This is a genomic window from Pseudorhodoferax sp., from assembly GCF_047601025.1.
Lineage (GTDB): Bacteria > Pseudomonadota > Gammaproteobacteria > Burkholderiales > Burkholderiaceae_C > Pseudorhodoferax.
The window spans coordinates 612,567-724,675 of record NZ_JASGJZ010000001.1 but is presented as its reverse complement, the minus strand read 5'-3'; the positions used below and the strand labels follow the sequence as shown (position 1 = coordinate 724,675).

The window sequence follows — 112,109 nt, the reverse complement described above, 5'->3', positions numbered from 1 at the left end:
CTGCTCCTTGTAGGGCGCCAGGCGCTCCACCAGGTCCTCGCGGCTCAGCGACTGGCCGCTGCACGGGTCCAGCACCACCTGGCCCTTGGGCAGGTTGACCTTGACCAGGAAGTGGCCCGGAAAGCTGATGCCCCGCACCTGCAGGTGCAGGCCCTGGGCCAGTTCCATCCAGATCACCGCCAGCGAGATCGGGATGCCCAGCCGCGTGCGCAGCACCGCGTTCAGGTAGCTGTTGTCCGGGTCGTAGTAGTTGTTGGCGTTGCCGCCGAAGCCCAGTTCCCGGTAGAAGAACTGGTTCAGCATGCGCAGGCGGTGCAGCGGCGGCGCGTCCGCCGCGAGCCGGCGCTTGATGCGCGCCAGCAACTGGTCCACGTCGCCCAGCACCTGCTGCACGTCCATCTCGGGGTATTCGTCCTGGGCCACGCTGGCGCTGGCTTCCAGCAGGGGGAATTGCTCGTCGCTCTGGACCAGCGCGGCGAAATAGTCCAGCGGTGTCGGGATCGGAAAGCTCGGCTGCATCGGAACCTTTGTAATGGGCCGGCCTGGGCACGTCAAGCCGGGGCCGGGCCGGCTCAGCCGGCCCGCAGCAGCCGCTTGAGCTTGATGCCGGCGGCCCAGGCGGCGCCGAAATACACCACGGCCGACGCCGCCAGCGCCGCCGCCATGGCGCCGATGCGCAGCCAGCCGTGGCCCACCTGCGTCCAGGCGAAGGCACGTGCCACCCAGATCAGGAAGATCGCCAGCAGCGCGCTGGCTGCCACCACCTGCAGCAGGAAGCGGCCCCAGCCCGGCCCCGGCCGGTAGCTGCCGCGGCGCAGCAGGCCGGCCAGCAGCAGCGCCGCGTTCAGCGTGGCGCCCAGGCCGATCGACAGGGCCAGTCCGGCGTGCTGCAGCAGCGGCACCAGCGCCAGGTTCATCAGCTGCGTGCAGACCAGCACCACCAGCGCGATCATCACCGGCGTGCGCACGTCCTGCCGCGCGTAGAAACCCGGCGCCAGCACCTTGATCGCCACCAGGCCCCACAGGCCGGCGCCGTAGCCCATCAGCGCCAGGCTGGTCTGGTGCACGTCCTCCTCGCGGAAGGCGCCGTGGTGGTAGATCGTGGCCACCAGCGGCACCGCGAAGGTCAGCAGCGCCACGGCGCTGGGCACGGCCATCAGCACCACCAGCCGCAGGCCCCAGTCCAGCATGCCGGAATAGCGGGCGGTGTCGCCGGCCGCATGCGCGGCGGCGAGCTGCGGCATCAGCACCACGCCCAGGGCCACGCCCAGCAGCGCGGTCGGGAACTCCATCAGCCGGTCCGCATAGCCCAGCCAGCTGACGCTGCCGGGCGCCAGGTACGAGGCGATCTGCGTGTTGATCAGGATCGAGACGTGGGCCACGCCCACGCCCAGCAGCGCCGGCGCCATCAGCCGCGCGATGCGGCGCGTGCCGGGATCGGCCCAGGCCGCGCGCAGGCCGGCCCAGCCCAGGCGCACGCGCGGCAGCAGCCCCAGGCTGGCCAGCGCCGGCACCTGCACCGCCAGCTGCAGCACGCCGCCCAGCATCACGCCGGCGGCCATCGCGTAGATCGGCTCGATGCCCAGCGCCTGCAGCCGCGGCGCGCCGAACCAGGCCGCGCCCATCATCGACAGGTTCAGCAGCACCGGCGTGGCGGCCGGCACGGCGAAGCGCTTCCAGGTGTTCAGGATGCCCGAGGCCAGCGCCACCAGCGACATGCAGCCGATGTAGGGGAACATCCAGCGCGTCATCGTCACCGCGGCGCCGTAGCCCGTGGCGTCCTGCTGCAGGCCGCTGGCCAGCACCCACACCAGCGCCGGCGCGGCCAGCACGCCGGCCAGGCACAGCAGCACCAGCACGGCCGTCAGGATGCTGGCCACGTGGTCGATCAGCTGCTTGGTGGCGGCCTCGCCGTGCTGCGTCTTGCTGGCCGCCAGCACCGGCACGAAGGCCTGGCTGAACGCGCCCTCGCCGAACAGCCGGCGGAACAGGTTGGGAATGCGGAAGGCGACGTTGAAGGCGTCGGTCAGGGCGCTGGCGCCGAACAGCGACGCCATCAGCAGCTCGCGGCCCAGGCCGGTGATGCGCGACGCCAGCGTCAGCAGCGACACCGTGGAGGCGGATTTGAGGAGACTCACCGGCGCGAGTGTAGCCAGCGCGGGCGCCGGCGCGGCCGGTCTTGACGCCGCTGCTATACTGGCGGGCTTTGCTGGCAACATCCTCAAGCCTTTAAGGAACATCCACCATGGCCACCAAGCCGAAGAAAAAGAACCCGCGCCTCGCGTCGGGCCGCAAGCGCGTCCGCCAGGACGTCAAGATCAACGCCGCGAACACCTCGCTGCGCTCCAAATACCGTACCTTCGTCAAGAACGTCGAGAAGGCCGTCGCCTCCGGCGACAAGGCCAAGGCCACCGAACTGTTCGGCAAGATGCAGTCCGTGGTCGACTCCGTGGCCGACAAGGGCATCTTCCACAAGAACAAGGCCGCGCGCGACAAGAGCCGCCTGGCCGCCAAGGTCAAGGCCCTGGCCACCGCCGCGGCCTGAACCCGGCCACACACCCGCCCGGGCTGCCCGCGCAGTCCGCCGTTTGACCGGGTGCGCTGCCAGCAAGAAACGAGAAACCGCCTTCGGGCGGTTTTTTCGTTGGGGGAGCTTCGGTGGCGAGAGGCTCAGCGCGCCGCCGGCGGCGGATCCGGCAGCAGGCAGGCCTCGGCCACCTGCAGGTCGTTGTCCTTGGCGAAGTTCATGACGAAGTCCCAGGCCATCACGTCGTAGTCGCGCAGGTCGCGGTGCACGACCACGCACTTGACGTTGTTGATCGTCGTCGGCACGCACCAGGGCGAGTAGCTCAGGTGGCTGCCGGGCTGCGGCCCGCCGGGCCGGAACTGGCTCAGCACGCCGGCCAGCCGCTCGGCCCAGTCGCTGGGCCGGAAGGTGCGGCCATCGCGCGTCATGCCCTGGATGAAGACTTCCTTGGACGGGGGCGGGGTCATCTGGTGGGAGGGAAGTGCGGGCCGGCGCAGGGGCCGGCAGGGTAAGGGCCAGTCAGCAAGAACAGTGCCATTGCTGCAGTGCGGCATAGTTTAGCCGAGCGCCCCGCCGCTGCGGGCATGACTGCGATGCGCAAATGTCAAAAAAGGCACGCGATGCCTGCGCCTAGAATCGCCGTTCAGCGGGCCCCGGCCGATTGCCGAGGAAGCGCCGGACTTGCTGAATCCCCCCGTTTTCGCCTCGCCCAGGAGAGATCAGCACCATGACCGACGCCGCAGCGCCCACTTCCCCCCACGTCATGAACACCTACGGCCGCGTGCCGATCGCGCTGTCGCATGGCCAGGGCGTGCGCGTCTGGGACACCGACGGCAAATCGTATCTCGACGGCCTGGGCGGCATCGCCGTGAACACCTTGGGGCACAACCATCCCAAGCTGGTGCCGGCGCTGCAGGAGCAGCTGGCCAGGCTCATCCACTGCTCCAACTATTACTACGTGCCGGGCCAGGAGCAGCTCGCCGCCAGGCTGACGCAGTTGGCCGGCATGACCAACGCCTTCTTCTGCTGCACCGGCCTGGAGGCCAACGAGGCGCTGATCAAGCTGGCGCGCAAGTTCGGCCATGGCAAGGGCATCGAGCGCCCGGAGATCGTGGTCTACGAGCACGCCTTCCACGGCCGCAGCATCGCCACGCTCAGCGCCACCGGCAACGTCAAGGTGCAGCAGGGCTTCGGCCCGCTGGTCGAAGGCTTCATCCGCGTGCCGCTGAACGACCTGGCCGCGCTGAAGGCCCGGACCGAGGGCAACCCCAACGTCGTGGCCGTGATGCTGGAGACCATCCAGGGCGAGGGCGGCGTGCACCCGATGCGGAGCGAGTACCTGCAGCAGGTGCGCGAGCTCTGCGACGCGCGCGACTGGCTGCTGATGATCGACGAGATCCAGACCGGCATCGGCCGCACCGGCAAGTGGTTCGCCCACCAGTGGGCCGGCATCGTGCCCGACGCCATGAGCCTGGCCAAGGGCCTGGGCTCGGGCGTGCCGGTCGGCGCGGTGCTGGCCGGCCCCCGCGCGGCCGATCTCTTCCAGCCCGGCAACCACGGCACTACCTTCGGCGGCAACCCGCTGGCCATGCGCGCCGGCATCGAGACGCTGTGCATCATGGAGGAGGAAGGCCTGCTGGAGAACGCCGCGCGGGTCGGCGCCCACCTGCGCCAGCAGCTGGTCCGGGCCTTCGAAGGCGTGGACGGCGTGCGCGAGATCCGCGGCCAGGGCCTGATGATCGGCATCGAGCTGGCGCGGCCCTGCGGCGCGCTGACCGCGCGCGCGGCCGAGCGCGGCCTGCTGCTCAGCGTGACGGCCGACAGCGTGATCCGCCTGGTGCCCGCGCTGATCCTGCCCGAGGCCGATGCCGACGAGATCGTCGCCATCCTGGCCCCGCTGGTGCGGGAATTCCTGGCCGAACCGGTGGCGTGACCATGAAGCACTACCTGCAGTTCAGCGATCTGGACGCCGCCGAGTACGCCTACCTGTTCGAGCGCGCCGCGCTGATCAAGCGCAAGTTCAAGGCCTACGAGAAGCACCACCCGCTGGTGGACCGCACGCTGGCCATGATCTTCGAGAAGGCCAGCACGCGCACGCGCGTGAGCTTCGAGGCCGGCATGTACCAACTGGGCGGCAGCGTGGTGCACCTGACCACTGGCGACAGCCAGCTCGGCCGCGCCGAGCCGATCGAGGACAGCGCCAAGGTCATCAGCCGCATGGTCGACCTGGTGATGATCCGCACCTTCGGCCAGGACAAGATCGAGCGCTTCGCCGCGCATTCGCGGGTGCCGGTCATCAACGGCCTGACCAACGAATTCCATCCCTGCCAGATCCTGGCCGACATCTTCACCTTCCTGGAGCACCGCGGCTCGATCCAGGGCAAGACGGTGGCCTGGGTCGGCGACGGCAACAACATGGCCAACACCTGGCTGCAGGCGGCCGAGGTGCTGGGCTTCAAGGTGCACGTCAGCACGCCCAGCGGCTACGGGATCGACCAGTCCGTGGCCGGCCTGCGCTCCAGCGAGAGCTACCAGGTGTTCGAGAACCCGATGGACGCTTGCCGCGGCGCCCACCTGGTGACCACCGACGTCTGGACCAGCATGGGCTACGAGGCCGAGAACGAGGTGCGCCGCCAGGCCTTCGCCGACTGGTGCGTGGACGAGGACATGATGCGCGCGGCCCAGCCCGACGCGCTGTTCATGCACTGCCTGCCCGCCCACCGCGGCGAGGAGGTGCAGGCCGAGGTCATCGACGGCCCGCAGTCGGTGGTCTGGGACGAGGCCGAGAACCGCATGCACGTGCAGAAGGCCCTCATGGAGTACCTGCTGCTCGGGCGCGTCGCGTAGCGCGTGCCGCGGCGACATCGCCCTGCCATGCGGGCGCGGGATGCTCGAATGGCAGGGTGCCCGTGCCGGCCCGGCCGTCGTGACCTCGACTATCCGCCACCGGCCCGGCCGTCGACGGTCCGCGGGCGTGCCGAGGGGGTGCCGGCCGCTGCCGGGGGCGCGGCCTCCTAGAATCGCGCGCCTCGGCCCGCCGCGCCGCCAGACCATGCCCGCTTCCCCCGCCCTCACGCCCGCGCTGCGGCGCTCCATCCTGCTGCTGTCGCTGTCCAACTTCTCCAGCATGTCGGTGCAGCGCATCTGCGACGCCATGCTGCCGGCGCTGGCGCAGGAGTTCTCGGTGTCGCTGGCGCAGGCCGCGCAGGTGGTGTCGTTGTTCGCGATCGCCTACGGCGCGGCGTTGCTGGTCTACGGGCCGCTGGGCGACCGCGTGGCCAAGTACCCGCTCGTCACGGTCACCACGCTGGCCTGCAGCGTCGGCAGCGTGGTGTCGGCGCTGGCGCCGGACCTCGGCACGCTGGTGCTGGGCCGGGTGCTGGTGGCGCTGGCCGCCGCCGCCATGATCCCGATGGCGCTGGCCTGGGTCGGCGACGCCGTGGACTATGCGCAGCGCCAGGAGACGCTGGCGCTGCTGGGGCTGGGCTCCACGCTGGGCCTGGTCAGCGGCCAGCTGCTGGGCGGGCTGTTCACGGACTGGTTCGGCTGGCGCTCGGCATTCTGGTTCCTGACGGCGCTGTTCGGCCTGGTCGGCGCGCTGCAGTGGCGCGACTGGCGGGCGCAGCAGCGCGCGCCGCACCGCATGGCCGGCTTGGCGGGCGCAGCGGCGGCGCCGGCCGCCGGCGGCTTCTTCGCGCAGCTGCGCGGCCTGGTGCGGCGGCCGCACGTGCGGGCCGTGCTGCTGGTCGCCGTGCTGGAGGGCGCGCTGGCCTTCGGCACGATGGCGATCTGGGCCTCGCACCTGCATGCGCGGCTGGGGCTGTCGCTGGCGGCCGCCGGCGCCAGTGCGGCGACGGCCGGCGTGGGCGGCGTGCTGTACATGGCCATGGCGCGCTGGCTGATTCCGCGGCTGGGTGAGCGCGGCCTGGTGCTGGCCGGCGCCGCGCTGCTGTGCTTCGGGGCGCTGACGCTGGCCTTCACGCCGGTGGCGGTGCTGGCGCCGCTGGCCGGCCTGGTCGGTGGCTTCGGCCTGTTCATGCTGCACAACACGCTGCAGGCGAATGCCACGCAGATGGCGCCGCAGGCGCGCAGCATGGGCGTGGGCATGTTCTCGATCTGCCTGTTCATCGGCCAGTCGCTGGGCGTGGTGCTGGCGGCGGCGCTGGCCGAGCGCCTGGGTTCGCCCGTGGTGGTGGCCGGCGCCGGCTGCGGCGTGCTGGGCATGGCGTTGTTCTTCGCGCGTGCGCTGCGCCGGCGCGACGCGGCGCAGGCGCAGCGCGGCTGATCGCAAGAGGCACCGGGCGCGATCGATGTCCACTTGCCAGTCCTGCGGCGCCTGCTGCGCCTGTTTCCGCGTCGACTTCTCGGTCTACGAACTGGAGAGCGAGGGCGGCAGCGTGCCCGACGGGCTCACCGTGGAAGTCAACGGCAACACCGCCCGCATGCGCGGCACCGACCACGTGCCGATCCGCTGCGCGGCCCTGGTCGGCCGGCTGGGCGAGCAGGTCGGCTGCGGCATCTACGAATGGCGCCCCTCGCCCTGCCGCGAGTTCGAGGCCGGCAGCGACGCCTGCGGCCGCGCGCGGGCGCGGCACGGGCTGCCGCCGCTGGAGGGCTTCGCGTAGGCCGCACGGCGTCAGCCCTGGGCAGGCTCCCCGGCCGTGCCGGCAGGTTCCAGCGCGTCCTTCAGCCACTGGACCAGCGCCTGCACGCGGGCGACCTGGATGCGGCTGTCCGGCACCAGGGCCCGGAGCCATAGCGGCTTGATGGTGTAGCCCGGCAGCAGCGGCACCAGCGCGCCCGCCCGCACGTGGCGGTCGCACAGGTAGGCGCCCAGCCGTGCGATCCCGTGCCCCGCCAGGGCGCTGGACAGCAGCAGCTGGCCTTCGTTGGTGTCCAGGCGCGGATGCACGCGGACCAGGACCTCGCCCGCCGCGCCCTCGAAGGTCCACTGGGTGCCCGTCGGCAAGAAGTTCAGGATGTCGTGGCGCGCCAGGTCGCTCGGGTGCGCGGGCGTGCCCTTGCCTTCCAGGTAGGCGGGCGACGCGCACAGGATCCGCTGCATCGGGCACAACGGCTGTTCCACCACCCCCGCGAAGGCGTCGGGCATCAGCGTCAGCACGACGTCGAAGCCTTCGTCGACCGGGTTGACCGGCCGGTCCAGCGTCAGCAGTTCGATGCTGACCAGGGGATGGAGCGCCTGGAAGCGCTCCAGCAGCGGGCCCAGCAGGTGCACGGCCAGCGTGCCCGGCGCCTTGATGCGCAGCCGGCCCTGCAGATCCCGGCCCATGGCAGGCAGTTCCGCGAACAGCTCGTCCACGTCGGCCACGATGCGCTGGACGGACGCCAGGTAGCGCAGCCCGGTGGCCGTCATGCCGACCCGGCGCGTGCTGCGTTCGAACAGGCCGGCCTTGAGCCGCCATTCGAGCTGGCCGATGCGCTTGGTCACCACGGAGGGCGCCACCTTCAGCTCCCGCGCCGCGGCGGCGAAGCTGCCGGTGCGGGCCACGGCCAGGAAGGCTTTCAGGTTGGTCAGGGTGTCCATGTGAATTCTCGATTCGAGAATTTATTGCTCTCGATATGGCTGATTGTTGTCGATCAGCGATGAATCTACGATCCCGCCCATTCCCTGACCTGTTGATGGAGACACCATGACGATGCACGAGAGACCCCGTTCCAGAACCCTCGCCGAGCCTGCCCGGCAGACCCCGGTGTTCGCCGACGTCGATGTGGTCGTGCTCGGCGGCGGCCCGGCGGGCATCATGGCGGCGGCCGCGGCCGCCCGCGCCGGCTGCAGCACGCTGCTGGTGGAGGGCTACGGCTTCCTGGGCGGCATGGGCACGGCCGCCGGCGTGACCAACTTCTGCGGCCTGCACGCCAATGTGCACGGCCGCATCGAGCAGGTGGTCCACGGCCTGGCGGACGTGCTGCTCGACCGCATGCGCCAGCTCGGCGGCCTGAACGAGCCGCACCTGCTCTTCGGCGGCAAGATCGCCGCCCAGGCCTACGACAACCCGGCCTTCAAGGTCGCGGCCGACGAGCTGGTGCTCGGCAGCGGCGCCGAACTCCTGTTCCATGCACGGGCCGCCGGCGTGCTGATGGGCGCGCCGGGCGTGGTCCACGCGCTGCTGGTGGAGACCAAGTCCGGCCGTCAGGCCATCGTGGGCAAGGTTTTCATCGACTGCTCGGGCGATGGCGACCTGGCGTTCCACGCCGGCGCGCCGTTCGAGAAGGGCCGCGCGACCGGGCACGAGGACATGATGTATCCGTCCACGATGTTCCGCGTGCACGGCGTGGACGCGGCGCGCGCCGGCGACGCCTGGAACCACTTCGGGCCGCTGATGGCCCGGGCCGAGCAGGACGGGCGTACCTTCCCGCGCCGCACGCCGATCATCCGGCCGCAGAAGCACACCGCCGAATGGCGCGCCAACGTGACGCAGCTGGCGAACCCGGACGGCAGCCCGGTCGACGGCACCGACGCCCGCCAGCTGAGCCGCGCCGAGGTCCTCGGGCGCCGGCAGATCGTCGAGTTCCACGGCTTCCTGCGCGACTACGCGCCCGGCTTCGAGCAGGCCTACATCCTGGAGATGGCGCCCCAGGTCGGCGTGCGCGAGACGCGCCGGATCCTGGGCGACTACCAGCTTACCGAGCAGGACGTGCTCGCCTGCGCCAGCTTCGAGGACACCATCGGCGTCAACGGCTGGATGGTCGAGGAGCACGTGGCCGGCGACATCCGCTTCCGCTGGCAGGACATCCCGCACTGCCGGGGCTTCAACCACCTGCCGTACCGGATGCTGCTGCCGCGCGGCATCGACAACCTGCTCGTCGCGGGGCGCTGCGCCTCGATGACGCATGGCGGCCAGTCCGCGGCGCGGGTCTCGGGCGGGTGCTTCGCCATGGGCCAGGCGGCCGGCACGGCGGCGGCGCTGGCCGTGGCTTCCCGTGCCGCCCCGCGCCAGATCGACGTCGCGGCCCTGCAGCGTGCGCTGGTGGCGGCCGGGGCCTACCTCGGCCAGGACCGTTGATTCCCTTCACCCTTCATAGGAGACATTCCCATGCAACGCAGCCATTTCCATCGCCTGGCCATCGGCGCCGTGCTGGCAGGCAGCAGCCTGCTGGCCTGGGGCGGCCAGCCGGCCGCCTGGCCGACGCGGCCGGTGCGGCTCGTCGTCGGCTTTCCCGCCGGCTCCACGCCCGATGCCGCCGCCCGGGCACTGGCCGACGGCCTGGCCGGCGCGCTCGGCCAGCCGGTCATCGTCGAGAACCGCGCCGGCGCCTCGGGCAACCTGGCGGCTGGCGTGGTCGCCAAGGCGGCGGACGACCACACGCTGGGCGTCGTCATCAACGGCAACCTCACGACCGCCAGGCTGCTGAACCCCGGGCTGTCCTACGACCCGGCCCGCGACTTCGCCTATCTCAGCCTGCTGACGACGGCGCCGCTCGCGCTCGTGACGCGCGCCGACCTGCCGGCCGGCCCGGCGTTCTTCGCGGCCGCGCGTGCGCAGGGCGAGCGCTGGAGCTACGGCTCGGTGGGCAGCGGGTCCGTCGCCCACCTGGGCATGGAGTGGCTCAAGTCCAGGATGCCGGGCCTCGCGCCGGTGCATGTGCCGTTCCAGGGCAACCCGGGCGTGGTCACGGCGCTCATCGGCGGCCACATCGAGATGGCGCTGGTGCCGCCCGGCATCGCCGCTCCCCACGTCCAGTCCGGCCGGCTGCGCTTCGTCGGGCTGACCAGCGGCCGCAGCACGCTGGCGCCGCAGGTGCCTTCGCTCGGCGAGATGGGCGTGCAGGACTTCAACCTCGAGGTCTGGACCGCGCTCGTGGGCCCGGCCGGATTGTCCAGGGCCGCGCAGCAGCGCCTGGCCGAGGCCGTGCCGGAGGTGCTGCGCGCTGCCGAGGTGCGCCAACGCCTGTTCCAGCAGGGCTGGAACGCCGTGGGCTCGGCGCCCGAGGGCCTGCGCGCCCGGGTGGCCGAGGAATCGGCCGCCTTCCGCAGGCTCATCCAGTCGGCCCGCATCCAGGCCGAGTAGCCGCGGCCGGCGGCGCTACACCATCGCGTAGGCCACGATCTCGATCTTCATGCCCGGCACCACCAGCGCGGCCACGGCGGCGCTGGAGCGGTTGGGGTAGGGCGCTTCGAAGAACTCGCGGTACACGGCGTCGATGGCCGGCATGTCGGCCACATCGGTCATGTAGACCAGCACCTGCGTCACGTCGGCCAGGGTGCCGCCGGCGGCCTGCACCGCGGCGCGCAGGTTGGCGAAGGTCAGGCGTGCCTGCTGCGCGATCGGGCCGGTGTCGATGCTGCCGTCGGGCCGCACCGGGCCGTGGGCGGTGAACAGCAGGGCGCCCGTGCCCTTGACGGCCCAGGAGAAGGGTTGCTTGGGCGGCGGCAGGCCGGTGTCGACGACGTGTTTCATGCCGGGGACTCTATATATAGAGAGGAGAGGGAGAGGGCGTCGGCCCGTCCCGAACCGGGGCAGCCACGCGAGGGTGGTGGGTCACAGTTCCGTGCGCGCGTGCCACAGCTCGGGGAACAGCACCACGTCCAGCATCTTGCGCAGGTAGGCCACGCCGCTGGTGCCGCCGGTGCCGCGCTTGAAGCCGATGATGCGCTCGACCGTGCTGACGTGGCGGAAGCGCCACAGGCGGAACGCGTCCTCGATGTCCACCAGCTCCTCGGCCAGCTGGTACAGGTCCCAGTGCTGCTGCGGGTGGCGGTAGACCTCCAGCCAGGCGGCGGTCACCGCGTCGCTGGCGGCGTAGGGCTGCGTCCAGTCGCGCACCAGGTGGCTGGCCGGGATCTCCAGGCCGCGCCGCGCCAGCAGGCGCAGCGCCTCGTCGTACAGCGAGGGCGCTTCGTAGGCCGCGCGCACCATGGCCAGCAGGTCGGGCCGGTGTTCGTGGGGCTTGAGCATGGCGGCGTTCTTGTTGCCCAGGTTGAACTCGATGCAGCGGTACTGGTAGCTCTGGAAGCCGCTGGAACTGGCCAGGTAGGGCCGCATGGCGCTGTATTCGGGCGGCGTCATCGTGGCCAGCACGTCCCAGGCGTGCACCAGCTGCTCCAGGATGCGCGAGACGCGCGTCGTCATCTTGAAGGCGGCGTTCAGCGTGTCGGCCGCGATGCAGCGCCGGGCGGCCGCCAGCTCGTGCAGCGCCAGCTTCATCCACAGCTCGCTGGTCTGGTGCTGCACGATGAACAGCAGCTCGTCGTGCGCGGGCGAGCGCGGCTGCTGCGCGCTCAGCAGGGCGTCGAGCTGCAGGTAGTCGCCATAGCTCATCGCCTGGCTGAAGTCGAGCTGCGCCTTCTCCTGCCGGACGATGCGCTCGGGCGTGGGGCCGGCCATCAGGCGTCTCCGGCCACGGCGGCGATGGCCCGGGCCACGCGGTCCACGTTGGCGCCGGTCAGGCCCGGCAGGCACAGGCGGCCGGAGCGCACCAGGTAGATGCCGTGCTGCTCGCGCAGCCGGTCCACCTGCCCGGCCGACAGGCCGGTGTAGCTGAACATGCCGCGCTGCGTCAGGAAGTAGCCGAAGTCGCGCCGGCCGCGGCAGGCCTCGTGCAGCACCGCGTGCAGCCGCTCGCGCATGGCGCGGATGCGCCGGCGCATCGCCGCCGTCTCGTCCTGCCAGCAGGCGAACAGCGCCGGATCGCGCAGCACGCGGGCGACCACGCGCGCGCCGTGCGTCGGCGGCGTGGAGTAGTTGCGCCGCACCGTGGCCTTCAACTGGCCCAGCACGGTGCCGGCGGCCGCGGCGTCGGCGCAGACCACCGACAGGCCGCCGACGCGCTCGCCGTACAGCGCGAAATTCTTCGAGAACGAGTTGGCGACGAAGCACTGCAGCCCGGCGCCGGCCAGCGCGCGCACGCCGTAGGCGTCCTCGTCCAGTCCGTCGCCGAAGCCCTGGTAGGCCATGTCGACGAAGGCGATCAGCTCGCGCGCGCGCAGCACCGGGACCAGCGCGTCCCACTGCGCGGGTGACAGGTCCACGCCGGTCGGGTTGTGGCAGCTCGCGTGCAGCAGCACGATGCTGCGCGCCGGCAGCCGGTCCAGGCAGGCCAGCATGTCGCCGAAGCGCAGGCCGCCGCCGGCCGGGTCGTAGTAGGGGTAGCGCTGCACCGCCAGGCCGGCGCCCTCGAAGATGGCCTCGTGGTTCTCCCAGGTCGGGTCGCTGACCCAGACGCCGCTTTCGGGAAAGTAGCGGTGCAGGAAGTCCGCGCCGACCTTCAGCGCGCCGGAGCCGCCCAGCGTCTGGATCGTGGCGATGCGGCCCTCGGCCACGGCGGCGTACGCGGCGCCGAATACCAACGCCTGGACCGCGGCGCGCAGGTCCGCCAGCCCCTCCATCGGCAGGTAGGGGCGCGGGCCGATCTCCTGCAGCAGCGCCGATTCGGCCGCGCGCACCGCGTCCAGCACCGGCAGCCGGCCCTGCTCGTCGAAGTACAGGCCGATCGACAGGCTGACCTTGTCGGCGCGCGGATCGGCCTGGAAGGCCTCCATCAGCGACAGGATGGGATCGCCCGGATAGGGCGGCACGTGGGCGAACAGGGATGGGGTCATGGCGTGGCCTCGCGGGTTGGCGTGCGGCCATTGTGCGAACGGCGCCGGCGCGCTCCAAGCGGTTTGCGGCGTGCCGATAATCCGCCGATGGAGGAACGCGGCCGCATGCAGATCTGGGACATCTCGCCGCCCGTGCACGCCGGCACGCCGGTGTTCCCGGGCGACACGCCCTACCGCCAGCGCTGGGCGGCCCGCATCGGCCCGGGCTGCCCGGTCAACGTGTCGGAGCTGACGCTCTCGCCGCACGTTGGCGCCCATGCCGACGCCCCGCTGCACTACGACCCGGCCGGCGCGCCGATCGGCGCCGTGCCGCTGGAGCCCTTCCTCGGCCCGTGCCGCGTGGTGCACGCCATCGGCTGCGGCCCGCTGGTCGAATGGCGCCACCTGCAGCATGCGCTGGACGGCCTGCCGCCGCGCCTGCTGGTGCGCACCTACGCGCGCATGCCGCAGGACCGCTGGGACCCGCGGCTGGCGGCCTACGCGCCGCAGACCGTGGAGCGCCTGGCGGACCGGGGCGTGCAGCTGATCGGCATCGACACCGCCAGCATCGACCCGGCCGACAGCAAGACCCTGGACAGCCACCAGGCGATCCGCCGGCGCGGCCTGCGCGTGCTGGAGAACCTGGTGCTCGATGAGGTGCCCGAGGGCGACTACGAACTGATCGCGCTGCCCCTGCGGCTGGCCACGGCCGACGCTTCGCCGGTGCGGGCGGTGCTGCGGGCGCTGTGAGGGGCGTTTCGCAACCGGTCAGAAATAGACCATGGTGCCGGACTGGGCAGCTTGCCGCACGGCGAGCGTGACTTCGAGCGTGCGGGTTGCGTCGAGCGCGTCCGTCAACGGTGCTTCTTCGCGGCGGATCACTGCGCCGAAGTGGCGCATCTGTTCGATGTAGGGATCGGCAGGCTGAAAAGCGATGCTCCCCGGCTCCAGCGGCTGGAACCAGCCGCGTTCGCCCGGGTACCGCCACGTGCGCAGGGTAGGCAAGGCCAGCGACGCATTGGTACCGCACAGGAAGTGGCTTTCCGCTTGCGAGCGAGAGAAGGCGGGGTTTTCGCCGGAAGCGAGGTCCCAGCTCCACGGCGAGGCTGCCGTGTCGCTGAGCGTGATGGTGACCAATGCGTTGTTGTCCAGGCGCAGCAGCGCCGCGGCCGAGTCTTCGACCTCGAATTCGCGAATGGCGTTCGACGTCAAAGCTTGCAGGCTGCGGATTTCTCCGCAGACGAAGCGCACCAGATCGATTTCGTGGATCAGGTTGATGAGTACAGGCCCGCCCCCATTGGAGCGCCGCCAAGCCTGCTCGAAGTAGGCGTCGGGTTTGAGGAAGGTCGCGAGCACACTGGCCGACACCAGGCGGCCAAGCGCTCCTTCACGCACCAGTTCGCGCGCCTTGCGCAGGATCGGGTTGTGTCGGCGATGGTGGCCGACCAGGACCGGTACCTTGGCCGCATCCGCAGCGTGTGCGAGTTGCCGGCCCTCTTCAACCGTGCCCGCCACGGGCTTCTCGACCAGCACGGGCCTGCCCTCGGCAAGCCATTCGAGCGCCATGGGCACATGCAAGGCGTTGGGTGTCGCGATGATGGCGCCGTCCGGCTGCAGCGTGTCGCGCAGCGTCCGGTGGTCGGTGAAATGAGGCAGGCCGAATTCGTTGGCCAGTTGGGCCGCTGCGGGATTCGGATCGGCGATGCCGACGATCTTGATGCCGGCAGCTTGCGCTGCGCCATTCAGGTGTGCACGCCCAATGGCGCCGGCACCGATCAATCCCACGGTGGAGACGACGGACATGCTTTGTTTCCTTCTTTTCAGTGCGCGAGTGTCTTGGCTGGATCCGTTTCCGGGGTGCGATGGTGGCCCTGAATCCATGCGGCCACGATGGCGATGCCGATCGGCAGCGTCAGCGCCAGGAACAGCTGGCCGAAGTCCCATTTGAAGCTCAGCAATACCGCGCCGACCGAGGCTCCGGAAATGGCGCCGAAGCGGCCGATGCCTGTCATCCAGCTGGTGCCGGTGGCGCGCATCTTCGTGGGGTAGTAGCTGGCTGCCATGGCGGTCCAGCCGGTATTGGACGAGTTGATGCAGAAGCCGAGCAGGAAGCACAGCGCCATCAGGGCGTGCAGTCCCGGGCTGAGGTAGCCGAGCAGGACGGTGAAAACCGCCGCACCCAGCAGGGTGCCCATCTGGACCTTGTGCGGGCTGAAGCGGTCCATGTTCCAGCCGATCGCGATATTGCCCAGGGTGCCGCCCAACTGCATCATCGCCCCGACCATGGCGGCATCGGCCAGCGTGAAGCCGTCGTCCTTGACCATGATCGGCAGCCAGCTATTGAGGAAATAGACGGTCAGCAGGTTCATGAACAGGCCTGCCCACAGCGCGATCGTCACGCTGGTATGCGGCTTCGATAGCACCAGCCGGACTGCGGTCTTGCCGGCGTGCTCGCTCTCCGGCGTGGTGAAGCGGGTCTGGGCATCGGCCTGGCCAGGCTCAATGTCGTTGACGATCCGTTCCAACTGGGTGCGGCCGTCATGCTTGACGGCCAGGAACTTGGCCGATTCGGGTAGCACCAGAACCAGCAGAATGGCGTAGGCGATCGGGATCACGCCGCCCACGAACAGGATCGAGGCCCAGCCATGGGTCGTGATGAGATAGTTGGCGAAGAAGCCGCCACCCGCAGCACCGAGCGTGAACCCGCAGTAGACAACGGTGACCATCAGCGAGCGGTACTTCTTCGGAGCGTATTCCGAAGCGAGCGTGGCGGCATTGGGTTGCGAAGCGCCCAGGCCCAGGCCGGTCAGGAAGCGCATTGCCGACAGTGCCGTGATGCTCGGGGACCAGGCCGAAAGCAGGCTCATCAGGCCGAAAAAGAAGACCGACGCGATGATGACCTTGCGCCGGCCGAACCGGTCTGCGAGGGGGCCGCCCGCGAGGGCGCCGATGGCCAGGCCGAACAGGCCCATGCTGAGTACCGGTCCCAGCGCTTCGCGAGGGATGTTCCAGTCGGCGACCAGTGCTGGCGCAATGAAGCCCATGGCCACCACGTCGAAACCGTCCAGTATCAGCACGCCGATGCAAAGCAGCAGGATCTTCCATTGGAACGATCCGAAAGGTCGACCGTCGAGAAAGTCTTGGATGTCGAGCTGTCGGGCAGCAACTGTCATGACACGAGTCTCCGTAGATATGAATGCAAGGTAGAGGGAGCAGCGCTCAGAGCAGGCTGCGCATGTAGGCCAGGCTGTCGGCGATCGCGTCCGCGTCGCTGGGGTAGTCCGGATGCAGGTAGTCGATTTCCAGAGCCAGCAGGCCTTGATAGCCATGGCGGCGCAGGGCGGTGAATGCGTGTGGCAGATCGATCAGCCCGCGGCCAAGGGGTACGCTGGGCCAGAAGGCGAACTCGCGCGGGTTGCCGCGGTGGGCCGTCACGTCTTTGATGTGCGTGGCCCGTGCATAGGGCGCGAGCTTCTCGATCGCGATGGCCGGGTCTTCCAGCATGCGCAGGTTGTTGGCGGTGTCCAGGCATACCCCCAGCCAAGAAGAACCGATCGTCTCGATCAGTTCGACAAGTTCGTCGGCCAGGAAGTCGATGTGGTTCTCAATGGCCAGGACCACGCCGTGCTGTTCGGCGTGTGCGCACGCCTCGCGCAGCAGTGGTAGCAGGGCCGCCTTGTGAGCCGGCCAGTCTGCGGGCCGCGTGCGGCGTCCGCCACAGCAGACGCGCATGACGGGCGCACCCACGGCCGCAGCGATTTCAGTGTGGCGCATCAGATCGGTCAACTGTTGTGGCGCTGCGCCGGACTGCAATCCGCCGGGGTGGCCCCAGGCCCACACCCGTTCCAGGTTCAGGTCGTCCAGTTGGGTTCGCAGTCGAGTGATCTCCTCGGCGCTGGGGTTTGGCAGGAAGCACGACTCCAGCGATACGCCTGCTACGCCCAGCATGTGTGCTCGCTCCACAAAGTCCGCCACGGTCATGCGTGACCCTGGATCCCGTTCAAGGTTGGGATAGATCTCCCCGAAGTAGCGGTGGTAGCTGTATGAATCGATGGCGACTTTCATGGATGGCTCCTAATTTGAAACAGAATACCAATTGAAACTCTATACCATAAATAGGGTTTATACCTATCAGATCTTCACCCCCGACTGAAACGCCATCCCATGTGGCACTAGGATGGCGACTGCGTTTCATGGGAGAAAGACATGGCATCGGTCCGCGATCGCGCGATTTCCATCCTTGAGCTTCTGGTGCGGAACGTGCGCGGACTGCCGATGCACGAAGTCGCAGATCAGCTCGGGATTCCCCGTACCGCCGCACACCGGCTTCTGGCGGATCTGAAGGAAATGGGCTATGTGAAGCAGGAGCCGGGTAGCACGCAGTACCTCCTGACGGTCAAGCTGGCGTCGCTGGGGTTGAGCTACTTGGCGGCCAGCGGCATCGTGGATGCGGCTCAGCCCTTGCTGGATGACTTGGCCGACGTCACAGGCGAGTTGGCCAGGCTTGCGGTGATGGAAGGCGACCAACTGATCTGGGTCGCCAAGGCCCAGGGAGCTCGCTCGGGGCTGCGCTATGACCCTGATTCGGGAGCGGACGTCTATCTGCCTGCAACTGCCAACGGTCTGGCCTTGCTGGCCGCCGTCAGCGAGGAGCGTGCGTTGCAGCTCATCGCCAAGCACGGCATCGAGAAAGCGGCATCGATGGGGCCGGGCGCGCCGTCTTCCATGCGCGAACTGATGGATCGCATCGAGGAAACGCGCGCACGCGGCTACGCCGTTGTCTTCGAGGCCTACGAGGCCGGGACCAGTGCCGTGGCGGCGGTGATCCGTCGTCCGGGAGACGGGGAGCCGGTGGGCACCGTCAGCATCGCGGGGCCTTCGATTCGCGTCACGGCGGAACGCTTGCCTGTACTGGCCCCCGCGGTGAAGGAGTGTGCGCACCGCCTGGCGGCGGTCAGCGCATGGTCGCCGGCGTTCACGCGCCGTTGAGGCGCGCTGCCAGACTCAGGGAGTCAAACGCGGCTATGCCGCGCGCGCCAGCTGCGCCCGCGTCCAGCGCACGATGTCCGCCGCGCCCATGGCGCCGGCCTGGCGCGCGATCTCGCGCCCGCCGCGGAACAGCGCCAGCGTCGGGATGCTGCGGATGCAGAAGCGCGCGCCCAGCGCCGGCTCGGCCTCGGTGTCCAGCTTGGCCAGCCGCACCTGCGGCTCCAGCTGCGCGGCGGCCTGCTCGAACGCGGGCGCCATCATGCGGCAGGGGCCGCACCACGGCGCCCAGAAGTCCACCAGCACCGGGATGCCGCTGCGGCCCACGTGGCGCTCGAAGCTGGCGCCGTCCAGCGCCACGGAATGGCCGCCGAACAGCGGCTGGTGGCAGCGGCCGCAGTCCGGCGCGCTGGCCAGGTCGGCGGCGGCGACGCGGTTGGTGGTGTGGCAGTGGGGGCAGACGATGTGGAGCGGGCTGGTCATGGCGGCGGCGGTCGGCGGGGTTCGCCGCAGCTGCGGGCCGCCGCGCCGGATTTCAAGCGCGGCGGCCGGCCCGCGTCAGCGCTTCGCCGCCCGGTACTTTTCCAGCTCGCCGTAGAAGCTCTTGGCGAAGTCGGCGCCGATCGTGGCGGTGTTCTTGTCGATCACGGGCTGCACCGCGGCGCGGATCTTCTGCAGCTCGGCCGGCGGCATCTCGGTCACGCCCATGCCGTGCGAGCGCAGCTGCTCGACGGCCGCGGCCGCCTCCTTGAGCTCCAGGCTGCGCTGCAGCGTGCGGGCCTGCTCGGCCGCCTTCTGCACCGCCTGCTGCTGCTCGGGCGTCAGGCCGGACCACCAGCGCTTGCTGGCCAGCAGCGCGACCGGGGTGTAGACGTGGCGCGTGACGGTCAGGTACTTCTGCACCTCGTACATCTTGTTGGCCACCATGTCGACGACCGGGTGCTCGTAGCCGTCCAGCGCCTTGATCTCCAGCGCCGGGTACACCTCGCTGAAGGCCATGGGCACGGCGTTCATGCCCATGGCGTTGAAGCTGGCCAGCGCCATCGGGCTCTGCATCACGCGGACCTTCAGGCCCTTCATGTCGGCCATGCTGTTCAGCGGCCGCTTGCTGTTGGACATGTCGCGGAACGCACCGCCGGCCCAGACCAGGCCCTGGATGTTCATCTCGGCCAGGCCGTCGAGCATCTTGCGGCCGACCGGGCCGTCCAGCACGTGGGCGGCCTCGGCGTCGCTCGCGAATAGGAACGGGAAGTCGAACACCTGCAGTTCCTTGCGGCGCACCGACAGCGGCGCCAGCGCGCCCATGTACAGGTCCTGCGTGCCGCTCTGCAGCGCGATCAGCATCTTGTCCTCGGCGCCGAGCTGGGCGCTGCCGTAGACGTCGATCTGCACTTTGCCGCCGGTGGCCTTGGCCACGTCGGCGGCGAATTGCTTCATGGCCACCGCGCGCGGGTGGTCGTCGGTGAAGGAGTGGCCGAGCCGGGCGTGCCGGCCCTCCTGGGCGTGAGCGCCGGTGCTCAGGGCCAGGGCCGCCAGGGCGGCGGTGAACAGGCGGCGGGTGGTGCGGTGCATGGGGTCGTCTCCGGAAAAAGGTTCAGTCGAAGCTCAGCAGGACCTTCATCGACTGCGTGCGGTCCGCCGCCAGCGCGAAGGCGCGGCCGGCGTCGCGGAACGGCAGCGTGGCCGAGACCAGCGGCTTCAGGTCCACCAGCCCCTGGTTGATCAGCGCCACCGCCGTGCCGAATTCCTCGTGGAAGCGGAAGGTGCCGCGCAGGTCGAACTCCTTGGCCACCACGGTGTTGAACGGCAGCGTCAGCTCGGCACCCGACAGGCCCAGCTGCACGATCACGCCGCGCGGGCGCACCACGTCGAAGGCCGCGCGCAGCGCCTGGGCGTTGCCGCTGGACTCGAACAGCACGTCGAACTGGCCCTTCTCGGCCGCGTACTTGGCCAGTGCCTCGGGCTGCGTGGCCACGTCGATGGCCTCGTCGGCACCGATCTGCAGCGCCTTGCGCAGCGTGTTGGCGACCACGTCGGTGGCCACGATGCGGGTGGCGCCGGCGCGGCGCGCGGCGATCACCACCATCGCGCCGATCGGCCCGCAGCCGGTGACCAGCACGCTGCGGCCCAGCAGCGGGCCGGCCCGGTTGACCGCGTGCAGCGCCACGGCCAGCGGCTCGGCCATCGCGCCCTCGGCGTCGCTGACGCCGTCGGCCAGCGCGAAGGCCTGGCTGGCGTGGATCACGATCTCGCGGCGGAACGCGCCCTGCACGTGCGGCATGCGCATGGCGCTGCCGTAGTAGCGCATGTCCAGGCAGTGGTTCTGCAGGCCCATCTGGCAGAAACGGCAGGCGCCGCAGGGCTGGCTGGGGTTGATCGCGATGCGCGTGCCGGCCGCCAGGCCGGTGACGCCCGCGCCCAGCTCCTCGATCGCGCCGGCCGCCTCGTGGCCCAGCACCATCGGCTGCTGGATGCGCACCGTGCCGAAGCCGCCGTGCTGGAAGTAGTGCAGGTCCGACCCGCAGATGCCGCCGGCGCGCACGCGCACGCGGACCTGGCCGGCGCCGACCGGCGGCGTCGGCACGTCCTCGACGCGCAGGTCCTTCGGGGCGTGGATGACTAGGGCTTCCATGTTCAGTGTCTCGTCTCGGTTGGGGGGAAAGTCGTCATTTCGTCATCCATTCCAGCGGCCACATGACGATCTGCGGGAACACCACCAGCAGGAACATCACGATGGTCTGCGCCACCATGAACGGCACCACGCCGCGGATCGCGCCGCTCATCGGGATCTTGGCCACGCCGCAGACCACGTTGAGCACCGTGCCCACCGGCGGCGTGACCAGGCCGATGGCGTTGTTCATGATGAACAGCACGCCGAAGTACACCGGGTCGATGCCGGCCTGCTTGAGCACCGGCATCAGCACCGGCGTCATGATCAGCACCGTGGGCGTGAAGTCCAGCGCCGTGCCGACCAGCAGCACCAGGATCATCAGCGCGAAGGTCAGCAGCATCTTGTTGTCCATCAGCGGCGCCACCAGGTCGGCCAGCTGCTGCGGGATGTTGGCCGTGGTGATCAGCCAGGCCGACACGCCGGCCGCCGACACCAGGAACATGATGATGGCCGTGGTCTCGGCCGCGCGGTAGATCAGGTGGAACAGCTGCGAGGGCTTGATCTCGCGGTAGACCAGCATGCCCACCAGCAGCGAGTACACCGCGGCGATCACGGCCGCCTCGGTCGGCGTGAACCAGCCGGCCTTCAGGCCGCCGATGATGACCACCGGCAGCACCAGCGCCCACAGCGACTTGCGCGTGGCGTCCAGGCGCTCGCCCATCGAGCGCTTGGGCTCGGTGACGATGGGGTCGCGGCCGATGCACCAGCGCCAGGCCAGCAGGATCGCCACGCCCATCAGCAGCCCGGGCACGATGCCGGCGATGAACAGCTTGGTGATGGACACGCCGCCGGTCACGCCGTACAGGATCATCGCGATCGACGGCGGGAGCACCGGCGCGATGATGCCGCCGCAGGCGATCAGGCCGCAGGAGCGGTTCACGTCGTAGCCGGCGTTGCGCATCAGCGGCACCAGCACGGCGGCCAGCGCGGCGGTGTCGGCCACGGCCGAGCCCGACAGGCTGGCCATGATGACGGCCGCGCCCACGGCCACGTAGCCCAGGCCGCCGCGGATGTGGCCGACCCAGGCCATGGCCATCTGGATGATGCGCCGCGTCATGCCGCCGGCGTTCATGAACTCGCCGGCCAGCATGAAGAAGGGCACGGCCAGCAGCGGGAAGCTGTTGGCGCCGTCCCACATGTTCTGCACCACGATCTGCGGATCGGTGAAGCCCATGGTGTACATGATGGCCAGGCCGCAGCCGATCAGCGCGAACGCGACCGGCATGCCCAGCGCCATCAGGCCGAGCAGCGAGGCGATGAAGATGAAGATCGTCATGCGCGGCCCCCGTTGGCGGCGCCCTGCGCCTTGATCTCGCGCTCGGCCTCCAGCGCCTCTTCCATGCCTTCCTCGTGCACGTCGATCAGCTCATCGTCGCGCACCTGGCCCAGGAACAGCCGCACCAGGTTGGACAGGCAGATCAGCCCGATGACCGTGCCGGTCAGGTAGCTCACGCCGTAGACCCACAGCATGCTCCACTGCGCCACGGGCGAGGCGTTGCCGGCGATGATGTCGTGCTGCAGCCAGGTGCCGTAGACGATGTAGCCGCAGCACACGGCCATGATGGCCTGGCTGATGCCCCAGCAGACGCGGCGGCCCAGCGTGGGCAGCATCTGCACCACCAGGTCCACGCCCAGGTGCGCGCGCTTGCGCATGCCGACGATGGCGCCCAGGAAGGTCAGCCACACGAAGGCGAAGCGCGGCACCTCCTCCGACAGGTCGATGCCGGTGTTCAGGAACAGCCGCAGCATGACGTTGCCGAACACCATGACCAGCATGACGACCATGCAGCCCACCATCACCCACTCCAGCAGGCGCGTCAGGCCGTCGGCCAGCGCTTTCAATGCTCCACCCATGGCGGTTCCTTCCCGTGGTTGTCGCCTTGGCTTACTTGGCGGCGGCGCGCGCCTGCTCGATCTCGGCCATGAAGCCCTTGACGAAGTCCTCGCCGATCTGCGGCGCGAACTTGGCGACCACGGGCTTGACCTTCTCCTGCACGCGCGCGAGTTCTTCCGCGCTCATGGTGTTCACGGCCACGCCCTCGGCCTTGAACTTGCCCACGACCGCGGCATCGCCTTCGTCCAGCAGCTTGCGCTGCAGCAGGCCGGCTTCGGTGGCGGCCTTCTGCACGCCGGCCTTGTCCTCGGCCGACAGGCTGTTCCAGAACCGCTTGGACGCCACCATCGCCACCGGCGTGTAGACGTGGTTGGTCACGGTGATGTACTTCTGCACTTCCTGCATCTTGTTGGCGTACATGTGCAGCAGCGGGTTCTCCTGGCCATCCAGCGCCTTGATCTCCAGCGCCGGGAACACCTCGGCGAAGGCCATGGGCGTGGCGTTGGCGCCGATGGTCTTCCAGGTCTCCAGCGCCACGGGGTTGGTCATCACGCGGATCTTCAGGCCGTTGACGTCCTCCACCTTGTTGACGGCGTGCTTGCTGTTGGACAGGTTGCGAAAGCCCATGCCGGTCCAGGTCAGGCCGATCAGGCCGGCCGGCTCGATCTTGGCGAAGATCTGCTTGGAGGAGGCGCCGTCCAGCACGGCGTAGACCTCGCGCTCGTTGCGGAACAGGAAGGGCAGGTCCCAGACCTGCACTTCCTTCACGCGGGTGGACAGCGGCGCCAGCGTGCCGATGTACAAGTCCTGCGTGCCGGACTGCACGGCCTGCAGCTGCTTCTCGTCGCTGCCGAGCACGGCGCTGTGGTAGGCCTGGACCTTGACGTTGCCCTTGGTGTAGGTGGACGCCAGTTCGCAGAACTTGTTCATCGCGATGGCCTGCGGGTGGGTCTCGGGCATGGCATGGCCGATGCGGGCCTTGATCTCGGCCAGGGCGGGCGTGGCCAGCGCGCAGGCGGCGGCGAAGGCGAGCACGGTGCGGCGGGTGGCGGGGGCGATGCGGAACGGCATGGGGACTCCTGTTGCGGATGGGGGTTGTCAGGGGGTGGTGGTTTCGATGGCCTGCAGCAGCGCGGCGCCGTGCTTCTCGCCGAAGGTCTTGGCGATCGGCGCGGAGACGATCTTCTGGAACGGCGCCATGTCCACCTGCTCGACCACCTGCATGCCGGCCTTCTTGAGCTCGTCCACCCATTGGCCGGCGTTGCTGGCGTTCAGTGCGCGCTGGAAGCGGGCGGCCTCGCGGGCGGCCTCGACGACGATGGCCTGGTACTCGGGCGGCAGCGCGTCGTACTTGGCCTTGTTCATGACCAGGATCAGCGGCGAGTAGATGTGGTTGCTGACGGTCAGGTACTTCTGCACCTCGTAGAACTTGGCCGACAGCGTGACGTTGATCGGGTGCTCCTGCGCGTCGAAGGCGCCGGTCTCCAGCGCCGAGTACAGCTCGGCGATGGCCAGCGGCGAGGGGTTCATGCCCAGCAGCTTGAAGGCCTGGATGTGGTAAGGGTTGGGCGTGGAGCGGATCTTCAGGCCCTTGGCGTCCTCGGGCGTGCGGATCGGGCGCTTGCTGTTGGTGAACGCGCGCCAGCCGTTCTCCCAGTAGGCCAGGCCCTTCAGGCGCTGGGCGGAGAACTCCTCCAGCACGCCGCTGCCGATCGGGCCGTCCAGCACCGCGTAGGCGTGCTGCGCGCTGCGGAACACGAAGGGCAGCTCGAACGCGGCCGTGTTCGGCACGATGCCGTTGTAGTTGGAGGCGCCGCTGGAGACGATGTCGATCGTGCCGCCGCGCGCGCCGCTGATCATGGCCGAGTCGGTGCCCAGCGTGCTGGACGGAAAGACGGTGATGACCACGTCGCCCTTGGTGCGCTCCTTGACCAGCTCGGCCATCTTCAGCGCCGCGGCGTGCTGGCCGTCCGTGGTGTTCACCGCGTGGCCCAGCTTCAGGTTGAACTTGGCGGCCAGGGCGCCGGCCGGCAGGCAGGCGGCGGCCACGCAGGCCAGCAGCAGTCGTGCGAACTTCATGGCGTTGTCTCCTCTTGGGTGGGGGTCTATTGCAGCCGGTTGACCAGCGGCTGCCCCTGGTCGAGCCGGCGGATGTTGTCGGCCATGGTCTGCTGGCGCCGGCGCACCGTGCCCTCGGTCCAGCCGGACATGTGCGGCGTCATCAGCACGTTGTCCAGCGCCGCGAAGTCCAGCCGCGAGGGCGCGCAGACCGGCTGCGCCGGCGTCGGGTAGCGGTACCAGGTGTCGATGACGGCCCGGCCGAGGTGGCGGCGGCGCAGCGCGTCGTACAGCGCCTGCTCGTCCACGACCGGGCCGCGCGCCACGTTGACCAGCACCGCGCCCGGGCGCATGGCGGCCAGCGCGGCGGCGTCCACGATGCCCTGGGTCTCGGGCACCAGCGGCAGCGTGACGACGGCGATGTCCACGCTGGCCAGGAAGTCGTGCAGCTCGGGCAGCGCGAAGGCGCGGTCCACGTCGGCGCTGCGGACCGGGCTGCGGTTGGCCGCATGCACGCGCATGCCGAACGCGCGTGCGCAGCGCGCGATCGCCTGCGCGATGTGGCCGAAGCCCAGCAGGCCGATGGTCTGGCTGCCCAGCTCGGTGCGCAGCGCGTTCGGCCGGCCGGCCCAGTAGGTCCATTCGCCGCGGCGCAGGTCGGCGTCGGCGCCCGAGAGGGGCACGTGCGGCGCCAGCAGCGCGGCGAACACGTACTCGGCGATCGCGAACTCGTGGCCGTGGCAGTTGCACAGCGCGGCCCCGGCCGGCAGGCGGGCGGTGTCGATCATGTCGGTGCCGGCCGCCGGCGCGTGGTACAGGCGCAGGCGTTCGAGGCGCGGCATGGATGCGTCCAGCCTGGTGCCGATCAGCACCTCGGCGGCGGCGAACTGCGCGGCCTCGCCGGGGCCGTCGAGCAGGTCGCCCACGTGCACGATCTCGTGGCCGGGGCCGACCAGCGCGCCGAAGCCGTGGCGGAAGCCGCCGGCGTTCTGGCCGTGGAACACGATCTTCACGGGGATGCTCCTGTGGGAAAGGGAAAGGGAACGGGTCAGGGCAGGGCCAGGCTGCCGTCGAGCAGGCGCGTCTGCGTCCAGGTCGTCACGCCGGCGCTGCAGGGGTACCGGGCGGCCTCGGCCTCGTCCAGGTCCACGCCCAGGCCGGGTCGGCCGCTGGGGTAGACGTGGCCGCCGCGGCATTCCGGCAGGCCGGGGAACACGTCCAGCAGCGCGTTGCCCGAGCCGCGCAGCTCCTGGATCACGAAGTTCGGCGGCTCGGTGCCCGACCATTCCTGGATGCCGAAGTTGCGCGCCGCCAGGTCCATGTGGATGTTGGCCGCGTGGCCCACCGGCGACTGGTCGCCCGGCCCGTGCCAGGCGGTGCGCACGCCGTACTGCTCGGCGAACAGCTGCAGCTTGCGCGTGGGCGTGATGCCGCCGAGCTGGCTAGGGTGCACGCGGATGAAGTCGATCAGCCGCTCGGCGATCAGCGTGCGCCATTCCAGCGGGTGGTTGAACAACTCGCCCTGGGCCAGCGGCGTGCTGGTCTGCGCGCGCAGGCGGCGCAGCCAGTCGCCCTGTTCCAGCGGCACCGCGTCCTCCAGGAAGAACAGCGCATAGGGCTCCAGCTGCTGCGCCAGGCGCAGCGCGTCGGCCGGGGGCAGGCGCTCGTGCACGTCGTGGACCAGCTCGACCTCGAAGCCGACCTGGCTGCGCAGCGCGTCGAACAGCGCCACCGTGTCGCGCACGTAGGCGCGCGGCTCCAGGTAGATGCCCTCGGGCGCCCCCTCCGCCGCGCGCGCCGGCGCCGGGCCGAAGCCGCCGCCGCCGTAGCCGCCGCTCTGGCAGCGGATGTGCTGCACGCCCTGCGCGCGCCAGTGCGCGATGCTGTCGACGAGCTCGGCCAGGTCGCGGCCCTCGGCATGGCGGTAGACCGGCACGCCCGCGCGCACCGCGCCGCCGAACAGCTGGTACAGCGGCATGCCGGCCAGCTTGCCCTTCAGGTCCCACAGCGCCATGTCCACGCCGGAGATCGCGTTGTTCTCGATCGGGCCGTTGCGCCAGTAGGCGTTCTGGTGCATCAACTGCCACAGTTCCTCGATGGCCTCGGCATCGCGGCCGACCAGCAGGGGCTTGAGGTACTGCTCGACCACGCACTGCACGGCCAGGTGGCGGTAGGCGAAGGTGGCGCAGCCCAGGCCGTACAGGCCGGGCTGGTTGGTCTCGACCTTCACGACCAGCAGGTTGATGCCCTGCGGCGCCGTGGCGATGGCGCGGACGTCGGTGATGCGGATCGCCATGGTCAGAGCACGGAGAGCCAGCCGCCGTCGACGTAGATGATCTGGCCGTTGACGTAGTCCGAGGCGGAGGAGGCGAGGTAGACGGCCGTGCCGGCCAGTTCCTCCGGCTTGCCCCAGCGCCGCGTCGGGTTGCTGGCCTTGACCCAGGCGTCGAACTCGGGGTTGTCCACCAGCGCCTGGTTCATGTCGGTCAGGATGTAGCCGGGGCCGATGCTGTTGGCCTGGATGCCCTTGTCGGCCCATTCGGCCGCCATCGCGCGCGACAGCATCTTGATGCCGCCCTTGGCCACCGTGTAAGGCGCCACCGTGGCGCGTGCGGCCTGGCTGGTCAGCGAGCCGATGTTGATGATCTTGCCGCCGCGCCCGCGCGCGACCATGCGGCGCGCGGCCTCGCGCCCGACCAGGAAGGCGGCCGTGAGGTTGGTGTCCAGCACGCGCTGCCAGTCGGCCAGTTCCAGCTCCAGCATCGGCTTGCGGTGCTGGATGCCGGCGTTGTTGATGAGAATGTCGATCTCGCGGCCGGCGGCGTCCAGCGCGGCGAAGCCGGCCGCCACGGAGGCTTCCTGGGCCACGTCGAACACCGCGCCGCTGGCGCCGATGCCTTCGGCCGCGAGGCGCGCGACGGCTTCGTCGACGGCGGCCTGCTGGCGGCCGTTGACGACGATGTGGGCGCCGGCGCGGCCCAGGCCCTGCGCCAGCGCGAAGCCGATGCCGCGCGTGGAGCCGGTGATCAGGGCCGTGCGGCCGGACAGGTCGAAGGGGCTGCGGGGAGCGGTCTGGTTCATGGCCGCGGAATGTAGAGGAGGTATGACGTTTGCCGAATGCGTGAAAACCCGAAACCGGTTTCAGGCATTTCTGGCGCAGGATCGGCCGGTCCGTGGTACGTCATACGTGCCATGCTGGTGTCATCCATGAGCAAGCCAACGCCCACCCGCGCCACCACCTTCCACGAGCAGGTCGTCGACCAACTCGGCCGCGACATCTGCGCCGGCCGGTACCCGCCGGGCGCGCTGCTGCCGTCCGAGCCCGAACTGGGCGAGCGCTTCGGCTTCTCGCGCATCGTGATTCGCGAGGCCATCAAGTCGCTGATGGCCAAGGGCATGCTGGAGGTCAGCCGCCGCGTCGGCACGCTGGTGCGCGACACGGTGCACTGGAACCTGTTCGATCCGGCCGTGATCGCCTGGCGCGCGGCCTCGGCCGACTTCGACACCAGCATGGCGCGCGACCTGATGGAGTTGCGCCGCATCGTCGAGCCGGCCGCGGCCGGCCTGGCGGCCGGGCGCGCCAGCCCGGCCGAGCGGCGTGCGTTGCGCGCGGCCTACATGGCCATGGCGCGCGCCGTGGCCGGCAAGGGCGACTACGTGGAGGCCGACCTGGCCTTCCACACCGCCATCCTGGCCGCCTGCGGCAACCAGTACCTGCGCCAGATGCAGGAGGCCATGGCGGCGATGCTGGAGGCCAGCTTCGCGATCGTCGTGAAGAAGCCCGGCGGGCCGGCGCTGTCGCTGCCGCTGCACGAGGCAGTGTGCGCCGCGATCGAGCGCGGCGATCCTGCCGGCGCGCAGGCCGCCACCGTGGTGCTGGTCACCAGCGCCGAGGAAGACCTGCGCGAGCAGCTGGCCGAGCGGCGGGCGGCCGGCGCCCGCGTGCCGATGGCCGTGCGCGGCGCGACGGTGCACCGCCGGCCGGCGCCCAGGCTGGCGAAGGTGGCGCCATGAAGATCCGCGCCTTCCACACCTACCACGTCGCGCCGCGCTGGCTGTTCCTGAAGATCGAGACCGACGAAGGCATCGCCGGCTGGGGCGAGCCGGTGGTCGAGGGCCGCGCGCGCACCGTGGAGACGGCGGTGCACGAGCTCTGCGCCACCCTGGTCGGGCAGGACCCGCGCCGCATCAACGACCACTGGCAGGCCATGCTGCGCACGCACTTCTACCGCGGCGGACCGGTGCTGATGAGCGCGATCGCCGGCATCGACCAGGCGCTGTGGGACATCCTCGGCAAGTCGCTGGGCGCGCCGGTGCACCAACTGCTGGGCGGGCGCGTGCGCGACCGCATCAAGGTCTACAGCTGGGTCGGCGGCGACCGGCCAGCCCAGGTGGTGGAGCAGATCCACCGGCTGCGCGAGGGCGGCTTCGACACCTTCAAGCTCAACGGCTGCGAGGCGCTGCGCATGCTCGATTCGGTGCGCGCGATCGACCGCGCCGTCGCCGTGCCGGCGCAGGTGCGCGACGCCTTCGGCACGGACGTGGACTTCGGCCTGGATTTCCACGGCCGCGTGGCGCTGCCGATGGCGCGCCCGCTGCTGCAGGCGCTGGCGCCGCTGCGCCCGCTGTTCGTCGAGGAGCCGGTGCTGCCCGAGCAGGCCGAGCACTACCCGGCGCTGGCCGCGGCCACGGCCATCCCGCTGGCGGCCGGCGAGCGCATGTACTCGCGCTTCGAGTTCAAGCAGGTGCTGCAGCGCGGCGGCATCGCCATCCTGCAGCCGGACCTGTCGCACGCCGGCGGCATCACCGAATGCCACCGCATCGCCGCGATGGCCGAGGCGCACGACGTGGCGCTGGCGCCGCACTGCCCGCTCGGGCCGATCGCGCTGGCGGCCTGCCTGCAGATCGACTTCGTGGCCTGGAACGCCGTGCTGCAGGAGCAGAGCATGGGCATCCACTACAACCAGGGCGCCGAGCTGCTGGACTACGTGGTCAACAAGCAGGACTTCGCGATCCGGGACGGCCACATCGCCGCCTGGGACAGGCCCGGCCTGGGCGTGGAGATCGACGAGGAGCGCGTGCTGCACGCCAGCCGCCACCCGCCGGACTGGCACAACCCGCAGTGGCGGCACGCGGACGGCAGCGTGGCGGAATGGTGACGCCCCGGGTTGACGGCGCGCCGGGCCCGCAGCCCGCGCGGGACCAATGGCCCGCGCGGGACCGGTAGCCCGCGCGGGAGCGGTCATGGGGCCGTGGCCGGCCGGCGTGCCGGCAGCCACCGGCTGGCGCCGATGGCCAGCAGCGCGGCCGCCATGCCGCCGCAGAACACCTGCTGCAGGCCGTGCGCGAACGCGGCGCGCCAGGCCTCGGCGCCGGCTGCCAGGCCCGGCGCGGGCCGCGGCTGGGCCTGCAGCTGCGCGGCGATGTCGCCGGCCAGCAGCATCGCCAGCAGCGCCACGCCGAAGGCGCCGCCCAGGCTGCGCAGCATCACCGGTACCGCCGTCGCCACGCCCAGGTGCCGGGGCGGCGCGGTGCGCTGCGACACCACGGTCACGACCGGGAAGGCCAGCCCCAGCCCCACGCCCAACGGCGCCAGCGCGGCCGACAGCGCCAGCGGCGCCTGCGGCCACCAGTGCACGGCCGCGGTCAGCAGGCCGAAGGACAGCAGCATGGCCGCGCCGGCCAGCTGCGCGAGCCGGCCCACCGGCCACTGCGCGCGCAGCAGCCGCCCGCAGGCGATGGCCGCCGCCGTGAGTCCGGCCATCAGCGGCGCCAGGTGCCAGGCCGACTGGCTCGGCGTCAGGTGCAGGCCGGCCTGCAGGTACTGCGGCACGAAGGCCACGGCGGCGTACAGCGCCATGCCGCAGGCCAGCGCGATCGCGCTGGCCGCCGCGTAGGCCGGCCGCGCGAACAGCGACAGCGGCAGCAGCGGCTGGCGCGCGCGCCGCTGCCGCCACAGGAAGCCCAGCGCCAGCTTCAGCCCCAGCACGACCAGCAGGCCGGCCGGGAGCCAGGCCGGCAGGCCCAGGCGGGCATGCTGGGTGGCCAGCAGCAGGGCGGACAGCGCCAGCGCCAGCAGGGCCGCGCCCGGGTAGTCGATGGCGCGTTCGTCCGCCGGCGCCGCATCCGGCGCGGCCGGCAGCGTGCGCGCGAGCACGGCCCAGGCCAGGGCGGCCAGCGGCACGTTGATCCAGAACGCCCAGTGCCAGGACAGCCCCTGCACCAGCCAGCCGCCGGCCAGCGGGCCGAACATCGTGGCCAGGCCGTAGGCCGCGCCCAGCTGCGCCTTGCGCGCGCCCTGCAGCGCGGGCTGGTACAGGTCCCGCACGGCCAGCATGCTCAGCGTCATCAGCCCGCCGCCGCCCGCGCCCTGCAGCGCGCGCCCCAGCACGATCTGGCGCAGGTCGGTGCTGGCGCCGCAGGCCAGCGAGCCGAGCGCGAACAGGCCCGTGGCCAGCAGCAGCATGGGCTTGCGCCCGTGCACGTCGGCCAGCCGGCCGTAGAGCGTGATGACGACGGTGGCCGCCAGCAGGTAGGCCGAGAAGACCCAGGCGATCGGCCAGTGGCCCGGCAGCTCGCGCGCCATGATCGGCGCGGCGGTCGAGAGGATGGTCTGGTCCAGCGCGGCGAGGACCAGCAGCAGCATCAGCATGGCGAACGCGGGGCGGGGCGAGGGATGAGGCATGGGCGGGTGGCGCAAGGGGGAAAGCGGGCGAGTCTGCGGCCCGCCCTGCGTTCTGTACAGTGCAATCGCTGGAACGCAGGATTGCACCACATGAAAGACTACGACCTGAACCTGCTGGCCGCGCTGGACGCGCTGCTGGCCACCGGCAGCGTGACGGCCGCCGCCGAGCGCGTGCACCTGAGCACGCCGGCCATGAGCCATGCGCTGGCCCGCATCCGCGAGGTGTTCGGCGATCCGATCCTGGTGCGGGCCGGCCGCGCCATGGTGCCCACGGCCCGCGCGCGGGCGCTGGCCGAGCCGGTGCGCCGCCTGCTGGAGGAGGCCCGGGCTCTGCGCGCCGGCGCCGACGCGCAGCAGTGGCATACGCGCGAGCGCTGCTTCGTGCTGCGCGCGCCCGACGGCTACGCCGTGGTGTTCGCCAGCGCGCTGCTGCGCGCGCTGCAGGCGCGCATGCCGCGGGCGCGGCTGCAGCTGCTGCCGGCGACCTACCACGACGCCGCCGCGCTGCGCGAGGCGCGCATCGACGTGGACGTCGGCACCGGCCTGGCGGCCGACGGCGAGACCGAGGCGCAGGTGCTGTCGCAGCAGTCGCTGCTGGGCGCCGCGCGCAGCGGCCATCCGTTGCTGGCCGGGCGGCTGACGCTGCGGCGCTGGGCGGCGGCGCGGCACGTGGACGTGCTGCTGCGGCCGGGCGAGCGCTCGGCGGTGGGCCTGGCGCTCGCCGAGCGCGGGCTGCAGCGCACGGTGGAGCTGGCCGTGCCCAACGCCTACGCGGCGCTGCTGGCGGCCGCGCAGTCGGACCTGGTGGCCTGCGTCAACGAACGCATGGTGCGCGGCATGGCGCAGCCCCTGGGCCTGCAGCCGTTCGAGGTCCCGCTGGCGCTGGCGCCGCAGCCGGTGTGCATGCGCTGGCACCGGCGCCATGCGGCCGACCCGGCGCACGCCTGGCTGCGCGCCTGCCTGGCGCAGGTGCTCAGCGTGGCGCCCGTCGCGCCGCAGGTGCTGCCGGCGTGGCGCAGCGGCGCCGTTCAGGCCGGCGTGGCGAACTCCGGCCCGGCGTAGGTGGTCGGCACGTGCAGCCGGCCCGCGACGATGGCCGCGGCGGCCTGCTCCACGCGGGCGCGCGCGGCGGCGGGCACGTCCGGCGCCATGGCCAGGCGCACGGCGCCGCCCTGGGCCAGGCCCAGCGTGCGGATCTCGCCGGCGGGAAAGCGGCCCGCCAGCAGGTCGCGCACCGCGTCGAACAGGCCCGAGCCGACGTCGGCCATGGCCGAGCCGGCGAACACCGCCGGGTCGCGCGCGGTCCAGTCGACCACGTTGCCGATCTGCCGCCGCCCGCGCAGCCGGCAGGCCTCGGTCACGCCGCCGCGGCCGGCGTTGAGCATGGTGAACACGACGTCGGCACCGGCGTCGAACTGCGCCAGCGCCACGCGGCGCGACAGCGCCTCGTCGTCCTGGTTGCCGGAGAAGTTGGTCAGCAGCCGCACGCCGGGGTCGGTGTCGCGCACGCCGGCGGCGTAGGCAGCGCGGCCCTTGAGGCCGGGGGCGACGCGGATGCCCGACATGTGGCCGACCACGCGCGTGCGGCTGATGCTGGCGGCCAGCACGCCGGCCAGGTAGGCCGATTCCTCCTGCAGCACGTCGTAGCTGGCCAGGTTGGCGCCGCGCACCGCGCCCTGGGTGACGGCGAAGCGCAGCCGCGGATGGCGCGCGGCGACCTCGGCGCAGGCTTCGTTGTTCTGCCCGCCGTGCGCGATCACCAGGTCCGGCTGGGCCTGCGCCAGCGTCTCCAGCGCCCGGGCCAGCTCGGCTTTCACCGGCGGCACCGCGTCGAGGTAGCGCGTCTGCACGCCCAGTTCCGCGGCCGCGCGCTCCAGGCCCAGGCGGCCGGCCTCCATGAAACCGCCGTCCCGCACGTTGCCGGCGAACAGGGCCGCCACGCGCGCCGGCGGCGCGGCGCGCGTGCCGCCGGCGCAGCCGGCCAGCCACGGGGCGGCCAGCGCGCCGGCGCCCAGCAGCAGGCGGCGCCGCGCGCCGGGCGCCGGCTGGCGGTGCTGCACGGCGCCGCTCATTGGGGCACCAGTCCCGCGGCCTTGACCAGTTCGGCGTGCAGCGCGATCTCCTGCGCGATGGTCTGGCCGAACTGCTCGGGCGTGGTCGGCGCCACGTCCATGCCGGCCTCGTGCAGCTGGCTCCGCACGTCCGCGCCCTGCAGGATGGCGTGCACCTGGCGGTTGAGCTGGTCGATGACGGGCCGCGGCGTGCGCCCAGGCGCCAGCAGGCCGATCCAGGTCTGGAACACCATGTTGTCGATGCCGGCCTCGCGCATCGTGGGCACGTCGGCGATCAGCGCCGAGCGCTTCCCGCTCATCAGCGCCAGCGCCGCCAGCTTGCCGGACTTGATGTGCGGCAGCGCCTCGGGCAGCGGCGCGAACAGCAGGTCCACGTTGCCGCCCAGCATGTCGTTGATGGCCAGCGCGCCGCCCTTGTAGGGGATGTGCGTCATGCGCACTTTCGTGCGCGTCTCGAACATCAGCGCGGCCAGGTGCTGCGGGCTGCCGTCGCCGGAGGAGGCGTAGGTCAGGCCCTCCGGCCGGGCCCTGGCGGCGGCCAGCACGGCGCCGGCGCTGGGGAATTTCTCCTTGTCCTTGACGACCAGCACGATGGCCTGGTCGGCCAGCTTGGTGATCGGCGCGAAGTCGGCCTGCGGGTCGTAGGGCAGTTCCTTGAAGATGCTCTTGTTGGTGGTCAGGAACGAGGCCGGCGAGGCCATCAGTGTGTAGCCGTCCGGCGCGGCCTTGGCCACCAGCGGCAGGCCGATGCGGCCGGAGGCGCCGGCCCGGTTGTCCACGACGAAGGGCTGGCCGGTGATGGCGGCCAGCTTCTGGCCGACCAGGCGCGCGATCATGTCCACGCCGCCGCCGGCCGGCAGCGCCACGATCAGCTTGACCGGGTGGTCGGGGTACGGCCCCTGGGCGCCGGCCGGTGCGGCGGCGGCCAGCAGGCCCAGTGCGCAGGCCAGCAGGGAGAGTTGTCGTCGGGTGTGCATGGTGGTGGCGGTTCGTCGGTTTCAGGAATGGGTGGGGGCGGCGGCCACGCGCTGCGCCAGTCGCAGCCGGGTGATGGCGGCGATCTCGTCCAGCGCGGCGGCCAGTTCCGTGGCCCGGTCGTTCTGCAGGCGCTGCTCGAAGGCGCGCAGCGCGGACTCCCGCGTATGGCGGCGGATGCACAGGATGAACGGGAAGCCGAAGCGCGCGCGGTAGGCGCGGTTCAGCGCGTCCCAGCGCTGCGCCTCCGCGGCGTCGAGGCTGGCCAGCGCGAGCGAGCCCTGCTCGGCGATGGAGGCATCGGTCATCGCGCCGCGGCGGGCGTCGGCGCCGGCCAGTTCCGGGTGGCCGGCGTAGAACGCCACGCGCGCCGGCTCGTCCAGCGCGGCCACCGCCTCGACCATCGCGCGGTGCAGCGCGTCCACGTCGGCGAAGGGGCGCCGCGCCGCCGCGCGCTCGGCCACCCAGGGCGCGTGCTCCCAGATGTCGGCCAGCGCGGCGCTGAAGGCCGCGGGCGTGCAGGTGTTGAGTTCGTCCAGGGTCGCAGGTGTCGTCATGGAGGCGCATCGTAGGCATGCCTTTCATTGCCGTCCATCACCGATTTGGCTACGTTCCATGCGCAAGATCAGTACGATCGGCGCTTCCATTGACAGAGGGCTTCCATGCGCCATTCGCTCGTTCCCGCCGGCCTGCGCTATGCCGACCAGGTGGCCCGCTCCGGCTCGATCCAGAAGGCGGCGCGCGAGCTGCACGTGGCCGCGTCGGCGATCAACCGCCAGATCCTGCAGCTGGAGGACGCGCTCGGCGTGCCGCTGTTCGAGCGGCTGCCGCGCGGCATGCGGCTCACCGCCTCGGGCGAGGCGCTGATCACGCTGGCGCGCCGCTGGCGGCAGGACGAGCGCCGCCTGGTCGGCGAGATCCGCCGCATCGAGGGCGTGCACCAGGGCCACGTGGCGCTGGTGGCGATGGACAGCCACGCCACCAGCGTCCTGCCGGCGCTGGTCGGGGAACTGGGCGCGCAGCATCCGCTGGTCAGCCTGTCGATCGAGCTGGCCACGCCCGACGACGCCGAAGTGGTGCTGATGGCCGGCAAGGCCGACCTGGCGGCGATCTTCAACCTGGCGCCGCGGCGCGAGCTGCTGGTGCTGTGGAAGGCCGAGCTGCCGCTGGGCTGCGTGGTGGCGCCGGGCCACGCGCTGGCGCAGCGCCAGAGCGTCAGTTTCCAGGAGGCCACGGCCCATCCGGTCGCGCTGCAGAGCAAGGCGCTGACGATCCGGCGCCACCTGGAGGCGCAGTACAGCTGGCTGTTCAAGGAGGCGAGCCGCTGCGTGGAGACCAATTCGCTGCAGCTGGCCAAGCAGCTGGCGCTGGGCGGCCGGCACCTGATGTTCACGTCCGAGCTGGACGTGGCGCCGGAGCTGGCGGACGGCCGGCTGGTGTTCGTGCCGATCCGCGACCGCGGCGCCGAGCCGCAGGGCATCAGCGTGGTGGTGGACGCGGCGCGGCCGCCCGGCGCGATCGTGAAGCTGGTGGCCGAGCGTCTGATCGCGGCGCTGCAGGCGGCGCTGGCGGCGGCGCGCGGAGAGGGCGCCCGCGGCGCTTGAAGGCTCGGCGGCGGACTATGCCGCCGACGACCCCCGCACCGCCAGCCGCCCCGGCAACAGCAGCTCGCGCGCCGGTCCGGCATGGCCCTGCAGCCGGTCGATCAGGCAGCGCGCGGCGCCCTGGCCGATCGCGTCGGTGGGCTGGGCGATGCACGACAGGCCCGGGCCGATCAGCGCGGCCCAGTCCGGGTCGTCGAAGCCGACGAAGCCCAGTTCCCGGCCGAACTGCCAGCCGAGCTGGCGCATGGCGTGCGCCACGCGCAGCGTGACGACCGCGTTGCCGGCGACCACGGCGGCGCGGCGGCGGTGCACGGCGGCGCGCGCGTGCAGCGCCTGCAGCGCGCGGCGCAGCGCGTCGTCGTCGCCGGCATGGCTTTCGAACACCGTGCCAGCCGCCGGGGCGCGCACGCAGTCGCCGAACGCGGCCGTGCGCTCGCGCCGGGTGCTGACGCCGGCCACCGGCTCGGTCACGTACAGCAGCTCGTGCCAGCCGCCGTCCAGCAGGTGCGCGCAGACCTCGGCCATCGCGCCGGCGTTGTCCAGCGAGACGAAGTCCGCGGCCATGCCGGCGTGCCGGCGGTCCACCAGCACCACGGGCTTGCCCTGCGCGGCCATGGCGGCGTCGGGCATGCCGGCGCCGGGGCCCATCGTGTTCAGGATGAAGCCGTCGACCTGGTAGTCGTCCAGCGCCTCGATGGCGTCGCGCTCGCGGCCGGGTTCGTTGCCCAGGTTGGCCAGCATGACCAGGTAGCCGGCCTCGCGCAGCACCTGCTCGGCGCCGCGCAGCACGGCCACGGAATACGGGTTGGCGATGTCGGCCACCACCAGGCCGATGAGCCGCGAGCGGCCGCGGCTCAGCGCGCGGGCCATCGGGCTGGGCGCGTAGCCGAGCTGCGCGATCGCGGCCTCGACCCGGGCCGCGATGTCCGGGCTCAGCAGCCGCTCGCGGTGGTTGAAGAAGCGCGAGACCGTGGCCTTGGACACGCCGGCCGCGGCCGCCACGTCGGTGATGGTCGGGCGCGCGGCGCGCACGGCGCGTTCAGCCGGCGCTGGTGTCGTAGACGGCCGCCGGCCGCTCGCCGGCCAGGGCCTGCAGCAGGTTGGTGACGGCCAGCGCGGCCATGGCGTGGCGCGTCTCGGCCGTGGCCGAGCCGATGTGCGGCAGTGGCGTCACGCGCGGGTGCGTGCGCAGCGGCGAGTCCTGCGGCAGCGGCTCGGTGGCGAACACGTCCAGCCCCGCGCCGCGCAGCGGGCCGTGGTCCAGCGCGTGCAGCAGGGCGGCCTCGTCCACGGTGGCGCCGCGGCCGCCGTTGACGAAGAAGCTGCCGGGCTTCATCTGCGCGAAGACCTCGGCGTTCAGCATGCCGCGCGTGGAGGGCGAGGCCGGCAGCATCGCGACCACGAAGTCGGACTGCGCCAGCAGCGCGGGCAGCGGCGTGTGGACGGCCTTGCCGGCGAGCTCGGGCGCCTGCGCGGCCAGGTCCACGGGCCGGCGCGCGTGGTAGAGCACCGGCATGCCGAAGCCCAGCGCGGCGCGGCGCGCGATGGCCTGGCCGATGCGGCCGAAGCCCAGCAGGCCGAGGGTCTTGTGGTGCACGTCCCAGCCGAACAGGTCCTCGCCGACGCTGCGGGTCCAGCGGCCGTCGCGGATCAGGTTCGCCAGCTCGACCACGCGGCGGCTGGTCGCCATCAGCAGCGCGAACACGGTGTCGGCCACGGTCTCGTCCAGCACGCCGGGCGTGTGGCACAGCACGATGCCGCGCCGCTGCAGCTCGGGCAGTGCGTAGTTGTCCACGCCGACGGAGACGCTGGAGATCACGCGCAGGTTCGGCGCGCGGTCCAGCAGCGCGGCGTCGACGGGATGGCTGGCGCCGATCAGCGCGTGCGCCGAGGGCAGCGCGGCCTCGAACGCGGCGGCGTCGGTCTTGGGGAAGGCCACGGTCACGGCGTGCGCGGCCTGCAGGCGCGCCAGCTGGTCCGGCGGCAGCGGGCCGAATACCAGAATGTTCTTGCGGTCGATGCTCATAGTCCTGCCTCCTGGAGTTGTGCCCGCGTCGGCAGGCCTTCGGTATCGCCCAGCACCTGCACCGCGCGCGCGCCGATCCACGCGCCGCGGCGCACCGCCTCGGGCACGCTCTTGCCTTCCAGCAGCGCGCTGACCACGCCGGCGGCGAAGCCGTCGCCGGCGCCCACGGTGTCCACCACCTGCGCGACCGGGAAGCCCGGCACGCGGCCGGTGCCGGCCACGTCGCTGTCGTAGTAGGCGCCGTCCGCGCCGAGCTTCACGACCACCAGCTTCGCGCCCTGCGCGCGGTAGAACGCGGCCACGGGCTCGGGCGCGGTCTCGCCGGTCAGGATCTCGCCTTCCTCGATGCCGGGCAGCACCCAGTCCGCGCGCGCGGCCAGGCCGTTGATGGCCGCGACCATGGCGGCGCGGCTTTCCCACAGCGTGGGCCGCAGGTTGGTGTCGAACGAGATGGTGCGGCCGGCGGCGCGCGCGATCTCCATGGTGCGGATGCTGGTGGCCAGCGTGCTGGCCGAGACGGCCGCGAACACGCCGGTGGCGTGCAGGTGGCGCGCGCTGCGCAGCCAGGGCTCGTCGATGTCCGCGGGCGTCATCAGGCTCGCGGCCGAGCCCTTGCGGTGGTATTCGACCGGCGGGTCGCTGCCGTCCGTCACGCGGCCCTTGAACTGGAAGCCGGTGCGCTGCGCCGGGTCGCAGACGACGTGCGAGCAGTCGATGCCTTCGGCGCGCATGCTGGCCAGCAGGTAGCGGGCCATGCTGTCGCTGCCCAGCCGGCTGGCCCAGCCCACCGTGAAGCCCATCCGCGCCAGGCCGATGGCCACGTTGGTCTCGGCGCCGGCGGTGCGCTTGAGGAAAGCGGTCGCGTCTTCCAGCGGACCGGGCCGGTCGGCCACCAGCAGCATCATGGCTTCGCCGAACAGGGCGACGTCGAAAGTGGGTTCGGTCGTGGGATTCATGGATGGGGACGGAGGATCTGGCCGGGGATTGTCGGGGCTTTTCGTGCCGCGACGGCGGTCGTGCGAGAACGGTGCCGACGGGCCCCATCGCCGGGTGCGGCAGCGGGCGCATAAAAAAATTTGTGCACTTTCGAAAAACTACCCTATAATGCAAGGCTTCGCGGCTGTAGCTCAGCTGGATAGAGTACTTGGCTACGAACCAAGGGGTCGTGGGTTCGATTCCTGCCAGCCGCGCCATAAAAATCAACGGGTTAGTCCTCACAAGGGGCTAACCCGTTTTTCTTTGGCCGCTCCAGTGGGGCAACCCGTGGCGCGCGTGCCGGTGAAGGTGGCGATGCGTATCCGTTGAATGGTTCGTGTCCCAGCAAGTGGCGTGAGTGCATTGGTGTGAGGAAAGACGCGCGGGGTGGGACCCGAAGGGCGTAAACCGGGGCAGGCCGGTATCTGCCGCGATCAGTCTCGGGTGCCAATGGCGTGGTCGTCGTGGAAGTGGTTGTGGTCGTCTTCCCCCTGACCGTCAACCGCATGGCGATGCGCGCGCTGCAGGGCACTCGTGCTGCCCGGCGGCCCGACAGGGGCGGCAGCGCTGGCGTTCTGGACAACGATGCTGCCCGCATCTGGACCGGCCGCAATGCCGCCGAGGATCGGCTCGCCGTCCTCTGTCGGGGTCTTGTCCGCTGCTCGTGCCGGCCGGGTGCAGAACCCCGACGTTCTTTGGCGCTGGCTGCCCGGAAGGGGTCTCTCTCCCTGTTGGGAGAAAACTTCAGCCACGATGCAGGCGCGATCCAGCGGCCAAGCCGTCACCACCTCACCCTCTTGGCGGCTGCGCCGCTCGCATGCCGCGTGCTGGCGTCCTCCCCAAAAAGCCGTCTTCTACAACCACTGGTGGCGATATCCGGCGCTGGGTAACCTCAGCCCCATGCAGTTCGAGCAACGCTGGTTGGTGGCGCAGCACACATCTGTCGCCTGACGAGCGGACTGTGCACGCCGGGTTCCAGGGGCAGCCTCACGACTCACTCGCGCCACTACGCGGCCCGGACCCCCGGTGGTCAGGCGCGCGTGCTGCGCGTGCGCAGCAGGCTGAAGCAGCCCGATGCGGCGGCCAGCCCTGCGGCCAGGCCGAGCGCCAGCGGCGGCGCGGCGCCGTGGCCACCCCGCGATCCCGCCAGGCTGAACAGCACGGCCAGCAGCACGGCGCCGATGCTCTGGCCGGTCAGCCGCGCCGTGCCCAGCATGCCGCTGGCGCCGCCGGCGCGCTGCGGTGGGGCCGAGGTCACGATCAGGTAGTTGTTCGGCGACTGGAACAGCGCGAAGCCGATGCCGCACAGCGCCATGCGCCAGGCGATGTCGGGGTCGGACGGCTGGCCGGGTAGCAGGGCCAGCAGCGCCAGGCCGGCGGCCATGGTCCACATGCCGGCGCAGCCCAGCAGGCCGGCCGGCACGCGGCCGATCAGCCGGCCCGCGATCGGCGCGGCGACGATGCTGCCGAGCGGCCAGGCCGTGAACAGCAGGCCCGTGCCCACGTGCGAGCGGCCGTAGTTCTCCAGCAGCAGGAAGGGCAGCGCGATCTGCGACAGCATCTGCGACGCGAACGCGGTGACCGAGCTGCACATCGACAGCGCGAACACGCGGATGCGCAGCAGGTCCACCGGGAACAGCGGCATGGCCTGGCCGAGCTGGCGCCGCACGTAGAACACGCCGATGGCCAGGCCGGCCGCCAGCAGCAGCCCGGCCTGCAGCGCGCTGCCGGGCGTGCCGGCACGGGTGCCGAGCCGGTCCGCACCCAGGAACACCAGGCCGAACATCGCGGCGTTCAGCACCACGTCGAGGGGCGACAGGCCGTTGCCGGCCGGCGCATGCGCATTGCCCGGCAGCGCCGGCGCACCGAACAGCAGCAGTCCCGCGAGGATCGGCAGCTGCAGCGCGAACAGCCAGGGCCAGCTGGCGACCGACAGCACGGCCGCCGCCAGGCTGGGGCCCGCCACCGAGGCGACGGCCACCGTCATCGAGTTCAGCGCGATGCCGCGCCCCAGCAGCGCGCGCGGATAGGTCAGCCGCACCAGCGCCGCGTTCACGCCCATGACGCCGGCCGCGCCCATGCCCTGTACCGCGCGCGCGGCGACCAGCGGCGCCATGTCGCGCGCCAGCAGGCAGCCCAGCGTGCCCAGCAGCATGACGGCCAGGCCCCACAGGTAGACGCGCCGGTAGCCCAGCAGGTCGCCCAGCTTGGCGCAGGGCAGCAGCAGCGTCAGCACGCCGAGCTGGTAGGCGTTGACGATCCAGACCGCGTCCGCGGCCGGGCGCTGCAGTTCGCGCGCGATGCCGGGCAGGGCCAGGTTGACGAGCGTGGCGTCGAGCACCGAGACCGCGATGCCCAGCAGGATCACCGCCATGGCCCGGTAGCGGGCCGGCGGCGGCAGGCCGTCCGCCGGCTCGGTCATCCGGCGCGGCGGTCGCGCAGCGCCAGCGCAGCTTCCCGCACCAGCGCCGGGCCGCGGTAGATCAGGCCGGTGTAGATCTGTACCAGGTCGGCACCGGCCTCGACCTTGGTCAGCGCATCGCGCGCGCTGAGCACGCCGCCGACGCCGATGATCGGGAAGTCCGGCCCCAGCGCGTCGCGCAGCTGGCGGATCACGCGGTTGCTGGCGGCCAGCAGCGGCGCGCCGGACAGGCCGCCGGCCTCCTCGGCGTGCGGCAGGCCCTGTACGCGGTCGCGCGCCAGCGTGGTGTTGGTGGCGATCAGGCCCCAGCCCAGGCGGTCGGCCGCGGCGTCGGCGGCGGCGTGGCGCTTGAGGGTCGCGGCGATCACGGCGACCTGGCCTTCGTCCAGGTCGGGTGCGATCTTCACGAACAGCGGCACGCGGCGCAGCCGCGCGTTGCCGCCGGCGTCCGGCGTGGCGTGCTCGCGTGCCAGTTCGGCGCGGCGCCCGGCCAGCGCGCCGAGCAGCGCGTCCAGCGCGGCGTCGCCCTGCAGCGCGCGCAGGTTCTTGGTGTTCGGGCTGGAGATGTTGATGGTCACGTAGTCGGCGTGCGGGTAGACGCCGGCCAGGCAGGCCAGGTAGTCCTCGGTCGCGCGCTCGGTCGGTGTGGCCGCGTTCTTGCCGATGTTCAGGCCCAGCAGCATGGGCTGGCCCGGCTGCTGGCGAAAGCGCGCGCGCTGCACGTTGGCCAGGAAGGCGGCCAGCCCCTCGTTGTTGAATCCCAGCCGGTTGATCAGTGCCTGCGCGCGCGGCAGCCGGAACATGCGCGGCTTGGGGTTGCCCGGCTGGCCCAGCGGCGTGACGGTGCCGACCTCGACGAAGCCGAAGCCCAGGCTGCCGAGCGCGTCGATGCAGCGGGCGTTCTTGTCCAGTCCGGCGGCCAGGCCGATGCGGTTTGGAAAGCGCAGGCCGGCGACCGTGACCGGGTCGTCCACTCGGCTGTCGCACCAGGCCCAGGCCAGCGGCGTGCCGTGGGCGCGGGCCAGGGCGGCCATCGTGGCGTCGTGGGCGGTTTCGGCATCCAGGCCGAACAGGAAGGGCCGGGCCAGGGCGTAGGACAGCCGGGGCGGCAGCAGGGGCATCGGATAATTCTCGGCCGTTACAGCAAACCGCCGGATTCTCCCAGATGACTTCCCCTGATCGCCTGACGCAAGACCAACTCAAGGCCCTGGTCGGCCGTGCCGCACTGGCCTACGTGGTGCCCGGCGAGATCCTGGGCGTGGGCACCGGCTCCACCGTCAACTGCTTCATCGACGCGCTGGCCGAACTGCGCGACCGCATCCCCGGTGCGGTGTCCAGCTCGGAGGCCAGCACCGCGCGGCTGAAGGCGCTGGGCATCCCGGTGTTCGACGCCAACGAGGTCGGCGAACTGGCCGTCTACGTGGACGGGGCCGACGAGATCGACGGCAGTGGCTGCATGGTCAAGGGCGGTGGTGCGGCGCTGACGCGCGAGAAGATCGTCGCGGCCCAGTCGCGCCGCTTCGTCTGCATCGCCGATGCCTCCAAGCAGGTGCCGGTGCTGGGGCGCTTTCCGGTCCCGGTGGAGGTGGTGCCGATGGCCGCCCGGCAGTTGGTGCGCCGCTTCGCCACCCTGGGGGGGCGGGCGACGCTGCGCCAGGCCAGGGATGGCAGCGGCCCGCTGGTGACCGACAACGGCCAGCACATCCTGGACGTGGCCGGGCTGTCGATCACCGATCCGCTGGATTTCGAGACCCGGGTCAGCCAGTGGCCGGGCGTGGTGACGGTGGGTGTGTTCGCGCACCAGCGCGCCCAGGTCTGCCTGCTCGGCACGCCCGAGGGCGTGAAGACGCTGCAGTTCTAGAACTGGATGCTGCCGTCCGCCGGCGCCGACCCGGTCGCGCCGGCGGACGGCGCTGCGGGGCGTGGCAGGGCCGGCACCGGCTGCAGCGCCACCAGCGGCTGCGGCGCCGGCGGACGGTAGCCGGCCGGCAGCTGCGATGTCGCGGGGTAGCCGGCCGCGTCCAGGTACTGCGTCCATTCCGGCGCGGAGAAGCCGCGCAGCCGCTGGGCGCCGATCGTGGCGACCGGCAGGCTGGCTTCGCCGGCGAGCCGCTGCAGGGCCTCGACATCCTCGCCGGTCTGCACCGTGCGTTCGCTGAACGGCACGCCGCGCGCCGTCAGCAGCTGCCGCGCCGCATCGCAGGGCCCGCAATCGGGGCCGGCGTAGAGCGTCACGGGATAGCGTTCGGCGAGCTGCCGCAGCGCCAGGGGCAGGGTGGGCGCGTCTGCCGCCCCGGGGCTGGCCGAAGTGTTCACCGGCGTGCTGTGCTCGCCCAGCGGCCGGTCGGAGAAGGTCACGCGGCCATCGGTGCCGACCTGGCGGTAGATGACGACCTGGCCCGAGGCGGCGCCGGCGGCCAGCAGCAGCACGGCCAGGCCGCCCGGCAGGAGGCGTGCCGACGCCGCTGCGCGCATCACGCCATGCCCTGGTGCCGCAGCAGCGCGTCCAGCGTGGGTTCGCGCCCGCGGAAGGCCTTGAACGACTCCATCGCCGGCCGGCTGCCGCCGGCCTCCAGGATGGCCTGGCGGTAGCGGCGGCCGGTCTCGATGCTGGGCCGGCCGTCCGGCCCGGCGGTCTCCTCGAAGGCCGCGTAGGCGTCGGCGCTCAGCACCTCGGCCCACTTGTAGCTGTAGTAGCCGGCCGCGTAGCCGCCCGAGAAGATGTGGCCGAAGGTGTGCGGCGTGCGGCTGAACGTGGGCGTCGGCAGCACCGCGACCTCCTCGCGCACGCACGCCAGCAGCGCCATGAAGTCGCCGTCGGCCGCCTGGCCGGTGTGCAGCAGCATGTCGAACAGCGCGAACTCGATCTGGCGCAGCGTCTGCATGCCGCTCTGGTAGTTCTTGGCGGCCAGCATCCGGTCGTACAGCGCGCGCGGCAGCGGCTCGCCGGTGTCCACGTGGGCCGTCATGTGGCGCAGCACGTCCCATTCCCAGCAGAAGTTCTCCATGAACTGGCTGGGCAGTTCCACGGCGTCCCATTCCACGCCGCTGATGCCGGAGACGTCGCGCTCGTCCACCTGGGTCAGCATGTGGTGCAGGCCGTGGCCGAACTCGTGGAACAGCGTGGTCACGTCGTCGTGCGTCAGCAGCGGCGGCTTGCCGTCCACGCCGGCGGCGAAGTTGCAGACCAGCTGGGCCACCGGCGTCTGCAGGCGGCCGTCGTCGGGCCGGCGCCAGCGGGCGCGCACGTCGTCCATCCAGGCGCCGCCGCGCTTGCCGTTGCGGGCCGAGGGGTCCAGGTAGAACTGGCCGACCAGCTGCGGCGCGCCGCCGGCCTGGGGCGCCGCGCGCTCGATGCGGTAGAACTCGACCGTGGGATGCCAGACCGGCGCCTCGTCGCGCCGGATCGACACCTCGAACAGCGTTTCGACGATCTTGAACAGCCCGGCCAGCACCTTGGGCGCCGTGAAGTACTGTTTGACCTCCTGCTCGCTGAACGCGTAGCGGTGCTCCTTGAGCTGCTCGCCGATGTAGCTCCAGTCCCAGGGCTGCGGGTCGGCGATGCCCAGCTGCTGCAGCGCGAAGGCGCGCAGGTCGGCCACGTCCCGCTCGGCATACGGCTTGGCGCGCCTGGCCAGGTCGCGCAGGAAGGCGATGACCTGGTCCGGCGATTCGGCCATCTTGGGCACCACGGAGACTTCCCCGAAGTTCCGGTAGCCCAGCAGTTCGGCCTCCTCCTGGCGCAGCGCCAGGATCTCGCGGATCAGCGCGGTGTTGTCGAAGCGCTTGCCGTCGCCCTCGGCCTGCTCGGAGGCGCGCGTGACGTAGGCGCGGTACAGCCGTTCGCGCAGCGCACTGCTGCGGGCGAACTGCATGACCGGCAGGTAGCAGGGCAGCTTCAGCGTGAGCTTGCAGCCGTCCTTGCCCTCGGCCTGGGCGGCGGCGCGGGCGGCCTGCCGCACGTCCTCGGGCACGCCGTCGAGCTCGTCGGCGCTGGCGTAGTAGGCCCAGGCGTCGGTGGCGTCCAGCGCGTTCTCGCTGAACTTCTGCGACAGCTCGGCCTGGCGTTCCTGGATCGCGGCGAAGCGCTCCCTGGCCGCGCCGGTCAGCTCGGCGCCGCCGAGCACGAAGTTGCGGATGGCGTTGCGCAGGGCCTGGCGCTGGGCTGGCGTCAGCGGTACCGGATCGATCGCCTTGTACTTGGCGTACAAGCGCTCGTCGGCGCCCAGGCGGGTCCAGAACTCGGTCACGCGCGGCAGCGCCGCGTTGTAGGCCGCGCGCAGCTCCGGCGTGTCGGCCACGGCGTTCAGGTGGCTGACGGCACCCCAGGCCCGCCCCAGCCGCTCGGTGGCCACGTCCAGCACGCGGGCCATGGCGGTCCAGTCGGCCGGGAAGTCCGGGGCGGTCACCTGTTCGAGCGCGGCGTCGGCCTCGGCGAGCAACTGGTCCACGGCGGGCGCCACGTGCTCGGGGCGGATCTGGTCGAACAGCGGGAGGTCGGAAAACGAGAGAAGGGGGTTGGGCTGCATGGGCCGCATTTTGCGGCAGCGCAGCGCAATGCAAGCCCCCGGCGCGGCGGCCGGGGCCGCTCAGGCCGCGGCGTGCTCGGCCGCCTGCAGCGTGTTGACCAGCAGCATGGCGCGCGTCATCGGGCCGACGCCGCCGGGCACGGGCGTGATCCAGCCGGCGACCTCGCGCACGCCGTCGAAGTCCACGTCGCCGCAGAGCCGGCCTTCGGCATTGCGGTTCATGCCGACGTCGATGACGACGGCGCCGGGCTTGACCATGTCGGCCGTGACGATGTCCTGCTTGCCGACGGCGGCGACGATCACGTCGGCCTGGCGCGTGAAGGCGGCCAGATCCTGCGTGGCGCTGTGGCAGACCGTGACCGTGGCGTTGCGCGCCAGCAGCATCATGGCCATCGGCTTTCCGACGATGTTGCTGCGGCCGATGACCACCGCATGCTTGCCGCGCAGCTCGTAGCCGATGGCGTCGAGCATGCGCAGGCAGCCGTGCGGCGTGCAGGGCCAGAAGCCGGGCCGGCCCACCATCAGCGCGCCGGCGCTGGCGACGTGGAAGCCGTCCACGTCCTTGGCTGGGGAGATCGCCTCGATGACCTTCTGGCTGTCCATGTGCCGGGGCAGCGGCAACTGCACCAGGATGCCGTGCACGGCCGGGTCGGCGTTCAGCGCGTGGATGCGGGCCAGCAGCTCGGCCTCGGGCAGGTCGGCGCCGTAGCGCTCCAGACGGGCCTCCAGGCCGGTCTCGCTGCTGTCGTTGACCTTGTGCTTCACGTAGACCTGGCTGGCCGGGTCGTCGCCGACCAGGACGATGGCCAGGCACGGCTGGATGCCGCGCGCCTTCAGCGCGGTGGTGCGGCCGGACACGTCGGCGCGGATTTGCCGCGCCAGCGCGTTGCCGTCGATCAGCTGGGCCGTCATGCCTTGGCCGCCTGGCCGAGCGCGATCTTCAGCAGGTCGGCCACCGTGTTGGCGTTCAGCTTTTCCATGATGTTGGCGCGGTGCGCCTCCACGGTCTTGATGCTGATGCCCAGGTCGTCGGCGATCTGCTTGTTCAACCGGCCGGCGACGATGCGCTCGAGCACCTGCGACTCGCGCGAGGTCAGCTTGGACAGCAGCGCGCCGCGGCTGGCGGCCTGTTGGTGGTCGCTGAAGGCGTCCTTGGCATGGTCCAGCATGCGCTCGACCAGCTGCACCAGCTCGTCTTCCTTGAACGGCTTCTGGATGAAGTCCATCGCGCCCTTCTTCATCGTGTCCACGGCCATCGGCACGTCGCCATGGCCGGTGATGAAGACGATGGGCAGCGGGGACTTGCGCTCGAGCAGCTTGTCCTGCAGCTCCAGGCCGCTCATGCCGCCCATGCGGATGTCCACCAGCAGGCAGGCGACCTCGCGCGGGTCGTACCGGCTCAGAAAGGCTTCGGCGGATTCGAAACAGCGAACGCGGTAGTCCTTTCCTTCCAGCAGCCACTGCAGCGAATCGCGCACGGCCTCGTCGTCGTCGACGACGTAGACCGTGCCTTTCTTGGGGATCAGACTCATGCGGTAACTCCGGGGCTTTTGGCTGGTTTGGCTGGATTTGACAGGGCGTTGGCCGCTTTTGCCAACGGAATCCAGAAGGAAAACCGGCACCCCGTGCACTCCGTCCCATTGTAGATGTTCTGCGCCTGCATCCTTCCGGTGTGCGACTCGACGATGGAACGGCACAGATTGAGCCCGATGCCCATGCCGTGGGGCTTGGTCGAGAAGAAGGCCTCGAACAGATGTTCCATGGCCTCGGGCGACAGGCCGGTGCCGGTGTCGGTGACGGAGAACTCGATGCCCGGCTCGTCGCCCTCCTGGCGCGGCAGCACGCGCAGCTCGATGTTGCGGCGCTGCGGCGGGCGTTCGGCCGTGTCGATCGCCTCGGCGGCGTTGCGCAGCAGGTTGATCAGCACCTGCTCGATCAGGATCGGGTCGACCATCAGCTGCGGCAGGCGCGCGGCCACGTAGGTTGTCAGGCGCACGTTGCGCCGTCGCAGTTCGATGCTGGCCAGTTCCACGGCTTCCTGCACGATCTCCTGTGTGTTCGTCGGTACCCGCCGGGGTTCGCTGCGCTTCACGAAGGACTGGATGCGATGGATGATCTGCCCGGCGCGCTGGGCCTGGCGCGCGGTCTTCTCCAGCGCCGACAGCAGGTCCTCGTGGGCCAGGCCGTTGCCTTTCAGGCGCGAGACCATGCCGTTGCAGTAGTTGGTGATCGCCGCCAGCGGCTGGTTCAGTTCGTGCGCGACGCTGGAGGCCATCTCGCCCATGGTGATCAGGCGGCTGGAGGCCTGGGCGCGCTCTTCCTGCTGCGCGGCCTGTTCCTCGGCCAGCCGGCGCGGCGTGATGTCGGTGGCGATGACCATCTGCACCAGCCGGCCGTCGACCCAGCTCAGGTAGCGTGCGCGTACCTCGAGCCACTTGCCCAGTTCGACGGCGTGGATCTCGGCGCTCTCGACTTCGCCGGTGGTCAGCGAATCGGTCGGCAGGCCGGCGAAGGCGTCGACGTCGTCCAGGTGCTCGTCGGCCGGCGGCAAGGCCGGCATGCCGGCGCGCACGACCAGCATCTCGTGGCCGTGCGTCTGCGAGCCGAACCACTGGCGGTACAGCTTGTTGGCGAACAGCAGTTCCTGACTGCCCAGCGGCGCCACCGACACGGCCGCGTCCAGCGCCTCCAGCACGGTGGTGAAGCGTTCGTAGGAGGCCGACAGCTGCTCGCGGATGCGGTTGGGCTCGGTGATGTCGGTGACCGAGGCCATCCAGCCAGTCTGCTTGCCGACCGCGTCGATCAGCGGCGAGACGTACATCCGCGCATCGAACAGCGAACCGTCGCGCCGCTTGATGCGCGCCTGGAAGCCCGACGGCGTGCTGCGGCCGTTCAGTTCGTCCTCCAGGCGGGCGATCAGGTATTCCAGGTCTTCCCGAGGCCAGTAGGGGAACGGCGCGGTGCGGCCCACGAGTTCCTTCTCGCTCCAGCCCGTCATCTGGCAGAACGCCGCGTTGACGTAGGTGATGCGGCCCTGCAGGTCCATGGCGCGCATGCCGGTCAGCATGGAGTTCTCCATCGCGCGGCGGAAGTTGGTTTCCGCGACCAGCGCCTGCTGCGCCTGCTGGCGCCGGCGCGTGTGGCTCCAGTTGCCGATCAGCATCCAGGCCGTCAGCACCGACAGCGCGCCGACCAGCCAGAACAGGCCCGAGCCGACCACGCCCTGCGACGTGCGGTAAGGCTGGGCCCGCAGGATCAGTCCGTTGCCGACCGGGGCGACCGGATCCTCGTAGGGCTCGGCCTGGCTCGACCAGGGCAGCAGCCGCGAGCCGGTGGACGCCGGCATCACGGTGCCGGCCAGCACGCGGCCGTCGGCGGCCAGCAGCGCGACGGCGTACTTGTTCAGCACCTCGGCCGGCACGCCGTGGCGCAGCAGCGCGTCCGGGGCGAACTCGGCCAGCACCACGCCGGCGAAGCGGCCACGCGTCGCCAGCGGGATGTGCAGCTGCAGCAGCGGCGTCAGGTCGCTGCCGTTGCCCAGCGGCTGGGCGTAGACCGGCTGATGCAGGTCGCGCGCCAGGCTGAAATTGGTCTCGGTCTCGCCGGGGCGCAGTACGTCGTCGACCTGGCGCATCTGCGGGGTTTGCAGGCTGGGTGCGGCGTAGCTGGTCTTGATGCGGCGGCGCTCGTCGATCCAGCTGACGGCCTGCAGCTCGGGATACTGGGAAATCAGCGACTGCGAGCGGCTGACGAACTCCTCGACGTCGACTTCCTCGTTGGCCACGTCGCGCGCCACGCGCATCAGCTGTTCCTGGCGTTCCAGCAGGCGCAGCCGGATCTGCTGCAGCGCGTACTCCACGTCGCGCTTGACGGCCTCCTGCTCGCGGTCGGCTTCTTCCAGCCGCAGATACATGAACGAGGACGCGATCGCGGCCAGGAACAGCACCACCGCCACCAGCGGCGCCAGCGCCGCCAGCCGGTCCTGGCGGTGCGGCGCCTGGCGCCGCCACCAGGCCCGCCACTGCGCCGGCAGGTCGGTGCTGCCGGACACGGCGCTGGCCGGTCGGGGAGAGGAGGGGGGGCGCATCAGCGGCAGTGTATGTGAGGGTTTGCCGCAGTTGTGCTGCCAAAAGCTTGGTGTGGAATGCTGCAGCCGTTGGTCGATGATCTTCCCATATGGCGAAATTGTAAACTGCTATTTGAAAACAGATCGGCTTGTGCGACACTTGTGGCGCACCGGTCGATGGCACCGTGCCAACCTTTGTTCAAATCCATAGGAGACTGCATGTCCGCCCAACCCCAGAACCTGCCTGGCGCTGCCGCCAACGACTCGCAGGACATCGACAGCCAGGAAACCCGCGAGTGGATGGACGCGCTGTCCGCCGTCATCGCCAGCGAAGGGCCTGAGCGCGCGCACTACCTGCTCGAACAGCTGCTGGAGCATGCGCGCCAGAACAGCGTGGACCTGCCGTTCTCGGCCAATACCGGCTACGTCAACACCATCGAGCCCGGCCAGGAAGCGCGCAGCCCGGGCAACCTGGAGATCGAGCAGCGCCTGCGTGCCTACATGCGCTGGAACGCGATGGCCATGGTGGTCAAGGCCAACCGCCACCATCCGCCCGAAGGCGGCGACCTGGGCGGCCACATCGGCTCCTTCGCGTCGCTGGCCAGCATGTTCGGCGCCGGCTTCAACCACTTCTGGCATGCCGAGAGCGAAAACCATGGCGGCGACCTGCTGTACATCCAGGGCCACGTGGCGCCCGGCATCTACGCCCGCGCCTACCTGGAAGGCCGGCTCACCGAAGAGCAACTGCTGAACTTCCGCCAGGAAGTCGACGGCAAGGGCCTGTCCAGCTACCCGCACCCCAAGCTGATGCCCGAGTTCTGGCAGTTCCCCACGGTGTCCATGGGCCTGGGCCCGCTGATGGCGATCTACCAGGCGCGCTTCCTGAAGTACCTGCACGCCCGCGGCATCGCCGACACCGCCAATCGCAAGGTGTGGGTGTTCTGCGGCGACGGCGAGATGGACGAGGTCGAATCGCTGGGCGCGATCGGCCTGGCCGCGCGCGAGAACCTGGACAACCTGATCTTCGTGATCAACTGCAACCTGCAGCGCCTGGACGGCCCGGTGCGCGGCAACGGCAAGATCATCCAGGAGCTGGAGGGCGAGTTCCGCGGCTCGGGCTGGAACGTCATCAAGCTGATCTGGGGCAAGGGCTGGGACGCGCTGCTGGCCAAGGACCATGACGGCGCGCTGCGCAAGATCATGATGGAGTGCAACGACGGCGACTACCAGGCCATGAAGGCCAACGACGGTGCCTACGTGCGCAAGCACTTCTTCGGTCGCGATCCGCGCACGCTGAAGATGGTCGAGCACATGACCGACGACGAGATCTGGGACCTGCAGCGCGGCGGCCACGATTCGCAGAAGGTCTACGCCGCGTTCCACGCCGCCCAGAACCACAAGGGCCAGCCCTCGGTGCTGCTCGTCAAGACCGTCAAGGGCTTCGGCATGGGCAAGGTCGGCGAGGCCAGGAACACCGTGCACCAGACCAAGAAGCTCGGCGACGAGGACATCAAGTTCTTCCGCGACCGCTTCAACATCCCGGTGCCCGACAGCCAGCTCGCCGAGCTGCCGTTCTACAAGCCGGCCGACGACACGCCGGAGATGAAGTACCTGCACGAGCGCCGCAAGGCCCTGGGCGGCTACTTGCCGCACCGCCGTACCAAGGCCGACGAGAGCTTCACCGTGCCGTCGCTGGATACCTTCAAGTCCGTGATCGAGCCCACCGCCGAAGGCCGCGAGATCTCCACGACCCAGGCCTACGTGCGCTTCCTAACGCAGCTGCTGCGCGACAAGGCCCTGGGCCCGCGCGTGGTGCCCATCCTGGTGGACGAGGCGCGCACCTTCGGCATGGAAGGCCTGTTCCGCCAGATTGGCATCTACAACCCGCATGGCCAGCAGTACACCCCGGTCGACAAGGACCAGGTCATGTACTACAAGGAAGACGTGGCCGGCCAGATCCTGCAGGAAGGCATCAACGAAGCGGGCGGCATGGCCAGCTGGATCGCCGCCGCCACGAGCTACAGCACGAACAACCGCATCATGGTGCCGTTCTACGTGTACTACTCGATGTTCGGCTTCCAGCGCATTGGCGACCTGGCCTGGGCCGCCGGCGACATGCAGGCGCGCGGCTTCCTGCTGGGCGGCACCTCGGGCCGCACCACGCTGAACGGCGAGGGCCTGCAGCACGAGGACGGCCACAGCCACATCCTGGCCGGCACCATCCCGAACTGCGTCAGCTACGACCCGACCTTCGCGCACGAAGTCGGCGTGATCCTGCACCATGGCCTCAAGCGCATGGTCGAGAAGCAGGACAACGTCTACTACTACATCACGCTGCTGAACGAGAACTACGCGATGCCCGGCCTGCAGCCCGGCACCGAGGAGCAGATCATCAAGGGCATGTACCTCAGCAAGGCGGCCCCGTCGCTGGGCGACCAGGCGCCGACGGTGCAACTGCTGGGCAGCGGCACCATCCTGCGCGAGAGCTTCTTCGCCCAGGAACTGCTGGAGAAGGACTGGGGCGTGGCCGCCAGCGTGTGGAGCTGCCCGAGCTTCAACGAACTGGCCCGCGACGGTGCCGATGCCGAGCGCTGGAGCCTGCTGCACCCGACCGAGGCGCCGCGCCAGAGCTTCGTGGCGCAGCAGCTGTCCGGCTCGACCGGCCCGGTGGTCGCGTCCACCGACTACATGAAGTCCTACGCCGAGCAGATCCGGCCGTTCATCCCGGACGGGCGCACCTACAAGGTGCTGGGCACGGACGGCTTCGGCCGCAGCGACTTCCGCAGCAAGCTGCGCGAGCACTTCGAGGTGAACCGCCACTACATCGTGGTGGCTGCCCTGAAGGCCCTGTCCGAGGACGGCAAGCTGCCGGTGGCCAAGGTCGCCGAAGCCATCCAGAAGTACGGCATCAAGACCGACAAGGTCAACCCGCTGTACGCCTGACAACCCACAACCACAACGAGCGAGACGCACAACATGGCATTGGTGGAAGTGAAGGTCCCCGACATCGGGGATTTCGACAACGTGGCCGTCATCGAAGTGATGGTCCAGCCCGGCGACACGATCAAGGTCGAGCAGTCGCTGATCACGGTGGAGAGCGACAAGGCCTCGATGGAGATCCCCTCCAGCGCGGCTGGCGTGGTCAAGGAACTGCGCGTGCAGGTCGGCGACAAGGTCAGCGAAGGCTCGGTCGTGCTGCTGCTGGAGGCCGACGGCGCTGCCGCCGCGGCGCCGGCTCCAGCTCCCGCGGCACCTGCTGCCGCACCCGCCCCGGCGCCGGCCGCGGCTGCGCCCGCCGCCGCGCCGGCGCAGGCCAGCGGCCCGGTCGAGGTGCGCGTACCCGACATCGGCGACTTCAAGGACGTGGCCGTGATCGAGGTCATGGTCCAGCCCGGCGACACGGTCAAGGTCGAGCAGTCGCTGATCACGGTCGAGTCCGACAAGGCCTCGATGGAGATCCCGTCCTCGGCTGCCGGCGTGCTGAAGGAGCTGAAGGTCAAGGTCGGCGACAAGGTCAACCAGGGCGACCTGATCGCCGTGCTGGAAGGCGCCGGTGGTGCAGCCGCTCCGGCCCCGGCGGCGGCAGCCGCCGCGGCGCCCGCACCGGCTGCTGCCTCCGCGCCGGCGCCTGCATCGGCGCCCGCGGCGGCCGCTGCGCCCGCGCACGACCCGACCAAGGCCCCGAGCGCCAGCCTGCCCCATGCCTCGCCGTCGGTGCGCAAGTTCGCGCGCGAACTCGGCGTGCCGCTGGAGGAGGTCAAGGGCTCCGGCGCCAAGGGCCGCATCACGCAGGACGACATCCAGAACTTCACCAAGGCCGTGATGAGCGGCGCGGTGCAGACCCGGGCCCAGGCCGCCAAGGCCCCGGCCGGTGGCGGTGGTGCCGACGGTGCCGCGCTGGGCCTGCTGCCCTGGCCCAAGGTCGATTTCACGAAGTTCGGCGAGATCGAGCGCAAGCCGCTGGGCCGCATCAAGAAGATCAGCGGTGCCAACCTGCACCGCAACTGGGTCATGATCCCGCACGTCACCAACCACGACGACGCGGACATCACCGACCTGGAAGCCTTCCGCGTCGCCACCAACAAGGAGAACGAGAAGTCCGGCGTCAAGCTCACGATGCTGGCCTTCATGATCAAGGCCTCGGTCGCTGCACTGAAGAAGTTCCCCGAGTTCAACGCCTCGCTGGACGGCGAGGAGCTGGTGCTCAAGAAGTACTTCCACATCGGCTTCGCGGCCGACACGCCGAACGGCCTGGTCGTGCCCGTGATCAAGGACGCCGACAAGAAGGGCGTGATCCAGATCAGCCAGGAAATGGGCGACCTGGCCAAGAAGGCGCGCGACGGCAAGCTGGGCCCGGCCGACATGAGCGGCGCCTGCTTCACGATCAGTTCGCTGGGCGGCATCGGCGGGCGCTACTTCACGCCGATCATCAACGCGCCGGAAGTCGCCATCATGGGCGTGTGCAAGAGCAACATCGAACCGCGCTGGGACGGCAAGCAGTTCCAGCCGCGGCTGATGCTGCCGCTGTCGCTGTCGTGGGACCACCGCGTGATCGACGGCGCCGCCGCTGCGCGCTTCAACGCCTACTTCGGCCAGTTGCTCGCCGACTTCCGCCGGATCCTGCTCTGACGGCGCGGGCATGACGACCGTCGTTGTCGTGAAGAAGGCGGGCCAGGTCGCGATCGCGGCCGACACGCTCGTCACCTTCGGCGACACGCGGTTGACGCACCGCTTCGAGGACAACAGCAAGATCTTCCCGCTCGACACGCCGGACGGGCTCACCTACGTGGGCATGGCCGGCACCGTGGCGCACTTCCCCGTGCTGCGCAAGGCCCTCGCGGGCCTGCCGCGCGAGGAACTGCGCCTGTCGGGCAAGGACGAGGTGTTCGAGACCTTCACGCGGCTGCATCCCATCCTGAAGGAGCGCTTCTTCCTGCAGACCAAGGAAGAGGACGGCGATCCCTACGAGTCCAGCCAGTTCAGCGTGCTGCTGGCCAACGCCAGCGGCATCTACGGGCTGTACAGCTACCGCGAGGTGTTCGAGTTCAAGGAGTTCTGGGGCATCGGCTCGGGGCGCAGCTTCGCGCTCGGAGCCATGCACGCGGCCTCGCGCCACGCCCGGACCGCCCGCGAGCTCGCGCTGATCGGCGTGCAGACCGGCTGCGAATTCGACAAGAACTCGGCCGGTCCGGCCGAGGTGTACACGGTCAAGACGAAGAAATAGGCCGGCGCCCGAGGCGCGGCAATGGAGAGAGATTCATGGCAAGCATCGACATCAAGGTTCCCGACATCGGCGACTTCAAGGACGTCGCCGTCATTGAGCTGCTGGTCCAGGTGGGCGACGTCATCAAGCCCGAGCAGTCGCTGATCACCGTGGAGAGCGACAAGGCTTCGATGGAGATCCCGGCCAGCCACGGCGGCAAGGTCACCGCGCTGAAGGTCGCCGTGGGCGACAAGGTCAGCGAGGGTTCGGTGGTGCTGACGGTGGAGGCCGATGCCGCGACCGCCTCGCCGGCACCGGCTCCCGCGCCGGCGCCCGCCGCGGCCGCGCCGGCCAAGGCGCCGGCTCCTGCGGCGTCCGCGCCCGTCCCGCAGGCCGCCGGCAGCTATGCCGGCCCGGTGGACGTGGAATGCGACACGCTCGTGCTCGGCGCCGGCCCCGGCGGCTACTCCGCCGCGTTCCGCAGCGCCGACCTGGGCATGAAGACCGTGCTGGTCGAGCGTTATGCCACGCTGGGCGGCGTCTGCCTGAACGTGGGCTGCATCCCGTCCAAGGCGCTGCTGCACGTGGCCGCCGTGATGGACGAGGTCAAGCACTTCGCCGCGCTGGGCGTGGAGTTCGCGCCGCCCACGGTCGACCGCGCCAAGCTGCTGGCGCACAAGAACAAGGTCGTCGGCAAGCTGACCGGCGGCCTGGCGGCCATGGCCAAGATGCGCAAGGTCACCACCGTGCGCGGCGTCGGCAGCTTCATCGACCCCTACCACCTGGAAGTGCAGGAAACCTCGGGCACCGGCCAGGAGCTGACCGGCAAGAAGCAGGTCGTCAAGTTCCGCCACTGCATCATCGCGGCCGGTTCGCAGGCCGTGCAGCTGCCGTTCATGCCCAAGGACGATCCGCGCGTGGTCGATTCCACCGGCGCGCTGGCGCTGGGCACCGATCCCAAGCGCATGCTGATCCTGGGCGGCGGCATCATCGGCCTGGAGATGGGCACGGTCTACTCCACGCTGGGCGCGCGCCTGGACGTGGTGGAGATGCTGGACGGCCTGATGCAGGGCGCCGACCGCGACCTCGTCAAGGTCTGGCAGAAGATGAACGCGCCGCGCTTCGACAACATCATGACCGGCACCAAGACCGTCGGCGCCGAGGCGACCAAGGACGGCATCAAGGTCATGTTCGAAGGCGCCAACGCGCCCAAGGAGCCGCAGGTCTACGACCTCGTGCTGCAGGCCGTGGGCCGCAGCCCCAATGGCAAGAAGATCGGCGCCGACAAGGCCGGCGTGGCCGTGACGGACCGCGGCTTCATCCCCGTGGACATCCAGATGCGCACCAACGTGGCGCACATCTTCGCCATCGGCGACATCGTCGGCCAGCCCATGCTGGCGCACAAGGCGGTGCACGAGGCGCACGTGGCGGCCGAGGTCATCGCTGGCGAGCAGAAGGGCGACAAGGAATTGGCCAGCGCCGCGTTCAACGCGCGCGTGATCCCCAGCGTCGCCTACACCGACCCCGAGGTCGCCTGGGTCGGCCTGACCGAGGACCAGGCCAAGGCCGAGGGCATCAAGGTCAAGAAGGGCCTGTTCCCATGGACGGCCTCGGGCCGTGCCATCGCCAACGGCCGCGACGAGGGCTTCACCAAGCTGCTGTTCGACGCCGAGACGCACCGCATCCTGGGCGGGGGCATCGTCGGCACGCACGCCGGCGACATGATCGGCGAGGTGGCCCTGGCCATCGAAATGGGTGCCGACGAGATCGACATCGGCAAGACCATCCACCCTCACCCCACGCTGGGCGAGAGCATCGGCATGGCGGCCGAGGTGGCGCACGGCACCTGCACGGACCTGCCGCCGCAGAAGAAGTAGCAGTCCAGTCCCGCAAGGGGTTCGCTCCGCAGAAAAGGGCCGCTTCAGCGGCCTTTTTTTTGCGCATCTACAGCAAGGCCACCTTGATCCCGTCCGCCAGCACGGTGATCGCGCCGACCTCGTAGGTCTTCAGGCCGAAGGTCATTTCCTCCTTCGTGAAGCTGCGCAGCACGTGGTCGTGCAGCAGTTCCTGCGCGACCACGGCGCCGATGCGGCGCAGGCGGTCGGCGTCGCTGCCCGGCAGGCCCTGCAGTTCCAGGCTTTCGACGCTGGGCCGGTCCAGCCGCAGCGTGCGGGTGGCGGCGTCCCAGCGCAGCGCGCTGCTCATCGCCACGGTGCCCTCGACCAGGCCGGTGCCCAGCCAGGGGCTGCCGATGGCCAGCGCGGCCGTGATGGCGGTGCGCTGCGCGCGTGCGTTCAGGCCCAGCCGCGGGTCGTGCAGGCGCACGCTGAAGACTTCGGCGTAGCGCTGCTCCAGCGGGAACTGCCGGTCCACCAGGGCCTGCAGTTCGGTATGGCTGGCCGTGTACTCGCCGGTGAAGAAATTGAAGCCCGCATGCGCCGCGGCCGGCAGCGCGGCGAGCGTTGCCAGCCAGCGGCGGCGCGACAGGCCGGCCACGCCGTTCAGGGCGCCGGCGGATCGCCGGCGCGCCGGCGCCGGTCCTGCCGGTGCTCGGCCACCAGTTCCACCGAGCCGTCGGCGTTCTGTCGCTCCATCCGCACGTTGAAGCCCCACAGCGAGGCCAGGTGCGACAGCATGGTGTCGGCCGAATCGCCCAGCGGGCGGCGCTGGTGCGCGAAGTGGCGCAGCGTCAGCGAGCGGTCGCCGCGCAGGTCCACGTTCCACACCTGGATGTTGGGTTCGCGGCTGCCGAGGTCGTACTGCTCGGACAGCTGGCGCCGCAGCGCGCGGTAGCCGTTCTCGTCGTGGATGGCCTGGATCTCCAGCCTGCTGCGGCTGTCGTCGTCCAGCACCGAGAAGAAGCGGAACTCGCGCATCAGCCGGGGCGACAGGAACTGCGCGACGAAGCTCTCGTCCTTGAAGTTCTGCATCGCGAAGTCGAAGGTCTTGCGCCAGTCCGAGCCCGCGATCTCGGGGAACCAGGCGCGGTCCTCGTCGGTCGGCTCCTCGCAGATGCGGCGAATGTCGCGCCACATCGCGAAGCCCAGCGCGTACGGGTTGATGCCCGAGAAATGCGGGCTGTTGTACGGCGGCTGGTAGACCACGTTGGTGTGCGACTGCAGGAACTCCATCATGAAGCCGTCCGACAGCTGGCCCTGGTCGTACAGCGTGTTCAGGATGGTGTAGTGCCAGTAGGTGGCCCAGCCCTCGTTCATGACCTGGGTCTGGCGCTGCGGATAGAAGTACTGGCCGATCTTGCGCACGATGCGCACGATCTCGCGCTGCCAGGGCTCCAGCAGCGGCGCGTGCTTCTCGATGAAGTACAGCAGGTTCTCTTCCGGCTCTTTCGGGAAGCGCTCCACGTGTTTGTGCTGCTCGGCTTCGTGGCGCGGCGGCAGCGTGCGCCACAGGTCGTTCACCTGGGCCTGCAGGTATTCCTCGCGTTCCTTCTGGCGCAGCGTCTCCTTCTCCAGCGACAGCCTGGGCGAGCGCTTGTAGCGGTCCACGCCCACGTTGGTCAGCGCGTGGCAGGCGTCGATCAGCCGTTCTACGGCCTCCACGCCGTGGCGCTCCTCGCACTGCGCGATGTAGTTCTTGGCGAACACCAGGTAGTCGATGATCGCGTCGGCGCTGGTCCACTGCCGGAACAGGTGGTTGCCCTTGAAGAACGAGTTGTGCCCGTAGGCCGCATGGGCGATCACCAGCGCCTGCATCGGCAGCGTGTTCTCGTCCATCAGGTAGGCGATGCACGGGTTGGAGTTGATGACGATCTCGTAGGCCAGCCCCATCTGGCCGCGCTTGTAGCGGTTCTCGGTGGCCAGGAAATGCTTGCCGAACGACCAGTGGTGGTAGTAGACCGGCATGCCGATGGAGGCGTAGGCGTCCATCATCTGCTCGGCGCTGATGACCTCGATCTGGTGCGGATAGCAATCCAGCCCGTAGTCGCGGGCCACGCGCGCGATGGCCTCGTCGTAGGCCTCGATGGCCTCGAAGCTCCATTCGGAGCCGCCGGGCAGCGGCTGGAACTGGGTCTTGGTCAGCATGGGTTTCCCTCGCGGCGGCGCCAGGCGGTCTTCAGGCCCGGCGCTTGAACAGTTCGCGGAACACGGGGTAGATGTCGGCCAGGGTGGCGATGCGCTGCATCGCGAAGCGGCCGGCGCGTCCGGCCTGCAGCTTCTCGTACTCTTCCCACAGGTTCTGCGGCGGGCCGTCGGTGATCTCGATGTAGGCGAAGTACTGCGTCAGGTCCAGGATCTGGTTCTCCAGGATCTCGCGGCAGCGCGGCGAGTCGTCGTGCCAGTTGTCGCCGTCGGAGGCCTGTGCGCCGTAGATGTTCCATACGCTGCTGGGATAGCGCTTGACGATGATCTCGTGCATCAGCGTCAGCGCGCTGGAGACCACGGTGCCGCCGGACTCGCGCGAGGTGAAGAAGTCTTCCTCGTTGACCTCGCTGGCCACGGTGTGGTGGCGGATGAACACGACCTCGATGTGCTCGTAGTTCCGGTTCAGGAACAGGTACAGCAGCATGAAGAAGCGCTTGGCCACGTTCTTGCGCCCCTCGTCCATCGAGCCGGACACGTCGAGCAGGCAGAACATCACGGCCTGGGTCGAGGGCTTGGGCGTCTTGACGCGGTTGTTGTAGCGCAGGTCGAAGGTGTCGACGAAGGGGATGGCCTCGATCTTGGCGCGCAGCTTGGCGATCTCGCGCTGCACGCGCTCGACCTCGGGGTCGTCCTCGGGCAGCGTCTCGCGCAGTTCGGCCAGCTCCTTCTCCAGCGCGCGCAGCTGCGCCGTGTACGGGCCGCCGATGGCCACGCGCCGGCCGGCGGCGCCGCGCATGGTGCGCGTGAGGTTCACGTTGGTCGGCACGCCGGTCTGCACGAAGCCGGCGCGCGTGCGCTTGTACTGCTCGATCTGGGCCAGCTGCTGCTTGACGAGGTTGGGCAGCGCCATCTCGTCGAAGAAGATGTCCAGGAATTCTTCCTTGGTCAGCGTGAAGACGAAGTCGTCCAGGCTCTCGCCCTCGTTGCTGGCCTGGCCCTTGCCGCCGCCACCCCCGCCGCCGCCCTTGGGACGCTCGACCTGGTCGCCGGCGTTGAAGCGGTCGTTGCCGGGGCGCACCGCTTCCCAGACGCCGCCGCGGCCGTGCTCGAACTGGGGCTCGTCGATGTCCTTGCCGGGGATACCGATCTTCTCGCCCTCGTCCAGGTCCTTCAGGCCGCGCTTGTTGATCGCGTCCGAGACGGCCTTGCGGATCTGGCCCTTGAAGCGCCGGATGAAGCGGCTGCGGTTGACGGAGCTCTTGTTCTTGCTGTCGTAGCGTCGGTCGACGATGCGCACGCTCATGTCATGGCCTCCGCCTCCCCGGTCCTCAGGACGACTTGCGCACGCGCAGGTACCACTCGCACAGCAGCCGCACCTGCTTCTCGGTGTAGCCCTTGGTGATCATGCGGTTCACGAAGTCCTGGTGCTTCTTCTGCTCCTCGTTGCTGGCCTTGGCGTTGAACGAGATCACGGGCAGCAGGTCCTCGGTGTTGGAGAACATCTTCTTCTCGATCACCGCGCGCAGCTTCTCGTAGGAGGTCCAGGCCGGGTTCTTGCCGTCCTGCCGTGCCCGGGCGCGCAGCACGAAGTTCACGACCTCGTTGCGGAAGTCCTTGGGGTTGGAGATGCCGGCGGGCTTCTCGATCTTCTCCAACTCGTCGTTCAGCGCGGCGCGGTCCAGGATCTCGCCGGTGTTCGGGTCGCGGTACTCCTGGTCCTGGATCCAGAAGTCGGCATAGACCACGTAGCGGTCGAAGATGTTCTGGCCGTACTCGGAGTAGCTCTCCAGGTAGGAGGTCTGGATCTCCTTGCCGATGAACTCCGCGTAGCGCGGCGACAGGTACTCCTTGATGTAGCGCAGGTACTTCTCGCCGATCTCGGGCGGGAACTGCTCCTGCTCGATCTGCTGCTCCAGCACATACATCAGGTGCACCGGATTGGCCGCCACCTCGCGGTGGTCGAAGTTGAACACGCGCGACAGGATCTTGAACGCGAAGCGCGTGGACAGGCCGGTCATGCCCTCGTCGACGCCGGCGAAGTCGCGGTATTCCTGGAAGCTCTTGGCGCGCGGGTCGGTGTCCTTCAGGTTCTCGCCGTCGTACACGCGCATCTTGGAATAGATGCTGGAGTTCTCCGGCTCCTTGAGCCGCGAGAGCACCGAGAACTGCGCCAGCATGCGCAGGGTGTCCGGCGCGCAGGGCGCATGGCCCAGCGAGGAATTGACGACCAGCTTCTCGTAGATCTTGATCTCGTCGGACACGCGCAGGCAGTACGGCACCTTGACGATGTAGATCCGGTCGAGGAAGGCCTCGTTGTTGCGGTTGTTGCGGAAGGCCTGCCACTCGGCCTCGTTCGAGTGGGCCAGGATCAGTCCGTCGAACGGGATCGCGCCGAAGCCTTCGGTGCCCTTGTAGTTGCCCTCCTGCGTGGCGGTCAGCAGCGGGTGCAGCACCTTGATCGGCGCCTTGAACATTTCCACGAACTCGAGCACGCCGCGGTTGGACAGGCACAGGCCGCCGGAATACGAGTACGCGTCCGGATCGTCCTGGGAATAGGTCTCCAGCTTGCGGATGTCGATCTTGCCGACCAGCGAGGAGATGTCCTGGTTGTTCTCGTCGCCCGGCTCGGTCTTGGACACGGCGATCTGCTTGAGCACCGAGGGCCGGATCTTGACCACGCGGAACTTGGTGATGTCGCCGCCGAACTCCTGCAGCCGCTTGACGGCCCAGGGGCTCATGATGGTCGTGAGGTAGCGGCGCGGGATGCCATAGTCAGTCTCCAGCAGGTCGGCATCCTCGTTCGGGTCGAACAGGCCCAGCGGCGACTCGTGCACCGGCGAGCCCTTGATCGCGTAGAACGGCACCTTCTCGATCAGGTACTTGAGCCGCTCGGCCAGCGAGGACTTGCCGCCGCCCACCGGGCCCAGCAGGTACAGCACCTGCTTCTTCTCCTCCAGGCCCTGGGCCGCGTGGCGGAAGTACGAGACGATGTTCTCGATCACCTCTTCCATGCCGTACAGGTCGCGGAAGGCCGGGTACACGCGGATCATCTTGTTGGCGAAGATGCGCGACAGGCGCGGGTCGGTGCGCGTGTCCACCAGCTCCGAGTCCCCGATCGCCAGCAGCATGCGCTCGGCGACGCTGGCATAGGCCGAGGGGTCTCGCTTGCACAACTCCAGGTACTCCTGGACCGACATCTCCTCTTCCTGCGCGGCTTCGAAGCGGTCCTGGTAACGGGCAAAGATCGACATCGTTTCTCCTGGTGACTCGGGATCGGCTGTCAACGCTTTGGGTCGCGTTTGGCGGCTAGGTTCAAACCATCATAGTCTCTCGCTGCCAGTGTGTAGCAACAAATATGCAAGGTCTTGCGGGGCAATCGAATCCCCTCGGAATCGGGGGTTCACGGGTCCGCAAGAATCTTCACGCATCGTGCCGGCGTCAGGGCCGCAGCAGCTCGAGCAGGCGGTCTAGGCCACCGGTCTCGATCGAGACCATGGCCTGCTCGCGCACCCTGGGCTTGGCGTGGTAGGCCACGGACAGGCCGGCCTCGCCCATCATCGGCAGGTCGTTGGCGCCGTCGCCGACCGCGATGGCCTGGCGGGGATCGACGCCCAGCAGCGAGGCCACCTCCAGCAGCGTGCGGCGCTTCTCGGCGCCGTCGCAGATGTCGCCCCAGCACTGCGGCACCACGCGGCCGGTCAGCCGGCCATCGGCCTCCTCCAGCAGGTTGGCGCGCACGAAGTCGATCCCCAGCCGCGCGCGCACGCGGTCCGCGAAGAAGGTGAAGCCGCCCGAGACCAGCAGTACCTTCAGTCCCGCGGCCTGGCAGGCGCCCACCAGTTCGGCCGCGCCGGGGTTCAGCCGCAGGCGCTCGTCGTAGACCCGCTGCAGCGCCGCGACCGGCACGCCCGCGAGCAGCGCCACGCGGCGCGTGAGGCTCTCCTTGAAGTCCTTGATCTCGCCGCGCATCGTGGCTTCGGTGATGGCCGCCACCTCGGCCTTCTTGCCGGCCGCGTCGGCGATCTCGTCGATGCATTCGATGTTGATCAGCGTCGAGTCCATGTCGAACGCGATCAGCTTGAAATCCGCGAGGCGTCGCGGGGATGCGAGGCCGCGGATCACGAGGCCGGGGGCGAAGCTCTGGTCAGTAGTCATGGGCGGGGCAGGTAGTGCCGGTCCGACCAGGTGGCGAGCCAGTCCGGGCGGAACGCGACGAAGATAGCGACCAGCATGCCGGTCACGATGGCGTCGGCCCAGGCCATGAGCCACAGGGCGACGAACGGTAGCTGCACGTCGGCGGGCGGCAGCTCGGCGACCAGCGTGTACTCCGCCAGCAGTGCGGCAAAGGTGCACAGCAGCGTGCCGAAGAAGCCGCGGCCGAAGATGTAGACGAACGGGTTGCGCGGCAGGCGCCGGACCAGTGCGCCCAGGCCGAGCGCCAGCGTGGCCGGCACCAGGCCCTGCCACACCGCCAGTGCCAAGGCTGCGTCGACCGGCAGGCCGCCGATCAGCGCTGCCAGCGCGCCGACGGCGAGCAGCGCCGGCACGGCCAGCGGCCAGCCCAGCATCAGCAGCACCAGGCAGGCGCCGGACCAGCGCAGCGACAGTGGCATGGGGTGCAGCGCCGGCAGCGCCCACAGCACCGGCAGCACAACTAGCGTGGCCAGCAGCGGCGTTGCCAGCCGTGCGCCGGCCAGCATGCGCCAGGGGCGCAGCGCCAGGGCGATAGCCAGCGCCAGCAGCAGGGCGGCGGCGTGCAGCAGCGCCATGGGGGGATCAGGCGGGCTGCGCCGCCACCGGCTGGCCCAGGTGCCGCAGCACGTCGCGCACCATCTGCGCGCGCTCGCGCGGCTCGGGCAGGGCCCGCTCGATGCGCAGCTTCTCGTTGCCGACCAGCTTGATGTGCCTGTTCTTCTGGATCAGCTCGATGATGCGCATGGGTTCCACCGGCGCGTTCGGCTTGAAGGTGATGTGGATCACGCCCGGCGCGGCGTCGACCTTGACCACGCCGTAGGGCCGCGCCAGCACGCGCAGGCGGTGCACGTCGATCAGCGTCTGCGCCTGCGGCGGCAGCTTGCCGAAGCGGTCGACGATCTCCTCCAGCAGGCGGTCCACCTGTTCCGCGTTCTTCGCCGTCGCCAGCTTCTTGTAGAACGACAGGCGCAGGTGCACGTCGCCGCAGTAGTCGTCGGGCAGCAGGGCCGGGGCGTGCAGGTTGATCTCCGTCGTGGCCGACAGCGGCGCCAGCAGGTCCGGCTCCTTGCCTTCCTTCAGGCTGCGCACGGCCTCGGACAGCATCTCGTTGTAGAGCTGGAAGCCGACCTCCAGCATGTTGCCGCTCTGGTTCTCGCCCAGCACCTCGCCGGCGCCGCGGATCTCCAGGTCGTGCATCGCCAGGTAGAAGCCCGAGCCCAGCTCCTCCATCTGCTGGATCGCGTCCAGCCGCTGCTGGGCCTGCTTGGTCAGGCCGTCCAGGTCGGGCACCATCAGGTAGGCATAGGCCTGGTGGTGGCTGCGGCCGACGCGCCCGCGCAGCTGGTGCAGCTGGGCCAGGCCGAACTTGTCGGCGCGCGCGATGACGATGGTGTTGGCGCTGGGCACGTCGATGCCGGTCTCGATGATGGTCGAGCACAGCAGCACGTTGAAGCGCTGGGCCACGAAGTCGCGCATCACGCGCTCCAGCTCGCGCTCGGGCATCTGGCCGTGGGCCACGGCGATGCGCGCCTCGGGCAGTAGCTCCTCCAGCTTGGCGCGGCGGTTCTCGATGGTCTCGACCTCGTTGTGCAGGAAGTAGGCCTGGCCGCCGCGCTTGAGCTCGCGCAGCACGGCCTCGCGGATCACGCCGTTGTTCTCGCTGCGCACGAAGGTCTTGATCGCCAGCCGGCGCTGCGGCGCGGTGGCGATGACCGACAGGTCGCGCAGGCCCTCCAGCGCCATGCCCAGCGTGCGCGGGATCGGCGTGGCCGTCAGCGTCAGCACGTCGACCTCGGCGCGCAGCGCCTTCATGGCCTCCTTGTGGCGCACGCCGAAGCGGTGCTCCTCGTCGATGATCAGCAGGCCCAGGTTCTTGAACTTCACGCTGGCCGACAGCAGCTTGTGCGTGCCGACCACGATGTCCACGCTGCCGTCGGCGATGCCCTTGGCGGCCGCCGTGATTTCCTTGGCCGAGCGGAAGCGGCTCATCTCGGCCACCTTGACCGGCCACTTGGAGAAGCGGTCCACCAGCGTCTGGTAGTGCTGCTCGGCCAGCAGCGTGGTCGGCGCGAGGAAGGCCACCTGCTTGCCGCCGGTGACGGCGACGAAGGCCGCGCGCAGCGCCACCTCGGTCTTGCCGAAGCCCACGTCGCCGCAGACCAGCCGGTCCATCGGCCGCGGGCTCACCATGTCCTGGATCACGGCGTGGATCGCGGCGTTCTGGTCGGCCGTCTCGTCGAAGCCGAAGTCGTTGGCGAAGGTCTCGTAGTCCTGCGCCGAGAAGCGGAAGGCATGGCCCTCGCGCGCGGCCCGCCGGGCGTAGATGTTCAGCAGCTCGGCGGCGGCGTCGCGCACCTGCTCGGCGGCCTTGCGCTTGGCCTTCTCCCACTGGCCGGAGCCGAGCTTGTGCAGCGGTGCCTCGCTGGCGCTGACGCCGGTGTAGCGGCTGACCAGGTGCAACTGGCTGACCGGCACGTACAGCACCGCCTTGTCGGCGTATTCCAGGTGCAGGAACTCGGTGTTGCCCTGGCCCAGGTCCAGGTTCACCAGGCCCAGGTAGCGGCCGATGCCGTGCGCCGCGTGCACCACCGGGTCGCCCACGTTCAGCTCGGCCAGGTCCTTGATCAGCGCCTCGACGTCGCTGACCTGTTCCTGCTTGCGGCGCCGGCGCGTGGTCGGGCCGGCCGCGAACAGCTCGGTTTCGGTCACGAAGTCGATGCCGGCCTCCGGCCAGGCGAAGCCGGCGGCCAGCGCGCCGGTGGCCATGCCCAGTTGCTCGTCGCTCTGCTGGAACTCGGCCAGGCTGTCGAACACCGGCGGGCTCAGGCGGCTGGCGCGCACGAAGTCCAGCAGGCTCTCGCGCCGGCCGTCGGATTCGGCCAGCAGCAGCACGCGCTGCCGGCTGTCGCGCAGATGGCCGGCCAGCTTGGCCAGCGGCTCCTCGGCGCCGCGCAGCACGGCCAGCGGCGGCAGCGGCGCGAACTCGGCATAGGGCGGGCTGGCGCCGCCGTCGGCCGGCGCCGGGCGCAGCGCCAGCTGGGCATGGCGGTTGGCCTCGGCGTAGAACTGCTCGCTCGACAGGAACAGCGCCTGCGGCGGCAGCACCGGCCGCTCGGGGTCGCCCTGCAGCAGGCGGTGGCGCTCGCGCGTGTCCTGCCAGAAGCGCTGGAACGCGGCGTCCAGGTCGCCGTGCAGCACCACGGTGGCGGCCTCGCCGAGGTAGTCGAACACCGTGGCCGTGTCCTCGAAGAACAGCGGCAGGTAGTACTCGATGCCGGCCGTGGCCACGCCGTTGCCCATGTCCTTGTAGATGCGGCTGCGCGTGGGGTCGCCCTCCAGCAGCTCGCGCCAGCGGCTGCGGAAGCGCGCACGCGCGGCGTCGTCCATCGGGAACTCGCGGCCCGGCAGCAGCCGCACCTCGGGCACCGGGTACAGGCTGCGCTGGCTGTCGGGGTCGAAGGTGCGGATCGAGTCGATCTCGTCGTCGAACAGGTCCACGCGGTAGGGCACCGGCGAGCCCATCGGGAATAGGTCGATGAGGCCGCCGCGCACCGCGTACTCGCCGGGGCTGACGACCTGGGTCACGTGGCTGTAGCCGGCCAGCGTGAGCTGCGCCTTGAGCCGGGCCTCGTCTAGCTTCTGCTTGGCCTGGAAGTGGAAGGTCGTGCCGGCCAGGAAGCCGGGCGGCGCCAGGCGGTACAGCGCGGTCGTGGCCGGCACCAGCACCACGTCCACGCCGGCCTGCGGATCGCCCTGGGCGGCGCCCGCGTACAGGCGCCACAGCGTCGCCAGGCGCTCGCTGATCAGGTCCTGGTGCGGCGAGAAGGTGTCGTAGGGCAGCGTCTCCCAGTCCGGGAACAGCGCGCAGCGCAGCCCGGGCGCGAAGAAGCGCAGTTCCTCCAGCAGGCGCTGCGCGTCGTTCGCGTCCGAGGTCACGATGGCCGTGACCTTGCGGCCGGCCTGGTCGCGCTCGGCCAGGCGGGCCAGCAGCAGGGCGTCGGCGGAGCCCGGCGGGCGGGGCAGGGTGAAGCGTTTGCCGGGGGTGAGCTTGGGAAGGTCCATGGGGCGGGAGCTGAAAACGCAAAAGCCCCCCGCCGGGCGAGGGCGGGGGGTGTCTGGCCATTTTAGGGAGGACCGCTTTCTAGAATCGCGCGGATGGACAAGCAGAACGATGCGCGCCACTACGCCCTGATCCCCTGCGCGGGCAGCGGTAGCCGGGCGCTGCGGCCGGGCGCGGCGCAGCCTAAGCAGTACCGGAGCGTGGCCGGCCAGCCGATGGTGATGCACACGCTGGCGGCCTTCGCCGGCGTGCCGCGCATCCGCGCCGTGCTGGTGGTGGTGGCGCCCGGCGACGACTTCCTCGAGCGGCACGGCGCGCCCTGCCTGGTGCGCGACTGCGGTGGCGCCTCGCGCGCGCTGAGCGTGCGCAACGGCCTGCGCGCCCTGGTCGCGCACGGCGCCGCCGACGACGACTGGGTGCTGGTGCACGACGCCGCGCGCTGCCTGGTCACGCCGGACCAGATCGAGGCCCTGATCGACGCCTGCGCCGGCGACCCGGTCGGCGGCCTGCTGGCGCACCGCCTGCCCGACACGCTGAAGCAGGAGGACGGTGCCAGCCGCGTGGCGGCCACGCTGCCGCGCGCGGACAAGTGGCTGGCGCAGACGCCGCAGATGTTCCGCATCGGCCTCCTGGGCCGCGCGCTGGACGCTGCGCTGGCGGCCGATGCCGACGCCGTGACCGACGAGTCCAGCGCGGTCGAGGCCCTGGGCCTGGCGCCGCGGCTGGTGCCGGGCGGCGCGCTGAACTTCAAGGTCACCTATCCGGAAGACTTCGCCCTGGCCGAGCAGGTGCTGCGCGGCCGGCGGCAGGGAGCATCCACATGAACATCCGCATCGGCGAGGGCTGGGACGTGCACGCCCTGGTGCCCGGCCGCCCGCTCGTGATCGGCGGCGTGACGATCCCGTACGCCATGGGCCTGCTGGGCCACTCGGATGCCGACGTGCTGCTGCACGCGATCACCGACGCGCTGCTGGGCGCGGCCGCGCTGGGCGACATCGGCACGCATTTCTCGGACCGCGACCCGCAGTTCGCCGGCGCCGACTCCATGGCGCTGCTGGCCGAGGCTGCGCGCCGCGTGGCGGCCGAGGGCTACCGCATCGGCAACATCGACAGCACCGTGATCGCCCAGGCACCGCGGCTGGCGCCCCACGTCGCGGCCATGCGCGCGGGCATCGCCCGCACGTTGGGCCTGCAGGTCGGCCAGGTCAACGTGAAGGCCAAGACGGCCGAGAAGCTGGGCCCCGTGGGGCAGGGCCAGAGCATCGAGGCGCGCGCGGCGGCGCTGCTCTATCAGGACTGACCGACCCGGCGCGCCCGCTGCAGCCGGATGTGCGCGGCCAGGCCGCCGGAGCGCGTGTTGGTCAGCTGGAAGCCGCCGCCCATGCGGTTGACGACGGTGTCCACGATGGACAGGCCCAGGCCGGCGCCGGTGGCGGCGGTGCGCGCGGTGTCGCCACGGAAGAAGGGCTTGGACAGGTCGGCCAGCTGCGATTCGCTGACGCCGGGGCCGCGGTCGCGCACCTTGATCAGCACCCAGTCGTCGCGTGCCCTGGCGGCGATGTCGACCTCGGTCACGTCGGTGCCGGGCGTCTTGCCGTAGCGGCGCGCGTTCTCCAGCAGGTTGGACAGCACGCGCGCCAGCTCGGTCGCGTCGGCCATGACCCACAGCTGCTCGGGCAGCATGATGTTGATGCGGATGTCGTCGTGGTCGCGCACGGCGTAGGCGCAGGCCTCGACGACCTGGTTCAGCGACACCGGCTTGAGGTCGATGTGGCCCGGCCGCGCGTAGTCCAGGAACTTGTCGATGATGCGGTCGAGTTGCTCGATGTCGGCCACCATGTGCGCGCGCGCGTCGGGGTCGCCCACGCTCATCTCGGTCTCCAGCCGCAGCCGCGCCAGCGGCGTGCGCAGGTCGTGCGAGATGCCGGCCAGCATCACCACGCGGTCCTGCTCGACCTTGGCCAGCCGCTGCGCCATGCGGTTGAAGCCGATGTTGACCTCGCGGATCTCGCCGGTCACGCTGCCTTCGTCGAGCTGGCCGGCCACGAAGTCGCCCTCGCGCACGCGGCTGGTCGCGACCAGCAGATGCTTGAGCGGGCGGTTGATCAGCCCCGCGATCAGCGCTGCGCCGGCCAGCGAGATGGCGCCGGTGGTCAGCAGCCAGATCAGCCAGGTCGTGCTGTTGGTCGGCGAGAAGCGGTCCAGGTCGGTCTGCAGCCAGTTCGGGTCGCCGTTGATCGTGAAGCCGACCCACAGCCCGGGCTCGCCGTTGACGGCGCTGGCGACCACGGTGCCGTTGCCCAGCCGCGAGACCAGTTCGGCGACGATGCGCCGGTTCAGCGCGCTGTTGTCCAGCGGCACGAACCGGTCCTTGGGTTCGTGCGGCGCGATGCGCACGCGCTCCTGCTCGGCCATGGCCTTGAGCAGCGAGACGCGGGCGATCGGGTCGGCGTACTGCAGCGCTGCCCGCGAGAGGTTGACCAGCGCCGCGATCTGCTGCGCCGTCTGGATCGCGCGCGGCTCGAACTCGAGCTGGCGCATGGTCTGCAGCCAGGCCAGCATGCTGCCCAGCAGCAGCATGGTCAGCAGGATGAAGGTGCGCCAGAACATGCTGATCGCCAGCAGCGATCGGGCGCCGCCCCTTCTGGGCGGCTGCAGTTCCAGCGGCGCCGGGCTGGTGCCGTCCGAGAGATCCGGCTGAGGGGGGGAGGGGCTGAACAGCACGAGGGAACGCGCGCTCGCCGCCTTCTCAGAAGCTGTGAACGAATCGAGCGCGCACCCCGGCCCGAAGGGCAGGGCCCCGGGCACGGCGATGGCCATGCGCGTGGACGCTCACCGGAGGCCTCGCGTGGGCGGGAGGGACTCGTTCACGGGCTTTTCAGTTGGCGCCGTCCGGCACGAACACGTAGCCCACGCCCCAGACGGTCTGGATGTAGCGCGGCGCCGCGGCGTCCTGCTCGACCAGCTTGCGCAGGCGCGAGACCTGCACGTCCAGGCTGCGGTCGAAGGGCTCGAACTCGCGGCCGCGCGCCAGCAGCGCCAGCTTCTCGCGCGACAGCGGCTGGCGCGGGTGGCGCACCAGGGCCTTGAGCATCGCGAACTCGCCGGTGGTCAGCGGCAGTTCCTCGCCGTTCTTGCGCAGCGTGCGCGCGCCCATGTCGAACGCGAACGGGCCGAAGTTCGTGACCTCGTTGTCGGTCGACGGGGCGCCGGGCGCTTCCTTGGCCGGGCGGCGGCGCAGCACGGCGTGGATGCGCGCCAGCAGTTCGCGCGGGTTGAAGGGCTTGGCCAGGTAGTCGTCGGCGCCGACCTCCAGGCCGACGATGCGGTCGATGTCCTCGCCCTTGGCCGTCAGCATGATGATCGGCGTGCGGTCGTTGGCGGCGCGCAGGCGGCGGCAGATGGACAGGCCGTCCTCGCCGGGCATCATCAGGTCCAGCACGATCAGGTCGGCCGTCTCGCGCAGCATCAGCCGGCTCAATGCCTTGCCGTCTTCCGCCAGGATGACTTCGAAGCCTTCCTGCACCAGATAGCGCCGCAGCAGGTCGCGGATGCGCGAGTCGTCATCCACCACCAGAATCTTGTCGGGTCGGGAAGATGTCTGAGACATAGGGATTGCACGGAAGCTGTAAGCGCGCCGATTCTGCAACGCGATGCCCGCCGATCGGCCCAAAGGCCCCGTCCTGGACACACTGTTACAACTCGGGCGCGGGGTTTTACCGCCTGTATGCAGTTTGGGGCGAGGATCGCCCCTTTGTTCAAAAATGGAGGTCACGTACCCATGTCCCTGATGCAGAAGTCCTGTTCCATCGCCTGGCTGGCCGGCGCGGTCGCGTTGTTCGCGGCGCCGCTGCAGGCCCAGCCGCTGCCGCCGCCGCAGAACGTCGTGCAGCTGTCGGCCAGCGGCACGGTCGACGTGCCGCAGGACCATCTGAGCCTGACGCTGGGCACCACGCGCCAGGCGGCGGATGCCGCCACGGTGCAGACGCAGCTGAAGGCCGTCGTCGACGCCGCGCTGGCGGAGGCGCGCAAGGCCGCGGCGCCAGGCCAGCTGGAAGTGCGCAGCGGCGGCTTCAGCCTGTACCCGCGCCACACCGAGGACGGCCGCATCAGCACCTGGCAGGGGTCGGCCGAGATCGTGCTGGAGGGGCGCGACTTCGGGCGCATCACCAGCACCGCGGCCCGCGTGTCGGGCCTGACGGTGAGCCAGGTGGCGTTCAGCCTGAGCCGCGAGGAGCGCGCGCGCGTCGAGGCCCAGGCACAGGCCATGGCCATTGCGCAGTTCCGGGCCAAGGCGGCCGAACTGGCGCGCGCCTTCGGCTTCGCCGACTATGCGCTGCGCGAGGTGTCGGTGATGGCCGACGATGCCGGCACGCTGCCGCACCCGCGCATGGCGGCGATGCAGTCCAAGGCGTATGCGGATGCCGCGCCGGTGCCGGTGGAGGCGGGCAAGACCGCCGTCACGGTCACGGTGTCCGGCAGCGTGCAGCTGAAGTAGATGGCTTAGGATGGCCGACCCTGCTCCGCCATCCGATCGCCCGCCATGACCGCTCCCGCCCTGCACCACGTCGTCTGCCCCGGTCCCGCTGCCGCAGCCCCCGCTGCAACGCCGGAGGCGGCGGGCGGGCACCGCATGGCCTATTGGCAGTGGGGCGACAGCGGCCACCCGCACGTGCTGGTCTGCGTGCACGGCCTGTCGCGGCAGGGCCGTGATTTCGATGCGCTGGCGCGTGCGCTGGCGCCGCACATGCGCGTGGTCTGCCCCGACGTCGTGGGCCGCGGCTGCAGCGACTGGCTGGCCGATTCCGCCGGCTACCAGATCCCGGTCTATGCCGCCGACATGCTGGCGCTGCTGGCGCAGTTGCACGCGCAGGCGCCGATCGCGTCGCTGGACTGGGTCGGCACCAGCATGGGCGGGTTGATCGGCATGGTGGTGGCCGGCCAGCCCGGGCTGCCGTTGCCGGCGCCGCTGCGCAGGCTGGTGCTCAACGACGTCGGCCCGGCCGTGCAATGGCAGGCGCTGCAGCGCATCGGCACCTACCTGGGCAAGAGCGGCAGCTTCGCCTCGCTGGAGGCGGCGGCCGACGCGATGTGGGCGGTGTCCACCGGCTTCGGCCCGCATACGCGCGAGCAGTGGCTGGAGCTGTCGCGCCACATGGTGCGTCCGGCCGTGCCCGGCCAGACCGGGGGTGAGCTGCTGCTGCACTACGACCCGCGCATCGCCGAGCCGTTCGACGCGCTGACCGAGGAAGCCGCTGCGCGGGGCGAGACCGCGCTGTGGCAGATGTACGACCAGATCCGCGCCGAGACGCTGCTGCTGCGCGGCGCCGAATCGGACCTGCTGGCACGCGAGACCGCGCAGTGCATGACCGAGCGCGGCCCGCGCGCCCGGCTGGTCGAACTGCCCGGCGTGGGCCATGCGCCCACGCTGGTGCGCGAGGACCAGATCCGCATCGTGCAGGAATTCCTGCTGGGTGCCGATCCGGCGCCACGGCGGTGAAGCCGTCGGCGGTGCGGCAGGGCGGTGCGCCGCTGGCGACGCCGGTGCCGGTCAACGACCTGATCGCCGCTAGCGAGCGCACGCTGGCCGACCAGGTGCATGCGCTGGCCCGCGCCCGCGCGTTCGCCGAGCCGCTGATCGCCGGCGAGACGCTGGATTCCGGCGAGAACACGCTGGCGCATGCCGACGCCGTGGCCGAGATTCTGCGCGCCGTCGGTGGCTCGGAGGCCATGCAGGCCGCTAGCTATCTGGTGCACGCCTGCGTGCACCTGAACCGCCCGCGCGAGGTCATCGCCAAGGCCTTCGGCGAGAACTTCGCGACGCTGGCGGTCGAGACCACGCAGCTGATGCGCGTGCAGCGGCTGTCGCGCGGTGCGCGGTCGTCCGCGCACCTGGTCGACGATCCCGCGGTGCAGACCGAGACCGTCCGCAAGATGCTGCTGGCGTTCTCGCGCGACCTGCGCGTGGTCATGCTGCGGCTGGCCTCCCGGCTGCAGACGCTGCGCTGGTGCGCGGCCAGCCGGACGCCGGTCAGCGAGCAACTGGCGCGCGAGTCGCTGCAGGTGTTCGCGCCGCTGGCCAACCGGCTGGGCATCTGGCAGATCAAGTGGGAGATGGAGGACCTCGCGTTCCGCTTCCTGGAGCCGGCGACCTACAAGCAGGTGGCCCGCCTGCTGGACGAAAAGCGCACCGAGCGCGAGGCCGGCATCGAGCAGCTGCGCAGCACGCTGCAGCAGGAACTGCAGGCCCAGGGCATCGCCGCCACCGTGCAGGGCCGGCCCAAGCACATCTACAGCATCGTCAAGAAGATGCGCGGCAAGTCGCTGAGCTTCGAGCAGGTGTTCGACGTGCGCGCGCTGCGCGTGATCGTGCCCACCGTGGCCGACTGCTATGCGGTGCTCGGCTGGGTGCACGAGAAGTTCCAGCCGCTGCCGGACGAGTTCGACGACTACATCGCCAGGCCCAAGGGCAACGGCTACCAGTCGCTGCACACGGTGGTGCGGCCGCGGCTGGACGCCGGCCGCCTGGGCCAGCCGATCGAAATCCAGATCCGCACCCAGGCCATGCACGACCACGCCGAGCACGGCGTGGCTGCCCACTGGGCCTACAAGGAGGCCGGCGCCAAGGGCTACGCCGGCGTGTCGGCCAGCGGCGCCTACGACGCCAAGATCGCCGTGCTGCGCCAGTTGCTGGCCTGGGAGCGCGACCTGTCCGGCGAGGTGCGCCCGGCCGGCCTGCCGGCCAACGGCCACCAGGTCGACCTGCTCAGCGACCGCATCTACGTGCTGACGCCGGAGGCGGCCGTGGTCGAGCTGCCGGCCGGGGCCACGCCGGTGGATTTCGCGTACGCGGTCCATACCAGCCTGGGCCACCGCTGCCGCGGCGCACGCGTCGATGGCGCGATGGTGCCGCTGAACACCGCGTTGCAGAACGGACAGACCGTCGAGATCCTGGCCGCCAAGGAAGGCGGCCCCTCGCGCGACTGGTTGAATGCCGAGCTCGGCTATCTCGTCAGCCCGCGTGCCCGCGCCAAGGCGCGGGCATGGTTCAACGCCGCCGCGCTGCATGCCACGGTCACGCGCGGGCGCGAGATGGTGGAAAAGCTGCTGCAGCGCGAAGGCAAGACGGCGCTGCGGCTGGACGACATCGCCTCGCAGCTGGGGTTCAAGTCCGCCGATGCGCTGTTCGAGGTGGTCGGCAAGGACGAGTATTCGCTGCGCAACATCGAGCTGCTGCTGCGTCCGGCGGCGCCGGCGTCCCCGCCGGACGAGCCCCTGCTGAAGAAGGCGCGCGGTGCGCACAAGGGCGGCGTGCTGGTCGTCGGCGTCGATTCGCTGATGACGCAGCTGGCCAAGTGCTGCAGGCCGGCGCCGCCGGATGCCATCGTCGGCTTCGTCACGCGGGGCAAGGGCGTCAGCATCCACCGTGCCGACTGCAGCAACCTGCGCGAGATGGCCGCCCGCAACGCCGAGCGCGTGATCCAGGTGGAATGGGGCCGGGCGCGCCAGGAGACATCGGCCGTCTATCCGGTCGACGTGGCCGTGGAGGCGGCCGACCGCCAGGGGCTGCTGCGCGACATCTCGGACGTCTTTGCCAAGGAGCGCATGAACGTGATCGGCGTGCAGACCCAGTCGGTCAAGGGCACGGCGTGGATGACGTTCACGGTGGAGGTCTCCGATGCCGCGCGGCTCGCCCGCGTGCTGGGCGTCGTGGCCGAGGTGCCGGGCGTGCGCTCGGCCCGGCGCCGCTGAATTTTTGGGGCCGGCTTGAATGTCGGCAAAAACTGTGGCTATAATCGTAGTCTATCGGCAGGCGCGTAGCTCAGCTGGTTAGAGCACCACCTTGACATGGTGGGGGTCAGGGGTTCGAGTCCCTTCGCGCCTACCATCGCTTGTTTCCATGGACCAGATGGAAACACACACAGGCGATGGAATTCCTTCTCAGTGCCCGGTTTTTCAGCGTTCAGGGTTAACCTTGGGCGGGTGGCCCGGTGCGCTTCATAGAATCTGCTGCGGTGCAGCGCGCACCATCATCTCCATCCGAGGATTGCAGTGCAGACCAACAAGCCCAGTGCCGACAAGCCGGCCGAGCGTGTCATCAAGAAGTATCCGAACCGGCGTCTGTACGACACAGCCACTTCCACCTACATCACGCTGGCGGAGGTCAAGAAGCTGGTGATGGGCAGCGAGCCGCTGGTCGTGCGCGATGCCAAGACCGGCGAGGATTTGACGCGCTCCATCCTGCTGCAGATCATCCTGGAAGAGGAGGCGGGCGGCGCGCCGCTGTTCACCGAGCAGGCGCTGGCCAACATCATCCGCTTCTACGGCAACACCATGCAGAGCTTCATCGGGCCCTACCTCGAGAAGAACATGCAGGCCTTCGTGGACGTCCAGACCAAGCTGACCGAGCAGTCCAAGAGCATGTCGCCCGAGCTCTGGGCGCAGTTCCTGACCATGCAGTCGCCGCTGATGCAAAGGATGATGGGCAGCTACGTGGAGCAGTCCAAGAACATCTTCGTGCAGATGCAGGAGCAGATGCAGAAGCAGACCGAGCAGTTGCTCGGCTCGCTGGGCGTCAAGCGTTGAAGCGGGTGCCGCATAGGGCGGTGGCCAGCGCGGCGACAATCACATGATGCATGTCGCCGACGTTCCCACGAAGACCCCCAAGATCGGATTCGTCAGCCTGGGTTGCCCCAAGGCCCTCACGGATTCGGAGCTGATCCTCACGCAGCTCAGTGCCGAGGGCTATCAGACCAGCAAGACCTTCGAAGGTGCCGACCTGGTGATCGTGAACACCTGCGGCTTCATCGACGATGCGGTCAAGGAGAGTCTCGACACGATCGGCGAGGCACTGTCCGACAACGGGCGGGTGATCGTGACCGGTTGCCTGGGCGCCAAGACCGGTGCCGACGGCGGCAATCTGGTGCAGCAGGTGCATCCCAGCGTGCTGGCCGTGACCGGCCCGCATGCCACGCAGGAGGTCATGGATGCGGTGCACGCCAACCTGCCCAAGCCGCACGATCCCTTCGTCGACCTCGTGCCGGCGCAGGGGATCAAGCTCACGCCGCGGCACTACGCCTACCTGAAGATCAGCGAGGGCTGCAACCACCGCTGCACCTTCTGCATCATTCCCTCGATGCGCGGCGACCTGGTGTCGCGGCCGGTGGGTGACGTGCTGAGGGAGGCGCGGGCGCTGTTCGAGGGCGGCGTCAAGGAACTGCTGGTGATTAGTCAGGACACCTCGGCCTACGGCGTGGACGTGAAGTACCGCACCGGGTTCTGGGAAGGGCGGCCGGTGCGCACGCGCATGCTGGAACTCGTGCAGGCACTGGGCGAACTGGCCGAGCCGCATGGCGCCTGGGTGCGCCTGCACTACGTGTATCCCTACCCGAGCGTCGACGAGATCCTGCCGCTGATGGCCGCCGGCCGCGTGTTGCCGTACCTGGACGTGCCCTTCCAGCACAGCCATCCCGAGGTGCTGCGCCGCATGAAGCGGCCCGCCAGCGGCGAGAAGAACCTGGAGCGTATCCAGCGCTGGCGCGATATCTGTCCGGAACTGGTGGTGCGCAGCACCTTCATCGCCGGTTTTCCGGGCGAGACCGAGCAGGAGTTCGAGCATCTGCTGGACTTCGTGCGCGAGGCGCAGATCGACCGCGCCGGCTGCTTCGCCTACAGCCCGGTCGAAGGCGCGGCGGCCAACGCGATCGCGCCGATGCTGCCCGAGCCGGTGCGCGAGGAGCGCCGCGCGCGCTTCATGGCCGTGGCCGAGCAGGTCTCGACCGAACGGCTGCGCCGGCGCGTCGGCGCCGACATGCAGGTGTTGGTGGATGCGGCGCCGGGCCTGGGCCGCAAGGGTGGCGTGGGCCGCAGCTATGCGGACGCACCCGAGATCGACGGCGTGGTGCGGCTGCTGCCGCCCCAGAAGATCAGCAAGACGCTGAAGGTCGGCGAGTTCACGCGCGCCCGCATCGTCGGCACGCAAGGCCACGATCTCGTGGCGCAGCCGGTCTGATGCGGCGTTGGCCAACAAAAAAGCCGCTGAAGATTCAGCGGCTTGCCTGTCATCGCGTCACGGCGATGGATCTGGTGCCCAGGAAGGGACTCGAACCCCCACGATGTTACTCGCTAGTACCTGAAACTAGTGCGTCTACCAATTCCGCCACCTGGGCATTTCAGGAAAACACGCATTCTAGCAATTGTTTTGGCACGGCCAACGGCATGCATGTCGCCGCGGCAAAAAAATGCGCTGGGGCGGCGCGTCTCGTCCGTAGCCGCGGCATGGCGCGGGCAACAAAAAAGCCGCTGATTGCTCAGCGGCTCCGTTGTGGTCTTTTCCGGTGTGATTGCCAATCTATGATTGGTGCCCAGGAAGGGACTCGAACCCCCACGATGTTACTCGCTAGTACCTGAAACTAGTGCGTCTACCAATTCCGCCACCTGGGCATTTCAGGAAAGAGGAAGATTCTATCATCAAAAATTCGAACTTCACGACAGGCCTGCTCGAAGAGATCGAGGGCACTGTCCAGGGACACCGCGACGGGCACGGTTTCGTGCTGCGTGACGACGGCCAGTCCGACATCTACCTGCCGTCCAACGAGATGCGCGCGGTGCTGCACAAGGACCGTGTCAAGGCCCGGGTGGTGCGCCACGACCGCAAGGGCCGTCCCGAGGGGCGCGTGGTCGAGATCATCGAGCGTCCGCCGCAGCCCATCATCGGCCGGCTGCTGCAGGAAAGCGGCGTCTGGCTGGTCGCGCCCGAGGACAAGCGCTACGGACAGGACATCCTGATTCCCAAGGGCGCCACGGGCACGGCCAAGGCCGGGCAGGTGGTGGTGGTCGAACTGACCGAGCCGCCGGCGCTGTACGGCCAGCCGGTCGGCCGGGTGAAGGAGGTGCTCGGCGAGGTCGACGATCCGGGCATGGAGATCGAGATCGCGGTGCGCAAGTACGACGTGCCGCACGTGTTCTCCGAGGCCTGCATCGCGCAGGCGCGTGCGCTGCCCGACAAGGTGCGGCCGCAGGACAAGCGGCACCGTGTCGATCTGACCGACGTGCCGCTGGTGACCATCGACGGCGAGGACGCGCGCGATTTCGACGATGCCGTGTACTGCGAACCGGCCAAGGTCGGCCGCGCGCGGTCGGCGAACGGCTGGCGGCTGCTGGTGGCGATCGCCGACGTGAGCCACTACGTAGAGACCGGCTCGGCCATCGACGTCGATGCCTACGAGCGTGCGACCAGCGTGTACTTCCCGCGGCGCGTGATTCCGATGCTGCCGGAGAAGCTCTCCAACGGCCTGTGCTCGCTGAATCCCGAGGTCGAGCGGCTGTGCATGGTCTGCGACATGCTGGTCACGGCCAAGGGCGAGATCCATGCCTACCAGTTCTACCCGGCCGTGATGTACAGCCATGCGCGCCTCACCTACACCGAGGTGGCGGCCATCCTGGCCAACACGCGGGGCGCGGAGGCGCTGCGGCGCCGGGCCCTGGTGCCGCAGCTGGAGCATCTGCACGATGTCTACCGCGCACTGCTGGGCGCTCGCGAGCGGCGCGGCGCGGTCGATTTCGACACCGTGGAAACGCAGATCGTCTGCGACGAGAACGGCCGCATCGAACGCATCGAGCCGCGCGTGCGCAACGATGCCCACCGCCTGATCGAGGAGGCCATGCTGGCTGCCAACGTCTGCAGCGCGGACTTCATCGTCCAGCACAAGCGGATCGCGCTGTACCGCGTGCACGAGGGGCCGACGCCCGAGAAGCGCGAGACCCTGCGCAACTACCTGAAGGCCGTCGGCATCGGGCTGAGCATCGGCGACGATCCGACGCCCGCCGACTTCCAGGCGATCGCGGAGGCGGCCCAGGGCCGTCCGGACGCGCAGCAGATCCACACCATGCTGCTGCGGTCGATGCAGCAGGCGATCTACACGCCGATCAACAGCGGCCACTTCGGGCTGGCCTACGAGGGCTACGCCCACTTCACCAGCCCGATCCGGCGCTATCCGGACCTGCTGGTGCACCGTGTGATCAAGTCCATCCTGGCCCGCACCCGCTACCAGCTGCCGGCACTGCCGACGCCGGGCGAGGCCCACGCCAAGCTGGCCAAGCGGCTGCAGAAGACGCGGGGCGTGCCGGCCGAGGGTGGGGACGGCGCGCCCGGCGCGCGGCCGCGCAAGGCCGACGCGGAGGTGCGGGCCTGGGAGGCCGCCGGCCTGCACTGCAGCGCCAACGAGCGCCGCGCCGACGAGGCCAGCCGCGACGTCGAGGCCTGGCTCAAGTGCAAGTACATGCGCGAGCACCTGGGCGAGGAGTACAGCGGCGTGGTGACGGCGGCCACGAGCTTCGGCATCTTCGTGACGCTGGATGCGATGTATGTCGAAGGGCTGGTGCACATCACCGAACTCGGCGGCGAATACTTCAAGTTCGACGAAGCGCGGCAGGAGCTGCGCGGCGAGCGTACCGGCATCCGCTATGCCATCGGCACGCGCGTGCGGGTGCAGGTCAGCCGCGTGGACCTGGACGGGCGCAAGATCGACTTCCGGCTGATCCGCGAGGGCGAGGAGTTGCTGGCCCGCGCGATGAAGGAAAAGGGCGTGCCGCGCGACCGCCCGGGGCCAGGCGGCCGTGTCGACGCCGGTGGCGGCCGCAGCAAGGCCCAGAAGGGCCGTGACGGCAAAGCGGGCCAGGAGAGCGCGCTGGTGCAGACGCTCAAGAGCGCCGGCAAGAAGGCCGCGGCCAAGAAGAAGGGGCGCGGACGGCGTTGAGCCGTGCGCGCCGGACGACGACCCGCAACACAGGAGAAGACGATGGGTGCGAATGCAAAGGTGGCGATCGTGACGGGGGCGGGCTCCGGCATCGGCAAGGCCGCGGCGCTGGCGCTGCTGGGCGACGGCTACCGCGTGGTACTGGCCGGGCGCCGGCGTGAACCACTGGAAGAAGTGAAGGCCGCATCGGCGGCCGGCGATGCCGCGCTGGTGCTGCCTACCGACGTACGCAGTCCGGAATCGGTGCGCGCGCTGTTCGACGGGGCGGTCCAGGCCTTCGGGCGTGTGGACGTGCTGTTCAACAACGCCGGCGTGAGCGCGCAGGGCGTCGCGCTGGAGGATCTGCCGCTGGAGCAGTGGCAGAACGTCGTGGACATCAACCTGACCGGCATGTTCCTGTGCATCCAGCAAGCCTTCCGCGTGATGAAGTCGCAGACGCCGCGCGGCGGGCGCATCATCAACAACGGTTCGATCTCCGCGACGACGCCGCGGCCCAACTCGATCGCCTACACGGCGACCAAGCACGCGGTCAAGGGCATGACCAAGACCGCCGCGCTGGACGGCCGCAAGCACGACATCGCGGTCGGCCAGATCGACGTGGGCAACGCTGCCACGGAGATGGCCATGCGCATGGCCACGGGCGTGCCGCAGGCCAATGGCGAGATCGCGGTGGAGCCGTTGATGGACGTGAACATCGTCGGCCAGTCGGTGCTGTACATGGCCAACCTGCCCTTGGAAGCCAACGTGCTGTTCCACACGGTCATGGCCACCAAGATGCCGTTCGTCGGCCGCGGCTGACCCTCCCTCCGGGCGGTTTTCAGGCGCCTGCGGCGCGTGCCAGCGCGGCCGCGGTCAGCGGCCGGCCGGTGGGCCAGCCGTCTGCGAGCGCGCCATGGCGGTACACCGCATGGCAGGCCGCTTCCCAGGCGCCGTCGCCCGCGGCCAGACGGGCGGCCAGCAGGCCGGCCAGGACGTCGCCGGTGCCGGCGGTGGCTAGGCGGGCATTGCCGGTCGGGTTGAGCACCGGCGTGTGGCCGGGAGCCGCCACCACGGTGCCCGAACCTTTCAGCACGGCCACGGCGCCGAAACGCTCCGCGAGTCGGCGCGCCGCCGCCAGCCGGTCCGCCTGGATCTCGGCAGCCGAGCCGCCGAGCAGCCGGGCGGCTTCGAGCGGATGCGGCGTCAGCACCGTGGCCAGGCCGTGCGCGCAGCGCTGGCGCAGTTGCTGCTGCAAGCCGGCGTCGGCCGCCACCGCGTTCAACGCGTCGGCGTCGAGCACCAGCCGTGCGGCTGCGTCGAGCACGGCGGGCAGCACGGCGGCAACGGCGGTGCCGCCGCCGCAGCCGCAGGCAATGGCCAGTGCGTCCAGCGCCAGCGAAGCGGGGGAGCGCCACATCAGCTCGGGCAGTTCGGTGGCGAGTTCGGGATTGCCGCTGCCGAGCGTGGCCACGTAGACCCTGCCGGCGCCAGCATGCAGGGCGGCCGAAGCCGCGAGCACCGCAGCCCCCCGCATGCCGGGCGCGCCGCCGAGCACTGCCACATCGCCGTAGCTGCCCTTGTGGCTGGCGTACAGGCGCGGCGCTGCGGTGGGCGGACCCTGCAGCCATGCGGTGGGCGGGGGCGCATCGCCGGCCTGCAGGTCGTCGAACCAGACCTGGCCCGACAGGTCGCGCCCGTGCCCGGTGAACAGGCCCGGCTTGAGCGTCAGCACGGTCAGCGTGTGCTGCGCCTGCACGGCGGTTCCGCGCGCGGCGCCGGTATCGCCGTCCAGGCCGGTCGGCAGGTCGATCGCCAGCACCGGGGCGCCGCAGGCATTCAGTGCGGCCGCGGCCGTGGCGATCGCGCCGTCCACCGGCCTGCCGCCGCCGAGGCCGAGCAGCGCGTCGATGGCCAGGTCCTCGGGCCCGAGCGCCGGCGGCGTGGCCGCGAACGGGACCTGCGCGGCCTGCGCGCGCTGCAGCGCGGCCGCTGCGTCGGCCGGCAGGCGTGCGGCGTCGCCCAGCCATTGCACCAGCACGCTCTTGCCGCGCTGCTGCAACTGCACAGCGGCTTCCAGGCCGTCGCCGCCGTTGTTGCCCGGGCCGCAGGCGATCCAGACGCGCCGCGCATGCGGTGCCAGCGCCAGCGCCAGCCGCGCGGTCGCCAGGCCGGCGCGTCGCATCAGGACCTGAGGGCCGGCGGCGGCGATGGCGGCGGTTTCGTGGCGGCGCGTGGCGGCGCCGTCATGCAGCGGCCAGGGGCGATCGGGGGTGATGGTGTGCATGGATGGGCCCGCGGGAAGTTGCGGTGGCGTGCTAGAATCCTTGGGTTTTGCGGGATGGCGCCATGCCATGGCAGATGCGGCGCACGTCGTGCCGCGCGAGCCGCAGAACGAATCGCAAACCAGTCCATAACAAGGTGTTGCGCAGGCCGTTCGGCCAAGCGCAAAACGGGCTGGATTTTAGACCCAACCTTCGGAGCAGACCATGTCCGTCACCATGCGTGAAATGCTGGAAGCAGGTGTCCATTTCGGCCACCAGACGCGCTTCTGGAACCCCAAGATGGCCCCCTTCATCTTCGGCCATCGCAACAAGATCCACATCATCAACCTGGAAAAGACGCTGCCGATGTTCCAGGAGGCGGCCAAGTTCGCCAAGGAACTGACGGCCCGTCGCGGCACCATCCTGATGGTGGCCACCAAGCGCCAGGCCCGCGAGATCGTGGCCGAGGAAGCCCGCCGCGCCGGCGTGCCCTTCGTCGACCAGCGTTGGCTGGGCGGCATGCTGACCAACTTCAAGACGGTCAAGACCTCGCTCAAGCGCCTGAAGGACATGAAGGCCCAGCAGGAAGCCGGCCTGGACAACATGAGCAAGAAAGAGCAGCTCATGTTCGCCCGCGAGATGGCCAAGCTGGAAAAGGACATCGGCGGCATCCAGGAAATGGGTGCGCTGCCCGACGCGATCTTCGTGATCGACGTGGGTTTCCACAAGATCGCCGTGGCCGAAGCCCGCAAGCTGAAGATCCCGCTGATCGGCGTGGTCGACTCCAACCACTCGCCCGAGGGCATCGACTACGTGATCCCCGGCAACGATGACTCGGCCAAGGCCGTTGCGCTGTATGCCCGCGGCATCGCCGACGCGATCATCGAAGGCCGCAACGCCGCCACCGAAGACGTGGCCAAGGCCGTGGCCGCCGAGAACGGCGACGAGTTCGTCGAGGTCAACGAAGAGGCCGCCTGAGCCTGCTTCGCGCGCGAACCTTCGCGCGACCAAAGAGGGGCTGCAGGGCCCCTTTTTTTTAGTTTGTTGCATCGAGATGGAGATTTGAAGATGGCTGCTATCACCGCAAGCATGGTTGCCGAACTGCGCGGCAAGACCGACGCCCCGATGATGGAGTGCAAGAAGGCGCTGACCGAAGCCGGCGGCGACATGGCCAAGGCCGAGGAACTGCTGCGCGTCAAGCTGGGCAACAAGGCGGGCAAGGCCGCCTCGCGCATCACGGCCGAAGGCGTGATCGCCAGTGCGATCGACGGCACGACCGGCGCCCTGGTCGAGGTCAACTGCGAAACCGACTTCGTCACCAAGAACGACAGCTTCCTGGCCATGGCGCAGGCAGCCGCCAGGCTGATCGCGCAGCACGACCCGGCCGACATCGCCGCCCTGGGGGCGCTGGCCTACGAGCAGGACAGCTTCGGCCCCACGCTGGAAGACGTGCGCAAGGGCCTGATCGGCAAGATCGGCGAGAACATGAGCTTCCGCCGCTTCAAGCGCTATGCCGACGGCGCCAAGCTGGCCGGCTACCTGCACGGAACCCGCATCGGCGTGCTGGTCGAGTACGAGGGCAGCGAAGTGGCCGCCAAGGACGTGGCCATGCATGTGGCCGCGATGAAACCGGTGGCCCTGTCGGCTGCCGACGTGCCGGCCGAACTGGTCGAGAAGGAGCGTTCCGTCGCCGCCGCCAAGGCCGAGGAGGACCGCAAGGCCGCCGAGGCTGCCGGCAAGCCGGCACAGTCCGCCGAGATCGTCGCCAAGCGCATCGAAGGTGGCGTGCAGAAGTTCCTCAAGGAAGTCTCGCTGTTCAACCAGCCCTTCGTGAAGAACGACAAGCAGAGCGTCGAGCAGATGCTCAAGGCGGCGGACACGCAGATCAAGTCGTTCACGCTGTACGTGGTCGGCGAAGGCATCGAGAAGAAGGCCGACGACTTCGCGGCCGAGGTGGCGGCGCAGGTCGCCGCCGCCAAGTCCGCGGCCTGATTCGTTCCACGGACCCCGCCTGCGGCCCGGCGACGTGACCGGGCCGCGCTACCATTCCGCTCCATCGCATCACCTGAGGAAAATGTCCATGCCAGACCAGACGCCGGTCCACAAGCGCATCCTGCTGAAGCTGTCGGGGGAGGCGCTGATGGGGGACGATGCGTTCGGCATCAACCGCGACACCATCGTGCGCATGGTCGAGGAGGTGGCCGAGGTCACGCGGATGGGCGTGCAGGTCGCCGTGGTCATCGGTGGCGGCAACATCTTCCGGGGCGTGGCCGGCGGTTCGGTCGGCATGGATCGCGCCACGGCCGACTACATGGGCATGCTGGCCACGGTCATGAATTCGCTGGCCCTGGCCGACACCATGAACAAGGCCGGCCTGGTGGCGCGCGTCATGTCGGCCATCGCGATCGAGCAGGTGGTCGAGCCCTACGTGCGGCCCAAGGCCCTGCAGTATCTGGAGGAAGGCAAGGTCGTGGTGTTCGCGGCCGGCACGGGCAACCCGTTCTTCACGACGGATACGGCGGCTGCGCTGCGCGGCGCCGAGATCGGCGCGGAGGTGGTGCTCAAGGCCACTAAGGTGGACGGGGTGTATACGGCCGATCCGAAGAAGGACCCGACCGCCACGCGCTACGGCCGTATTTCGTTCGATGAGGCGATCTCGCAGAATCTGGGCATCATGGACGCCACGGCCTTCGCGCTGTGCCGTGACCAGAAGCTGCCGATCAAGGTGTTCTCGATCTTCAAGAGCGGCGCGCTCAAGCGCGTGGTGCTGGGCGAGGACGAAGGCACCCTGGTCTATGCCTGAGGCGCGCTGTTCCGGCGCCCATTCGACAAGTCGGAGAGAGCAATGACGATTGCAGACATCAAGAAGACGGCGGACAGCCGCATGGACCAGTCGCTGGTCGCGCTGAAGAGCGCGCTGGCCCGCCTGCGGACCGGCCGCGCCAATCCGGCTCTGTTGGACGCCGTGCAGGTCGAGTACTACGGTTCCCTGGTGCCGATCAGCCAGGTGGCCAACGTGTCGCTGCTCGATGCGCGCACGATCAGCGTGCAGCCCTGGGAGAAGGGCATGGGCGCCAAGATCGAGAAGGCGATCCGCGAGAGCGACCTGGGCCTGAACCCGGCTTCCATGGGCGACCTGATCCGCGTGCCCATGCCGGTGATGAGCGAGGAACGCCGCAAGGAACTGACCAAGGTCGCGCGCAGCGAGGGCGAGGGCGCCAAGGTGGCGATCCGCAACCTGCGCCGTGACGCCAACGAGGCGATCAAGAAGCTGGTCAAGGACAAGCAGGCGTCCGAGGACGACCAGAAGCGTGCCGAGGCCGAGATCCAGAAGGTCACCGACAAGCACATCGCCGAGGTCGACCACATCGTGGCGGCCAAAGAGCAGGACATCCTGGCCGTCTGATGAGGCAACCCGGGGGCGCCGTCCCGCGCCACATCGCGATCGTGATGGACGGCAACGGCCGCTGGGCGACCCGCCGCTTCCTGCCGCGCGTGGCAGGCCATCGCCAGGGCGTCGAATCGCTGCGCCGCTGCGTGCAGGCCTGCCTGGACCGCGGCGTGCAGGTGCTCACGGTGTTCGCCTTCTCCTCGGAGAACTGGGACCGTCCCCAGGACGAGGTCTCGGGCCTGATGTCGCTGATGGTCAGCGTGCTGGCCAAGGAAGTGGCCCCGCTGAAGACCAACGGCGTGCAGCTGCGCTTCGTCGGGGCGCTCGACGCCCTGTCCGAGAAAGTGCGCAACGGCCTGCAGCAGGCCGAGCGCGACACGGCCGGCAACCGGCGCCTGGTGCTGAACATCTGCTTCAACTACGGCGGACGCTGGGACATCGCGCAGGCGGCGCGCCGCGTGGCCGCTTCAGGCCAGGAGATCACCGAGGCCAGCCTGAACGCCGCCATGGCGCTGGCGCACGTGCCCGATCCCGATCTCGTGATCCGCACTGGCGGCGAGTTCCGCATCAGCAACTTCCTGCTGTGGCAGTCGGCCTATTCGGAGTTCGTGTTCAGCGACAAGCTCTGGCCCGACTTCGATCCGCAGGCGCTGGACGAGGCCATCGCTGCCTACGGAAAGCGCGAGCGGCGTTTCGGCAAGACGTCCGAGCAGGTGGTCGGCCGCCAGCCGGCCTGAGGCCTGCCCATGCTGCGCACGCGTATCCTCACGGCGATCGTCCTGCTGGCGATCCTGCTGCCGGCGCTGTTCTACCGGGACCCCGCGCCGTTTTGCGCACTGGCGCTGGTCATGATCGCCGCGGGCGCCTGGGAATGGGGGCGCCTGAACCAGTGCGGGCAGGCCGCTTCGGTCGCCCTGGCCGTGGTCACCGCCGGCGTGTGTGCGGCCGCCTGGCAGGCCGGCTGGCTGACGGCGCCCTTTGCCGCGCTGTGGACGCTGGCCGGCGGCGCCTGGGTGCTGGCCGGCGTGCTGTTGCTGCGGCGGGGCGTGGCCGGCTGGGCAGGCATTCCCGCGGCGCTGCGCATTCCCGGCGGCCTGCTGGCGCTGTGCCTGGCCTGGTTGGCGGTGGCCCAGGCACGGGTGATCGGCATCGGCTTCCTGCTGTCGGTGCTGACGCTGGTCTGGATGGCCGACATCGGGGCCTATTTTTCCGGCCGCACCTTCGGGCGCCGCAAGCTGGCGCCCGGGATCAGCCCGGGCAAGAGCTGGGAGGGCGTCTATGGCGGCGCGATCGGCGTGCTGCTGCTGGCCGCGGGCTGGATCCTCGTCGACGGTGTCGCGGGCGGCAACCTCTACAGCCGCATCTGGCGCGCCGCGCCCTGGCTGGTTCCGCTGGCCGTGCTGCTGCTGTGCGCCATGAGCGTGGTCGGTGACCTGGTGGAATCGCTGGTCAAGCGCAGCGCGGGCGCCAAGGACAGCAGCGGCCTGCTGCCGGGCCATGGCGGCGTGCTGGACCGCGTCGACGCGCTGCTGCCGACGCTGCCGCTAGCCATGATGCTGTATTGCCTGCTCGCATGAAGCAACGCCTGAGCATTCTGGGCTCCACCGGCTCCATCGGCGTCAGCACGCTGGACGTGGTGGCGCGCCATCCCGACCGCTTCGAGGTGCTGGCGCTCACGGCCGCCACGCAGGTGGAGACGATGCTGCGGCAATGCGCGCAGTTCCGCCCACGCTATGCCGTGATGGCCGATGCGCAGGCCGCCCGCGCGCTGCGCGAGCGGGTGCGGGCCGAGCGGTTGCCGGTGCAGGTGCTGGCTGGCGCCGAGGCCATTGCCGAAGTCGCTGCGCATCCCGACACGCATGCCGTGATGGCCGCCATCGTCGGCGCGGCGGGCCTGGCGCCATGCCTGGCGGCGGCGCGCGCCGGCAAGCGCCTGCTGCTGGCCAACAAGGAGGCGCTGGTCGTGGGCGGCGAGGTCTTCCTGCATGCCGTGCAGGCCGGCGGCGCGCTGCTGCTGCCGATCGACAGCGAGCATTCCGCGGTGTTCCAGTCGCTGCCCGAGGATGCGTCGACCTGGGCACGCCGCATCGAGAAGATCATGCTGACTTCCTCGGGCGGCCCGTTCCGTACGCGCGATCCGGCGACGTTGCGCGAGGTCACGCCCGAGCAGGCGTGTGCGCATCCGAACTTCGCGATGGGCCGCAAGATCTCGGTCGATTCCGCGACCATGATGAACAAGGCGCTGGAGGTGATCGAGGCGAGGTACCTGTTCGGCGTCGCGCCGGAGCGGATCGAGGTGGTGATCCACCCGCAGCAGATCATCCATTCCATGGTGCAGTTCCAGGACGCGTCGGTCATGGCGCAGCTGGGCACCCCGGACATGCGTGTGCCGATCGCCTACGGCCTGTCCTGGCCCGAGCGCATCGAGAGCGGCACGCCGCGGCTGGATTTCGCACGCATGGCGGCCATGACCTTCGAGGCGCCGGACCCGGTGCGCTTTCCATGCCTGGGCCTGGCCTGGGACGCCTTGCGCGCGCCGCCCGGCACCTGCGCGGTGCTGAACGCCGCCAACGAGGTGGCGGTGGCCGCGTTCCTGGCGGGCCGCATCCGCTTCGACCAGATCCACGGCCTCAACCTTGCAACTTTGGAGCGGGTGCAGCCCTCCAATCCCGGAACGCTGGGGGACCTGCTGGCGCTGGACGCGCAGGCGCGCGCAGTGGCGCAGCAGGGGATCGCCAGCCTGTGAAAGGAACGCCATGCTGACCGTCGCGGCCTTCGTCGTGGCCCTGGGCCTGCTGATCGCGGTGCACGAGTACGGCCACTACCGCGTCGCGGTGGCCTGCGGTGTCAAGGTGCTGCGCTTTTCCATCGGTTTCGGCAAGATCCTATGGCGCTGGCAGCCCAAGGGCTCACCGACCGAGTTCGTGATCGGCGCCTTTCCGCTGGGCGGCTACGTGAAGATGCTGGACGAGCGCGAGGCGCCGGTGGTCGCCGGCGAGCGGCACCTGGCATTCAACACGCAGAGCGTGGGCCGCCGGGCCGCCATCGTGGCGGCTGGCCCTGCCGCCAACCTGCTGCTCGCCGCGCTGCTGTACGCAGTCGTCAGCTGGATGGGCGTGGAGGAGCCGCGCGCCGTGCTGGCCAGTCCCACGCCGGCATCCATCGCCGCCCAGGCCGGTCTGCGCGGCGGCGAACGGGTGCTGCGCGCCGGCTGGGAGGACGACGACCTGCAGCCGTTGCAGTCGTTCGAGGAGCTGCGCTGGCTGCTGACGCGCGGCGCGCTCGATGGCCGCGACCTGCGCCTCGAAGTGGCGCCGCAGGACGCCGAAGCCGGGCGCGGCGTGCACGAGGTCACGCTGCCACTGGCGCGGCTGCAGGCGCACGAGGCCGACGCCGGCCTGTTCCGCAGCATCGGCATCGTGGCGCCATGGACGCGGCCGCTGGTCGGAGAACTGGTGCCCGACGGCGCCGGTGCCCAGGCCGGATTGCGCAGCGGCGACCTGGTGCTGGCCATCGGCGAGACCCCTATCGTGGACGGCCAGCAACTGCGCGAGACCATCCGCCGCTCCGTCGACGAGGACGCGCCGCGGCCGCAGCGCTGGCGCATCGAGCGCGACGGCCGCGTGCTGGATCTGGTCGTGGCGCCGCAGCCGCAGCGCGAGGGCGAGCAGTGGATCGGCCGCATCGGCGCCTACGTCGGCGCGCCTCCGGCCATGGTCACCGTCCGCCACGGCCTGTTCGACGGGCTGTGGAACGGCGTCGCGCGCACCTGGGAGGTCTCGGCGCTGACGCTGCGCATGATGGGCCGCATGGTGATCGGCGAGGCCTCGCTCAAGAACCTCAGCGGTCCGCTGACGATCGCCGACTACGCCGGCAAGTCGGCCAGCCTCGGCCTGACGCAGTACCTGGTGTTTCTGGCGCTGATCAGCGTCAGCCTGGGCGTGCTGAACCTGCTGCCGCTGCCGGTCCTCGATGGAGGGCACCTGATGTATTATCTTTGGGAGGCCGTGACGGGCAGGGGTGTGTCGGATGCATGGATGGAACGCATGCAGCGCACCGGGGTCGCCCTGCTGCTCGTGATGATGTCCATCGCCTTGTTCAACGACGTGACGCGAATCTTCGGCTGACCGGGCGCCCACCCCTCCTGCTGCCGACCCGCCTCGCAGATGCCGTCAGCCCGCCATCTTCATCCATGAAACATCCCAAGCATCGCTTCCGCACGCGCGCGCTCATGACGGCCATGGGCCTGCTGTTCGCGGCCCAACAGGCCTGGGCGGTCGACCCCTTCAAGGTGCGTGACATCCGCATCGAAGGCCTGCAGCGCGTCGAGCCGGGCACCGTGTTCGCCTCGCTGCCGTTCCGCGTGGGCGACACCTACTCGGACGAGATGGGCGGCTCGGCGATCCGGGCGCTGTTCGGCCTGGGCCTGTTCACCGACGTGCGCATCGAGGTCAGCGGCGACGTGCTGGTGGTGGCGGTGCAGGAGCGCCCGACGGTGGCCGACGTGGAGTTCGCCGGCGCCCGGGAATTCGACAAGGACGCGCTGAAGAAGGCCCTGCGCGACATCGGCCTGACCGAGGGGCGGCCGTTCGACAAGGCCCTGGCCGACCGCGCCGAGCAGGAGCTCAAGCGCCAGTACATCAACCGCAGCCTGTACGGCGCCGAGGTCGTGACCACCGTCACGCCGATCGAGCGCAACCGCGTGAACCTGACCTTCACGATCACCGAGGGCGAGCCGGCCAAGATCAAGAACATCCGCATCGTCGGCAACAAGGCCTTCAGCGAGTCCACGCTGCGCGACCTGTTCGAATTGGACACCGGCGGCTGGCTGAGCTGGTACACCAAGTCCGACCGCTACTCGCGCGCCAAGCTCAACGCCGACATCGAGACGCTGCGCTCCTACTACCTGGCGCGGGGCTACCTGGAGTTCCGGGTCGAGTCGACCCAGGTCGAGATCTCGCCGGACAAGCAGGACATCACCATCGTGCTGAACATCTTCGAGGGCGAGCGCTACGTGGTGTCCGGCGTGCGGCTGGATGGCAACTTCCTCGGCCGCGACGACGAATTCAAGTCCCTGGTCACGATCCGTGCCGGCGAGCCCTACAACGCCGACCGCGTGGCCGAGACCACCAAGGCCTTCCGCGACAACTTCGGCAACTACGGCTTCGCTTTCGCCAACGTCGAGGCCCGGCCCGAGATCGACCGCAGCAACAACACCGTGGCGCTGCTGCTGACGGCCGAGCCCTCGCGGCGCGCCTATGTCCGGCGCGTCAACGTCGTGGGCAACACGCGCACGCGCGACGAGGTGATTCGCCGGGAGTTCCGGCAGTTCGAGTCGTCCTGGTACGACGGCAACAAGATCCGCCTGTCGCGCGACCGGGTCGACCGGCTCGGCTACTTCACCGAGGTCAACATGGAGACGCTGGAAGTGCCCGGCGTGCCCGATCAGGTTGACCTGCAGGTCACCGTGGTCGAAAAGCCGACCGGCAGCATCCAGATGGGCGCCGGTTTTTCCAGTGCCGAGAAGCTCGCCCTGTCGTTCGGCATCAAGCAGGAGAACGCGTTCGGCTCGGGCAACTATCTGGGCCTGGACATCAACACCAGCAAGTACAACCGCACCATCGTGTTGAACACGGTCGACCCGTACTTCACGACCGATGGCGTGTCGCTGTCGCTGGACCTGTTCCACCGCAACTCCCGCCCCTATAGCGACCAGGGTGGCAACTACCAGCTGGAGACCACCGGCGCTGGCCTGCGCTTCGGCGTGCCGTTCAGCGAGATCGACACGGTCTATTTCGGCGGCACGGTCGAGCGCACGACGATCAAGCCCGGCACCAACATCCCGGCGGCGTACCTGGCGTATGCGGACCAGTTCGGCTACACGAGCTATTCGTTCCCGCTGTCCGTCGGCTGGTCGCGCGACGACCGCGACAGCACGCTGGCGCCCACGCGCGGCCGCATGCAGAAGCTCAACGGCGAGATCGGCCTGATCGGCGATGCGCGCTACCTGCGCGGCAGCTACCAATACCAGCACTACATTCCGCTGAACAAGCAGTACACGCTGGCCTTCAACGGCGAGTTCGGCTACGGCAAGGGCCTGTCCGGCCATCCGTTCCCGGTGTTCAAGAACTTCTATTCCGGCGGCCTGGGGTCGGTGCGCGGCTTCGAGCAGGGCACGCTGGGCCCGCGCGACGTGACCGGTTCCGTGATCGGCGGCACCAAGAAGATCACGCTGAATGCCGAGGTGCTGACGCCGTTCCCCGGCGCCGGCAACGACCGCACGCTGCGTATGTTTGGCTTCCTCGACGTCGGCAACGTCTACGGCGAGAACGAGAAGTTCGAGTTGAGCGACATGCGCGCCTCGGTTGGCATCGGCGTCAGCTGGATTTCCCCTGTCGGCCCGCTGCGCTTGGCGATCGCCAATCCCGTGCGAAAGTTCGCGGGCGATAAAATCCAGAAACTTCAATTCCAGATAGGTACGACCTTTTAATGAAGACTTTCTTGCGTCCCTTCGGAGCAGCGCTGCTGCTGAGCTTGGCTGCGGCATGCGCGCATGCGCAGGCGGAAGAAGTCGTCCGGATCGGCTTCATCAACATCGACCGCCTGCTGCGCGAGGCCAACCCGGCCAAGCAGGGGCAGAGCAAGCTGGAGGCGGAATTCTCCAAGCGTGAAAAAGACCTGATGGAAGCGGGCAACCAGCTCAAGTCCGCCTCCGAAAAGTTCGAGCGCGAGGCGCCGACCATGGCCGAGAGCCAGCGCGCCGCGCGCCAGCGCCAGCTGGCCGAGCAGGACCGCGATTTCCAGCGCAAGCGCCGCGAGTTCCAGGAAGACCTGAACGCGCGCAAGAACGAGGAACTGCAGCAGGTCATCGACAAGGCCAACCGCGTGATCAAGCAGGTCGCCGAAACCGAGAAGTACGACGCCATCCTGCAGGAGGCGGCGTACATCAACCCCAGGCTCGACATCACCGACAAGGTCATCAAGGCTTTGAACGCGGCCAGCCCGGCCAAGTGAGCGTCCGGACGCCCGATCTGACGTGGCACTGGCTCTAGGCAGCATCGTCGACGCCCTCGGGGGGCAATTGCACGGTGATCCTGCCGTGCGCATCGAGGGACTGGCGCCGATCGCCACGGCGGGGCCGGAGCAGATCAGCTTCCTGAGCAACCCCAAGCTGCAGCCGCAGCTGGCCGCCTGCCGGGCGGCGTGCGTGATCGTGGCGCCGGCCGCGCAGGAGGCGGCGCGTGCGCGCGGCGCCTGCATCGTCGCCGACGACCCCTATCTGTATTACGCGCGGCTCACGCAGCTGTGGAAGCGCGCACACGCGCCGGCGCGGACCGGCGGCGTGCATCCCAGCGCCGTGGTGGACGCCGAGGCCGAGGTGCATCCGACCGCCTGGATCGGCCCGCTGTGCGTGGTCGAGCGCGGCGCGCGCGTGGGCGCCGGCACCGTGCTGACCTCGCGCGTGACGATCGGCGAGCGCTGTGTCGTGGGCGAGCGCTGCACGATCCAGCCCGGCGCCGTGATCGGGGGCGACGGCTTCGGCTTCGCGCCGGCCGGCGGGCACTGGGAGAAAATCGAGCAGCTTGGCGCCGTGTGCATCGGCAACGACGTGGACATCGGCGCCAACACCTGCATCGACCGCGGCGCACTGGGCGACACGGTGATCGAGGACGGCGTCAAGCTCGACAACCTGATCCAGATCGCCCACAACGTGCGCATCGGGCGGCACTCGGCGATGGCCGGCTGCTCGGCCATCGCTGGCAGCACTACGGTGGGCGAGCATTGCACGATCGGCGGCGCGGCCGTGGTCACCGGCCATGCGACGATCGCGGACCATGTGCACATCGGCGGCGGCGCCTCGGTGACCGGCAGCGTCCGCAAGGCCGGTGCCTACGGCGGTGTGTTTCCGCTGGACGAATTCGGCAAATGGGAGAAGGCCGCGGCCACGCTGCGCCAGCTTCCCGCCCTGCGCGAACGCCTGCGCGCGCTGGAGCGCCAGGCCGCCGCACGAGACCAAGAGAAGACATGATGATGGACATCCACCAGATCCTGAAGAAGCTGCCGCACCGCTACCCGATCCTGCTGGTGGACCGCGTGCTGTCCATCGAGAAGGACCGGCGCATCCAGGCGCTGAAGAACGTTTCCATCAACGAGCCCTACTTCGTCGGCCATTTCCCGAACCGCCCGGTCATGCCCGGCGTGCTGATGCTGGAAGCGATGGCCCAGGCGGCGGCGCTGCTGTCGTTCGCCAGCAGCGGCGAGGAATTGGACGACAACACCGTCTACTACTTCGCGGGCATCGATGCCGCGCGCTTCAAGCGGCCGGTGGAGCCGGGCGACCAGCTGGTGCTGGACGTGGAACTGCTGCGCATGAAGGCCGGCATCTACAAGTTCAAGGGCACGGCCAGCGTCGGCGACGCAGTCGCCTGCGAAGCCGAGCTGATGTGCACCATGCGCCGCGTGGCCTGAGCCGCGAAGGGGCGGGGCGCATGGCCGACATCCATCCCAGCGCGATCGTCGATCCCGCGGCCGAGCTGGACGCCGCGGTGCGCATCGGCGCGTTCAGCGTGATCGGTCCGCACGTGCGCATCGGTGCCGGCACCGAGATCGGTCCGCACTGCGTGATCGAGGGCCGCACCACGATCGGCCGCGACAACCGCATCTTCCAGTTCGCGTCGCTGGGTGCCGTGCCGCAGGACAAGAAGTACGCCGGCGAGCCGACCGAGCTCGTGATCGGCGACCGCAACGTGATCCGCGAGTTCTGCACCTTCAACCTGGGCACGGTGCAGGACGTCGGCGTGACCCGCGTCGGCAGCGACAACTGGATCATGGCCTACGTGCACATCGCGCACGACTGCCAGGTCGGCGACCAGGTCACGATGGCCAACAACGCCACGCTGGCCGGCCACGTGCAGGTCGGCGACTGGGTCACCGTCGGCGGCCTGACCGGCGTGCTGCAGCGCATGCGCATCGGCGCGCACGCCATGGTCGGCTTTGCCAGCCACGTCAACAAGGATGTGCCGCCGTTCATGGTGGTCGATGGCAATCCGTTGCAGGTGCGCGGTGTCAACCTGGTCGGCCTGCGCCGGCGCGACTTTTCCGCCGTGCGCCTGGCCGCCATTCGCGAGATGCACAAGCTGCTGTACCGGCAGGACAAGGTGCTGGACGATGCCGTCGCTGCGATTGGCGACCTGGCAGCGCAGCAGCCGGAGGCCGCGGGCGATGTCGCGGCGATGCTGGCGTTCCTGAAAAGCTCGGCCAGCGGCATTGCGCGCTGACCCGGCCATGGCGGACGACGCCCCGGCCCGGCGCTGCGCGATGGTGGCCGGAGAAGCCTCCGGCGATCTGCTGGCCGGCCTGCTGCTCGACGGCTTGCGGGCGCGCTGGCCGGACCTGCAGGCAGCCGGCATCGGGGGGGCGCAGATGCGCGCGCGGGGCTTCCAGGCCTGGTGGCCCTGCGAGACGCTGGCGGTGCGCGGCTACCTGGAGGTGCTGCCGCACCTGCGCCGGCTGCTGGCGATCCGGCGCGAACTCGGCGACCGCCTGCTGCGCGAGCGGCCGGACGTGTTCATCGGCATCGATGCACCGGATTTCAACTTCGGCCTGGAGGCGCGGCTGAAGAATGCCGGCATCCCGACCGTGCATTTCGTCAGCCCGTCGTTCTGGGCCTGGCGTGCGCGCAAGGTGGAGACGCTCAAGCGCAGCGCCGACCACGTGCTGTGCATCTTTCCGTTCGAGCCGGAGCTGCTGGCCGCACACGGCGTGGCGGCGACCTATGTCGGCCATCCGCTGGCCAGCGTGATCCCGCTGGAGCCCGATCAGCAGCAGGCGCGCGAGGCGCTGGGCCTGCCGGCGCAGGGCGAGGTGGTGGCGGTCCTGCCCGGCAGCCGGCGCTCGGAGATCCAGCATCTGGCGGCCCGCTTCTTCGCCGCCGCAGGATTGCTGCTGCAGCGCCGGCCGCAGCTGCGCTTCGTGGTGCCGGCCGTGCCAGCGCTGCAGGCCGAGATCCGCAGGCTGGCCGAGGCGTCGGGCCTGGGCGGGCGCCTGCTGGTGGTGCCGGGCCAGCCGCATGCCGTGCTGGCGGCCTGCGACGTGGCCCTGGTGGCCAGCGGCACGGCCACGCTGGAGACGGCGCTGTTCAAGCGGCCCATGGTCATCGCCTACCACATGAACCGGCTGTCGTACTGGCTCATGCGCGGGCGCAACCTGCAGCCGTGGATCGGCCTGCCGAACATCCTGTGCCGCGACTTCGTCGTGCCCGAGCTGATCCAGGACGCGGCCACGCCCGCCGCCCTGGCCGATGCGCTGGAGCGCTGGCTGCGCCTGCGCACGGAATCCCCGGAGACAATCACGGCCCTGCAACAACGGTTCATGGCGCTGCACCTGGAGCTGCGGCGCGACACTGCGCGACTGGCGAGCGATGCGATCGAGAAGATTCTTGGCGGCTGAGCAGCAGGTGCTGCACTGGACCGCCTCCGGCCTCCTGGCCGGCGTGGACGAGGCGGGCCGCGGCCCGCTGGCCGGCCCGGTGGTGGCGGCCGCGGTGATCCTGGACGAGCGCCGGCCGATCGCCGGCCTGGCCGATTCCAAGGCGCTGACGCCGCTGCGCCGCGAGCGCCTGTACGACGAGATCCGCGAGAAGGCCCTGTGCTGCGCGATCGGCGAGGCGTCGGTCGCGGAGATCGACAGCCTCAACATCCTGCAGGCCACGCTGCTGGCCATGCAGCGCGCCGTGCGCGGCCTGCGGCTCAAGCCGGCGCGCGTGCTGGTGGACGGCAACCAGCTGCCGGTGCTGGACGTGCTGTCCGAGGCCGTGGTCAAGGGCGATGCGCTGGTGCCGGCGATCTCGGCGGCATCCATCCTGGCCAAGGTGCACCGCGACCGCTGGTGCGCCGAGGTGCACGCGCAGTACCCGCAGTACGGCTTCCACGCGCACAAGGGCTATGGCACGGCAGCCCACCTGGAGGCGCTGCGCGTGCACGGCGCCTGCGCGCTGCACCGGCAGTCCTTCGCGCCGGTGCGGGCGGCCGGTCTGCGCGTGGCCGGCGTGGATCGGCTGTCGTGAGCGTGCTCGACATCCGCTCGCGCGACAACGCGCAGTTCAAGGACCTGCGCCGGCTGGCGCAGGACAACGGCGCCTACCGCCGCCAGGGCCGCGTGTTCGTGGAGGGCGACCACCTGTGCCGTGCCGCGCTGGCGCGCGGCTGGCGTCCGGCGCAGCTGGTGTGCGCCGAACGGGCGGTGGACGCCGCTTCCGTGCTGGCGCTCGATCCGGCCGTGCCGCAGCTGCGCCTGGCCGATGCGCTGTGGGCACAGCTCAGCGTGCTGGAGTCGCCGGCCGGCTTCGGCCTGGTGCTGGCGCTGCCGCAGGACCCGCCGCTGCAGCCCGGCGCCGCCACCGTGGTGCTGGACCGGTTGCAGGATGCCGGCAACGTCGGCTCCATCCTGCGCAGCGCGGCGGCCTTTGGCTTTCGCCAGGTGCTGGCGCTGCGCGGCACGGCCGGCCTGTGGTCGCCCAAGGTGCTGCGCGCCGGCATGGGCGCGCACTTCGGCCTGCGGCTGATCGAAGGCGCAGCGGAGGACGACGTGGTGGCGCTGCAGGTGCCGCTGGTGGCGACCAGCTCGCACCACGGCGGGTGGCTGCACGAGGCGGCACCGCCGCATCCCTGCGCCTGGCTGCTGGGCCACGAAGGGCAGGGCGTGTCGCCGGGGCTGCTGGCACGCGCGGCGTCGACGATCCGGATCCGCCAGCCGGGTGGCGAGGAATCGCTGAACGTCGCGGCCGCGGCGGCGATCTGCCTGCACGCCAGCGCCGCGCCGGACTGAATGGCCCTGCGCCGGGCCGGGTGGGCAGGCGCCCGGCCAGCCGCGGGGCATACCCCGGGCTACAATCGTGGGCTTTTCGCAATTGCGTCGTTCGGCCGCATCCCCAGCCAGATCCCCACGAAAGCAGCAGTCCCAAGGAAGCGTTCGGCGTGCCCCGCACCGCCGACCCTGAGGGCGCCGGGCGACCGCCACATCCGGAGAACCCAGTGCTTTCCTCCCTTCAGGGATCCTTTCCGCCCGCGATCCTGGCGCTCGCCGACGGCACGGTCTTCCTCGGCAGTTCCATCGGCGCTCCGGGCCGCACGGTTGGCGAGGTCGTGTTCAACACGGCCATCACCGGCTACCAGGAGATCCTGACCGATCCGAGCTACTGCCAGCAGATCGTCACGCTGACCTACCCGCACATCGGCAACTACGGCATCAACGCCGAGGACGTCGAAGCCGACACGATCCATGCCGCCGGCCTGATCATCAAGGATCTGCCGCTGCTCGCCTCCAACTTCCGCAGCACCTCGACGCTGAACGGCTACCTCGCCGCCAACGGCACCGTGGCCATCGCCGGCATCGACACGCGCCAGCTCACGCGCCACCTGCGCAGCCAGGGCACGCAGAACGCGGCCATCGTCGGCCTGGCGGCGGGCACGGCGATCACCCAGGCCGCCATCGACCAGGCCGTCGCCGCCGCCAAGGCCGTGCCGGACATGACGGGCCTGGACCTGGCCAAGGTCGTCTCGGTGCGCGAGACCTGCGAGTGGACGCAGACCGAGTGGAAGCTGGGCGCCGGCTACGGCGTGCAGATCACGCCGAAGTTCCACGTCGTCGCTTACGACTACGGCGTCAAGAAGAACATCCTGCGCATGCTGGCTCAGCGCGGCGCGCGCATCACCGTGGTGCCGGCGCAGACGCCCGCGGCCGACGTGCTCAAGCTCCGGCCGGACGGCATCTTCCTGTCCAACGGCCCGGGCGACCCGGGTGCCTGCGACTACGCGATCGAGGCCACGCGCGAACTGATCGAGACCGGCATCCCGGTCTTCGGCATCTGCCTGGGCCACCAGATCATGGCACTCGCGTCGGGGGCCAAGACCTTCAAGATGAAGTTCGGCCACCACGGCGCCAACCACCCGGTCAAGGACCTGGACAACGGCCGCGTGTCGATCACCAGCCAGAACCACGGTTTCGCCGTGGACGAGAAGACGCTGCCGGCCAACCTGCGCGCCACGCACGTGAGCCTGTTCGACGGCACGCTGCAGGGCCTGGCCCGCACCGACAAGCCGGCCTTCTGCTTCCAGGGCCACCCGGAGGCCTCGCCCGGCCCGCACGACATCGGCTATTTGTTCGACCGCTTCACGCAGTCCATGGAAACGTACAAGGCGGAGGGCAAGCATGCCTAAGCGCACAGACATCCGCAGCATCCTGATTATCGGTGCCGGCCCCATCGTCATCGGTCAGGCCTGCGAGTTCGACTACTCCGGCGTGCAGGCCTGCAAGGCGCTGCGCGAGGAGGGCTACAAGGTCATCCTGATCAACAGCAACCCCGCGACGATCATGACGGACCCGGCCACGGCCGACGTCACCTACATCGAGCCCATCACTTGGCAGACGGTCGAGAAGATCATCGCCAAGGAGCGGCCCGACGCCATCCTGCCCACCATGGGCGGCCAGACCGCGCTGAACTGCGCGCTGGACCTGTGGCGCAACGGCGTGCTGGACAAATACCAGGTCGAGCTGATCGGCGCCACGCCCGAGGCCATCGACAAGGCCGAGGACCGGCTGAAGTTCAAGGACGCGATGACCAGGATCGGCCTGGGCTCGGCGCGCTCGGGCATCGCGCACTCGATGGACGAGGCCTGGGCGGTGCAGAAGCACGTGGGCTTCCCGACCGTGATCCGCCCCAGCTTCACGCTGGGCGGCACCGGCGGCGGCATCGCCTACAACGCCGAGGAATTCGAGACCATCTGCAAGCGCGGCCTGGAGGCCTCGCCGACCAGCGAGCTGCTGATCGAGGAATCGCTGCTGGGCTGGAAAGAGTACGAGATGGAGGTCGTGCGCGACAAGGCCGACAACTGCATCATCGTCTGCTCGATCGAGAACCTGGACCCGATGGGCGTGCACACCGGCGACTCCATCACCGTGGCGCCGGCGCAGACGCTGACCGACAAGGAATACCAGATCATGCGCAACGCCAGCCTGGCGGTGCTGCGCGAGATCGGCGTGGACACGGGCGGCTCCAACGTGCAGTTCTCGGTCAACCCGGCCGACGGTCGCATGGTCGTGATCGAGATGAACCCGCGCGTGTCGCGCTCCTCGGCGCTGGCTTCCAAGGCCACGGGCTTCCCGATCGCCAAGGTCGCGGCCAAGCTGGCCATCGGCTACCTGCTCGACGAGCTGCGCAACGAGATCACCGGCGGTGCCACGCCGGCCAGCTTCGAGCCCAGCATCGACTACGTGGTGACCAAGATCCCGCGCTTCGCGTTCGAGAAGTTCCCGGCCGCCGACAGCCACCTGACCACGCAGATGAAGAGCGTGGGCGAGGTCATGGCCATGGGCCGCACCTTCCAGGAAAGCTTCCAGAAGGCGCTGCGCGGCCTGGAGGTCGGCGTCGACGGCATGAACGAGAAGACGCAGGACCGCGAGAAGCTCGAAGAGGAACTGGGCGAGCCCGGCCCGGAGCGCATCTGGTACGTGGGCGACGCCTTCGCCTCCGGCTGGACGCTGGACGAGGTGCATGCGCTGACCAAGATCGACAAGTGGTTCCTGGTGCAGATCGAGGAGATCGTCCGCATCGAGCTGGACCTGGACCGGCACACCGAGGAGCACGGCGAGGCCGCGCTGTCCCGGCTCTCGGCCGACGAGCTGCGTACGCTCAAGCGCAAGGGTTTCTCCGACCGGCGCCTGGCCAAGCTGCTCCGGACCACGGAGCAGGCCGTGCGCGCTGCGCGCCATGCGCAGGGCGTGCGCCCGGTCTACAAGCGGGTGGACACCTGCGCCGCCGAGTTCGCGACCAACACCGCCTACATGTATTCCACCTACGAGCAGGAGTGCGAGGCGGAGCCGACCGGCCGTAAGAAGATCATGGTGCTGGGCGGCGGCCCCAACCGCATCGGCCAGGGCATCGAGTTCGACTACTGCTGCGTGCACGCGGCGCTGGCGATGCGCGAGGACGGCTACGAGACCATCATGGTCAACTGCAATCCCGAGACCGTGTCGACCGACTACGACACCTCGGACCGCCTGTACTTCGAGCCGCTGACGCTGGAGGACGTGCTGGAGATCGTGGCCAAGGAGAAGCCCGAGGGCGTGATCGTGCAGTACGGCGGCCAGACGCCGCTGAAGCTCGCGCTCGGCCTGGAGGCCGCCGGCGTGCCCATCATCGGCACCTCGCCCGACATGATCGACGCGGCCGAGGACCGCGAGCGCTTCCAGAAGCTGCTGCAGGACCTCGGCCTGCGCCAGCCGCCCAACGCCACGGCCCGCACCGAGGCCGAGGCGCTGGAGAAGGCCGCGGCGCTGGGCTACCCGCTGGTGGTGCGCCCGAGCTACGTGCTGGGCGGCCGCGCGATGGAGATCGTGCACGAGCAGCGCGACCTGGAGCGCTACATGCGCGAGGCGGTGAAGGTCAGCAACGACTCGCCGGTGCTGCTGGACCGCTTCCTGAACGACGCCATCGAGTGCGACGTCGATGCCGTGCGCGACGCCACCGGCCGCGTGTTCATCGGCGGCGTGATGGAGCACATCGAGCAGGCCGGCGTGCACAGCGGCGACTCGGCGTGCTCGCTGCCGCCGTACTACCTCGGCAAGGCGACGGTGGACGAGCTCAAGCGCCAGACCGCGGCCATGGCCGAAGGCCTGAACGTGGTCGGCCTCATGAACGTGCAGTTCGCGATCCAGGAGAAGGACGGCCAGGACGTGATCTACGTGCTGGAAGTCAATCCGCGCGCCAGCCGCACCGTGCCCTTCGTCTCCAAGGCCACCGGCATCCAGCTGGCCAAGGTCGCGGCGCGCTGCATGGCCGGCCAGTCGCTGGACCAGCAGGGCGTCAAAGCCGAGGTCACGCCGCCGTACTTCAGCGTGAAGGAGGCGGTGTTCCCGTTCGTCAAGTTCCCGGGCGTGGACACCATCCTCGGCCCGGAGATGAAGTCCACCGGCGAGGTCATGGGCGTGGGCAAGACCTTCGGCGAGGCCTTCGTCAAGAGCCAGCTCGGCGCCGGCACCCGGCTGCCGCGCGCCGGCACCGCCTTCCTGACGGTCAAGAACAGCGACAAGCCGCGTGCCGTCGAGGTGGCGCGCGCGCTGGTGGCGCTGGGCTTCGAGCTGGTCGCGACCAAGGGCACGGCGGCGGCCATCGCCGCGGCCGGCATCGCGGTCAGGATCGTCAACAAGGTCACCGAGGGCCGGCCGCACGTCGTGGACATGATCAAGAACAACGAGATCGCGCTGGTGGTCAACACGGTCGAGGAGCGCCGCAATGCGATCGCCGACAGCCGGGCCATCCGCACCTCCTCGCTGCTGGCGCGCGTGACCACGTTCACGACCATTGCCGGCGCGGAGGCGGCGGTGGAGGGCATGCGCTACCTGGACCAGCTCGACGTGATCTCGGTGCAGGAGATGCACGCCCAGCTGGCCTGATCGGCGGAGGGAGCGATGGCTTCGCAGCTGCTGGAGCTGGACCTGGCCGACTGGGCTGGCGCCCGCGCGGACGACGCCTGGGTCGAGGCCCTCGAGGCAGGCAAGGTGCTGGTGTTCCCGCGCCTGGGCTTTGCGCTGTCGCCCGAGGAGCGGCAGTTGCTCGATCCGTCCTTGCTGGCGGAGGGTTCGCGCAACATCAGCCTGGACGGATCGGGCCGGCTCAAGGGCGCGGCGGGCGATCCGGCCCGCCAGCAGGCCGTGGCCTCCATGGTCGCGCGGTTCCGCGGCCAGGCCCGCCAGCTCGTCGATGCGCTGCTGCCGCACTACGGCCCGGCCTTGCGCATGGCGCCCACCAGCTTCCGTCCGGCCCAGGTCGCAACGCGCCAGCAATCCTGGCGCGCCGACGACCGGCGCCTGCACGTCGATGCGTTTCCGTCGCGGCCCAACTATGGCGAACGCATCCTGCGCGTCTTCATCAACCTGAACCCGCATGGCGAGCCGCGCGTGTGGCGCGTGGGCGAGCCGTTCGAGCAGGTGGCGCAGCGCTTCCTGCCGCGGCTCAAGCCGTATGTGCGCTGGCAGGCCAAGGCCTTGCGGGCGCTGCGCGTGACCAAGTCGCTGCGCAGCGAGTACGACCACCTCATGCTGCAGCTGCACGACGCCATGAAGTCCGACCTCGGCTACCAGCAGAGTGCGCCGCAGCAGACGGTGGCGTTCCAGCCCGGCACGGTCTGGGTCTGCTTTTCCGACCAGACTTCGCACGCGGTGATGTCCGGCCAGTTCATGGCCGAGCAGACGTTGCACCTGCCTGCTGCGGCCCAATACAATCCGGCCGCAAGTCCGCTGGCGATCCTGAGCCGGCTGACTGGACGAAGCCTCGTCTGAGCCTGCTCACCCAACACCGCCGAACGGCAACGCTCGGCGGTTTGTTTTTTGGAGACCCGAACAGTGACCACATTTCCCGTGACCAAGCGCGGCGCCGAGGCGCTCAAGGCCGAGCTGCACCGCCTGAAGACCGTGGACCGTCCCGGCGTGATCAATGCCATCGCCGAGGCGCGTGCCCAGGGCGACCTGTCCGAGAACGCCGACTACGACGCGGCCAAGGACCGCCAGGGCTTCATCGAAGGCCGCATCCAGGAGATCGAGGGCAAGCTGTCGGTGGCGCAGGTCATCGATCCGGCCACGCTGAACGCCGGCGGCAAGGTCGTGTTCGGCGCCACCGTCGACCTGGAAGACGAGGACAACGGCCAGGCCGTGACCTACCAGATCGTCGGCGAGGACGAGGCCGACCTGAAGCAGGGCCGCATCAACATCTCCAGCCCGATCGCGCGCGCGCTGATCGGCAAGGCCGAGGGCGACAGCGCCGAGGTGCAGACGCCCGGCGGCCTGAAGCACTACGAGATCGTGGCGGTGCGCTACATCTGAGCATGGGCTCCGCCACGCGCCTGCCCCTGCTGGCCGCTGCCCTGTGGTGGGGCAGCCTGACGGCGCTGTTCTGGATCGTGCCGCTGCTGTTCGCGCACCTGCCCAGCCCGGCCCTCGCGGGCGGCGCGGCGGCGCGGCTGTTCAGCGCCCAGACCTGGGCCACGCTGGGCTGCTGCATGCTGATCCTGGTCGCTTCGCGGCCGCGCGATGCCGACCGTACGGCGGCCTGGGCGCGGTCCGTGCTGCCCTGGGTGCTGGGCGGTCTGCTGCTGGCGCTGCTGGTGGAATTCGCGGTCGCGCCGCGCATCGTGGCCCGCGAGAATCTGAAACTCTGGCACAACCTGGGCAGCGGCATGCTGCTGCTGCAATGGGTCTGTGCCGCAACAACGCTCTGGCAACTGGCGCGCCCCGCGCCGCATCCTGAACAAGAAGGAGACTGACCATGCCCGGACTCTTGCCCGATGTCGACCCGGACGGCCTGCTGGAATTCTCGGTGGTCTACACCGACCGTGCGCTGAACCACATGTCCAAGCGCTTCGCCGGCGTCATGCAGGACATCCTGGCCACGCTGAAGCAGGTCTACCACGCCCACACGGCGGTGCTGGTGCCGGGCAGCGGCACCTTCGGCATGGAGGCCGTCGCCCGCCAGTTCGCCAACCGCGAGAAGGTGCTGATCGTGCGCAACGGCTGGTTCAGCTACCGCTGGAGCCAGATCTTCGACGCCGGAGGGCTCGGCGGAGGTGCGGTGGTCTGCAAGGCGCGCCGCCTGGGCGACGGTCCGCAGGCGCCCTGGCAGCCGGCGCCGGCGGCGGAAGTCGCGGCGACGATCCGCGCCGAGCAGCCCAAGGTCGTGTTCATGCCGCACGTGGAGACCGCCAGCGGCATCATCCTGCCCGACGACTACCTGCGCACCGTGACCGCGGCCGCGCACGAGGTCGGCGCGCTGGCCGTGCTGGACTGCGTGGCTTCCGGCGCGATGTGGGTGGACATGCAGGCCACCGGCGTGGACGTGCTGATCTCCGCGCCGCAGAAGGGCTGGAGCGGCTCGCCCTGCTGCGCGATGGTCATGCTGAGCGCGCGGGCGCGCGAAGCCATCGAGGGCACGACCAGCAGCAGCTTCTCCTGCGATCTCAAGAAATGGATGCAGATCGCCGAGGGCTACGAGAAGGGCCAGCATGCCTACCACACGACCATGCCGACCGACGCGCTGGTGCGGCTGCGCGACGTGATGCTGGAGACGCGTGACTGGGGCTTCGAGCAGGTGCGCGCGGCCCAGGTCGAACTGGGCGCCAAGGTGCGTGCGCTGCTGGAATCGCGCGGCTTTCCCAGCGTGGCGGCCGAAGGCTTCAAGGCGCCCGGGGTGGTGGTCAGCTACACGACCGACCCGGACATCCAGAACGCGAAGAAATTCCTGGCCGCCGGCCTGCAGACCGCCTCCGGCGTGCCGCTGCAGTGCGACGAGGGGCCGGATTTCAGCACCTTCCGGATCGGCCTGTTCGGCCTGGAGAAGTGGCGCAACGTGGACCGCACGGTCGGCCACCTGGCCGCGGCGCTGGACCAGGTGGCGCCGCGCTGACGCTTCAGCCTTGCTGCTTCTTCGCCGAGGTCTTGGCGGGGCGCGCCTTCTTGACCTTGCCGCCGGCCGTCAGCCGCTGGTTGCCGAGCACCCGCAGCACCTTGACCTCGGGGCGCTGGCCGCCGCGCTTGCTGTACTTGAGCACCTTCACGTCGCGCGGCCCGGGCTTGCGGGCCTCGTCCTGCGCGTGCTCCCTGGCCTCGACCGGCTTGGGCCGCCACAGCACCAGCAGCTTGCCGATGTGCTGGATCGGCGCGGCGTTCAGCTGGTCGGCGAGCTGCTGGTAGATGGACTCGCGCTCGGCGCGGTCGTCGGAGAACACGCGTACCTTGATCAGTCCATGCGCCTGCAGCGCGAGATCGGTCTCGCGCACCACCGCGGGCGTCAGGCCATTGCCGCCGACCATGACCACGGGGTCCAGGGAATGGGCTTCGGCGCGGTGCACCTTGCGCTGCGCGGGGGTGAGTTGGATATGGGGCATCCTCGTATTATCCCGGCAGCATGAAAGTCAAGACCAAAAGCAAGAAGGTCAACAAGGCATGGCTGAACGACCATGTCAACGACCCCTACGTGAAGCTCGCCACCAGGGAAGGCTACCGTGCGCGCGCCGCCTACAAGCTCAAGGAGATCGATGAAAGCCTGCACCTGCTGCGGCCCGGCCACGTGGTGGTGGACCTGGGCTCGGCTCCCGGCGCCTGGAGCCAGTACCTGAGGCGCCGGCTGTCGCCCGACGGCGCGGCCGTGGGCCAGCTGAACGGCACCATCGTGGCGCTGGACATCCTGCCCATGGAGCCGATCGAGGGCGTGCAGTTCCTGCAGGGCGATTTCCGCGAGCCCGCGGTGCTGGAGCGGCTGCAGCTGGCCCTGGCCGGCAGCCGGGCCGACGTGGTGGTTTCCGACATGGCCCCCAACCTGTCCGGCATCGAATCGGCCGACGCGGCGCGCATCAGCCATCTGGTGGAACTCGCCGTCGAGTTCGCCAGCGCCCAGCTCAAGCCGGAAGGCGCGCTGGTCGCCAAGGTGTTCCACGGCAGTGGCTACAGCCAGCTGGTCAAGCTGTTCAAGGACCATTTCCGCGTGGTCAAGCCGGTCAAGCCCAAGGCCTCGCGCGACAAATCCTCCGAGACATTCCTGGTCGGCATCGGTTTGAAGAACGCGGTGCCAAACGCCGGAAAACAAGCCTAAACCCTTGCTGAAGCCGTGGCTGACGCGGGTTTTACGGCCATGCCGACCGCTTGAAATGCCTAGAATGGCACGCAAGTACGCTGAGCGCCGCCGTCTGTCACACGGCCTACCGGAGTCCCCGCTTGAAGAATCCCTGGTTTTCCAAAGTTGCTGTCTGGCTCGTGATCGCCATGGTGCTGTTCACGCTGTTCAAGCAGTTCGACACGCGTGCCACCGCAGGTGCCGGCTACATGGGCTATTCCGACTTCCTGGAGGAAGTCCGCAACAAGCGCATCAAGTCCGCGACGATCCAGGAAGGGCAGGGCGGCACCGAGATCGTCGCCATCACGACGGATGACCGCCGCGTGCGCTCCAACGCGACCTACCTGGACCGCGGCCTGGTCGGCGACCTGATCGCCAACAACGTCAAGTTCGACGTCAAGCCGCGCGAGGAAGGCTCGCTGCTGATGACCCTGCTGGTCAGCTGGGGGCCGATGCTGCTGCTGATCGGCGTCTGGGTCTACTTCATGCGCCAGATGCAGGGCGGCGGCAAGGGCGGCGCGTTCAGCTTCGGCAAGAGCAAGGCGCGCATGCTGGACGAGAGCAGCAACACCGTGACCTTCGCCGACGTGGCCGGCTGCGACGAGGCCAAGGAAGAAGTCAAGGAGGTCGTGGACTTCCTGAAGGATCCGCAGAAGTTCCAGAAGCTGGGCGGCCGCATCCCGCGCGGCCTGCTGCTGGTTGGCCCGCCGGGCACCGGCAAGACGCTGCTGGCCAAGTCCATCGCCGGCGAGGCCAAGGTGCCGTTCTTCAGCATCTCGGGCTCCGACTTCGTCGAGATGTTCGTCGGCGTGGGCGCGGCCCGCGTGCGCGACATGTTCGAGAACGCCAAGAAGAACGCGCCCTGCATCATCTTCATCGATGAAATCGATGCCGTGGGCCGCCAGCGCGGCGCCGGCCTGGGCGGCGGCAACGACGAGCGCGAGCAGACGCTGAACCAGATGCTGGTCGAGATGGACGGCTTCGAGACCAACCTGGGCGTGATCGTGGTCGCCGCCACCAACCGCCCCGACATCCTGGACGCCGCGCTGCTGCGCCCGGGCCGCTTCGACCGCCAGGTCTACGTGACGCTGCCCGACATTCGCGGCCGCGAGCAGATCCTGGGCGTGCACATGCGCAAGGTGCCGATCGGCCAGGACGTCAGCGCCGCGATCATCGCGCGCGGCACGCCCGGCATGTCGGGCGCCGACCTGGCCAATCTGTGCAACGAGGCCGCGCTGATGGCCGCGCGCCGCAACGCGCGCGTGGTCGAGATGCAGGACTTCGAGAAGGCCAAGGACAAGATCATCATGGGCCCGGAGCGCAAGAGCATGGTCATGCCCGAGGAAGAGCGGCGCAACACCGCCTACCACGAGTCCGGCCACGCGCTGATCGGCAAGCTGCTGCCCAAGTGCGACCCCGTGCACAAGGTCACCGTGATCCCGCGTGGCCGCGCGTTGGGCGTGACCATGAGCCTGCCCGAGAAGGACCGCTACAGCTACGACAAGGAGTACATGCTGAACCAGATCAGCATGCTGTTCGGCGGCCGCATCGCGGAAGAGGTGTTCATGAACCAGATGACCACCGGTGCCAGTAACGACTTCGAGCGCGCGACGCAGATCGCGCGCGACATGGTCATGCGCTACGGCATGACGGACGCCCTCGGTCCGATGGTCTACGCCGAGAACGAGGGCGAGGTGTTCCTGGGCCGCTCGGTCACCAAGACCACGAACATGAGCGAGCAGACCATGCAGAAGGTCGACGCGGAGGTGCGCCGCATCATCGACGAGCAGTACGCGCTGGCGCGCCGGCTGATCGAGGAGAACAGCGACAAGATGCATGCGATGGCCAAGGCGCTGCTCGAATGGGAGACCATCGACACCGAGCAGATCGACGACATCATGGCTGGCCGCGAGCCGCGCCCGCCCAAGGACTGGACGCCGCGGACGCCTTCCGGCGGCAACGGCGGTGGCAGCGGGGGGGCGCCGGCCGTGAATCCGGAGCCTTCGCCGTCGGCAGCGTGAAGGATTCCACCTGATTCGTTCAATCTGAGCACAGATAATGCGGGGCCCCACGGCCCCGTTTGCATTTTCTGGTTACATGTTCTGGCAAACCGCACGCTTTCGCCTGGATTTGGCGCAGCCGCGCGTCATGGGCATCGTGAACCTGACGCCGGATTCCTTTTCCGATGGCGGACGCCTGGACGGCCCCGGTGCCGCACTGCGCCACTGCGAGCAGTTGCTGGCCGAGGGCGCCGACATCCTGGACCTGGGGGCCGAGTCCTCCCGCCCTGGCGCGGCCTCGCTGCCGGCCGAGCAGGAACTCGCCCGGCTGCTGCCGGTGCTGCGCGAGGCGGTGCGCCTGGGCGTGCCGGTTTCGGTCGATACCTACAAGCCGCAGGTCATGCAGGCCGCGCTGGACCTGGGTGCCGACATCGTCAACGACATCTGGGCGTTGCGCTGGTACGACGCGGCGGCGGGCGAGGTGCCGGGTGCCGCCCGCGCCGCGGTGGCGCGGCACCCGGCCTGCGGCGTCTGCCTGATGCACATGCATGGCGAGCCGGCCACGATGCAGCGCGAGCCGATGCAGGGCGAGGCGCCGGCGCTGGTGCGGGCCTTCCTGGCCGAGGCGGCGGCGGCGCTGCGCGCCGCCGGTGTCGCGGGCGAGCGCATCGCGCTGGATCCCGGCATCGGCTTCGGCAAGACGGTCGAGCAGAACTTCGCGCTGCTCGCGCGGCAGCGTGAACTGCTGGACCTGGGCCATCCGCTGCTGGTCGGCTGGTCGCGCAAGTCCTCGCTGGCCGCCGCGGCCGGCATGCGGGACAGCGCGCCGGCCGCGCGCGTGCTGCCCAGCGTGGCGGCGGCCCTGCTGGCCGTGGAGCGCGGTGCCCGCATCGTGCGCGTGCACGACGTGCGTGAAACCGTGGCGGCGCTGCGCGTCTGGCGCGCCGCCTCTTCCTTCCATTCCAATTCCTGACAAGAAAGCACAAGACCTATGACACGTCGCTACTTCGGCACCGACGGCATCCGCGGCACCGTGGGCCAGGCCCCGATCACCCCCGATTTCGTGCTGCGCCTGGCGCACGCCGTAGGCCGGGTGCTGCGCCAGACCGAGGCGCGGCCGACCGTGCTGATCGGCAAGGACACGCGGATTTCCGGCTACATGCTGGAAAGCGCGCTCGAATCCGGCTTCAACTCCGCCGGCGTGGACGTGGTGCTGCTCGGGCCGCTGCCCACGCCCGGCGTCGCCTACCTGACGCGCGCACAGCGCGCCAGCCTCGGCGTGGTCATCAGCGCCAGCCACAACCCGTACCCGGACAACGGCATCAAGTTTTTCAGCGCCCAGGGCACCAAGCTGTCCGACGAATGGGAGGCTGCGGTCGAGGCCGCGCTCGAATTGCCGCCGCAGTGGGTGGATTCGGCCAGCCTGGGCAAGACCACGCGGCTGGAGGACGCGGCCGGCCGCTACATCGAATTCTGCAAGAGCACCTTCCCCAGCCCGCTGACGCTCAAGGGCCTGAAGATCGTGGTCGACGCGGCCAATGGCGCCGCCTACCAGATCGCGCCGATGGTGTTCCACGAGCTTGGGGCCGAGGTCGTCCGGATCGGCTGCCATCCCGACGGCCTGAACATCAACGAGAAGGTCGGCGCCACGCATCCGCAGGCCGTGGCCGAGGCCGTCCGTGCCCACGGGGCCGACTTCGGCGTCGCGCTGGACGGCGACGCGGACCGTGTGCAGTTGGTGGACCGCGACGGCCGGCTGTTCAACGGCGACGAGCTGCTGTACCTGATGGTCAAGGAACGGCTGTCGCGCGGCGGCGCCCAGCGCAGCAAGCGCGCCGGCGAAGCCGTCGACGGCGTGGTCGGCACCCTGATGACCAACAAGGCCGTCGAGGTCGCGCTGAAGGCCAAGGGCGTGGAGCTGGTGCGCGCCAAGGTCGGCGACCGCTACGTGCTGGAGGAGCTGGAGAAGCGCGGCTGGCTGCTCGGCGGCGAAGGCTCGGGCCACCTGCTGGCGCTGGACAAGCACACCACCGGCGACGGCCTGGTCAGCGCGCTGCAGGTGCTGCAGGTCTGCGTGCGCAGCGGCCAGGGCCTGTCGGAGGCGCTGGGCGAGCTGGCGCTGTTCCCGCAGACCATGATCAACGTGCGCCTGGCGCCGGGGCAGGACTGGAAGTCCAACACCGCCATGGCGCGGGCGCAGGCCGAGGTCGAGCGCGAACTCGGCGACGACGGCCGCGTGCTGATCCGCGCCTCCGGCACCGAGCCGGTGCTGCGCGTGATGGTCGAGGCGCGCGACCACGCGCAGGCCCAGCGCTGCGCCGAGCGCATCGCCGCCACGCTGCGCTGACGCCGGCTGCGGCGCGCGTCACCGCGCTGCCATCGGCGCGACACGCGCCGGTCATGCCTGCTGCGCACACTCGGCTCCGTGCGCATCCGCAGATGCGCGTGCCAGGAGCCGACCATGACCCAGCTGCCCGTATCCGCACGGCCCGACCCGCGGGGCTTGTCGCCGATGATGCGCGCCGCGCTCGGCATGTCCGGTGCGTCCCATGCGTCCATCCCGGGGCCCGGCGTGGAGGCCGACGACCCGCCGCCGCGCTGGCGCACCGTCTTCATCTCCGACCTGCACCTGGGCACGCCGGGCTGCCAGGCGACCGCGCTGCTGGCCTTCCTGAAGGCCCATCCCAGCCAGACCCTGTACCTGGTCGGAGACATCGTGGACGGCTGGCAGCTGCGCCGGCGCTGGTTCTGGCCGCAGGCCCACAACGACGTGGTGCAGAAGCTGCTGCGCCACGCGCGCAAGGGCTGCCGGGTGGTGTTCGTGCCGGGCAACCACGACGAGTTCGCGCGCGGCTTCGCCGGCCACCATTTCGGCGGCATCGAGGTGCGCGAGGAGGCCGTGCACACCACGGCCGACGGCCGGCGCCTGTGGGTCGTGCACGGCGACCATTTCGACGCCGTGATCCAGTGCGCCCGGTGGCTGGCCTACGTGGGCGACAACCTGTACGAGCTCACGCTGCGGCTGAACCGCCATCTGAACCGCCTGCGCGCCCGCATGGGGCTGCCGTACTGGTCGTTGTCGGCCTACCTGAAGGGCCGGGTCAAGAAGGCGCTGAACTACGTGACCTCGTTCGAGCAGGCGGTGGCCGCCGAGGCGCGCCGGCGCGGCTACCAGGGCGTGGTCTGCGGCCACATCCACCGCGCCGAGATGCGCGAGATCGACGGCACGCTGTACTGCAACGACGGCGACTGGGTCGAGAGCCTGAGCGCGCTGGTGGAGCACCACGACGGCCGGCTGGAACTACTGCACTGGCATGGCGACCCGGCGCAGCAGGCGCCTGCGGCGGCCGCTGGGCAGACCGCGGCCTGATCCGGGCACGGCAACGGAAAGCGGCCCGCAGGCCGCCCGGTAGGACGACGCACCGGAGGACGGGTTCACGCGTCGTGCATGCCGGGCGGCGCTACGCCGGCAGCCGCATCAGCGCCTGCCCCATGCGCAGTCGGGTGCCTTCGGCGATGCCCTCGCACAGCGCGAAGCCGCGCGGCGCGAACACGAGGATGGTCGAGCCGTGCTCGAACCAGCCCATCTCC

100 protein-coding genes and 4 tRNA genes (2 of these 104 cut by a window edge) are annotated in these 112,109 nt (G+C 70.0%); 56 read left to right on the top strand and 48 right to left on the bottom strand.

Features of this window, described 5'->3' with window-relative positions; genetic code table 11:
* Both QM782_RS03460 and murJ read right to left on the bottom strand, forming a co-directional pair.
* Positions 1 to 519, bottom strand: the 5' portion of a protein-coding gene (locus tag QM782_RS03460; protein ID WP_415201533.1) for a SirB1 family protein. 339 nt of this gene lie to the left of the window's left edge; the window shows 519 of its 858 coding nt (coding positions 1-519); the start codon lies at positions 517 to 519; its stop codon lies off the left edge, out of view.
* A 53-nt stretch (positions 520 to 572) separates the two neighbouring features.
* Positions 573 to 2,138, bottom strand: a complete 1,566-nt coding sequence (murJ, locus tag QM782_RS03455) for a murein biosynthesis integral membrane protein MurJ (RefSeq protein WP_415201532.1) — start codon at positions 2,136 to 2,138, stop codon at positions 573 to 575.
* Positions 2,139 to 2,245: 107 nt separating this feature from the next.
* Between murJ and rpsT the strand changes: the two genes are divergently transcribed.
* Positions 2,246 to 2,545 (top strand): 30S ribosomal protein S20, encoded by a 300-nt coding sequence (gene rpsT, locus QM782_RS03450; protein ID WP_415201531.1) that lies wholly within the window; start codon positions 2,246 to 2,248, stop codon positions 2,543 to 2,545.
* A 125-nt stretch (positions 2,546 to 2,670) separates the two neighbouring features.
* Here rpsT and QM782_RS03445 read toward each other — a convergent pair whose 3' ends face one another.
* Complete coding sequence (locus QM782_RS03445; RefSeq protein ID WP_415201530.1) at positions 2,671 to 2,994, bottom strand: DUF3579 domain-containing protein; 324 nt, start codon at positions 2,992 to 2,994, stop codon at positions 2,671 to 2,673.
* A 260-nt stretch (positions 2,995 to 3,254) separates the two neighbouring features.
* Here QM782_RS03445 and QM782_RS03440 point away from each other — a divergent pair, with 260 nt between their 5' ends.
* The 4 genes from QM782_RS03440 (at position 3,255) to QM782_RS03425 (ending at position 7,152) form a co-directional block, all read left to right on the top strand.
* Complete coding sequence (locus QM782_RS03440) at positions 3,255 to 4,460, top strand: aspartate aminotransferase family protein (RefSeq protein WP_415201529.1); 1,206 nt, start codon at positions 3,255 to 3,257, stop codon at positions 4,458 to 4,460.
* Positions 4,461 to 4,462: 2 nt separating this feature from the next.
* A complete protein-coding gene (gene argF, locus QM782_RS03435; protein ID WP_415201528.1) occupies positions 4,463 to 5,374 on the top strand; it encodes an ornithine carbamoyltransferase in 912 nt (303 codons plus the stop codon).
* A 205-nt stretch (positions 5,375 to 5,579) separates the two neighbouring features.
* The gene (locus QM782_RS03430) at positions 5,580 to 6,812 is read left to right on the top strand and encodes an MFS transporter (RefSeq protein ID WP_415201527.1); all 1,233 of its coding nucleotides are present in this window, start codon (positions 5,580 to 5,582) and stop codon (positions 6,810 to 6,812) included.
* 25 nt (positions 6,813 to 6,837) lie between these two features.
* A complete protein-coding gene (locus QM782_RS03425; RefSeq protein WP_415201526.1) occupies positions 6,838 to 7,152 on the top strand; it encodes a YkgJ family cysteine cluster protein in 315 nt (104 codons plus the stop codon).
* A gap of 11 nt (positions 7,153 to 7,163) precedes the next feature.
* On the opposite strand, the gene QM782_RS03420 is transcribed toward QM782_RS03425, so the two are convergent.
* On the bottom strand, positions 7,164 to 8,072 hold the full coding sequence (locus QM782_RS03420) for a LysR family transcriptional regulator (RefSeq protein ID WP_415201525.1): 909 nt from the start codon (positions 8,070 to 8,072) through the stop codon (positions 7,164 to 7,166).
* A gap of 112 nt (positions 8,073 to 8,184) precedes the next feature.
* Between QM782_RS03420 and QM782_RS03415 the strand changes: the two genes are divergently transcribed.
* Together QM782_RS03415 and QM782_RS03410 are read left to right on the top strand one after the other, a co-directional pair.
* Positions 8,185 to 9,552 carry an FAD-dependent oxidoreductase gene (locus QM782_RS03415; RefSeq protein ID WP_415201524.1) on the top strand — a complete coding sequence of 456 codons (1,368 nt, stop codon included), beginning with the start codon at positions 8,185 to 8,187 and terminating at the stop codon, positions 9,550 to 9,552.
* A 30-nt stretch (positions 9,553 to 9,582) separates the two neighbouring features.
* Positions 9,583 to 10,557: a Bug family tripartite tricarboxylate transporter substrate binding protein gene (locus QM782_RS03410; protein ID WP_415201523.1), complete on the top strand. Its 975-nt coding sequence runs from the start codon at positions 9,583 to 9,585 to the stop codon at positions 10,555 to 10,557.
* 15 nt (positions 10,558 to 10,572) lie between these two features.
* Here QM782_RS03410 and QM782_RS03405 read toward each other — a convergent pair whose 3' ends face one another.
* From QM782_RS03405 to QM782_RS03395, 3 genes are all read right to left on the bottom strand, one after another.
* Positions 10,573 to 10,947, bottom strand: a complete 375-nt coding sequence (locus tag QM782_RS03405) for a RidA family protein (RefSeq protein WP_415201522.1) — start codon at positions 10,945 to 10,947, stop codon at positions 10,573 to 10,575.
* A gap of 81 nt (positions 10,948 to 11,028) precedes the next feature.
* Positions 11,029 to 11,874: a tryptophan 2,3-dioxygenase gene (gene kynA, locus QM782_RS03400; protein ID WP_415201521.1), complete on the bottom strand. Its 846-nt coding sequence runs from the start codon at positions 11,872 to 11,874 to the stop codon at positions 11,029 to 11,031.
* Positions 11,874 to 13,076 (bottom strand): aromatic amino acid transaminase, encoded by a 1,203-nt coding sequence (locus tag QM782_RS03395; protein WP_415205578.1) that lies wholly within the window; start codon positions 13,074 to 13,076, stop codon positions 11,874 to 11,876. Before QM782_RS03395 ends, kynA begins: the two co-directional genes overlap by 1 nt.
* A 117-nt stretch (positions 13,077 to 13,193) precedes the next feature.
* Between QM782_RS03395 and kynB the strand changes: the two genes are divergently transcribed.
* The gene (gene kynB / locus QM782_RS03390; RefSeq protein WP_415201520.1) at positions 13,194 to 13,817 is read left to right on the top strand and encodes an arylformamidase; all 624 of its coding nucleotides are present in this window, start codon (positions 13,194 to 13,196) and stop codon (positions 13,815 to 13,817) included.
* Between the two features lie 18 nt (positions 13,818 to 13,835).
* Here kynB and QM782_RS03385 read toward each other — a convergent pair whose 3' ends face one another.
* The 3 genes from QM782_RS03385 to QM782_RS03375 are packed head-to-tail and all read right to left on the bottom strand — an operon-like array spanning position 13,836 to position 17,132.
* A complete protein-coding gene (locus QM782_RS03385; protein ID WP_415201519.1) occupies positions 13,836 to 14,870 on the bottom strand; it encodes a Gfo/Idh/MocA family protein in 1,035 nt (344 codons plus the stop codon).
* A 17-nt stretch (positions 14,871 to 14,887) separates the two neighbouring features.
* Positions 14,888 to 16,240 (bottom strand): MFS transporter, encoded by a 1,353-nt coding sequence (locus QM782_RS03380; protein WP_415201518.1) that lies wholly within the window; start codon positions 16,238 to 16,240, stop codon positions 14,888 to 14,890.
* A 46-nt stretch (positions 16,241 to 16,286) separates the two neighbouring features.
* On the bottom strand, positions 16,287 to 17,132 hold the full coding sequence (locus QM782_RS03375) for a sugar phosphate isomerase/epimerase family protein (RefSeq protein WP_415201517.1): 846 nt from the start codon (positions 17,130 to 17,132) through the stop codon (positions 16,287 to 16,289).
* Between the two features lie 141 nt (positions 17,133 to 17,273).
* Here QM782_RS03375 and QM782_RS03370 point away from each other — a divergent pair, with 141 nt between their 5' ends.
* Positions 17,274 to 18,056, top strand: a complete 783-nt coding sequence (locus QM782_RS03370) for an IclR family transcriptional regulator (RefSeq protein WP_415201516.1) — start codon at positions 17,274 to 17,276, stop codon at positions 18,054 to 18,056.
* Between the two features lie 33 nt (positions 18,057 to 18,089).
* On the opposite strand, the gene trxC is transcribed toward QM782_RS03370, so the two are convergent.
* From trxC to QM782_RS03320, 10 genes are all read right to left on the bottom strand, one after another.
* Positions 18,090 to 18,536, bottom strand: coding sequence for a thioredoxin TrxC (trxC, locus tag QM782_RS03365; RefSeq protein ID WP_415201515.1), 447 nt, complete (start codon positions 18,534 to 18,536; stop codon positions 18,090 to 18,092).
* A 75-nt stretch (positions 18,537 to 18,611) separates the two neighbouring features.
* Positions 18,612 to 19,625 (bottom strand): DctP family TRAP transporter solute-binding subunit, encoded by a 1,014-nt coding sequence (locus tag QM782_RS03360; RefSeq protein WP_415201514.1) that lies wholly within the window; start codon positions 19,623 to 19,625, stop codon positions 18,612 to 18,614.
* Positions 19,626 to 19,647: 22 nt separating this feature from the next.
* Positions 19,648 to 20,685 carry an L-idonate 5-dehydrogenase gene (locus QM782_RS03355; protein WP_415201513.1) on the bottom strand — a complete coding sequence of 346 codons (1,038 nt, stop codon included), beginning with the start codon at positions 20,683 to 20,685 and terminating at the stop codon, positions 19,648 to 19,650.
* A gap of 34 nt (positions 20,686 to 20,719) precedes the next feature.
* Complete coding sequence (locus QM782_RS03350) at positions 20,720 to 22,000, bottom strand: TRAP transporter large permease (RefSeq protein ID WP_415201512.1); 1,281 nt, start codon at positions 21,998 to 22,000, stop codon at positions 20,720 to 20,722.
* Positions 21,997 to 22,578, bottom strand: a complete 582-nt coding sequence (locus QM782_RS03345; RefSeq protein WP_415201511.1) for a TRAP transporter small permease — start codon at positions 22,576 to 22,578, stop codon at positions 21,997 to 21,999. The genes QM782_RS03350 and QM782_RS03345 overlap by 4 nt, the downstream gene beginning before the upstream one ends.
* Before the next feature lie 31 nt (positions 22,579 to 22,609).
* Positions 22,610 to 23,629, bottom strand: coding sequence for a TRAP transporter substrate-binding protein (locus tag QM782_RS03340; protein WP_415201510.1), 1,020 nt, complete (start codon positions 23,627 to 23,629; stop codon positions 22,610 to 22,612).
* Between the two features lie 27 nt (positions 23,630 to 23,656).
* Entirely contained in the window at positions 23,657 to 24,637 is a 981-nt protein-coding gene (locus tag QM782_RS03335; protein ID WP_415201509.1) for a TRAP transporter substrate-binding protein, read from the bottom strand.
* Positions 24,638 to 24,663: 26 nt separating this feature from the next.
* Complete coding sequence (locus tag QM782_RS03330; protein ID WP_415201508.1) at positions 24,664 to 25,629, bottom strand: 2-hydroxyacid dehydrogenase; 966 nt, start codon at positions 25,627 to 25,629, stop codon at positions 24,664 to 24,666.
* 35 nt (positions 25,630 to 25,664) lie between these two features.
* Positions 25,665 to 26,912: an enolase C-terminal domain-like protein gene (locus tag QM782_RS03325; protein ID WP_415201507.1), complete on the bottom strand. Its 1,248-nt coding sequence runs from the start codon at positions 26,910 to 26,912 to the stop codon at positions 25,665 to 25,667.
* Between the two features lie 2 nt (positions 26,913 to 26,914).
* Positions 26,915 to 27,697, bottom strand: coding sequence for an SDR family oxidoreductase (locus QM782_RS03320; protein ID WP_415201506.1), 783 nt, complete (start codon positions 27,695 to 27,697; stop codon positions 26,915 to 26,917).
* Positions 27,698 to 27,823: 126 nt separating this feature from the next.
* Between QM782_RS03320 and QM782_RS03315 the strand changes: the two genes are divergently transcribed.
* Together QM782_RS03315 and dgoD are read left to right on the top strand one after the other, a co-directional pair.
* Positions 27,824 to 28,630, top strand: coding sequence for a FadR/GntR family transcriptional regulator (locus QM782_RS03315; RefSeq protein ID WP_415201505.1), 807 nt, complete (start codon positions 27,824 to 27,826; stop codon positions 28,628 to 28,630).
* Positions 28,627 to 29,775 (top strand): galactonate dehydratase, encoded by a 1,149-nt coding sequence (dgoD, locus tag QM782_RS03310; protein WP_415201504.1) that lies wholly within the window; start codon positions 28,627 to 28,629, stop codon positions 29,773 to 29,775. Before QM782_RS03315 ends, dgoD begins: the two co-directional genes overlap by 4 nt.
* 83 nt (positions 29,776 to 29,858) lie before the next feature.
* Here the strand turns inward: dgoD and QM782_RS03305 are convergent, their stop codons facing one another.
* Positions 29,859 to 31,301 (bottom strand): MFS transporter, encoded by a 1,443-nt coding sequence (locus QM782_RS03305; protein WP_415201503.1) that lies wholly within the window; start codon positions 31,299 to 31,301, stop codon positions 29,859 to 29,861.
* A gap of 90 nt (positions 31,302 to 31,391) precedes the next feature.
* Between QM782_RS03305 and QM782_RS03300 the strand changes: the two genes are divergently transcribed.
* Positions 31,392 to 32,363 (top strand): LysR family transcriptional regulator, encoded by a 972-nt coding sequence (locus QM782_RS03300; protein ID WP_415201502.1) that lies wholly within the window; start codon positions 31,392 to 31,394, stop codon positions 32,361 to 32,363.
* Here the strand turns inward: QM782_RS03300 and QM782_RS03295 are convergent.
* Genes QM782_RS03295 through uraD form a run of 3 tightly spaced genes read right to left on the bottom strand, consistent with a single transcriptional unit; the run spans position 32,330 to position 34,905 of the window.
* Entirely contained in the window at positions 32,330 to 33,373 is a 1,044-nt protein-coding gene (locus QM782_RS03295; RefSeq protein WP_415201501.1) for a BMP family protein, read from the bottom strand. The genes QM782_RS03300 and QM782_RS03295 overlap by 34 nt on opposite strands.
* The gene (locus QM782_RS03290; RefSeq protein WP_415201500.1) at positions 33,370 to 34,350 is read right to left on the bottom strand and encodes a Bug family tripartite tricarboxylate transporter substrate binding protein; all 981 of its coding nucleotides are present in this window, start codon (positions 34,348 to 34,350) and stop codon (positions 33,370 to 33,372) included. Before QM782_RS03290 ends, QM782_RS03295 begins: the two co-directional genes overlap by 4 nt.
* Before the next feature lie 21 nt (positions 34,351 to 34,371).
* The gene (gene uraD, locus QM782_RS03285; RefSeq protein ID WP_415201499.1) at positions 34,372 to 34,905 is read right to left on the bottom strand and encodes a 2-oxo-4-hydroxy-4-carboxy-5-ureidoimidazoline decarboxylase; all 534 of its coding nucleotides are present in this window, start codon (positions 34,903 to 34,905) and stop codon (positions 34,372 to 34,374) included.
* A gap of 105 nt (positions 34,906 to 35,010) precedes the next feature.
* On the opposite strand from uraD, the gene QM782_RS03280 reads away from it, so the two are divergent.
* Positions 35,011 to 35,952: a LysR family transcriptional regulator gene (locus QM782_RS03280; protein ID WP_415201498.1), complete on the top strand. Its 942-nt coding sequence runs from the start codon at positions 35,011 to 35,013 to the stop codon at positions 35,950 to 35,952.
* A 15-nt stretch (positions 35,953 to 35,967) separates the two neighbouring features.
* Here the strand turns inward: QM782_RS03280 and QM782_RS03275 are convergent, their stop codons facing one another.
* Genes QM782_RS03275 through QM782_RS03265 form a run of 3 tightly spaced genes read right to left on the bottom strand, consistent with a single transcriptional unit; the run spans position 35,968 to position 38,934 of the window.
* Positions 35,968 to 36,984: a LacI family DNA-binding transcriptional regulator gene (locus QM782_RS03275; RefSeq protein ID WP_415201497.1), complete on the bottom strand. Its 1,017-nt coding sequence runs from the start codon at positions 36,982 to 36,984 to the stop codon at positions 35,968 to 35,970.
* A gap of 7 nt (positions 36,985 to 36,991) precedes the next feature.
* Positions 36,992 to 37,978, bottom strand: coding sequence for a 2-hydroxyacid dehydrogenase (locus QM782_RS03270; RefSeq protein WP_415201496.1), 987 nt, complete (start codon positions 37,976 to 37,978; stop codon positions 36,992 to 36,994).
* The gene (locus QM782_RS03265; RefSeq protein WP_415201495.1) at positions 37,975 to 38,934 is read right to left on the bottom strand and encodes a sugar kinase; all 960 of its coding nucleotides are present in this window, start codon (positions 38,932 to 38,934) and stop codon (positions 37,975 to 37,977) included. Before QM782_RS03265 ends, QM782_RS03270 begins: the two co-directional genes overlap by 4 nt.
* Positions 38,935 to 39,094: 160 nt before the next feature.
* On the opposite strand from QM782_RS03265, the gene QM782_RS03260 reads away from it, so the two are divergent.
* Positions 39,095 to 39,171, top strand: a tRNA-Arg gene (locus QM782_RS03260).
* Positions 39,172 to 39,983: 812 nt separating this feature from the next.
* Here QM782_RS03260 and QM782_RS03255 read toward each other — a convergent pair.
* Together QM782_RS03255 and QM782_RS03250 are read right to left on the bottom strand one after the other, a co-directional pair.
* On the bottom strand, positions 39,984 to 41,375 hold the full coding sequence (locus QM782_RS03255) for an MFS transporter (protein WP_415201494.1): 1,392 nt from the start codon (positions 41,373 to 41,375) through the stop codon (positions 39,984 to 39,986).
* Positions 41,372 to 42,496, bottom strand: coding sequence for a quinone-dependent dihydroorotate dehydrogenase (locus tag QM782_RS03250; protein ID WP_415201493.1), 1,125 nt, complete (start codon positions 42,494 to 42,496; stop codon positions 41,372 to 41,374). The genes QM782_RS03255 and QM782_RS03250 overlap by 4 nt, the downstream gene beginning before the upstream one ends.
* 44 nt (positions 42,497 to 42,540) lie before the next feature.
* Between QM782_RS03250 and rpiA the strand changes: the two genes are divergently transcribed.
* Positions 42,541 to 43,236 (top strand): ribose-5-phosphate isomerase RpiA, encoded by a 696-nt coding sequence (rpiA, locus tag QM782_RS03245; protein ID WP_415201492.1) that lies wholly within the window; start codon positions 42,541 to 42,543, stop codon positions 43,234 to 43,236.
* On the opposite strand, the gene QM782_RS03240 is transcribed toward rpiA, so the two are convergent.
* The 5 genes from QM782_RS03240 to QM782_RS03220 are packed head-to-tail and all read right to left on the bottom strand — an operon-like array spanning position 43,233 to position 49,991.
* Positions 43,233 to 43,850, bottom strand: coding sequence for a glutaredoxin family protein (locus tag QM782_RS03240; RefSeq protein ID WP_415201491.1), 618 nt, complete (start codon positions 43,848 to 43,850; stop codon positions 43,233 to 43,235). The genes rpiA and QM782_RS03240 overlap by 4 nt on opposite strands.
* A complete protein-coding gene (locus QM782_RS03235) occupies positions 43,850 to 45,904 on the bottom strand; it encodes a M3 family metallopeptidase (protein WP_415201490.1) in 2,055 nt (684 codons plus the stop codon). The genes QM782_RS03240 and QM782_RS03235 overlap by 1 nt, the downstream gene beginning before the upstream one ends.
* A gap of 60 nt (positions 45,905 to 45,964) precedes the next feature.
* Positions 45,965 to 46,816, bottom strand: a complete 852-nt coding sequence (gene folD / locus QM782_RS03230) for a bifunctional methylenetetrahydrofolate dehydrogenase/methenyltetrahydrofolate cyclohydrolase FolD (RefSeq protein ID WP_415201489.1) — start codon at positions 46,814 to 46,816, stop codon at positions 45,965 to 45,967.
* Positions 46,813 to 47,436 (bottom strand): response regulator transcription factor, encoded by a 624-nt coding sequence (locus QM782_RS03225; protein ID WP_415201488.1) that lies wholly within the window; start codon positions 47,434 to 47,436, stop codon positions 46,813 to 46,815. The genes folD and QM782_RS03225 overlap by 4 nt, the downstream gene beginning before the upstream one ends.
* Positions 47,433 to 49,991, bottom strand: coding sequence for a PAS domain S-box protein (locus QM782_RS03220; RefSeq protein WP_415201487.1), 2,559 nt, complete (start codon positions 49,989 to 49,991; stop codon positions 47,433 to 47,435). Before QM782_RS03220 ends, QM782_RS03225 begins: the two co-directional genes overlap by 4 nt.
* Positions 49,992 to 50,189: 198 nt before the next feature.
* Between QM782_RS03220 and aceE the strand changes: the two genes are divergently transcribed.
* Genes aceE through lpdA form a run of 4 tightly spaced genes read left to right on the top strand, consistent with a single transcriptional unit; the run spans position 50,190 to position 57,050 of the window.
* Positions 50,190 to 52,913 (top strand): pyruvate dehydrogenase (acetyl-transferring), homodimeric type, encoded by a 2,724-nt coding sequence (gene aceE / locus QM782_RS03215; RefSeq protein ID WP_415201486.1) that lies wholly within the window; start codon positions 50,190 to 50,192, stop codon positions 52,911 to 52,913.
* 33 nt (positions 52,914 to 52,946) lie between these two features.
* A complete protein-coding gene (gene aceF, locus QM782_RS03210) occupies positions 52,947 to 54,599 on the top strand; it encodes a dihydrolipoyllysine-residue acetyltransferase (protein ID WP_415201485.1) in 1,653 nt (550 codons plus the stop codon).
* 10 nt (positions 54,600 to 54,609) lie between these two features.
* Positions 54,610 to 55,194, top strand: coding sequence for an MFS transporter (locus QM782_RS03205; RefSeq protein ID WP_415201484.1), 585 nt, complete (start codon positions 54,610 to 54,612; stop codon positions 55,192 to 55,194).
* Positions 55,195 to 55,229: 35 nt separating this feature from the next.
* Positions 55,230 to 57,050, top strand: coding sequence for a dihydrolipoyl dehydrogenase (lpdA, locus tag QM782_RS03200; RefSeq protein ID WP_415201483.1), 1,821 nt, complete (start codon positions 55,230 to 55,232; stop codon positions 57,048 to 57,050).
* 67 nt (positions 57,051 to 57,117) lie between these two features.
* Here lpdA and QM782_RS03195 read toward each other — a convergent pair whose 3' ends face one another.
* From QM782_RS03195 to mfd, 7 genes are all read right to left on the bottom strand, one after another.
* Positions 57,118 to 57,669 (bottom strand): DUF1439 domain-containing protein, encoded by a 552-nt coding sequence (locus QM782_RS03195; RefSeq protein WP_415201482.1) that lies wholly within the window; start codon positions 57,667 to 57,669, stop codon positions 57,118 to 57,120.
* A gap of 5 nt (positions 57,670 to 57,674) precedes the next feature.
* The gene (locus QM782_RS03190; RefSeq protein ID WP_415201481.1) at positions 57,675 to 59,216 is read right to left on the bottom strand and encodes a SpoVR family protein; all 1,542 of its coding nucleotides are present in this window, start codon (positions 59,214 to 59,216) and stop codon (positions 57,675 to 57,677) included.
* Positions 59,217 to 59,247: 31 nt separating this feature from the next.
* A complete protein-coding gene (locus QM782_RS03185) occupies positions 59,248 to 60,519 on the bottom strand; it encodes a YeaH/YhbH family protein (RefSeq protein ID WP_415201480.1) in 1,272 nt (423 codons plus the stop codon).
* Positions 60,520 to 60,544: 25 nt separating this feature from the next.
* Complete coding sequence (locus tag QM782_RS03180) at positions 60,545 to 62,467, bottom strand: PrkA family serine protein kinase (RefSeq protein WP_415201479.1); 1,923 nt, start codon at positions 62,465 to 62,467, stop codon at positions 60,545 to 60,547.
* 187 nt (positions 62,468 to 62,654) lie between these two features.
* Entirely contained in the window at positions 62,655 to 63,371 is a 717-nt protein-coding gene (serB, locus tag QM782_RS03175) for a phosphoserine phosphatase SerB (protein ID WP_415201478.1), read from the bottom strand.
* Entirely contained in the window at positions 63,368 to 63,985 is a 618-nt protein-coding gene (locus QM782_RS03170; protein WP_415201477.1) for a hypothetical protein, read from the bottom strand. Before QM782_RS03170 ends, serB begins: the two co-directional genes overlap by 4 nt.
* A gap of 7 nt (positions 63,986 to 63,992) precedes the next feature.
* A complete protein-coding gene (gene mfd / locus QM782_RS03165) occupies positions 63,993 to 67,472 on the bottom strand; it encodes a transcription-repair coupling factor (RefSeq protein ID WP_415201476.1) in 3,480 nt (1,159 codons plus the stop codon).
* Positions 67,473 to 67,565: 93 nt separating this feature from the next.
* Here mfd and ispD point away from each other — a divergent pair, with 93 nt between their 5' ends.
* Together ispD and ispF are read left to right on the top strand one after the other, a co-directional pair.
* Positions 67,566 to 68,294, top strand: coding sequence for a 2-C-methyl-D-erythritol 4-phosphate cytidylyltransferase (gene ispD / locus QM782_RS03160; RefSeq protein ID WP_415201475.1), 729 nt, complete (start codon positions 67,566 to 67,568; stop codon positions 68,292 to 68,294).
* Positions 68,291 to 68,770: a 2-C-methyl-D-erythritol 2,4-cyclodiphosphate synthase gene (gene ispF, locus QM782_RS03155; RefSeq protein ID WP_415201474.1), complete on the top strand. Its 480-nt coding sequence runs from the start codon at positions 68,291 to 68,293 to the stop codon at positions 68,768 to 68,770. Before ispD ends, ispF begins: the two co-directional genes overlap by 4 nt.
* Here the strand turns inward: ispF and QM782_RS03150 are convergent.
* On the bottom strand, positions 68,761 to 70,080 hold the full coding sequence (locus QM782_RS03150; protein WP_415201473.1) for an ATP-binding protein: 1,320 nt from the start codon (positions 70,078 to 70,080) through the stop codon (positions 68,761 to 68,763). The two genes, ispF and QM782_RS03150, sit on opposite strands and share 10 nt — an antisense overlap.
* A gap of 268 nt (positions 70,081 to 70,348) precedes the next feature.
* Positions 70,349 to 71,080 carry a two-component system response regulator OmpR gene (gene ompR / locus QM782_RS03145; RefSeq protein ID WP_415201472.1) on the bottom strand — a complete coding sequence of 244 codons (732 nt, stop codon included), beginning with the start codon at positions 71,078 to 71,080 and terminating at the stop codon, positions 70,349 to 70,351.
* A 180-nt stretch (positions 71,081 to 71,260) separates the two neighbouring features.
* On the opposite strand from ompR, the gene QM782_RS03140 reads away from it, so the two are divergent.
* The 6 genes from QM782_RS03140 to rimO all read left to right on the top strand — a co-directional run bounded on the left by QM782_RS03140 (position 71,261) and on the right by rimO (position 77,482).
* Entirely contained in the window at positions 71,261 to 71,968 is a 708-nt protein-coding gene (locus QM782_RS03140) for an SIMPL domain-containing protein (RefSeq protein WP_415205577.1), read from the top strand.
* Between the two features lie 45 nt (positions 71,969 to 72,013).
* On the top strand, positions 72,014 to 72,970 hold the full coding sequence (locus tag QM782_RS03135; RefSeq protein ID WP_415201471.1) for an alpha/beta fold hydrolase: 957 nt from the start codon (positions 72,014 to 72,016) through the stop codon (positions 72,968 to 72,970).
* 11 nt (positions 72,971 to 72,981) lie between these two features.
* Positions 72,982 to 75,222, top strand: a complete 2,241-nt coding sequence (locus tag QM782_RS03130) for a RelA/SpoT family protein (RefSeq protein ID WP_415205576.1) — start codon at positions 72,982 to 72,984, stop codon at positions 75,220 to 75,222.
* A 59-nt stretch (positions 75,223 to 75,281) separates the two neighbouring features.
* Positions 75,282 to 75,358, top strand: a tRNA-Val gene (locus QM782_RS03125).
* Between the two features lie 164 nt (positions 75,359 to 75,522).
* Positions 75,523 to 76,056: a polyhydroxyalkanoate synthesis repressor PhaR gene (gene phaR / locus QM782_RS03120; RefSeq protein ID WP_415201470.1), complete on the top strand. Its 534-nt coding sequence runs from the start codon at positions 75,523 to 75,525 to the stop codon at positions 76,054 to 76,056.
* Between the two features lie 46 nt (positions 76,057 to 76,102).
* On the top strand, positions 76,103 to 77,482 hold the full coding sequence (gene rimO / locus QM782_RS03115) for a 30S ribosomal protein S12 methylthiotransferase RimO (protein ID WP_415201469.1): 1,380 nt from the start codon (positions 76,103 to 76,105) through the stop codon (positions 77,480 to 77,482).
* Positions 77,483 to 77,554: 72 nt separating this feature from the next.
* Here rimO and QM782_RS03110 read toward each other — a convergent pair.
* Together QM782_RS03110 and QM782_RS03105 are read right to left on the bottom strand one after the other, a co-directional pair.
* A tRNA-Leu gene (locus QM782_RS03110) sits at positions 77,555 to 77,639 on the bottom strand.
* Positions 77,640 to 77,828: 189 nt separating this feature from the next.
* Positions 77,829 to 77,913, bottom strand: a tRNA-Leu gene (locus QM782_RS03105).
* A gap of 26 nt (positions 77,914 to 77,939) precedes the next feature.
* Here QM782_RS03105 and rnr point away from each other — a divergent pair.
* Together rnr and QM782_RS03095 are read left to right on the top strand one after the other, a co-directional pair.
* Entirely contained in the window at positions 77,940 to 80,228 is a 2,289-nt protein-coding gene (rnr, locus tag QM782_RS03100; protein WP_415205575.1) for a ribonuclease R, read from the top strand.
* 42 nt (positions 80,229 to 80,270) lie between these two features.
* Complete coding sequence (locus QM782_RS03095) at positions 80,271 to 81,026, top strand: SDR family oxidoreductase (protein WP_415201468.1); 756 nt, start codon at positions 80,271 to 80,273, stop codon at positions 81,024 to 81,026.
* Between the two features lie 19 nt (positions 81,027 to 81,045).
* On the opposite strand, the gene QM782_RS03090 is transcribed toward QM782_RS03095, so the two are convergent.
* Positions 81,046 to 82,491, bottom strand: a complete 1,446-nt coding sequence (locus QM782_RS03090; protein ID WP_415201467.1) for an NAD(P)H-hydrate dehydratase — start codon at positions 82,489 to 82,491, stop codon at positions 81,046 to 81,048.
* 202 nt (positions 82,492 to 82,693) lie between these two features.
* Between QM782_RS03090 and rpsB the strand changes: the two genes are divergently transcribed.
* The 22 genes from rpsB (at position 82,694) to QM782_RS02980 (ending at position 105,312) form a co-directional block, all read left to right on the top strand.
* A complete protein-coding gene (gene rpsB, locus QM782_RS03085; protein WP_415201466.1) occupies positions 82,694 to 83,446 on the top strand; it encodes a 30S ribosomal protein S2 in 753 nt (250 codons plus the stop codon).
* Positions 83,447 to 83,536: 90 nt separating this feature from the next.
* Positions 83,537 to 84,460 (top strand): translation elongation factor Ts, encoded by a 924-nt coding sequence (gene tsf, locus QM782_RS03080; RefSeq protein WP_415201465.1) that lies wholly within the window; start codon positions 83,537 to 83,539, stop codon positions 84,458 to 84,460.
* An 88-nt stretch (positions 84,461 to 84,548) separates the two neighbouring features.
* Positions 84,549 to 85,271, top strand: a complete 723-nt coding sequence (gene pyrH / locus QM782_RS03075; protein WP_415201464.1) for a UMP kinase — start codon at positions 84,549 to 84,551, stop codon at positions 85,269 to 85,271.
* A gap of 42 nt (positions 85,272 to 85,313) precedes the next feature.
* Complete coding sequence (frr, locus tag QM782_RS03070) at positions 85,314 to 85,874, top strand: ribosome recycling factor (RefSeq protein ID WP_415201463.1); 561 nt, start codon at positions 85,314 to 85,316, stop codon at positions 85,872 to 85,874.
* The gene (uppS, locus tag QM782_RS03065; protein WP_415201462.1) at positions 85,874 to 86,596 is read left to right on the top strand and encodes a polyprenyl diphosphate synthase; all 723 of its coding nucleotides are present in this window, start codon (positions 85,874 to 85,876) and stop codon (positions 86,594 to 86,596) included. Before frr ends, uppS begins: the two co-directional genes overlap by 1 nt.
* 9 nt (positions 86,597 to 86,605) lie before the next feature.
* Complete coding sequence (locus QM782_RS03060; protein ID WP_415201461.1) at positions 86,606 to 87,436, top strand: phosphatidate cytidylyltransferase; 831 nt, start codon at positions 86,606 to 86,608, stop codon at positions 87,434 to 87,436.
* Complete coding sequence (gene ispC / locus QM782_RS03055) at positions 87,433 to 88,605, top strand: 1-deoxy-D-xylulose-5-phosphate reductoisomerase (protein ID WP_415201460.1); 1,173 nt, start codon at positions 87,433 to 87,435, stop codon at positions 88,603 to 88,605. Before QM782_RS03060 ends, ispC begins: the two co-directional genes overlap by 4 nt.
* Positions 88,606 to 88,615: 10 nt before the next feature.
* Positions 88,616 to 89,986, top strand: coding sequence for an RIP metalloprotease RseP (gene rseP, locus QM782_RS03050; RefSeq protein WP_415201459.1), 1,371 nt, complete (start codon positions 88,616 to 88,618; stop codon positions 89,984 to 89,986).
* A gap of 65 nt (positions 89,987 to 90,051) precedes the next feature.
* Positions 90,052 to 92,349 (top strand): outer membrane protein assembly factor BamA, encoded by a 2,298-nt coding sequence (gene bamA, locus QM782_RS03045; RefSeq protein WP_415201458.1) that lies wholly within the window; start codon positions 90,052 to 90,054, stop codon positions 92,347 to 92,349.
* A complete protein-coding gene (locus QM782_RS03040; RefSeq protein ID WP_415201457.1) occupies positions 92,349 to 92,873 on the top strand; it encodes an OmpH family outer membrane protein in 525 nt (174 codons plus the stop codon). The genes bamA and QM782_RS03040 overlap by 1 nt, the downstream gene beginning before the upstream one ends.
* A 22-nt stretch (positions 92,874 to 92,895) precedes the next feature.
* Complete coding sequence (lpxD, locus tag QM782_RS03035; RefSeq protein WP_415201456.1) at positions 92,896 to 93,888, top strand: UDP-3-O-(3-hydroxymyristoyl)glucosamine N-acyltransferase; 993 nt, start codon at positions 92,896 to 92,898, stop codon at positions 93,886 to 93,888.
* Positions 93,888 to 94,328, top strand: a complete 441-nt coding sequence (gene fabZ, locus QM782_RS03030; RefSeq protein ID WP_415205574.1) for a 3-hydroxyacyl-ACP dehydratase FabZ — start codon at positions 93,888 to 93,890, stop codon at positions 94,326 to 94,328. Before lpxD ends, fabZ begins: the two co-directional genes overlap by 1 nt.
* A gap of 20 nt (positions 94,329 to 94,348) precedes the next feature.
* Positions 94,349 to 95,137: an acyl-ACP--UDP-N-acetylglucosamine O-acyltransferase gene (gene lpxA / locus QM782_RS03025; protein WP_415201455.1), complete on the top strand. Its 789-nt coding sequence runs from the start codon at positions 94,349 to 94,351 to the stop codon at positions 95,135 to 95,137.
* A gap of 7 nt (positions 95,138 to 95,144) precedes the next feature.
* The gene (gene lpxB / locus QM782_RS03020; protein WP_415201454.1) at positions 95,145 to 96,308 is read left to right on the top strand and encodes a lipid-A-disaccharide synthase; all 1,164 of its coding nucleotides are present in this window, start codon (positions 95,145 to 95,147) and stop codon (positions 96,306 to 96,308) included.
* Complete coding sequence (rnhB, locus tag QM782_RS03015) at positions 96,280 to 96,924, top strand: ribonuclease HII (RefSeq protein ID WP_415201453.1); 645 nt, start codon at positions 96,280 to 96,282, stop codon at positions 96,922 to 96,924. Before lpxB ends, rnhB begins: the two co-directional genes overlap by 29 nt.
* Complete coding sequence (locus QM782_RS03010; RefSeq protein WP_415201452.1) at positions 96,921 to 97,685, top strand: TrmH family RNA methyltransferase; 765 nt, start codon at positions 96,921 to 96,923, stop codon at positions 97,683 to 97,685. The genes rnhB and QM782_RS03010 overlap by 4 nt, the downstream gene beginning before the upstream one ends.
* Positions 97,686 to 97,891: 206 nt before the next feature.
* Complete coding sequence (gene carA, locus QM782_RS03005; protein ID WP_415201451.1) at positions 97,892 to 99,076, top strand: glutamine-hydrolyzing carbamoyl-phosphate synthase small subunit; 1,185 nt, start codon at positions 97,892 to 97,894, stop codon at positions 99,074 to 99,076.
* The gene (carB, locus tag QM782_RS03000) at positions 99,069 to 102,311 is read left to right on the top strand and encodes a carbamoyl-phosphate synthase large subunit (RefSeq protein WP_415201450.1); all 3,243 of its coding nucleotides are present in this window, start codon (positions 99,069 to 99,071) and stop codon (positions 102,309 to 102,311) included. Before carA ends, carB begins: the two co-directional genes overlap by 8 nt.
* A 15-nt stretch (positions 102,312 to 102,326) precedes the next feature.
* Positions 102,327 to 103,196, top strand: coding sequence for a Kdo hydroxylase family protein (locus QM782_RS02995; protein WP_415201449.1), 870 nt, complete (start codon positions 102,327 to 102,329; stop codon positions 103,194 to 103,196).
* Between the two features lie 63 nt (positions 103,197 to 103,259).
* Positions 103,260 to 103,736 carry a transcription elongation factor GreA gene (gene greA / locus QM782_RS02990; RefSeq protein ID WP_415201448.1) on the top strand — a complete coding sequence of 159 codons (477 nt, stop codon included), beginning with the start codon at positions 103,260 to 103,262 and terminating at the stop codon, positions 103,734 to 103,736.
* Positions 103,737 to 103,738: 2 nt separating this feature from the next.
* Positions 103,739 to 104,176 (top strand): DUF4149 domain-containing protein, encoded by a 438-nt coding sequence (locus QM782_RS02985; protein WP_415201447.1) that lies wholly within the window; start codon positions 103,739 to 103,741, stop codon positions 104,174 to 104,176.
* A gap of 2 nt (positions 104,177 to 104,178) precedes the next feature.
* Complete coding sequence (locus tag QM782_RS02980) at positions 104,179 to 105,312, top strand: aminotransferase class V-fold PLP-dependent enzyme (RefSeq protein WP_415201446.1); 1,134 nt, start codon at positions 104,179 to 104,181, stop codon at positions 105,310 to 105,312.
* Positions 105,313 to 105,316: 4 nt separating this feature from the next.
* Here QM782_RS02980 and QM782_RS02975 read toward each other — a convergent pair whose 3' ends face one another.
* Positions 105,317 to 105,793, bottom strand: a complete 477-nt coding sequence (locus tag QM782_RS02975; protein ID WP_415201445.1) for a YhbY family RNA-binding protein — start codon at positions 105,791 to 105,793, stop codon at positions 105,317 to 105,319.
* 20 nt (positions 105,794 to 105,813) lie between these two features.
* Here QM782_RS02975 and QM782_RS02970 point away from each other — a divergent pair, with 20 nt between their 5' ends.
* The 5 genes from QM782_RS02970 (at position 105,814) to QM782_RS02950 (ending at position 111,888) form a co-directional block, all read left to right on the top strand.
* Complete coding sequence (locus QM782_RS02970) at positions 105,814 to 106,497, top strand: RlmE family RNA methyltransferase (protein ID WP_415201444.1); 684 nt, start codon at positions 105,814 to 105,816, stop codon at positions 106,495 to 106,497.
* Positions 106,498 to 106,619: 122 nt separating this feature from the next.
* Entirely contained in the window at positions 106,620 to 108,539 is a 1,920-nt protein-coding gene (gene ftsH, locus QM782_RS02965; RefSeq protein ID WP_415201443.1) for an ATP-dependent zinc metalloprotease FtsH, read from the top strand.
* A 76-nt stretch (positions 108,540 to 108,615) separates the two neighbouring features.
* A complete protein-coding gene (folP, locus tag QM782_RS02960) occupies positions 108,616 to 109,491 on the top strand; it encodes a dihydropteroate synthase (RefSeq protein WP_415201442.1) in 876 nt (291 codons plus the stop codon).
* A gap of 18 nt (positions 109,492 to 109,509) precedes the next feature.
* A complete protein-coding gene (gene glmM, locus QM782_RS02955; protein WP_415201441.1) occupies positions 109,510 to 110,865 on the top strand; it encodes a phosphoglucosamine mutase in 1,356 nt (451 codons plus the stop codon).
* Between the two features lie 186 nt (positions 110,866 to 111,051).
* The gene (locus QM782_RS02950; protein ID WP_415205573.1) at positions 111,052 to 111,888 is read left to right on the top strand and encodes a UDP-2,3-diacylglucosamine diphosphatase; all 837 of its coding nucleotides are present in this window, start codon (positions 111,052 to 111,054) and stop codon (positions 111,886 to 111,888) included.
* A 91-nt stretch (positions 111,889 to 111,979) separates the two neighbouring features.
* Here the strand turns inward: QM782_RS02950 and asd are convergent, their stop codons facing one another.
* Positions 111,980 to 112,109 carry the 3' end of an archaetidylserine decarboxylase gene (gene asd / locus QM782_RS02945; RefSeq protein WP_415201440.1) on the bottom strand. It continues 758 nt past the right edge of the window, so the window shows 130 of its 888 coding nt (coding positions 759-888); the start codon falls outside the window, past its right edge; its stop codon occupies positions 111,980 to 111,982.

What these genes read in the sequence shown, in the direction of transcription:
- rpsT (WP_415201531.1), top strand. Translation starts at nt 2,246, where the DNA reads ATGGCCACCAAGCCGAAGAAAAAGAACCCGCGCCTCGCGTCGGGCCGC.
- QM782_RS03445 (WP_415201530.1), bottom strand. Translation starts at nt 2,994, where the DNA reads ATGACCCCGCCCCCGTCCAAGGAAGTCTTCATCCAGGGCATGACGCGC.
- QM782_RS03440 (WP_415201529.1), top strand. Translation starts at nt 3,255, where the DNA reads ATGACCGACGCCGCAGCGCCCACTTCCCCCCACGTCATGAACACCTAC.
- argF (WP_415201528.1), top strand. Translation starts at nt 4,463, where the DNA reads ATGAAGCACTACCTGCAGTTCAGCGATCTGGACGCCGCCGAGTACGCC.
- QM782_RS03430 (WP_415201527.1), top strand. Translation starts at nt 5,580, where the DNA reads ATGCCCGCTTCCCCCGCCCTCACGCCCGCGCTGCGGCGCTCCATCCTG.
- QM782_RS03425 (WP_415201526.1), top strand. Translation starts at nt 6,838, where the DNA reads ATGTCCACTTGCCAGTCCTGCGGCGCCTGCTGCGCCTGTTTCCGCGTC.
- QM782_RS03420 (WP_415201525.1), bottom strand. Translation starts at nt 8,072, where the DNA reads ATGGACACCCTGACCAACCTGAAAGCCTTCCTGGCCGTGGCCCGCACC.
- QM782_RS03415 (WP_415201524.1), top strand. Translation starts at nt 8,185, where the DNA reads ATGCACGAGAGACCCCGTTCCAGAACCCTCGCCGAGCCTGCCCGGCAG.
- QM782_RS03410 (WP_415201523.1), top strand. Translation starts at nt 9,583, where the DNA reads ATGCAACGCAGCCATTTCCATCGCCTGGCCATCGGCGCCGTGCTGGCA.
- QM782_RS03405 (WP_415201522.1), bottom strand. Translation starts at nt 10,947, where the DNA reads ATGAAACACGTCGTCGACACCGGCCTGCCGCCGCCCAAGCAACCCTTC.
- kynA (WP_415201521.1), bottom strand. Translation starts at nt 11,874, where the DNA reads ATGGCCGGCCCCACGCCCGAGCGCATCGTCCGGCAGGAGAAGGCGCAG.
- kynB (WP_415201520.1), top strand. Translation starts at nt 13,194, where the DNA reads ATGCAGATCTGGGACATCTCGCCGCCCGTGCACGCCGGCACGCCGGTG.
- QM782_RS03385 (WP_415201519.1), bottom strand. Translation starts at nt 14,870, where the DNA reads ATGTCCGTCGTCTCCACCGTGGGATTGATCGGTGCCGGCGCCATTGGG.
- QM782_RS03380 (WP_415201518.1), bottom strand. Translation starts at nt 16,240, where the DNA reads ATGACAGTTGCTGCCCGACAGCTCGACATCCAAGACTTTCTCGACGGT.
- QM782_RS03375 (WP_415201517.1), bottom strand. Translation starts at nt 17,132, where the DNA reads ATGAAAGTCGCCATCGATTCATACAGCTACCACCGCTACTTCGGGGAG.
- QM782_RS03370 (WP_415201516.1), top strand. Translation starts at nt 17,274, where the DNA reads ATGGCATCGGTCCGCGATCGCGCGATTTCCATCCTTGAGCTTCTGGTG.
- trxC (WP_415201515.1), bottom strand. Translation starts at nt 18,536, where the DNA reads ATGACCAGCCCGCTCCACATCGTCTGCCCCCACTGCCACACCACCAAC.
- QM782_RS03360 (WP_415201514.1), bottom strand. Translation starts at nt 19,625, where the DNA reads ATGCACCGCACCACCCGCCGCCTGTTCACCGCCGCCCTGGCGGCCCTG.
- QM782_RS03355 (WP_415201513.1), bottom strand. Translation starts at nt 20,685, where the DNA reads ATGGAAGCCCTAGTCATCCACGCCCCGAAGGACCTGCGCGTCGAGGAC.
- QM782_RS03350 (WP_415201512.1), bottom strand. Translation starts at nt 22,000, where the DNA reads ATGACGATCTTCATCTTCATCGCCTCGCTGCTCGGCCTGATGGCGCTG.
- QM782_RS03345 (WP_415201511.1), bottom strand. Translation starts at nt 22,578, where the DNA reads ATGGGTGGAGCATTGAAAGCGCTGGCCGACGGCCTGACGCGCCTGCTG.
- QM782_RS03340 (WP_415201510.1), bottom strand. Translation starts at nt 23,629, where the DNA reads ATGCCGTTCCGCATCGCCCCCGCCACCCGCCGCACCGTGCTCGCCTTC.
- QM782_RS03335 (WP_415201509.1), bottom strand. Translation starts at nt 24,637, where the DNA reads ATGAAGTTCGCACGACTGCTGCTGGCCTGCGTGGCCGCCGCCTGCCTG.
- QM782_RS03325 (WP_415201507.1), bottom strand. Translation starts at nt 26,912, where the DNA reads ATGGCGATCCGCATCACCGACGTCCGCGCCATCGCCACGGCGCCGCAG.
- QM782_RS03320 (WP_415201506.1), bottom strand. Translation starts at nt 27,697, where the DNA reads ATGAACCAGACCGCTCCCCGCAGCCCCTTCGACCTGTCCGGCCGCACG.
- QM782_RS03315 (WP_415201505.1), top strand. Translation starts at nt 27,824, where the DNA reads ATGAGCAAGCCAACGCCCACCCGCGCCACCACCTTCCACGAGCAGGTC.
- dgoD (WP_415201504.1), top strand. Translation starts at nt 28,627, where the DNA reads ATGAAGATCCGCGCCTTCCACACCTACCACGTCGCGCCGCGCTGGCTG.
- QM782_RS03305 (WP_415201503.1), bottom strand. Translation starts at nt 31,301, where the DNA reads ATGCCTCATCCCTCGCCCCGCCCCGCGTTCGCCATGCTGATGCTGCTG.
- QM782_RS03300 (WP_415201502.1), top strand. Translation starts at nt 31,392, where the DNA reads ATGAAAGACTACGACCTGAACCTGCTGGCCGCGCTGGACGCGCTGCTG.
- QM782_RS03295 (WP_415201501.1), bottom strand. Translation starts at nt 33,373, where the DNA reads ATGAGCGGCGCCGTGCAGCACCGCCAGCCGGCGCCCGGCGCGCGGCGC.
- QM782_RS03290 (WP_415201500.1), bottom strand. Translation starts at nt 34,350, where the DNA reads ATGCACACCCGACGACAACTCTCCCTGCTGGCCTGCGCACTGGGCCTG.
- uraD (WP_415201499.1), bottom strand. Translation starts at nt 34,905, where the DNA reads ATGACGACACCTGCGACCCTGGACGAACTCAACACCTGCACGCCCGCG.
- QM782_RS03280 (WP_415201498.1), top strand. Translation starts at nt 35,011, where the DNA reads ATGCGCCATTCGCTCGTTCCCGCCGGCCTGCGCTATGCCGACCAGGTG.
- QM782_RS03270 (WP_415201496.1), bottom strand. Translation starts at nt 37,978, where the DNA reads ATGAGCATCGACCGCAAGAACATTCTGGTATTCGGCCCGCTGCCGCCG.
- QM782_RS03265 (WP_415201495.1), bottom strand. Translation starts at nt 38,934, where the DNA reads ATGAATCCCACGACCGAACCCACTTTCGACGTCGCCCTGTTCGGCGAA.
- QM782_RS03255 (WP_415201494.1), bottom strand. Translation starts at nt 41,375, where the DNA reads ATGACCGAGCCGGCGGACGGCCTGCCGCCGCCGGCCCGCTACCGGGCC.
- QM782_RS03250 (WP_415201493.1), bottom strand. Translation starts at nt 42,496, where the DNA reads ATGCCCCTGCTGCCGCCCCGGCTGTCCTACGCCCTGGCCCGGCCCTTC.
- rpiA (WP_415201492.1), top strand. Translation starts at nt 42,541, where the DNA reads ATGACTTCCCCTGATCGCCTGACGCAAGACCAACTCAAGGCCCTGGTC.
- QM782_RS03240 (WP_415201491.1), bottom strand. Translation starts at nt 43,850, where the DNA reads ATGCGCGCAGCGGCGTCGGCACGCCTCCTGCCGGGCGGCCTGGCCGTG.
- QM782_RS03235 (WP_415201490.1), bottom strand. Translation starts at nt 45,904, where the DNA reads ATGCAGCCCAACCCCCTTCTCTCGTTTTCCGACCTCCCGCTGTTCGAC.
- folD (WP_415201489.1), bottom strand. Translation starts at nt 46,816, where the DNA reads ATGACGGCCCAGCTGATCGACGGCAACGCGCTGGCGCGGCAAATCCGC.
- QM782_RS03225 (WP_415201488.1), bottom strand. Translation starts at nt 47,436, where the DNA reads ATGAGTCTGATCCCCAAGAAAGGCACGGTCTACGTCGTCGACGACGAC.
- QM782_RS03220 (WP_415201487.1), bottom strand. Translation starts at nt 49,991, where the DNA reads ATGCGCCCCCCCTCCTCTCCCCGACCGGCCAGCGCCGTGTCCGGCAGC.
- aceE (WP_415201486.1), top strand. Translation starts at nt 50,190, where the DNA reads ATGTCCGCCCAACCCCAGAACCTGCCTGGCGCTGCCGCCAACGACTCG.
- aceF (WP_415201485.1), top strand. Translation starts at nt 52,947, where the DNA reads ATGGCATTGGTGGAAGTGAAGGTCCCCGACATCGGGGATTTCGACAAC.
- QM782_RS03205 (WP_415201484.1), top strand. Translation starts at nt 54,610, where the DNA reads ATGACGACCGTCGTTGTCGTGAAGAAGGCGGGCCAGGTCGCGATCGCG.
- lpdA (WP_415201483.1), top strand. Translation starts at nt 55,230, where the DNA reads ATGGCAAGCATCGACATCAAGGTTCCCGACATCGGCGACTTCAAGGAC.
- QM782_RS03190 (WP_415201481.1), bottom strand. Translation starts at nt 59,216, where the DNA reads ATGCTGACCAAGACCCAGTTCCAGCCGCTGCCCGGCGGCTCCGAATGG.
- QM782_RS03185 (WP_415201480.1), bottom strand. Translation starts at nt 60,519, where the DNA reads ATGAGCGTGCGCATCGTCGACCGACGCTACGACAGCAAGAACAAGAGC.
- QM782_RS03180 (WP_415201479.1), bottom strand. Translation starts at nt 62,467, where the DNA reads ATGTCGATCTTTGCCCGTTACCAGGACCGCTTCGAAGCCGCGCAGGAA.
- serB (WP_415201478.1), bottom strand. Translation starts at nt 63,371, where the DNA reads ATGACTACTGACCAGAGCTTCGCCCCCGGCCTCGTGATCCGCGGCCTC.
- QM782_RS03170 (WP_415201477.1), bottom strand. Translation starts at nt 63,985, where the DNA reads ATGGCGCTGCTGCACGCCGCCGCCCTGCTGCTGGCGCTGGCTATCGCC.
- mfd (WP_415201476.1), bottom strand. Translation starts at nt 67,472, where the DNA reads ATGGACCTTCCCAAGCTCACCCCCGGCAAACGCTTCACCCTGCCCCGC.
- ispD (WP_415201475.1), top strand. Translation starts at nt 67,566, where the DNA reads ATGGACAAGCAGAACGATGCGCGCCACTACGCCCTGATCCCCTGCGCG.
- ispF (WP_415201474.1), top strand. Translation starts at nt 68,291, where the DNA reads ATGAACATCCGCATCGGCGAGGGCTGGGACGTGCACGCCCTGGTGCCC.
- QM782_RS03150 (WP_415201473.1), bottom strand. Translation starts at nt 70,080, where the DNA reads ATGTTCTGGCGCACCTTCATCCTGCTGACCATGCTGCTGCTGGGCAGC.
- ompR (WP_415201472.1), bottom strand. Translation starts at nt 71,080, where the DNA reads ATGTCTCAGACATCTTCCCGACCCGACAAGATTCTGGTGGTGGATGAC.
- QM782_RS03140 (WP_415205577.1), top strand. Translation starts at nt 71,261, where the DNA reads ATGCAGAAGTCCTGTTCCATCGCCTGGCTGGCCGGCGCGGTCGCGTTG.
- QM782_RS03135 (WP_415201471.1), top strand. Translation starts at nt 72,014, where the DNA reads ATGACCGCTCCCGCCCTGCACCACGTCGTCTGCCCCGGTCCCGCTGCC.
- rimO (WP_415201469.1), top strand. Translation starts at nt 76,103, where the DNA reads ATGCATGTCGCCGACGTTCCCACGAAGACCCCCAAGATCGGATTCGTC.
- QM782_RS03095 (WP_415201468.1), top strand. Translation starts at nt 80,271, where the DNA reads ATGGGTGCGAATGCAAAGGTGGCGATCGTGACGGGGGCGGGCTCCGGC.
- QM782_RS03090 (WP_415201467.1), bottom strand. Translation starts at nt 82,491, where the DNA reads ATGCACACCATCACCCCCGATCGCCCCTGGCCGCTGCATGACGGCGCC.
- rpsB (WP_415201466.1), top strand. Translation starts at nt 82,694, where the DNA reads ATGTCCGTCACCATGCGTGAAATGCTGGAAGCAGGTGTCCATTTCGGC.
- tsf (WP_415201465.1), top strand. Translation starts at nt 83,537, where the DNA reads ATGGCTGCTATCACCGCAAGCATGGTTGCCGAACTGCGCGGCAAGACC.
- pyrH (WP_415201464.1), top strand. Translation starts at nt 84,549, where the DNA reads ATGCCAGACCAGACGCCGGTCCACAAGCGCATCCTGCTGAAGCTGTCG.
- frr (WP_415201463.1), top strand. Translation starts at nt 85,314, where the DNA reads ATGACGATTGCAGACATCAAGAAGACGGCGGACAGCCGCATGGACCAG.
- uppS (WP_415201462.1), top strand. Translation starts at nt 85,874, where the DNA reads ATGAGGCAACCCGGGGGCGCCGTCCCGCGCCACATCGCGATCGTGATG.
- QM782_RS03060 (WP_415201461.1), top strand. Translation starts at nt 86,606, where the DNA reads ATGCTGCGCACGCGTATCCTCACGGCGATCGTCCTGCTGGCGATCCTG.
- ispC (WP_415201460.1), top strand. Translation starts at nt 87,433, where the DNA reads ATGAAGCAACGCCTGAGCATTCTGGGCTCCACCGGCTCCATCGGCGTC.
- rseP (WP_415201459.1), top strand. Translation starts at nt 88,616, where the DNA reads ATGCTGACCGTCGCGGCCTTCGTCGTGGCCCTGGGCCTGCTGATCGCG.
- bamA (WP_415201458.1), top strand. Translation starts at nt 90,052, where the DNA reads ATGAAACATCCCAAGCATCGCTTCCGCACGCGCGCGCTCATGACGGCC.
- QM782_RS03040 (WP_415201457.1), top strand. Translation starts at nt 92,349, where the DNA reads ATGAAGACTTTCTTGCGTCCCTTCGGAGCAGCGCTGCTGCTGAGCTTG.
- fabZ (WP_415205574.1), top strand. Translation starts at nt 93,888, where the DNA reads ATGATGGACATCCACCAGATCCTGAAGAAGCTGCCGCACCGCTACCCG.
- lpxA (WP_415201455.1), top strand. Translation starts at nt 94,349, where the DNA reads ATGGCCGACATCCATCCCAGCGCGATCGTCGATCCCGCGGCCGAGCTG.
- lpxB (WP_415201454.1), top strand. Translation starts at nt 95,145, where the DNA reads ATGGCGGACGACGCCCCGGCCCGGCGCTGCGCGATGGTGGCCGGAGAA.
- rnhB (WP_415201453.1), top strand. Translation starts at nt 96,280, where the DNA reads ATGCGATCGAGAAGATTCTTGGCGGCTGAGCAGCAGGTGCTGCACTGG.
- carB (WP_415201450.1), top strand. Translation starts at nt 99,069, where the DNA reads ATGCCTAAGCGCACAGACATCCGCAGCATCCTGATTATCGGTGCCGGC.
- QM782_RS02995 (WP_415201449.1), top strand. Translation starts at nt 102,327, where the DNA reads ATGGCTTCGCAGCTGCTGGAGCTGGACCTGGCCGACTGGGCTGGCGCC.
- QM782_RS02985 (WP_415201447.1), top strand. Translation starts at nt 103,739, where the DNA reads ATGGGCTCCGCCACGCGCCTGCCCCTGCTGGCCGCTGCCCTGTGGTGG.
- QM782_RS02980 (WP_415201446.1), top strand. Translation starts at nt 104,179, where the DNA reads ATGCCCGGACTCTTGCCCGATGTCGACCCGGACGGCCTGCTGGAATTC.
- QM782_RS02975 (WP_415201445.1), bottom strand. Translation starts at nt 105,793, where the DNA reads ATGCCCCATATCCAACTCACCCCCGCGCAGCGCAAGGTGCACCGCGCC.
- QM782_RS02970 (WP_415201444.1), top strand. Translation starts at nt 105,814, where the DNA reads ATGAAAGTCAAGACCAAAAGCAAGAAGGTCAACAAGGCATGGCTGAAC.
- folP (WP_415201442.1), top strand. Translation starts at nt 108,616, where the DNA reads ATGTTCTGGCAAACCGCACGCTTTCGCCTGGATTTGGCGCAGCCGCGC.
- glmM (WP_415201441.1), top strand. Translation starts at nt 109,510, where the DNA reads ATGACACGTCGCTACTTCGGCACCGACGGCATCCGCGGCACCGTGGGC.
- QM782_RS02950 (WP_415205573.1), top strand. Translation starts at nt 111,052, where the DNA reads ATGTCCGGTGCGTCCCATGCGTCCATCCCGGGGCCCGGCGTGGAGGCC.